At 44.9% G+C, this 115343-nt stretch carries 110 protein-coding genes and 1 other RNA gene (2 of these 111 cut by a window edge); 71 read left to right on the top strand and 40 right to left on the bottom strand.

The window, feature by feature from the left end; genetic code table 11:
• Both B3S93_RS08165 and trmB read right to left on the bottom strand, forming a co-directional pair.
• Nucleotides 1-277: the beginning of an OmpP1/FadL family transporter gene (locus B3S93_RS08165; protein WP_292399389.1), read on the bottom strand. 1016 nt of this gene lie to the left of the window's left edge; the window shows 277 of its 1293 coding nt (coding positions 1-277); the start codon lies at nucleotides 275-277; its stop codon lies beyond the left edge, outside the window.
• Nucleotides 278-358: 81 nt separating this feature from the next.
• Nucleotides 359-1045, bottom strand: a complete 687-nt coding sequence (gene trmB, locus B3S93_RS08160; RefSeq protein WP_292399388.1) for a tRNA (guanosine(46)-N7)-methyltransferase TrmB — start codon at nucleotides 1043-1045, stop codon at nucleotides 359-361.
• A 427-nt stretch (nucleotides 1046-1472) separates the two neighbouring features.
• Between trmB and edd the strand changes: the two genes are divergently transcribed.
• Both edd and B3S93_RS08150 read left to right on the top strand, forming a co-directional pair.
• Nucleotides 1473-3296: a phosphogluconate dehydratase gene (gene edd, locus B3S93_RS08155; RefSeq protein WP_292357546.1), complete on the top strand. Its 1824-nt coding sequence runs from the start codon at nucleotides 1473-1475 to the stop codon at nucleotides 3294-3296.
• Between the two features lie 31 nt (nucleotides 3297-3327).
• On the top strand, nucleotides 3328-3960 hold the full coding sequence (locus B3S93_RS08150; RefSeq protein ID WP_014707368.1) for a bifunctional 4-hydroxy-2-oxoglutarate aldolase/2-dehydro-3-deoxy-phosphogluconate aldolase: 633 nt from the start codon (nucleotides 3328-3330) through the stop codon (nucleotides 3958-3960).
• Between the two features lie 62 nt (nucleotides 3961-4022).
• Here B3S93_RS08150 and B3S93_RS08145 read toward each other — a convergent pair whose 3' ends face one another.
• The 4 genes from B3S93_RS08145 to B3S93_RS08130 all read right to left on the bottom strand — a co-directional run bounded on the left by B3S93_RS08145 (nucleotide 4023) and on the right by B3S93_RS08130 (nucleotide 6812).
• Nucleotides 4023-4766, bottom strand: coding sequence for a DNA-binding domain-containing protein (locus B3S93_RS08145; protein WP_292399385.1), 744 nt, complete (start codon nucleotides 4764-4766; stop codon nucleotides 4023-4025).
• On the bottom strand, nucleotides 4750-5598 hold the full coding sequence (locus tag B3S93_RS08140) for a DUF692 domain-containing protein (RefSeq protein ID WP_292748632.1): 849 nt from the start codon (nucleotides 5596-5598) through the stop codon (nucleotides 4750-4752). Before B3S93_RS08140 ends, B3S93_RS08145 begins: the two co-directional genes overlap by 17 nt.
• Nucleotides 5599-5676: 78 nt before the next feature.
• Nucleotides 5677-6426: a hypothetical protein gene (locus B3S93_RS08135; RefSeq protein ID WP_292748630.1), complete on the bottom strand. Its 750-nt coding sequence runs from the start codon at nucleotides 6424-6426 to the stop codon at nucleotides 5677-5679.
• 26 nt (nucleotides 6427-6452) lie between these two features.
• Nucleotides 6453-6812, bottom strand: coding sequence for a rhodanese-like domain-containing protein (locus tag B3S93_RS08130; protein ID WP_292748628.1), 360 nt, complete (start codon nucleotides 6810-6812; stop codon nucleotides 6453-6455).
• 202 nt (nucleotides 6813-7014) lie between these two features.
• On the opposite strand from B3S93_RS08130, the gene B3S93_RS08125 reads away from it, so the two are divergent.
• Nucleotides 7015-7995: an ABC transporter permease gene (locus tag B3S93_RS08125; RefSeq protein ID WP_292357537.1), complete on the top strand. Its 981-nt coding sequence runs from the start codon at nucleotides 7015-7017 to the stop codon at nucleotides 7993-7995.
• A complete protein-coding gene (locus tag B3S93_RS08120) occupies nucleotides 7988-8794 on the top strand; it encodes a ferritin-like domain-containing protein (RefSeq protein WP_292399369.1) in 807 nt (268 codons plus the stop codon). Before B3S93_RS08125 ends, B3S93_RS08120 begins: the two co-directional genes overlap by 8 nt.
• On the opposite strand, the gene B3S93_RS08115 is transcribed toward B3S93_RS08120, so the two are convergent.
• The 3 genes from B3S93_RS08115 to B3S93_RS08105 are packed head-to-tail and all read right to left on the bottom strand — an operon-like array spanning nucleotide 8784 to nucleotide 10946.
• Nucleotides 8784-9110, bottom strand: a complete 327-nt coding sequence (locus tag B3S93_RS08115; RefSeq protein ID WP_292399366.1) for an RnfH family protein — start codon at nucleotides 9108-9110, stop codon at nucleotides 8784-8786. The genes B3S93_RS08120 and B3S93_RS08115 overlap by 11 nt on opposite strands.
• Nucleotides 9097-9537, bottom strand: coding sequence for a type II toxin-antitoxin system RatA family toxin (locus tag B3S93_RS08110; RefSeq protein ID WP_292357532.1), 441 nt, complete (start codon nucleotides 9535-9537; stop codon nucleotides 9097-9099). The genes B3S93_RS08115 and B3S93_RS08110 overlap by 14 nt, the downstream gene beginning before the upstream one ends.
• Before the next feature lie 32 nt (nucleotides 9538-9569).
• Nucleotides 9570-10946, bottom strand: coding sequence for a sodium-dependent transporter (locus B3S93_RS08105; protein WP_292399363.1), 1377 nt, complete (start codon nucleotides 10944-10946; stop codon nucleotides 9570-9572).
• Between the two features lie 92 nt (nucleotides 10947-11038).
• Here B3S93_RS08105 and smpB point away from each other — a divergent pair, with 92 nt between their 5' ends.
• The 4 genes from smpB to B3S93_RS08085 all read left to right on the top strand — a co-directional run bounded on the left by smpB (nucleotide 11039) and on the right by B3S93_RS08085 (nucleotide 13195).
• A complete protein-coding gene (gene smpB, locus B3S93_RS08100) occupies nucleotides 11039-11515 on the top strand; it encodes an SsrA-binding protein SmpB (RefSeq protein WP_292357723.1) in 477 nt (158 codons plus the stop codon).
• 55 nt (nucleotides 11516-11570) lie between these two features.
• Nucleotides 11571-11931, top strand: a transfer-messenger RNA (tmRNA) gene (ssrA, locus tag B3S93_RS08095).
• A 261-nt stretch (nucleotides 11932-12192) separates the two neighbouring features.
• Nucleotides 12193-12789 carry a nucleotidyltransferase domain-containing protein gene (locus B3S93_RS08090; RefSeq protein ID WP_292399361.1) on the top strand — a complete coding sequence of 199 codons (597 nt, stop codon included), beginning with the start codon at nucleotides 12193-12195 and terminating at the stop codon, nucleotides 12787-12789.
• Nucleotides 12770-13195 (top strand): hypothetical protein, encoded by a 426-nt coding sequence (locus tag B3S93_RS08085; RefSeq protein ID WP_292357527.1) that lies wholly within the window; start codon nucleotides 12770-12772, stop codon nucleotides 13193-13195. Before B3S93_RS08090 ends, B3S93_RS08085 begins: the two co-directional genes overlap by 20 nt.
• A 94-nt stretch (nucleotides 13196-13289) precedes the next feature.
• Here B3S93_RS08085 and msrA read toward each other — a convergent pair whose 3' ends face one another.
• The 9 genes from msrA to B3S93_RS08040 form a co-directional block, all read right to left on the bottom strand.
• Nucleotides 13290-13790: a peptide-methionine (S)-S-oxide reductase MsrA gene (gene msrA / locus B3S93_RS08080; protein ID WP_292399358.1), complete on the bottom strand. Its 501-nt coding sequence runs from the start codon at nucleotides 13788-13790 to the stop codon at nucleotides 13290-13292.
• Nucleotides 13787-14248, bottom strand: a complete 462-nt coding sequence (gene msrB / locus B3S93_RS08075; RefSeq protein WP_292357523.1) for a peptide-methionine (R)-S-oxide reductase MsrB — start codon at nucleotides 14246-14248, stop codon at nucleotides 13787-13789. The genes msrA and msrB overlap by 4 nt, the downstream gene beginning before the upstream one ends.
• A 150-nt stretch (nucleotides 14249-14398) precedes the next feature.
• Nucleotides 14399-14854: a hypothetical protein gene (locus B3S93_RS08070; protein ID WP_292399355.1), complete on the bottom strand. Its 456-nt coding sequence runs from the start codon at nucleotides 14852-14854 to the stop codon at nucleotides 14399-14401.
• Between the two features lie 112 nt (nucleotides 14855-14966).
• Nucleotides 14967-16958, bottom strand: coding sequence for a PhoX family protein (locus tag B3S93_RS08065; RefSeq protein WP_292399352.1), 1992 nt, complete (start codon nucleotides 16956-16958; stop codon nucleotides 14967-14969).
• Complete coding sequence (locus tag B3S93_RS08060; RefSeq protein ID WP_292399349.1) at nucleotides 16955-17803, bottom strand: energy transducer TonB; 849 nt, start codon at nucleotides 17801-17803, stop codon at nucleotides 16955-16957. The genes B3S93_RS08065 and B3S93_RS08060 overlap by 4 nt, the downstream gene beginning before the upstream one ends.
• Nucleotides 17796-18245, bottom strand: coding sequence for an ExbD/TolR family protein (locus tag B3S93_RS08055; protein ID WP_292399346.1), 450 nt, complete (start codon nucleotides 18243-18245; stop codon nucleotides 17796-17798). Before B3S93_RS08055 ends, B3S93_RS08060 begins: the two co-directional genes overlap by 8 nt.
• Nucleotides 18246-18252: 7 nt before the next feature.
• Nucleotides 18253-18954: a protein TolQ gene (gene tolQ, locus B3S93_RS08050; RefSeq protein WP_292399344.1), complete on the bottom strand. Its 702-nt coding sequence runs from the start codon at nucleotides 18952-18954 to the stop codon at nucleotides 18253-18255.
• Between the two features lie 9 nt (nucleotides 18955-18963).
• Nucleotides 18964-20892, bottom strand: coding sequence for a phytase (locus tag B3S93_RS08045; protein ID WP_292399342.1), 1929 nt, complete (start codon nucleotides 20890-20892; stop codon nucleotides 18964-18966).
• A gap of 33 nt (nucleotides 20893-20925) precedes the next feature.
• Nucleotides 20926-23427, bottom strand: a complete 2502-nt coding sequence (locus tag B3S93_RS08040; RefSeq protein WP_292399340.1) for a TonB-dependent receptor — start codon at nucleotides 23425-23427, stop codon at nucleotides 20926-20928.
• A gap of 369 nt (nucleotides 23428-23796) precedes the next feature.
• Between B3S93_RS08040 and B3S93_RS08035 the strand changes: the two genes are divergently transcribed.
• The 3 genes from B3S93_RS08035 to B3S93_RS08025 are packed head-to-tail and all read left to right on the top strand — an operon-like array spanning nucleotide 23797 to nucleotide 26662.
• Nucleotides 23797-24711, top strand: coding sequence for a GGDEF domain-containing protein (locus B3S93_RS08035; RefSeq protein WP_292399337.1), 915 nt, complete (start codon nucleotides 23797-23799; stop codon nucleotides 24709-24711).
• A 4-nt stretch (nucleotides 24712-24715) separates the two neighbouring features.
• A complete protein-coding gene (locus B3S93_RS08030) occupies nucleotides 24716-25741 on the top strand; it encodes an AraC family transcriptional regulator (protein ID WP_292399334.1) in 1026 nt (341 codons plus the stop codon).
• A 48-nt stretch (nucleotides 25742-25789) separates the two neighbouring features.
• The gene (locus B3S93_RS08025; protein ID WP_292399331.1) at nucleotides 25790-26662 is read left to right on the top strand and encodes a metallophosphoesterase family protein; all 873 of its coding nucleotides are present in this window, start codon (nucleotides 25790-25792) and stop codon (nucleotides 26660-26662) included.
• 118 nt (nucleotides 26663-26780) lie between these two features.
• Here B3S93_RS08025 and B3S93_RS08020 read toward each other — a convergent pair whose 3' ends face one another.
• Nucleotides 26781-27098: an HPF/RaiA family ribosome-associated protein gene (locus B3S93_RS08020; RefSeq protein ID WP_292357519.1), complete on the bottom strand. Its 318-nt coding sequence runs from the start codon at nucleotides 27096-27098 to the stop codon at nucleotides 26781-26783.
• Between the two features lie 236 nt (nucleotides 27099-27334).
• Between B3S93_RS08020 and B3S93_RS08015 the strand changes: the two genes are divergently transcribed.
• The gene (locus tag B3S93_RS08015) at nucleotides 27335-28657 is read left to right on the top strand and encodes a PQQ-dependent sugar dehydrogenase (protein WP_292399328.1); all 1323 of its coding nucleotides are present in this window, start codon (nucleotides 27335-27337) and stop codon (nucleotides 28655-28657) included.
• 109 nt (nucleotides 28658-28766) lie between these two features.
• A complete protein-coding gene (locus tag B3S93_RS08010) occupies nucleotides 28767-29303 on the top strand; it encodes a hypothetical protein (RefSeq protein WP_292399325.1) in 537 nt (178 codons plus the stop codon).
• A 9-nt stretch (nucleotides 29304-29312) separates the two neighbouring features.
• On the opposite strand, the gene B3S93_RS08005 is transcribed toward B3S93_RS08010, so the two are convergent.
• Nucleotides 29313-30626: a mechanosensitive ion channel family protein gene (locus tag B3S93_RS08005; protein WP_292399323.1), complete on the bottom strand. Its 1314-nt coding sequence runs from the start codon at nucleotides 30624-30626 to the stop codon at nucleotides 29313-29315.
• 179 nt (nucleotides 30627-30805) lie between these two features.
• Here B3S93_RS08005 and B3S93_RS08000 point away from each other — a divergent pair, with 179 nt between their 5' ends.
• The 4 genes from B3S93_RS08000 to B3S93_RS07985 all read left to right on the top strand — a co-directional run bounded on the left by B3S93_RS08000 (nucleotide 30806) and on the right by B3S93_RS07985 (nucleotide 33696).
• Nucleotides 30806-31384, top strand: coding sequence for a YqaA family protein (locus B3S93_RS08000; protein WP_292357511.1), 579 nt, complete (start codon nucleotides 30806-30808; stop codon nucleotides 31382-31384).
• Between the two features lie 90 nt (nucleotides 31385-31474).
• Nucleotides 31475-32083 (top strand): LexA family protein, encoded by a 609-nt coding sequence (locus B3S93_RS07995; RefSeq protein WP_292399320.1) that lies wholly within the window; start codon nucleotides 31475-31477, stop codon nucleotides 32081-32083.
• Nucleotides 32083-33354, top strand: coding sequence for a Y-family DNA polymerase (locus B3S93_RS07990; protein WP_292399318.1), 1272 nt, complete (start codon nucleotides 32083-32085; stop codon nucleotides 33352-33354). Before B3S93_RS07995 ends, B3S93_RS07990 begins: the two co-directional genes overlap by 1 nt.
• Nucleotides 33355-33477: 123 nt before the next feature.
• Entirely contained in the window at nucleotides 33478-33696 is a 219-nt protein-coding gene (locus B3S93_RS07985; protein WP_292399315.1) for an osmotically-inducible lipoprotein B, read from the top strand.
• A gap of 84 nt (nucleotides 33697-33780) precedes the next feature.
• On the opposite strand, the gene B3S93_RS07980 is transcribed toward B3S93_RS07985, so the two are convergent.
• Together B3S93_RS07980 and B3S93_RS07975 are read right to left on the bottom strand one after the other, a co-directional pair.
• Complete coding sequence (locus tag B3S93_RS07980; RefSeq protein WP_292399313.1) at nucleotides 33781-34107, bottom strand: BON domain-containing protein; 327 nt, start codon at nucleotides 34105-34107, stop codon at nucleotides 33781-33783.
• Nucleotides 34108-34159: 52 nt separating this feature from the next.
• Nucleotides 34160-35557 carry a diguanylate cyclase domain-containing protein gene (locus tag B3S93_RS07975; protein WP_292399309.1) on the bottom strand — a complete coding sequence of 466 codons (1398 nt, stop codon included), beginning with the start codon at nucleotides 35555-35557 and terminating at the stop codon, nucleotides 34160-34162.
• A 379-nt stretch (nucleotides 35558-35936) separates the two neighbouring features.
• Between B3S93_RS07975 and B3S93_RS07970 the strand changes: the two genes are divergently transcribed.
• The 3 genes from B3S93_RS07970 to B3S93_RS07960 all read left to right on the top strand — a co-directional run bounded on the left by B3S93_RS07970 (nucleotide 35937) and on the right by B3S93_RS07960 (nucleotide 37760).
• Nucleotides 35937-36656, top strand: a complete 720-nt coding sequence (locus B3S93_RS07970) for a Crp/Fnr family transcriptional regulator (RefSeq protein ID WP_292399306.1) — start codon at nucleotides 35937-35939, stop codon at nucleotides 36654-36656.
• A gap of 143 nt (nucleotides 36657-36799) precedes the next feature.
• A complete protein-coding gene (locus B3S93_RS07965) occupies nucleotides 36800-37504 on the top strand; it encodes a Crp/Fnr family transcriptional regulator (protein WP_292399302.1) in 705 nt (234 codons plus the stop codon).
• 97 nt (nucleotides 37505-37601) lie between these two features.
• Nucleotides 37602-37760, top strand: a complete 159-nt coding sequence (locus tag B3S93_RS07960; RefSeq protein ID WP_292357497.1) for a DUF3309 family protein — start codon at nucleotides 37602-37604, stop codon at nucleotides 37758-37760.
• A gap of 45 nt (nucleotides 37761-37805) precedes the next feature.
• Here the strand turns inward: B3S93_RS07960 and B3S93_RS07955 are convergent, their stop codons facing one another.
• Nucleotides 37806-38909 carry an efflux RND transporter periplasmic adaptor subunit gene (locus B3S93_RS07955; protein WP_292399300.1) on the bottom strand — a complete coding sequence of 368 codons (1104 nt, stop codon included), beginning with the start codon at nucleotides 38907-38909 and terminating at the stop codon, nucleotides 37806-37808.
• 10 nt (nucleotides 38910-38919) lie between these two features.
• A complete protein-coding gene (locus tag B3S93_RS07950) occupies nucleotides 38920-42075 on the bottom strand; it encodes an efflux RND transporter permease subunit (protein WP_292399297.1) in 3156 nt (1051 codons plus the stop codon).
• A 162-nt stretch (nucleotides 42076-42237) separates the two neighbouring features.
• On the opposite strand from B3S93_RS07950, the gene B3S93_RS07945 reads away from it, so the two are divergent.
• Both B3S93_RS07945 and B3S93_RS07940 read left to right on the top strand, forming a co-directional pair.
• Complete coding sequence (locus B3S93_RS07945; protein WP_292399293.1) at nucleotides 42238-42909, top strand: response regulator; 672 nt, start codon at nucleotides 42238-42240, stop codon at nucleotides 42907-42909.
• Entirely contained in the window at nucleotides 42896-44281 is a 1386-nt protein-coding gene (locus B3S93_RS07940; protein ID WP_292357489.1) for an ATP-binding protein, read from the top strand. The genes B3S93_RS07945 and B3S93_RS07940 overlap by 14 nt, the downstream gene beginning before the upstream one ends.
• A gap of 31 nt (nucleotides 44282-44312) precedes the next feature.
• Here the strand turns inward: B3S93_RS07940 and B3S93_RS07935 are convergent, their stop codons facing one another.
• Nucleotides 44313-45317: a metal-dependent hydrolase gene (locus B3S93_RS07935; protein WP_292399291.1), complete on the bottom strand. Its 1005-nt coding sequence runs from the start codon at nucleotides 45315-45317 to the stop codon at nucleotides 44313-44315.
• 172 nt (nucleotides 45318-45489) lie between these two features.
• Between B3S93_RS07935 and B3S93_RS07930 the strand changes: the two genes are divergently transcribed.
• On the top strand, nucleotides 45490-47082 hold the full coding sequence (locus B3S93_RS07930) for a tetratricopeptide repeat protein (RefSeq protein ID WP_292399288.1): 1593 nt from the start codon (nucleotides 45490-45492) through the stop codon (nucleotides 47080-47082).
• 6 nt (nucleotides 47083-47088) lie between these two features.
• Here B3S93_RS07930 and B3S93_RS07925 read toward each other — a convergent pair whose 3' ends face one another.
• Together B3S93_RS07925 and bcp are read right to left on the bottom strand one after the other, a co-directional pair.
• Nucleotides 47089-49233 (bottom strand): methyl-accepting chemotaxis protein, encoded by a 2145-nt coding sequence (locus tag B3S93_RS07925; protein ID WP_292399285.1) that lies wholly within the window; start codon nucleotides 49231-49233, stop codon nucleotides 47089-47091.
• Between the two features lie 220 nt (nucleotides 49234-49453).
• On the bottom strand, nucleotides 49454-49921 hold the full coding sequence (gene bcp, locus B3S93_RS07920; RefSeq protein WP_292399283.1) for a thioredoxin-dependent thiol peroxidase: 468 nt from the start codon (nucleotides 49919-49921) through the stop codon (nucleotides 49454-49456).
• 118 nt (nucleotides 49922-50039) lie between these two features.
• On the opposite strand from bcp, the gene dapA reads away from it, so the two are divergent.
• From dapA to B3S93_RS07805, 23 genes are all read left to right on the top strand, one after another.
• Nucleotides 50040-50921, top strand: coding sequence for a 4-hydroxy-tetrahydrodipicolinate synthase (dapA, locus tag B3S93_RS07915; protein WP_292357721.1), 882 nt, complete (start codon nucleotides 50040-50042; stop codon nucleotides 50919-50921).
• Between the two features lie 18 nt (nucleotides 50922-50939).
• On the top strand, nucleotides 50940-51974 hold the full coding sequence (gene bamC / locus B3S93_RS07910; protein WP_292399280.1) for an outer membrane protein assembly factor BamC: 1035 nt from the start codon (nucleotides 50940-50942) through the stop codon (nucleotides 51972-51974).
• Complete coding sequence (locus B3S93_RS07905) at nucleotides 51974-52741, top strand: MBL fold metallo-hydrolase (RefSeq protein ID WP_292399277.1); 768 nt, start codon at nucleotides 51974-51976, stop codon at nucleotides 52739-52741. Before bamC ends, B3S93_RS07905 begins: the two co-directional genes overlap by 1 nt.
• An 11-nt stretch (nucleotides 52742-52752) precedes the next feature.
• Nucleotides 52753-53463: a phosphoribosylaminoimidazolesuccinocarboxamide synthase gene (gene purC / locus B3S93_RS07900; RefSeq protein ID WP_292357475.1), complete on the top strand. Its 711-nt coding sequence runs from the start codon at nucleotides 52753-52755 to the stop codon at nucleotides 53461-53463.
• A 393-nt stretch (nucleotides 53464-53856) separates the two neighbouring features.
• Entirely contained in the window at nucleotides 53857-55566 is a 1710-nt protein-coding gene (locus B3S93_RS07895) for an O-antigen ligase family protein (RefSeq protein WP_292399275.1), read from the top strand.
• Between the two features lie 161 nt (nucleotides 55567-55727).
• On the top strand, nucleotides 55728-56135 hold the full coding sequence (locus B3S93_RS07890; RefSeq protein WP_292399272.1) for a pilin: 408 nt from the start codon (nucleotides 55728-55730) through the stop codon (nucleotides 56133-56135).
• 205 nt (nucleotides 56136-56340) lie between these two features.
• On the top strand, nucleotides 56341-56838 hold the full coding sequence (locus B3S93_RS07885; RefSeq protein ID WP_292399270.1) for an ATP-dependent zinc protease: 498 nt from the start codon (nucleotides 56341-56343) through the stop codon (nucleotides 56836-56838).
• A complete protein-coding gene (gene rimK, locus B3S93_RS07880) occupies nucleotides 56835-57740 on the top strand; it encodes a 30S ribosomal protein S6--L-glutamate ligase (protein WP_014706795.1) in 906 nt (301 codons plus the stop codon). Before B3S93_RS07885 ends, rimK begins: the two co-directional genes overlap by 4 nt.
• Complete coding sequence (locus tag B3S93_RS07875) at nucleotides 57740-58795, top strand: succinylglutamate desuccinylase/aspartoacylase family protein (RefSeq protein ID WP_292357466.1); 1056 nt, start codon at nucleotides 57740-57742, stop codon at nucleotides 58793-58795. Before rimK ends, B3S93_RS07875 begins: the two co-directional genes overlap by 1 nt.
• 109 nt (nucleotides 58796-58904) lie before the next feature.
• On the top strand, nucleotides 58905-60854 hold the full coding sequence (speA, locus tag B3S93_RS07870) for a biosynthetic arginine decarboxylase (RefSeq protein WP_292399266.1): 1950 nt from the start codon (nucleotides 58905-58907) through the stop codon (nucleotides 60852-60854).
• Nucleotides 60855-60878: 24 nt separating this feature from the next.
• Nucleotides 60879-62078, top strand: coding sequence for a saccharopine dehydrogenase family protein (locus B3S93_RS07865; RefSeq protein WP_292399263.1), 1200 nt, complete (start codon nucleotides 60879-60881; stop codon nucleotides 62076-62078).
• A 329-nt stretch (nucleotides 62079-62407) separates the two neighbouring features.
• Nucleotides 62408-63574: a carboxynorspermidine decarboxylase gene (nspC, locus tag B3S93_RS07860; protein ID WP_292399261.1), complete on the top strand. Its 1167-nt coding sequence runs from the start codon at nucleotides 62408-62410 to the stop codon at nucleotides 63572-63574.
• A complete protein-coding gene (gene speB, locus B3S93_RS07855; RefSeq protein WP_292399258.1) occupies nucleotides 63571-64452 on the top strand; it encodes an agmatinase in 882 nt (293 codons plus the stop codon). The genes nspC and speB overlap by 4 nt, the downstream gene beginning before the upstream one ends.
• 386 nt (nucleotides 64453-64838) lie before the next feature.
• Entirely contained in the window at nucleotides 64839-65246 is a 408-nt protein-coding gene (locus tag B3S93_RS07850) for a ketosteroid isomerase-related protein (protein WP_014706801.1), read from the top strand.
• A gap of 86 nt (nucleotides 65247-65332) precedes the next feature.
• On the top strand, nucleotides 65333-65920 hold the full coding sequence (locus B3S93_RS07845; protein WP_292399255.1) for a GNAT family N-acetyltransferase: 588 nt from the start codon (nucleotides 65333-65335) through the stop codon (nucleotides 65918-65920).
• 182 nt (nucleotides 65921-66102) lie between these two features.
• The gene (locus B3S93_RS07840; RefSeq protein WP_292357453.1) at nucleotides 66103-66987 is read left to right on the top strand and encodes a carbon-nitrogen hydrolase family protein; all 885 of its coding nucleotides are present in this window, start codon (nucleotides 66103-66105) and stop codon (nucleotides 66985-66987) included.
• Nucleotides 66988-67125: 138 nt separating this feature from the next.
• A complete protein-coding gene (gene apbC, locus B3S93_RS07835; RefSeq protein WP_292357451.1) occupies nucleotides 67126-68208 on the top strand; it encodes an iron-sulfur cluster carrier protein ApbC in 1083 nt (360 codons plus the stop codon).
• A 40-nt stretch (nucleotides 68209-68248) separates the two neighbouring features.
• A complete protein-coding gene (gene dcd / locus B3S93_RS07830) occupies nucleotides 68249-68815 on the top strand; it encodes a dCTP deaminase (RefSeq protein WP_292357449.1) in 567 nt (188 codons plus the stop codon).
• 8 nt (nucleotides 68816-68823) lie between these two features.
• Nucleotides 68824-69861 (top strand): WD40 repeat domain-containing protein, encoded by a 1038-nt coding sequence (locus B3S93_RS07825; RefSeq protein WP_292357448.1) that lies wholly within the window; start codon nucleotides 68824-68826, stop codon nucleotides 69859-69861.
• A gap of 5 nt (nucleotides 69862-69866) precedes the next feature.
• Nucleotides 69867-70184, top strand: coding sequence for an NGG1p interacting factor NIF3 (locus B3S93_RS07820; RefSeq protein ID WP_292357446.1), 318 nt, complete (start codon nucleotides 69867-69869; stop codon nucleotides 70182-70184).
• Between the two features lie 4 nt (nucleotides 70185-70188).
• Nucleotides 70189-72840 carry an aminopeptidase N gene (pepN, locus tag B3S93_RS07815; protein WP_292399251.1) on the top strand — a complete coding sequence of 884 codons (2652 nt, stop codon included), beginning with the start codon at nucleotides 70189-70191 and terminating at the stop codon, nucleotides 72838-72840.
• Nucleotides 72840-73277 (top strand): HIT domain-containing protein, encoded by a 438-nt coding sequence (locus B3S93_RS07810; RefSeq protein ID WP_292399248.1) that lies wholly within the window; start codon nucleotides 72840-72842, stop codon nucleotides 73275-73277. Before pepN ends, B3S93_RS07810 begins: the two co-directional genes overlap by 1 nt.
• Before the next feature lie 25 nt (nucleotides 73278-73302).
• Nucleotides 73303-73482, top strand: coding sequence for a DUF2835 family protein (locus tag B3S93_RS07805; RefSeq protein WP_292357441.1), 180 nt, complete (start codon nucleotides 73303-73305; stop codon nucleotides 73480-73482).
• A gap of 12 nt (nucleotides 73483-73494) precedes the next feature.
• Here the strand turns inward: B3S93_RS07805 and B3S93_RS07800 are convergent, their stop codons facing one another.
• A complete protein-coding gene (locus B3S93_RS07800) occupies nucleotides 73495-73935 on the bottom strand; it encodes an RDD family protein (RefSeq protein WP_292399245.1) in 441 nt (146 codons plus the stop codon).
• A 78-nt stretch (nucleotides 73936-74013) separates the two neighbouring features.
• Between B3S93_RS07800 and purL the strand changes: the two genes are divergently transcribed.
• From purL to B3S93_RS07785, 3 genes are all read left to right on the top strand, one after another.
• Nucleotides 74014-77898: a phosphoribosylformylglycinamidine synthase gene (purL, locus tag B3S93_RS07795; RefSeq protein WP_292399242.1), complete on the top strand. Its 3885-nt coding sequence runs from the start codon at nucleotides 74014-74016 to the stop codon at nucleotides 77896-77898.
• Between the two features lie 118 nt (nucleotides 77899-78016).
• Entirely contained in the window at nucleotides 78017-80128 is a 2112-nt protein-coding gene (locus tag B3S93_RS07790) for a sensor domain-containing diguanylate cyclase (RefSeq protein ID WP_292399239.1), read from the top strand.
• A gap of 133 nt (nucleotides 80129-80261) precedes the next feature.
• Nucleotides 80262-80711 carry an RT0821/Lpp0805 family surface protein gene (locus tag B3S93_RS07785; protein ID WP_292357434.1) on the top strand — a complete coding sequence of 150 codons (450 nt, stop codon included), beginning with the start codon at nucleotides 80262-80264 and terminating at the stop codon, nucleotides 80709-80711.
• A gap of 61 nt (nucleotides 80712-80772) precedes the next feature.
• Here B3S93_RS07785 and B3S93_RS07780 read toward each other — a convergent pair whose 3' ends face one another.
• The gene (locus tag B3S93_RS07780; protein WP_292399236.1) at nucleotides 80773-81465 is read right to left on the bottom strand and encodes a hypothetical protein; all 693 of its coding nucleotides are present in this window, start codon (nucleotides 81463-81465) and stop codon (nucleotides 80773-80775) included.
• An 89-nt stretch (nucleotides 81466-81554) separates the two neighbouring features.
• On the opposite strand from B3S93_RS07780, the gene B3S93_RS07775 reads away from it, so the two are divergent.
• Nucleotides 81555-82187: a LysE family translocator gene (locus B3S93_RS07775; protein WP_292399234.1), complete on the top strand. Its 633-nt coding sequence runs from the start codon at nucleotides 81555-81557 to the stop codon at nucleotides 82185-82187.
• Between the two features lie 254 nt (nucleotides 82188-82441).
• The gene (locus B3S93_RS07770; protein ID WP_292399231.1) at nucleotides 82442-84052 is read left to right on the top strand and encodes a sensor domain-containing diguanylate cyclase; all 1611 of its coding nucleotides are present in this window, start codon (nucleotides 82442-82444) and stop codon (nucleotides 84050-84052) included.
• A gap of 58 nt (nucleotides 84053-84110) precedes the next feature.
• Here B3S93_RS07770 and B3S93_RS07765 read toward each other — a convergent pair whose 3' ends face one another.
• The 4 genes from B3S93_RS07765 to B3S93_RS07750 all read right to left on the bottom strand — a co-directional run bounded on the left by B3S93_RS07765 (nucleotide 84111) and on the right by B3S93_RS07750 (nucleotide 91388).
• Entirely contained in the window at nucleotides 84111-86111 is a 2001-nt protein-coding gene (locus B3S93_RS07765) for a hypothetical protein (RefSeq protein ID WP_292357426.1), read from the bottom strand.
• A gap of 50 nt (nucleotides 86112-86161) precedes the next feature.
• Nucleotides 86162-87403, bottom strand: coding sequence for an ATP-grasp domain-containing protein (locus B3S93_RS07760; protein WP_292357424.1), 1242 nt, complete (start codon nucleotides 87401-87403; stop codon nucleotides 86162-86164).
• A gap of 213 nt (nucleotides 87404-87616) precedes the next feature.
• Nucleotides 87617-88816 carry a cyanate transporter gene (locus tag B3S93_RS07755; protein WP_292399229.1) on the bottom strand — a complete coding sequence of 400 codons (1200 nt, stop codon included), beginning with the start codon at nucleotides 88814-88816 and terminating at the stop codon, nucleotides 87617-87619.
• Between the two features lie 247 nt (nucleotides 88817-89063).
• Nucleotides 89064-91388, bottom strand: a complete 2325-nt coding sequence (locus B3S93_RS07750; RefSeq protein ID WP_292399227.1) for a DUF1989 domain-containing protein — start codon at nucleotides 91386-91388, stop codon at nucleotides 89064-89066.
• A 360-nt stretch (nucleotides 91389-91748) separates the two neighbouring features.
• Between B3S93_RS07750 and B3S93_RS07745 the strand changes: the two genes are divergently transcribed.
• The 12 genes from B3S93_RS07745 to B3S93_RS07690 all read left to right on the top strand — a co-directional run bounded on the left by B3S93_RS07745 (nucleotide 91749) and on the right by B3S93_RS07690 (nucleotide 102169).
• A complete protein-coding gene (locus tag B3S93_RS07745; protein WP_292399225.1) occupies nucleotides 91749-92930 on the top strand; it encodes a sensor histidine kinase in 1182 nt (393 codons plus the stop codon).
• Entirely contained in the window at nucleotides 92927-93601 is a 675-nt protein-coding gene (locus tag B3S93_RS07740) for a response regulator (RefSeq protein ID WP_292357415.1), read from the top strand. Before B3S93_RS07745 ends, B3S93_RS07740 begins: the two co-directional genes overlap by 4 nt.
• Nucleotide 93602: 1 nt before the next feature.
• Nucleotides 93603-94382, top strand: a complete 780-nt coding sequence (locus B3S93_RS07735; RefSeq protein ID WP_292399222.1) for a PAS domain-containing protein — start codon at nucleotides 93603-93605, stop codon at nucleotides 94380-94382.
• A 150-nt stretch (nucleotides 94383-94532) separates the two neighbouring features.
• Nucleotides 94533-95903 carry an NAD(P)-binding domain-containing protein gene (locus tag B3S93_RS07730; RefSeq protein WP_292357410.1) on the top strand — a complete coding sequence of 457 codons (1371 nt, stop codon included), beginning with the start codon at nucleotides 94533-94535 and terminating at the stop codon, nucleotides 95901-95903.
• 734 nt (nucleotides 95904-96637) lie between these two features.
• Entirely contained in the window at nucleotides 96638-97972 is a 1335-nt protein-coding gene (locus B3S93_RS07725) for a sigma-54 dependent transcriptional regulator (protein WP_292399219.1), read from the top strand.
• A 236-nt stretch (nucleotides 97973-98208) separates the two neighbouring features.
• Nucleotides 98209-98403 carry a DUF2934 domain-containing protein gene (locus B3S93_RS07720; protein ID WP_292357407.1) on the top strand — a complete coding sequence of 65 codons (195 nt, stop codon included), beginning with the start codon at nucleotides 98209-98211 and terminating at the stop codon, nucleotides 98401-98403.
• A gap of 28 nt (nucleotides 98404-98431) precedes the next feature.
• The gene (locus B3S93_RS07715; protein WP_292357405.1) at nucleotides 98432-98863 is read left to right on the top strand and encodes an Hsp20/alpha crystallin family protein; all 432 of its coding nucleotides are present in this window, start codon (nucleotides 98432-98434) and stop codon (nucleotides 98861-98863) included.
• A 31-nt stretch (nucleotides 98864-98894) separates the two neighbouring features.
• Nucleotides 98895-99194: a chaperone modulator CbpM gene (locus tag B3S93_RS07710; protein WP_292357403.1), complete on the top strand. Its 300-nt coding sequence runs from the start codon at nucleotides 98895-98897 to the stop codon at nucleotides 99192-99194.
• 26 nt (nucleotides 99195-99220) lie between these two features.
• Nucleotides 99221-99676: a host attachment protein gene (locus B3S93_RS07705; RefSeq protein WP_292399216.1), complete on the top strand. Its 456-nt coding sequence runs from the start codon at nucleotides 99221-99223 to the stop codon at nucleotides 99674-99676.
• A 225-nt stretch (nucleotides 99677-99901) separates the two neighbouring features.
• The gene (locus B3S93_RS07700) at nucleotides 99902-100996 is read left to right on the top strand and encodes a reverse transcriptase family protein (protein WP_292357399.1); all 1095 of its coding nucleotides are present in this window, start codon (nucleotides 99902-99904) and stop codon (nucleotides 100994-100996) included.
• A 26-nt stretch (nucleotides 100997-101022) separates the two neighbouring features.
• A complete protein-coding gene (locus B3S93_RS07695) occupies nucleotides 101023-101397 on the top strand; it encodes a hypothetical protein (RefSeq protein WP_292357398.1) in 375 nt (124 codons plus the stop codon).
• A gap of 313 nt (nucleotides 101398-101710) precedes the next feature.
• The gene (locus B3S93_RS07690; RefSeq protein ID WP_292399214.1) at nucleotides 101711-102169 is read left to right on the top strand and encodes an MOSC domain-containing protein; all 459 of its coding nucleotides are present in this window, start codon (nucleotides 101711-101713) and stop codon (nucleotides 102167-102169) included.
• A gap of 35 nt (nucleotides 102170-102204) precedes the next feature.
• Here the strand turns inward: B3S93_RS07690 and B3S93_RS07685 are convergent, their stop codons facing one another.
• Nucleotides 102205-102900 (bottom strand): type 1 glutamine amidotransferase, encoded by a 696-nt coding sequence (locus tag B3S93_RS07685; RefSeq protein WP_292399211.1) that lies wholly within the window; start codon nucleotides 102898-102900, stop codon nucleotides 102205-102207.
• A gap of 509 nt (nucleotides 102901-103409) precedes the next feature.
• On the opposite strand from B3S93_RS07685, the gene B3S93_RS07680 reads away from it, so the two are divergent.
• From B3S93_RS07680 to B3S93_RS07660, 5 genes are all read left to right on the top strand, one after another.
• The gene (locus B3S93_RS07680; RefSeq protein WP_292357392.1) at nucleotides 103410-103919 is read left to right on the top strand and encodes a DUF1097 domain-containing protein; all 510 of its coding nucleotides are present in this window, start codon (nucleotides 103410-103412) and stop codon (nucleotides 103917-103919) included.
• Between the two features lie 177 nt (nucleotides 103920-104096).
• Nucleotides 104097-104330 carry a hypothetical protein gene (locus B3S93_RS07675; protein WP_292357390.1) on the top strand — a complete coding sequence of 78 codons (234 nt, stop codon included), beginning with the start codon at nucleotides 104097-104099 and terminating at the stop codon, nucleotides 104328-104330.
• Entirely contained in the window at nucleotides 104327-105817 is a 1491-nt protein-coding gene (locus tag B3S93_RS07670) for a sodium:solute symporter family protein (protein WP_292357389.1), read from the top strand. Before B3S93_RS07675 ends, B3S93_RS07670 begins: the two co-directional genes overlap by 4 nt.
• 44 nt (nucleotides 105818-105861) lie before the next feature.
• Nucleotides 105862-106569, top strand: coding sequence for an esterase/lipase family protein (locus tag B3S93_RS07665; protein ID WP_292399208.1), 708 nt, complete (start codon nucleotides 105862-105864; stop codon nucleotides 106567-106569).
• A gap of 111 nt (nucleotides 106570-106680) precedes the next feature.
• Entirely contained in the window at nucleotides 106681-107211 is a 531-nt protein-coding gene (locus B3S93_RS07660; RefSeq protein WP_292399205.1) for a DUF3280 domain-containing protein, read from the top strand.
• A 104-nt stretch (nucleotides 107212-107315) separates the two neighbouring features.
• Here B3S93_RS07660 and B3S93_RS07655 read toward each other — a convergent pair whose 3' ends face one another.
• From B3S93_RS07655 to B3S93_RS07640, 4 genes are read right to left on the bottom strand one after another with little or no spacing between them, the layout of a single operon-like run.
• On the bottom strand, nucleotides 107316-107480 hold the full coding sequence (locus tag B3S93_RS07655; protein ID WP_292399202.1) for a hypothetical protein: 165 nt from the start codon (nucleotides 107478-107480) through the stop codon (nucleotides 107316-107318).
• 11 nt (nucleotides 107481-107491) lie between these two features.
• Complete coding sequence (locus B3S93_RS07650) at nucleotides 107492-108859, bottom strand: ammonium transporter (RefSeq protein WP_292357383.1); 1368 nt, start codon at nucleotides 108857-108859, stop codon at nucleotides 107492-107494.
• Between the two features lie 25 nt (nucleotides 108860-108884).
• Nucleotides 108885-109784 (bottom strand): ethanolamine ammonia-lyase subunit EutC, encoded by a 900-nt coding sequence (gene eutC / locus B3S93_RS07645; protein WP_292399200.1) that lies wholly within the window; start codon nucleotides 109782-109784, stop codon nucleotides 108885-108887.
• Nucleotides 109777-111189: an ethanolamine ammonia-lyase subunit EutB gene (locus tag B3S93_RS07640; RefSeq protein WP_292399197.1), complete on the bottom strand. Its 1413-nt coding sequence runs from the start codon at nucleotides 111187-111189 to the stop codon at nucleotides 109777-109779. The genes eutC and B3S93_RS07640 overlap by 8 nt, the downstream gene beginning before the upstream one ends.
• Before the next feature lie 178 nt (nucleotides 111190-111367).
• On the opposite strand from B3S93_RS07640, the gene B3S93_RS07635 reads away from it, so the two are divergent.
• Complete coding sequence (locus tag B3S93_RS07635) at nucleotides 111368-112369, top strand: helix-turn-helix domain-containing protein (RefSeq protein WP_292357378.1); 1002 nt, start codon at nucleotides 111368-111370, stop codon at nucleotides 112367-112369.
• 20 nt (nucleotides 112370-112389) lie between these two features.
• On the opposite strand, the gene B3S93_RS07630 is transcribed toward B3S93_RS07635, so the two are convergent.
• Both B3S93_RS07630 and B3S93_RS07625 read right to left on the bottom strand, forming a co-directional pair.
• Nucleotides 112390-112728 (bottom strand): 5-carboxymethyl-2-hydroxymuconate Delta-isomerase, encoded by a 339-nt coding sequence (locus B3S93_RS07630; protein WP_292399194.1) that lies wholly within the window; start codon nucleotides 112726-112728, stop codon nucleotides 112390-112392.
• A 6-nt stretch (nucleotides 112729-112734) separates the two neighbouring features.
• Nucleotides 112735-113067: a hypothetical protein gene (locus B3S93_RS07625; RefSeq protein ID WP_292399190.1), complete on the bottom strand. Its 333-nt coding sequence runs from the start codon at nucleotides 113065-113067 to the stop codon at nucleotides 112735-112737.
• Nucleotides 113068-113475: 408 nt separating this feature from the next.
• Between B3S93_RS07625 and B3S93_RS07620 the strand changes: the two genes are divergently transcribed.
• Together B3S93_RS07620 and B3S93_RS07615 are read left to right on the top strand one after the other, a co-directional pair.
• The gene (locus B3S93_RS07620; RefSeq protein ID WP_292399187.1) at nucleotides 113476-114042 is read left to right on the top strand and encodes a glycine cleavage system protein R; all 567 of its coding nucleotides are present in this window, start codon (nucleotides 113476-113478) and stop codon (nucleotides 114040-114042) included.
• A 10-nt stretch (nucleotides 114043-114052) separates the two neighbouring features.
• Nucleotides 114053-115343 carry the 5' portion of a PFL family protein gene (locus tag B3S93_RS07615; protein WP_292357371.1) on the top strand. The gene runs 83 nt beyond the window's last position, so the window shows 1291 of its 1374 coding nt (coding positions 1-1291); the start codon lies at nucleotides 114053-114055; its stop codon lies beyond the right edge, outside the window.

Genomic DNA, 115343 nt, shown 5'->3' with positions numbered 1-115343 from the left:
GTGTGCCATTGGCATTAGAACCGCGATCGGAGAATTCTGCCCGGGGTGCGATCAGATTGAGCCCCATATTCATTTCTTTACGGGATAAACTTGTCATGCCAGCCGGATTGAAAAAAATTGTACTGGCATCATCCGCCACTGCAGCACTACCTGAAAAGGCGCGTCCCAACCCCGTAATGCTTTGTTCTATCAGGGCATAGCCCGCTGCGGCTGCAGAATTACTGGCTGCCCCTAATAAAAGATAAAAACCAAATTGGGTTGTACGGGACATGGTCATGGCAGCGTTACCTGGTAAGTGATTAGTTGTTAATTAAGGCAAAACTAGCTTATGCATGCAAATGAAGCAAGTTTGTAACAATTATCGACGCTGAAATAATAAATCCCATACTCCATGTCCCAGTCGATGGCCTCGCTGTTCAAACTTGGTTAAGGGACGGTACTCCGGCCGCGGAATATAATCACCTGATATGCTGGTGTTGATAAAATCATGACTTGCCGACAGATCCTGCAACATTTGTTCTGCATAATCCTGCCAGTCTGTTGCCATATGCAGAAAACCGCCCGACTGTATTTTTTGTGCCAGGACGTTAACAAAGGCTGGCTGGATAATTCGACGTTTATGATGACGTTTTTTATGCCAGGGATCCGGAAAATATAGTTGCACGCGATGCAGAGCATTATCCGCAACCTGATTTTTGAGTAATTCCACGGCATCCGTGCAGGCCACCCGCACATTAGTTAAATTATTTTCTTCGATAGCTTTTAACAGTTGGCCCACACCTGGTCGATGCACCTCCACGCCAATGAAGTCGTTCTCAGGTTGGTGGATGGCCATTTCAATCAACGAAGCACCATTACCAAATCCGATTTCAAACACCACTGGAGCGTTACGCCCAAACAGCGCTGGCATATCAATAGGTTGGTTATCGGCTTCAATACCAAACTTTGGCCATAAAACATCCAGTGCTTTTTGTTGACCAGGGGTTAAGCGACCCTCACGTTTCACAAAGCTTTTTACCTGACGGAGGCGTTTACCTTCGGTCATTGAATTCACCTTTCAATTAAGTGGTAACTCATCGATATATCGATGAAAAACAGCGTGACATCATACCGAAGCACTACTGGAAAATCCTTATGGCGATGCATTTAACTGCCGCAGTTTGCAAAAATTGATGTTCTAAATACCAACTATGTGCAGATTTTAGCGTTGGGAAGTTGTCCCATAAATGACAAATCATTAAACAGCTAACCCAGTATTTTTCTGCGATTGATGCGGTACGGCAACAATAAAACCAAAAGCAGGTATTTGAGCATTAAGATGACATAAGCCCAGAAACAGTGCGAAAAAGAGTGATAAGGACTATAATGCGCTGTCTGAATATTAGATCTGATGGATAAACGCCGCTGCAATCAAGCGGCCTCAAATCCCGCTACTTCGATAGTACAAGTAAACGAAAGAGAGACTTAACTTTATGGTTCATCCAGTTTTAGACTCGCTCACCAACGAAGTGATCGAAAGAAGTAAAAAAACTCGCACGGCTTATCTTGCTCGTGTTGACGAAGCTGCAGGGCAGGGTCCTCATCGTCTGACGCTTGGCTGTGGTAATCTGGCTCATGGTTTTGCTGCCTGTGCAGCAACTGAAAAAAGTGATCTGGCTGGTGACAAAAAAGCCAATATCGGCATTATTTCAGCTTATAACGATATGCTTTCTGCACATCAACCTTATAAGGACTTTCCGCCACTTATCAAAGAAGCTGCCAACGAAGCTGGTGGGGTTGCCCAGTTTGCTGGCGGTGTACCGGCAATGTGTGATGGTATTACTCAGGGTTATCCGGGTATGGATCTGTCGCTGTTCAGCCGTGATGTCATCGCAATGTCCACAGCTGTCGGTCTAAGTCATAATATGTTTGATGCCGCAATGATGCTGGGTGTCTGTGACAAGATCGTACCTGGCTTGTTGATCGGGGCGTTAAGCTTCGGTCATTTGCCGACCATCTTTGTGCCGGCAGGTCCGATGCCAAGTGGTCTGCCGAATAAAGAAAAAGTTCGTATCCGCCAATTGTTTGCTGAAGGCAAAGTAGGCCGTGAGGAACTGCTTAAAGCAGAGTCAGAGTCTTACCATAGTCCTGGTACGTGTACTTTCTACGGTACGGCCAACAGCAACCAGATGATGGTTGAAATCATGGGGCTGCATTTGCCGGGTGGAACGTTTATCAATCCTAATACCCCGTTACGTGACGAATTAACGAAAGAAGCAGCCCGTCAGGTATTGAAATTTACCGCACTGGGTAACGATTACCGTCCAATCGGTCATATGATCGATGAAAAAGCAATTCTAAATGCGATTATTGGCCTGCTGGCAACGGGTGGTTCAACCAACCACACCATGCACATTGTTGCAGTAGCCCGGGCTGCCGGTATCTTAATCAACTGGGACGATTTTGATCGTCTGTCGCAAATCATTCCTTTATTAAGCCGAGTCTATCCAAACGGCAGTGCCGATGTGAATCACTTCCAGGCCGCTGGTGGTATGGGCGTATTAATTCAGGAATTATTATCTCAGGGCTTGTTACACGAAGACATCATTACGGTTGGTAATGAAAAAGGCTTGAAACAATACAGTCAGGAGCCAAAAATCATTGATGGCAAACTGATTTGGCAGGAAGGACCTAAAGAATCCCTGGATAAAGAAGTTATTGGCACAGTTGAACAACCGTTCGCCAAGTCAGGTGGTGTACATCTGATTAAAGGTAATCTGGGACGTGGTGTATCGAAAGTTTCTGCGGTAGATGTTGAGCATCGTGTTGTAGAGGCACCTGCTTTGGTATTTGACGATCAGGACGATGCCGTTGCTGCATTCAAAAATGGCGAACTGGAAAGAGACGTTATCGTGGTCTTACGATTCCAGGGACCAAAATCCAATGGTATGCCGGAACTGCATAAACTCAGTTCACCGCTGGGCGTATTACAGGATCGTGGATTTAAAGTGGCGTTGGTCACTGACGGTCGTATGTCTGGTGCGTCAGGTAAAGTCCCGTCTGCCATTCAAATGTGTCCTGAATCTGCAGAAGGTGGTCCACTGACCCGAATCAAAGATGGCGATATTATTCATCTCGATACCGAAAGAGGCATTATGAATGTGCTGGTAGATGATGAAGAGTTTAATGCTCGCCTGTCTTGCATGATGGCCAATACTGAGCATCATTACGGTAGTGGTCGCGAATTGTTTGACAGTTTCCGGGCAGGCGTTTCTTCAGCTGAAGAAGGCGCTATCAATATGTTCAACGTTGAATAATCTTCACCAGAATTAGGGATATCTATTTTTTATGAGCAAAACGATTCACGAAATTATGCAAGTTTCACCGATTGTCCCGGTGATGGTTATTAATAATGTTGAACATGCAGTGCCGTTGGCCAATGCGTTGGTCAAAGGTGGTCTGAAAGTATTGGAGATCACGCTGCGCACTGATGCAGCGCTGGAATCTATCCGTCGTATTAAAGCTGAAGTGCCAGATGCGATTGTCGGTGCTGGGACCATTATCAACATCGAAACGTTAAATGCAGCGATTGATGCGGGTGCAGAATTTATTGTCAGTCCTGGTACCACAGATACCTTGATTGAAGCGGCATTAAAAACCGGTGTGCCTTTATTACCAGGCGTAGCCAATCCTAGTGAAGCCATGCGCTTATTAGAGCGTGGCATTACCGCGATGAAGTTCTTCCCGGCTGAAGCGGCTGGCGGTGTACCCATGCTGAAATCAATTGGTGCCCCAATTCCACAAATTCTGTTCTGCCCAACCGGCGGTGTCAGTCAGAAGAATGTGAAAAATTACTACAGCTTACCTAACGTAGGTTGTGTAGGCGGTTCATGGATGTGTGCAGCGAATCTGGTAGAAGCGGAAAACTGGGATGAAATTACCCGTTTAGCGGCTGAAGCCATTGAGCTTGCTACTAACTAAAAGCAACAGGATTTAGTTAGATTAAAACCGGGCTGGTTTACCAGTCCGGTTTTTTTATGTCTTTAGATCACAATGCCGCGTTCCAACCAGTCCTCTATCAACTGTTTTGCGCCTTGTAACACAACTTCGGGGTTGGGATGCTGCAATACCTCAGCAATGGCTTCAGCGGCTTGCTGGCCAGTCTGACCGTCATCTAATAGATCAAGTAACCGTGCACTAACGGGATTAAGCTCAATAAACTTCACCTGATCATCAGCATTTCGATATAACAACATAAAAAACGGCGTTTCGGCAGGTTTATCAGGCAGGTTATCCGGCCCGATTTGATGCACGGGGTAATCATAAGCAAAGGTCCAGCTCAGGGGAGAGCGTTGCAGAGCGAGTTGCAGGATATCTTGCTGTTCAGTCAATTCACGCTTCACAAAATCCGCATTGGCAATTCCGAGCGCCAACTCAGCCCATTCGTAATGGGCGAGCTCAGCAAGAAAAGGCAACGTCTGATACTGCTGCGGATGTTCTTCGAGATAATGCACAAACTCGCGGGCAATATCATTAAATAAGGGTGAACTGCACCGATGCTCACGAATAAAATCACGTGCCAGTGCATGCCAGGCAGTTTCCCCCAGAATTTGTTTCAATATCGGACAGGCCGTGCTTAAAAAGCTTTCAATATTGTTATAAATCAGCCGCCGATAAATAGCCATGCGCCGCGATTCAACATCGGCTGGCTCAGGGATGCTCTCTGGATCACGCAGATGGGCGGTGAACTGCTGTTGGGTAGTTTTAAAATCAGGCGCTTGCTGCATGTTCAGATCGATATTGTGATTGGATATCTCGAATGTGACCGACTTCTTCAAACAGCGTGTTGAGAGCAGGGATATTAAAATCCCGTTCCAGCAACGTCGGAATCACTCCATGTTGCTGGTAAGTATGCTCAAGCAGTTGCCAAACCGGATCAATTACATCTGCACCATGGGTATCGATAATCAGATCTTCTGCTTCATTATAGTGACCGGCAATATGCAGGTAAGCGATACGTTTACTGTTAAGTGCGTCAATATAAGCCTTAGCGTCATAACCGTGATTAATGCTGTTTACATAGACGTTATTCACATCAAGTAACAACTCACAATCGGCTTTTTCCAGTATTGCATTAATAAATTCAATTTCGTCTATCTGCCGACCCGGTGCCGCGTAGTATGAGACATTCTCGATGACCAGTTTGCGTTGCAGAATATCCTGAACCCGAAGAATACGTTCTGCGACATGCTTAACAGCTTCGTCAGTGAACGGTATGGGCATCAAATCGTAAAGGTGACCCTCATCACTGCAATAGCTCAGATGCTCACTGTAGAGACGAACCTGATGCTGATCCAGAAAGTGTTTAATACGTTTAACAAACGCCTCATCCAGCGGAGCAGGGCTGCCAAGTGATAATGAAAGACCATGACATAGCATCGGAAAACGTTCACTGAATGCCCGCAGTTTTTTGCCCAGCCGACCGCCCATCTCCATCCAGTTTTCCGGTGCGACCTCAATAAAGTCGATAGGCGGGTGATCCAGCTGCATGATTTCATCAATGAAACTGCGTCTCAACCCCAGACCAGCTCCATTGACTGCATAACCTTGTGATCTCATGCTGAAACTCTTATTCATAAAAGTAATTAAAGAGACTCATCTAGATGCGATTTGTTACAACTGAATTGCCAATCGGTTTTATTCCGCCTCCGGAATTTCAAACATCGCACGATCAACGCCTACGTTTCCGGTTTTTGCATCGTATAAATAGACAACCGCTTTGTAGTGGCCGGGTTCGGTAATCGTAGTTTTACCACTGAACATGCCAGCTGGTCCGGTAAAGTCCAGTGTTACTTCATCAATAGTTTCTTCATCGCGCATCAGAATAGCTCTGGCTTCATAATTATCAGACTGCCAATGACCGTCTTTGGTGATAGGGCAACCACAGAGCAATGAAGCTTTGGTGTAAATATCAACCTGACCATTCTCCAGAACACGGGTCCAGGCATCCACAATAAAGCCGGTCATGGTAATGATAATGCCATCACCCAGAATATCTTTTCCAGGCACCACCCAGCTGGTCAAGCTGGCTTCCTGATAGGCCTGCTGATAACCATAAGGTCCGATTAATTTAAACCGCAGTAATCTTGGCGCATCAATATCCACTTTCGCTAAAAAACCGGCCGTTTTATCATCTGTCAGTCTTTCGCCACGTTTTAATGGGTTTTCGATAAGCACCGCTGTATCGCCAGTGCCACCGTTTATCCAACCTTCATCGAGAATTTCACCTGTTTCAGCATCTTCAACGATGGCGCGGATACCGCCGACACTGGTGCCAATAAATTTCGAATCAACGGCTTTCGCTCTGACCATGATCTCTGTTTCTGCAGCGATAGCTGACAGGCTGACCATCATTAGCGCAATAATTACCCAAAAGCGTGTGTACATGTCTTTCCCCCTCCAGACTTGTTTAATTAATCAGCATCATTCGATGCCGCAGACCATGCATCATAGCCCCCGATCATTGAATAGACATTAGTAAACCCAAGCTGTTGCAAGGTTGCTGTTGCCAATGCACTGCGACCGCCTGATTTGCAATACACCACAATAGGACGTGTTTTATCCTGAAAATCGGGATGTGTCTCTATTGAAAACTCCAGCATGCCGCGAGGAATATGTCTGGCATCAGCGATATGACCCTTAGCGTACTCTTCAGGCTCACGTACATCCAGAGCAATGCTGTCATCGTCCAGCATTTGCTGTGACTGGGAAACACTGATTTGCTGTATGGATGCCTTTGCTGCCTGTACCAGATCCGATGCTGTTTTTGCCATGCGATACTCCTGAATGATTTAAACCTGTGACCATAGTAATCATTAATAGTTGTCAAAGAAACCAATTGCTTGATAACCCAATTGAGGGTTGCGCTGTTACAATGTTTTTCCTTTAATTTTGTAACCCAGCTGATCAACATCTGCCAAAGCCATAATTCGTTATGACCTTATCCAGAATGTTATATCAGTGCCTGAGACAATTATGCTGGCCTATATTATTCGCCGTATCCTGTATGCCTTTCCAATATTGCTGGGTGTCAATGCACTGACATTTGCATTGTTTTTTATGGTTAATACGCCAGATGATATGGCGCGAATGCAACTGGGCGAACGTTACATTACTGAACAGGCGATTACGACCTGGAAACAGGAACGTGGTTACGACCGGGATTTGCTGTGGAATGAATCCGCCGAAGGTTTCGAAAAACTCACCGATACCATTTTTTTTGATAAATCACTGGCGTTATTCAGCTTTGAATTTGGTCAGGCCGATGATGGGCGTGATATTGGTGATGATATCAAAACCCGTATGTGGCCCAGTCTGGCGATCGCCATTCCGGTATTTATTGTTGGTTTGCTGGTCAATATTACCTTTGCGTTGATGATGGTGTTTTTTCGGGCAACCTATGTTGATCTCGGTGGGGTAGTGCTGTGTGTTGTTTTAATGTCGATATCCAGTCTGTTTTACATTATTGCCGGGCAGTTTGTTATCGGCAAAGTCATGCAGCTGGTACCTATCTCAGGCTTCGGTGAAGGCTTCAGTACGATAAAATTCCTGATTTTACCGGTAGCGATTGGCATTGTTTCAGGTATTGGCTCGGGATCACGCTGGTACCGCACTTTATTTCTGGAAGAAATTTCCAAGGATTACGTCCGCACCGCCAGAGCAAAAGGCTTATCTGAAGTGCGGGTTTTGTTTCAGCATGTTTTGAAAAACGCGATGATTCCAATTCTCACTGGCGCGGTAGTGGTAATACCAACCTTGTTTATGGGCAGTCTGATTCTGGAGTCATTCTTTGGTATTCCAGGCCTGGGCAGTTATACCATTGACGCCATTCATGCTCAGGATTTTGCCATTGTGCGAGCCATGGTGTTTCTTGGCTCAGTCTTATATATCGTAGGTCTGTTACTGACCGATATTTCCTACACTTTTGTTGATCCACGGGTACGAATGGATGGCTGATTCAAATATTGATATACGCACCCGCGCTTTACAATGTCTTTTAATTAATGATGCCGCTGACAAAGCGCAACAGACACGACAACTGGCTGTTGAATGCCGTGAACAAGGTTATGTCATTCAGCATCAGCCATTGAATGTTCCGGCCATCCCAGGCAGACCCGATAAGCCCTACCTGGTCTCGCCACGCGATTTACCGCGGCGACGTAATAATCAGCAAACCGGTCATACCACGTTGATTCATGCCATTTGTCATATTGAGTTTAATGCCATTAATTTAGCATTGGATGCCATTGCCCGTTTTGCCAATATGCCAGATGATTTTTATGGTGACTGGTTACAGGTTGCCGATGAGGAAGCCAAACATTTTTCAATGCTATCTGCCCATTTACAGCAGGCAGGGTATGCCTATGGAGAATTTCCGGCACATGATGGTTTATGGGAAATGGCACAGAAAACCCATCACGATCCCTTAACTCGCATGGCACTGGTACCAAGGGTATTAGAGGCGAGGGGACTGGATGTAACGCCGGGCATGATGAATAAACTGCGTGGCAGTGGCGATTTGGCAGCGGTGGAGATTCTAGAAGTGATATTGCGTGAAGAAATTGGCCATGTGGCAATTGGCACGCGTTGGTTTAATTATCTATGCGAACAGCGTGATCTGGAACCCACTCATACCTTCACGACCTTATTAAAAACCTACTTTAATGGTGAGATACGCGGGCCATTTCATATTGAAGCCCGCAAACAGGCGGGCTTTACTGATGCAGAACTGGATTGGCTGGAATCTAATCGTTAGCGGCTTCTGCAGTTTTATGTTTCTTTTCCATCTCAGCCTTTTGCCGACGTGATTCTTTGGGATCTGCAATCAAGGGACGATAGATCTCAATGCGATCTTTTGGACTGAGCGTGGCATTCAACTTACAGATTTTGCCGAAAATCCCGACTTTATCTGTTTCAAGATTGATTTGTGGATAACGTTCCAGAATACCGGAGCGTTTAACGGCTTGTTCCACAGTAGTGTTATCCGGAACTTCCAATGACAAAATCACCTGTTCATCCGGCAGGGCGTAGGCCACTTCTACGGTGATTAATTCAGCGTTAGCGTGTTCCATAAATTTCTCTGGCACGTACACAAAAAGCTTCAACTAATGAACCGGATATCTGAGTGAATACCGGACCCAATGCCAAATCCAGCAAACGGGTGGAAAATTCAAAATCCATATCCAGCTGTACCCGGCAGCCTTCATTATCCCCAATCGGACTGAACTGCCAGAATCCTTCTAAATGACGGAATGGACCATCAATCAGCTCAATACGGATGGATTCACCATGTTGCAGTGTATTGCGGGTAGAAAATTCATGATGAATACCCCCTTTTGCAATATCCAGCGTGGCACAAATCACCTTATCATTTTTACTGATAATTTTACTGTCACGGCACCAGGGAAGAAAACTTGGGTAAGCTTCCACATCGTTGACCAGATCAAACATCTGATCCGGCGAATACATCACCAGTGAACTGCGCGTAATAGTTGTCATTGAGTATTTCTATTGACCTCTAATCAATGTAATCAAAAGATGAAATCCAATACACCCGTCAAACTTACGAATACAACAAAAATCGCTATTGGTGTGACATAACGAACCAAAAAGCGCCATTCGTGATAAATCAGGTTGGATTTAATCCCCAGCTCTTCCTGAGTACTGCGTTGCGACATGATCCATCCAGCAAATATCGCAATGAGCATGCCGCCCAAAGGCAACATAATATTGGCAGTCAGATAATCCAGCAACTCAAAGGCTGTCATATCAAGCCAAGTCCAGTCTTTCAACAGATTAAATGAGAACAAGCTTAACAGCCCTAACAGCCAGACCAATATACCCACCCAGATGCAGGCATTAAGCCGTTTTATCTCAAAGTTTTCGACCAGCCAGGTGACCACCGGCTCGACCAATGAAATCGCTGAACTCAGAGCTGCAAATACCAGCAACAAAAAGAACATGGCACCAAAAAATGCGCCATTCTCCATATGACCAAAGGCAATGGGCAGCGTTTCAAAAATCAGACTTGGTCCGGCGCCGGGTGACATTTCATTGGCAAACACCAATGGAAAAATCGCCAATCCAGCCAGGATCGCCACAGCCGTATCCATAAAGGAAATCGCCAGAGAGACTTTAAAAATAGAGGCTTTCTGGGGCAGGTACGAACCATAAACCATAATGGCACCCATGCCCAGGCTTAGCGTGAAAAACGCATGTCCCATCGCCGTTAGAATACCCTCAGTGGTCAGCTTGGAAAAATCCGGTTTGAACATAAAGTTTACCGCTTGATCAAAATACACCCCGGTTTGATAAGCATAAGCGACCAGAATCAGCAGGATTAAAAATAAAGAGGGCATTAAAAAGCGTACTGATTTTTCCAGACCATGTTGTACACCACGACTGACAATCATCATGGTCAGCATCATAAAAATCGTATGCCAGGCTAAAAGTTTTTCTGGATCTTTCACTAACGACAGATGTAAGTTCCGCGCACCATCAGCCGTCACACCTTCAAATACCCCAAACAATAAGCGAGGAACATAAGCAATTGCCTGACCGGCAATCACGCTGTAATAAGAAAGGATTAAAAAACCGGCCAAAACGCCAGCGAAACCAAGATATTTCCAGAGGGAGGAGGCTTTTTCTTCTTCAGCCAGACTGGCCAGACTGTTAAAAGGGTTTTGTCGACCGCGTCGACCAATCAGAATTTCCGCCATCATGATGGGAACACCGATGGCAAAGATACAGGCAAGATAAACCAGAACAAATGCGCCGCCGCCATATTCCCCAGCAATATAGGGAAATTTCCAGATATTTCCGAGGCCAACAGCCGCCCCCGTTGCTGCGAGAATGAAGGCCCAGCGTGATGTCCACTCACCATGAACCGATTTTAACGGTCTACTCATATCACACTCATTAAAAATAAATAGTCTCGATTCTGGGCGAATTTCCTAAAATGCTCAAGCCAAGCAGCAATCTGCCCATGTATAATGCCGCGATGGCCACCAAGAAAAAACCACAAAACACAGATAACACTATCGCCCGTAACCGGAAAGCGCGTCATGAATTTTTTATAGAAGAAAAATTCGAGGCGGGTTTGGTGCTGGAGGGGTGGGAAGTCAAAAGCTTACGTGAAGGCAAAGCACAGCTGAGTGATAGCTACGTGCTGATTCGTCATGGCGAAGCCTGGTTAGCCAATGCACTAATTACTGCATTGAAAACAGCTTCCACTCACGTTGTTCCAGAACCACAACGCGACCGTAAACTGCTGCTCAATCGTAACGAGCTAAATAAGCTGATTGGCGCAGTTGAGCGCAAAGGCTACACATTGATCCCCCTCGCCATGTATTGGAAGCGGGGGAAAGCCAAGGTCGAAATTGCATTGGCTAAAGGCAAGCAAATGCACGACAAGCGCGCCACCATGAAAGAACGTGATTGGCAGCGTGATAAAGAACGACTGTTTAAAAATATCTAAAGAGATCGTCACGGAACTTTAAAATCCGTATAATGACTAACGTACAACAAACTTTGGGGGCGACCTGGCTTCGACGCGGGTTACGAAACCTAAGGTGCATGCCGAGTACTCCAGTTCTTCTCGTAAAAAAGATTGGAAAAATATAGTTGCTAACGATAACAACTACGCACTAGCTGCTTAATAACCAGTGAATGCCGTCCGACCAGATCCGTGCTTGTGCGTCTGGTATCGGGCGTCGACTCTCACAAGATCGTCTTGACGTATGCTTGGTACTGATTGACTAAAACCTAACAAGATCGCTTCATGTTTTCCCTGTTCATCGGGTAGCTTGAAGTTAAATTAATAGATGAAATAAGCATGTAGAGCTGAAGGCAGAGGATTCGCGGACGCGGGTTCGATTCCCGCCGCCTCCACCAAAACAAAAAATTAACCACCTTTGGGTGGTTTTTTTGTGCCTGAAATTTGCTCAAAATTAAATGGTTTTCTGAACGAACATATTAATACCTTCTCATTTCACAGTTCATTCTAGCCTGTAATTAATGAATGGAACACTAACAAGGACATTGAAAAATAAAGTTGATCTATTCCCTAATTTTTCTTGTGAGCTATATCAATATTGTAAATACCCAATATGGGGATTATAGTACCCATATTGGGTATTTTATTAATGGTGTTGTATGTCAGTAACATCCATCGCTGAAGCATTGTTTACAAAAACACAGCAACGTGTGCTGGGTTTGTTATATGGCAAACCTGATAAAAGTTTTTATACGAACGAGATTGTTCGCATGGCTGCGATGGGTCGGGGCACAGTTACCCGGGAACTGGAAAAACTTACTAGCGCGGGCATATTGATTAGTTCGAAAGAAGGTAATCAGCAGTATTATCAAGCAAATCCAGATAATCCGATATTTGATGAACTGGTGGCGATTGCAACAAAGACATTCGGGGTAGCTGATGTCGTTCGTGAGGCTTTAACCCGCGTTGATGGGCAGGTTTTATGCGCCTTTATCTATGGCTCCATCGCGAAGGGCGAGGCAACGGCCAAAAGTGATATTGATTTGCTGGTTATTTCTGATAATTTGGCTTATGCGGATTTGATGGAATGTCTTGTTGACGCTGAAAAAGCTTTATCGCGACCTATCAATCCTTCTGTTTATGAATTAGAACATTTCAAACAGAAATGGCAGCAAGATAATGCATTTATTTCAAAGGTAATGGACCAACCGAAGATTTGGCTGAAGGGATCAGAAAATGACATTAGCGCATCTTGATAACCTGGTAAAAACTAACAATTTAAAAACAGAACCTGCAGATCAAAAAGAATTTGATGGCATGGTGATTTCTGCCAAACGCCGTTTGCAGGATGCCAATGTGGAAAGCTTATCCGACGATAGCCGTTTTTCATTAGCTTATGGTGCCGCACATGCTTTGTCTTTGGCGTCGATGCGTTGGCATGGATATCGCTCAGACAATCGATATCTGGTGTTTCAATGTTTGGAACACACTGTAGGCATGACAACTAGCAAGTGGCGAGTTTTAGATAAATGTCATAAGCAACGCAATCTGGCTGAATATGAAGGTCATCTGGAAATCACTCCACAGCTACTGGATGAATTGATTGCGATAACGAATGAGTTATTAACGTTGGTTGAAGAGTTGGGGCCAATTGTAAAATAACGATCAGTTGTTGCTGAAGGTGCAACAACTGATCAGAAAAATTATTGTTTTAATTGAGGAGAGGCTGACTCAATCAATAAAACCAATTCCTTTCTTAAGATAGCTTCCAATCCGGTCGAATATAATGACAGGTATATCCGGTTGGATAATGTTGCAGGTAATCCTGATGTTCGGGTTCTGCTTCCCAGAAATCACCGACAGGTTCCACTTCAGTAACAACTTTGCCTGGCCATAATCCAGATTGGTTTACATCTTCAATCGTCTGCTTGGCAATTTCGGCTTGCTCATCGCTGGTGTAATAAATTGCTGAACGATAACTCATGCCCCGATCATTGCCTTGTTGGTTAGGAGTGGTTGGATCATGGATCTGAAAGAAAAACTCCAGTAACTGTCTGTAAGTAATCTGCTCAGGATTAAAGATGATCTCAATACCTTCAGCATGTGTGCCATGGTTTGGATAAGTGGCATTTGGAATATCGCCGCCGGTGTAGCCGACTCGCGATGAGATAACGCCTGGTAATTTTCGAATTAAATCCTGCATCCCCCAGAAACATCCTCCGGCCAGTACGGCACGTTCAGTATTTGTCTCGCTCATTTTGTTTCACCTAAAGTTTCTGAAAACAGATTTTTAAACTCGTCGTAACCTTCTGCTTCAAGCTGTTCAACGGGAATAAACCGCAGGGATGCTGAGTTGATGCAATACCGCATTCCTCCTGCTTCTTCAGGGCCATCAGGGAAAACATGACCTAAATGACTGTCACCATGTACTGAGCGAACCTCAACACGGCGCATGCCCAGACTGTCATCAAAATTTTCGTTCACATTTTCATTCTGCACTGGACGGGTAAAGCTTGGCCAGCCAGTTCCGCTATCAAACTTATCTACTGAAGCAAATAAGGGTTCACCAGAAACTACATCGACGTAAAGCCCAGCTTCGTGATTGTCCCAATAAGCATTATCGAATGGTGGTTCAGTACCGCATTGTTGGGTGACGTAATGTTGCTCAGGTGATAGTTGTTCAACAACTTTAGGTGACTTTTGGTATTTCGTCATGACAATCAGCCTTTTGATTAAAGAGTAATCGTGAAATGGTTTATTGATAAATTAAAGACCCGTCAAAAATACAGTCCGTTCCCATTTAACAATAACGAAAATAACGTGGAGAAAAGTGGGCACGCTCTATTGCTTATGGCGAAAGCGGTCTTAACAATCAGCTTCCACTACCTCAATACGGCCAACATCTTGGTGATTTTTATCGGAATAGACATATACAAGCTTGGCACCCGCCTTTAGAACAGGCTGCATATCAGCATTACTGCAAAGGCTGGCAAGCAATTTGGGTTTGATATCCTCCAGCACCGCCGTCGGATTCACATCGTTAATAGTGACATTGGTTAATGAATAATAATAAGTCATCAAATCGCCGGGACCGGCTAAAGCCTTAATAAGCTGGGTTTCATCATCGATTTTGATGGGCGCTCTGGAATTAATGAATTTTTCAGCCTCCATAAAACCTTCCTCAATCGTTGTCTCGGTTGGCAATTCCTGATCATTGTCAGAAGTGAGGTAGGGTGAAGGCGTATTTATCAAACGCGAAGCTATCATGATAATAGCAACGAACAGAATTATGCCGATGACGAAAAGTAACTTTTTATTCATTATGCTGCCCGATGTCTTTTTAAGGTTTAAGGATAAACAGAATCCTTGCAAGCATACCGATGCATCACTCAAATACAAAATTATCAATACGGCAACATTCCCCCTCCCATAGCTAGCGACCGATCACACCACCATCATCTTTAGTAATAAGTACAGTGGTGGAGCGCGGACGGGTTTTGCCATCACTGGCAGGATAGCTTAGACCAGGATGCTGAATATTCACCCACATCGCTGTATAGTCCGGGCTCCAGGTTATCCCGGTAATCTCACAACCTCTTGGCCCCACCAGAAAGCGTTTAATTTCACGAGTTTCGGGGTTAGCGCACAACATTTGATTACAGCCCATGTTGTCCATCACCGGATCGTCATCATCATAGTCCGTTAGAATCCATAACCGACCATCTTTATCGAATCCTAAACCATCGGGTGAAGAAAATATATCACCTTGAATATTGCCGACTAAATGCTCAGCAACCGGCTGGCCATCAGTATTCTGTGTGCCGGCTTTTTCACCTGCCACGACAAATAATTCCCATTGAAAGGTGATAGCGGCTGGATCGGCCTGATCTTCTTGTATCTTGATAATCTGTCCATGGCGATTATCAGGACGGGGATTGGCAGCGTTGAGCGAAAATTCATTACCACGCAAATAGTTATTGGTTAACGATATATACACATCGAGGTTATGCGGATTCACCGTTGCCCATTCCGGTCGATCCATAGGGGTAGCACCTAGTTGGTCAGCTGCAGCACGGGCATTGACCAATACATCAGCCTGACTGGCAAAACCATTTTCAGCCGTTAAACCCGAATGTCCATGTATCAAGGGCAACCAGCGACCCAAACCATTATCATTAAAACGAGCGACATATAACGTTCCACGATCCAGCATGTCACGATGTTTATGAGGCTGGGTTTTATCGAAACGTTGTTCCGGCACAAACTTGTAGACATATTCACCCCGGGTATCATCGCCCGAGTAAAAAGCCATCTGTCCATTTTCAGCTAAAGCTGGGGTGACACCCTCACGACAGAATCGGCCAAACGCCGTACGTTTGATTGGCTTGCTCTCTGGATCAAACGGATCAATTTCAACCACCCAACCAAAGCGATTAGGTTCATTGACATAGCCTTGATGGGCGAGAGCAGGGTTGGGCGTGGCATCAAAGCGTTTATCAATGGTATTCCAGCCATAGTTTTTGGCTTCTTTTCCTGTTGAAATGCCATAACGATGATGTGATACCCGTGACTGATAATCCGAAGCATCCTGATTTGTAAAATAGTTATGCCAGTTTTCTTCGCACGCCAGATAGGTGCCCCAAGGGGTAAAGCCATTAGAACAATTGTTTAGCGTGCCGATGATATCCATCGCCGCCGGATCATCCACGGTTTTTAACAAATCATGACCAGCCAAAGGCCCACTGACCTGCATCGCGGTTAGGGCCGAAATACGACGGTTATAAACCGATGGATATACGCGCTGCCATTGGCCCTGGTTGTCTTTTTTGACCTCAATGACACTGACACCATGGGCAGCCTGTTCTTTTTTGACATCTTCCATTCGGCGTTTTCCATCGACATAGGTGAAGCCATCTTGGTGGAGGGTCGGATTCACATATTCATGATTAATTACCATTAAGCCGCGATTATGATCGTCTGGAAAAGCAAAAAAATGCATGCCATCATGATTTTGGCCGGCTTGTTTTAATTGTTCTTGCCAGCTGTTTGTGGCATCGGTCTTCCAAGCCGTTGCCCCTGTTTCAACCGGATCACCCCAAGAAAAAAAGGCTTTCGCTTGATAGCCATCGGCAACCATAACTTTATCAAATCCAGGATCGGTTTGAGGCTGGATGCTATTAAAGCCGATAAAGGGGATATTCAGATTGTTTTTGCCTGCGGCAAACACCAGATTTGACGACAAATTGAGTCCAAAAAAACCCAATGCCGCAGCGTTTAAACTACCTTTCAGCATTTGACGCCGAGACAACACAATTTGATTTAAATTGGGTTCGGCACTGGTATTAATGGCGATATCATCATGTGCTGACATCTGTTGATGAAAGTCGGAAACGCAAGGCTTATTCATAGAAAGTTTATTTTTCATTGGTTGATACGATATTCAAAAGTATTAAGTACGTTATTCACGGCTACCGCATTTCCATTCACCATTCTGGGTGAGTATCGAAAGGTTTTGGCGGCTTCTAAAGACGGCTTTTTAAACAATGGGTGGCAGTTTGCCAGGACTTCAGGTGTTTCCACTTTACCTTGGGTATTGACGGTATAACGTACCGTGCAATCACCTTCCAGGCCTTTTCGTAATGCGCCACGAGGATATTCTGGAGCCTGTTTTTCTATTGGTTTATAGCGCTCGACCGAAAAGGGCTCACTAGCCTCAGCGCTTGCGATCACATCCTGCTTAACCGGTGTCTTCGCAGCGCTATCGGTCTTTTTTGTTTGCTGCGCTAAGGCTGGTTTAGTCGGTTTAGCGGTGGGCTGAACACGCTTTTTTTCAGGTTGTTCAATCATTTTTTCGACGATCTTTTTCTCTGGCTCAGCCTGCTTTTGCTTGATAGGTTTTGGTATAACTTTCTCAGGTATCGGATTTTCTTCAACCCGTTTAAAAGCCAGTTCATTCTGAACCACGGGTGTTGGTTCAGTTTTTTGTACCACGGGTGGGGGGTCAAACACAGGTTGAGTCGGTTCCGGGATAGTCAGCGGAACCGGCTCAACCGGTTTGATTTCAGGGGCAGGCTTTGACAGCCTTAACATTTGAATTTTAATCGTACTCAGTTTGGGCTCATCCTGCTGAGCAGGTGTCCATGAGTTTAATAACAATCCCGCCATGGCCAGATGAAATAAACCGACCAGTAATAATGCTGATGTACTTAATCCGGCATTCTCGGCTGGTGGATTGATAAAACGGTCATCATAAAATCCTACATCAGTCATCGGGTGACTCCGTGATCAGTCCGATATCTTCGATGCCGACTTGTTGCAATGCCGCGATGGCTTTGACCACTGACGCATAATCTGTTGCTTTGTCACCCCGAATAAAGAAAAGCAAATCAGGATGTTGCAATCTGATCTGGTCAATTTTTATGACCATCTCATCCAATGTTACCGCCTGATCAGAGCGTGATTTGATGTCCACCTCAGAACCGACATTCCAGTAATAACTCCCATCAGCCACCACAGATAAACTCAAAATGGTTTTTTGACTATCTGTTGGTAACGCTTTGGCTGCGACTTTAGGCAGTTCAAGTTTGACGCCTTGCACCAGCAAGGGTGCAGTAACCATAAAGATGACCAGCAGTACCAGCATGACATCGATATAGGGCACCACATTCATTTCAGCTTTGAGGGCGTGTTTGGTAACAGGTTTTCTTATCATGATGAATTCACGCAACTTTAGCTAATGGTGTGCGGTGCAACACACGCTGCAACCGGGTAATAAATTCATTACCAAAATGGTAATAACGTGTGCTTAATGATCCGGCACGTTTGCTCAATTGGTTGTAAGCCACTACCGCCGGTATCGCAGCGAACAAGCCAATTGCTGTGGCGATAAGGGCCTCAGCAATACCCGGTGCAACGGTATTTAAGGTCGCTTGCTCAACTTGAGACAAACCGATAAACGAATTCATAATGCCCCACACAGTGCCAAACAGACCGATATAGGGACTGACCGAACCGATAGTGGCTAAATAAGAAAGCCCTTTTTCCAACTCGACTTCCTGTTCACCAATATTGACCAGCATGGCCCGTTCGACATTCTCGACAATCTCATCCTGGGGGAGCGCATCGAGTTGGCGATATTTTTCATATTCCAATAAACCTGCTTGATAAATAGCCGGAAGTGCTTGGTAAACAGTCTGGTTATTTGCAGTCGAGTCCAGCTTCGTGAGATCTGCTGTTTGTCTGAACCGTAGCTGGAATTGGCGATTTTGTTTTTCCAAACGGCCCAATACCCTGGACCGCCAGATAATTAAATACCAACTCACCATAGAGGCTAAAACCAGAATAATCATTACGATTTTTACCAGCAGACTGGCTTCACTCACCAAGCCCCACATGGTCATTTCATGCATTGAAGATTCCATGATGACTCCTTATTTTTTATTCGCAGAAAGGCCAAGTTGGTCAGCGATATCTGACCAAGGCACATATTTGAAATTTTGATTGTCTACCGGCATCCGGTTGCGTCCGTCTTGTACCACCAACATGCCTTGATGCCATGGTTCACCCAGATTGACGCTGGTGACATCCAGACCATCGGTTTCCGAAACACCATCAATGCCTGCATCGGTATTAAAGCCAACCCGGAAAACACCACGGTAAGCAAATGGGGGGAGTGCATCGATTACGACGTAACTATCATTACCCTGGCTGGAGATCACCAGATAATTCTCTTGCTGCGTTTGATACAAGCTGAGACCTTCTATGTCCGCTTTAAGATGGTCACCGTCTGCAATGACTTCCGTTAACGTTGATGCTTTATCTGCACGGGCATCCAACACCCAAACGGCATTATTTTCTTCACCGACAAACAAACGATGATTTTTATCATCCGCGACACAGCCTTCGGGTTGTGAGCCCACGCTAAATTCACGTACCAGTTCAGCATCAATCTTGCCGTGGTTATCCTGCATGCGATATTGGAAAAAGCGTCCATCTTTGTCATTCACAATGGTGTAAATATCACCGGCCTGATTTTTATACATACACAAGCCATAAATATCCTGACTTGCCGTTGGCACCTGTCCTAATTCACTGACAACTCCCGAGGAAGGGGCAATGGCAAACACATGTAACGAGTTGTGGTCACGATTACTGGCGACGGCTAAATCAATTTTTTGGCCGTTCAAGTTAAAACCAGCTCGCACATCGACATTGTTCACCCGACCCACCGCCAGGTGTTGTTGCGTTTTCCCTTTCAAGTCATACACCACTAAACCACCTTGTTTATCAGTGCCTAAAATCAGACTTTGTTGAGGGTTTTTTGGATTAACCCAAATGGCCGGATCATCCGCTGCATCACCTAAACTCGGCACGGGATCAGTTTGTAGTTGAGGTTTAATCACTGGAATCGTCGCTGCTTGAGCAGTGTCTTGATAATTCCAGGGCAGGCTGAAGGTTGCCAGACCGTCATCGTGTTTAATGCGAATGGTTAATTTTTTATCGTTTAGCCGAGCACTGATATTTTCTGGATCCGATAGGTTGGTTAATGGGTAGCTTGCAAGCGAATGCCAAACGCCATCGTTATTTTGATAGGCATGTAATGTCTTAGCTTCTGAATCGAGTACCAGTAATCCACCAGGTACCAATGCCATTCCCGCCGCACTTTGAGATAACTCTCCAAAGGGTTTCATTAATGCGACAGGATCACGGATGAGATCTGCCTCAGGATGTGCCTGGTAGGCCCAGATACCGACGTTTTCTTCGTTGATATACATCAATGATTGTTTATCATCGACCTGACAATATTCACTATTGGGAGGCGTGCTCAAGCGACGGATTAATTTTGGCTGTGCTACTGAATTGGTCGCGTCAGAAACCAACCATTGCTCACCATGACCTTCTTCGCCCACTAGAAACAAAAAGCCATTATGGGCTTCATCCTGATACAGGCAGACACCATCAATCTTAAAAGCCGGTTGCGGTATATAAACGGGTTGATTCCAGTTTTGGGCGGTTTTATCAAATACCGTCACCATGGCTTGCTGACGATCCACATCTACCGTAGCCAGTAACAGGCCTTTTTGAACTAATCTATGGTCAATACTGCCAAAATTACCTTTTAACAGACTGAGTTGCCGGCCTTGTTTATCCTCAATAACAATGCCCTTATGTTCATAAGACAGCAGGCTATCGGCCTTAGGCATTATTTGAGGTTGAGTTAACAGTTGGGCGGCTTCAATTGGCTGGCTATTACTTGAAATAGACAGCAGTTCAGCCTCTGCCATGACCGTAAGTGAGGTTGTCATCATCATGCAAGACGCCAATGCGGTCAGTTTTAGCTTGAATTGGTTTTTTTTCATTTGCTTCACTTTAAAGTTGATAATCAAGATGGTTTAGAAATTGGTTAATGTAAAACCAAGCTTGATGGTCGGACCGTATTCTTCATATTGCGCGTTATATGAACTGCTGCGGTTGTAGACATAGAAACTTTCGTCAGTGATATTTTTCACTTCCAGACTGATTTGAGCATTTTTAGTTAAGAAATAGCTGGCGCCGAAATCCAAAAACACTTGTGAGTCCACATATTGATCCAGTGCTTCATCATCGATAGCGGCTACTTCAGATAAATAAGACGATTTATAGTTGGTCGATAAACGCATGCTCAGCTTGTCGTTTTCCCACCCGATCATCAGATTACCCACTTGTTTTGATTGGCCGGGCAGATCAATGCTACGTGTTTGTCCAAGCCCTTCGATTTCAGCATCGGATTGACTGAAGGTCGCATTAGCACCCACTAAAAGGCCATTCCAGGGGGCAGGTAACCAACTGAGCTTTTGGGAATAGGCGAGTTCGATGCCGTAGACCTCAGCTGAATCACCATTGGCAAATGTCACCGCTTCATCAAAGTCAGCGAATAGGCCAGTGCCAGACACATCGGTGTTATACACAAAGTCGGATATATCTTTATAGAAAACATAGGCAGAAACCGCACCCGCACGACCCATGTAATGTTCAATGCCGAGATCCAGGTTTTTCGATGTCATCGGATCTAAGTCAGGATTACCAAAGCTGGCACTGTCGCCACTTTCAATTGAGAACCCTGGAGCCAGTGCTTCAAAGGTCGGACGAACCACGCTATTGGTCCAGGCCGCCCGAATTTGTGTTTTATCATCTAGATAATAAGTACCGTGTAAACCAGGCAACCAATGGTTGTAGCTGTTTTTACTGGAGATAGTTTCAAACTCGTCGTCTCTGATGCCAGTCCCTTTGGCTTTAAAACGCGTCCCTTCGTATCGCAAACCGGCAATGATGGTCCACTCATCCAAATCCAGGGTGTTCATGACATAGGCTGAGTTAATGTCCTCGTTCATCACATAATCGTTAATACGTGATTCTTCTTCGTTAACGTTATCGGCTTTATTCAATTTGTTCAGTAACGCCTCAACAGCCGAGCTACTGATGCCGTTACCAAATTGATTCAAACTATAATCCACATTGCCAGCACTATATGCAGCAAGACTGGTGTCATTGCTGCCGAAATCTTCAAATTCCCAAGCCTCTAAATCATTATCTTTTTCACGACGTGATAATTTGCCACCAAATTTTATTTGTGATGCATAACCTTTTAAATCAAAGTCTCTGGCAAGATCAAACTTGATGTTTTTTTCAGTATCGGTGGTTTTTTGCTCTTCCCATTCCACGCTATCTAATTCAAAACTGTTGGGATCATAATAATCTGCACCAGCATTCAGTGTGGGTTTTGAAGTACTGCCATAGCCAACACCATCAAAATCCCCGACAAATTTTGCACCGGCAATATGGCCGGGTGAATCTTCACTCGCACGGCTGTAACCAACTTGTCCATTGATTGTCCACAAGTCGATAGTTTTTTCACCACCAAAGACATAAGACTGGATTTCTTGGGTTTCTTTACGATCTTTTACTTCACGAAAACCTTCAGCACCGTCACCGGACTCATTGGGGAGTAGGGGATCGGCAAACTCCATACCCGCTGCATTACGCGTTTCAGTATCGGTAAACTGGCTGAATAGGGTTCGCAGATAATAGTTGGTATGGATATCCGCTTTGTAATCAAAGTTAACGCCAAGGCCCAGCCGTTCACGGGTGATATCATAATCACGCTGTTCCAGCTCTCCTAAACGTGGGCTCCCATCAAAATCCCAAGCACCACCGGTTTCCACATTATCCGAACCAAAATCCCGTTTTTGCCAGCTCAGAGCCGCCGCAACGCCAAAATTATCAACGCCTTCGCCAATACTAAAGATATTACTGAAGGCACCAGATCCTTTGGGACTGGTTTGATCGGTATTGTCGTCATAGCTACCTTCAGCGGAGAGGGTATAAAACAAACCATCATGATCAAACGCCGATAAGCTTCTGACATTGACCGTACCACCAAGAGAGTTGGCATCCATATCTGGTGTCAACGTTTTCACCACAGAGAGTGACTGAATCAGCTCGCTGGGTAAGACGTCTAATGCTACGGCACGTGTGCCATCCTCTGGTGAAGGGATATTGGTCCCGTTGATCGTGACAGCATTTAACTCCGGTGCCAGACCTCGCACTGTGACAAAACGTCCTTCACCCTGATCATTTTCAACTGAAACACCGGGCAAACGTTGCAAAGCTTCGGCAGCATTATCATCCGGTAATTGACCAATACCATCGGCGTGAACCACGCTTTCAATACTGTTTGAATTACGTTGTTCATTCAGCGCTTTATCAATCTGTACGGCTTGACCGAAAACCTGCACCTTTTCCATATTGATTTCATCAGCGGCAAAAGCACCATTACTGAAAACGCTCGCGATGCTCAACGCAATCAGACTGAGTTTATGAGTTGGCCGCTCTCTGGTTTCTACTGTCAATTTCATTACCTACCCTTGTTGTCATAGTGGTGGATGGCGGCAAGTCTAGGGATGGTAAATGACAGATCGATGACAGCTAAAAATAAAAATACTAAAAATCAATGACTTATAAGCATGGTTGGTGCTGTTTAGAGCTCATTTGACTGAGGGATGTATTGTTTTTAAAAACCAGGAAGGCAATTTTAAAGAAGTAAATGTTCTATTAATTCAATTGGTTAATTTATGTTTAGCAAAAAAAATCAGCGTTTATTGGAGAAAATAATTCAACTTTTTGTGAGCTGATTTGACTGCCTTATATGTAATGAAGTTGTCATTTTTGTAGCGTAGTTTCGCCGAAAACAAACCTATAACGCATTTTAAAAGTCGGCTAAATCAATGAAAAAAAGAGCTTTTTTACAGACTTGTTATTCTTATGGCCTCGCTATAGCTATTGGCATTGGTTTACTGATTATTAGTGTGTGGGGGGACCTGAAACCCACAGTTGAAATTAGTTGGCTGGATGTCTTTTCAGAAGGGGGAATGGTCATTCTGGCTTTATTCTGGCTGGCGCTGTTATTACGCAGTCGACCGGCAGGCAGAGTGACCCAATTACTGGCACTCGGCTTATGTGCCATTGTGTTTTCATGGTCAATGGATGTAGCGGATGAGTTTATCCGTATGCCATCGTCGCTCATCTGGCATAACTGGTTAGAAAGCTTACCTATCCCTATCGCTTTAATACTGTTAAGTGTTGGTATCTATCACTGGCATCAAGAAGAAATCGCCATCAGTGCACAAATGGTCAAGCGTGAGCGGTACTTTCGTGAACATCGCCTATTCGACAAACTGATCCCAGTGGGGGGCGCCGCCTATCTGAAAAAACAATTAAAACTCTCTTTGGCTGAAAGTAAAAAACTCCAGCAACCACTTGCTCTAATTGCCGTTGATCTGGATAACTTTAATATGATTAACCGTCTCTATGGCGCAGCAGAAAGTGATCATATTTTGCAGCTTATCTGTCAGCTATTACTGCTCAATCTGCGTGATGAAGATCTGATCTGCCGTTTGGCCGGTGATCGCTTTGTGGTGTTATTACATAATACCTCTGAACACGATGCGCAGCAGATGAGCATTGATTTACAAAACGCTGTTTCCAGCTTTGCCTATCGAACTCGCGAACATCATCAACGGGTGTATTTATCAGCCACGGTGGTCACCACCATGGCGAGAACGGATGATTCGGATTCTTTGATTAAACGTCTCAATCTAGAAATCAGTAAAACCAGACAGCAACTTTCAAACGCCACCTAAGCAAATGACGCCGCCCATTAAAACGCTTGGCTATGAAATAGACACAGCGTGCATTGCTGCCCATTATCAACCTGCAGTTTTGGTTGAGTTAGCTTTGTCACGCGAGGTCGATAGTCGTCAATTGTTGAGAAGCACCCGTATTCAACTTGAAGATTTCAGATTGGCAGAAAAAAGTATCAGTCCAGATCAATACCTCACGCTCATCAATAATTGCCGAAAATTAGTCAACGCCGATGACACCAGTTTTTTGTATGGTCAACGCTTATGGCCAGGCTGCTTCGGTGCGGCGAGTCAGGCCTTACAGCTGGTCAGTAACCTGCGTCAGGCGATAGACATTATCAGTGAGTTTCACGCCATTTTATCGCCGCTATTTACCCCACGTTTTTATACCAACGAAGAAGAGTTATTTCTATTCTGGCAAGACGCAACTGGCAGTCAAGAGCAACAGCAGTTTCTGATTGAAGCGCACATGACCGCCTTTATCTCAATGGTGTCCTGGTTATCAAAAGAGAAAATGCCCTGGCGTTGTGAATTTACTTATGCAGAACCGACTTATATTGAACAATATTGGGTCAATATGGGGCAGAACCTAGCCTTTGAACAGCAAATGAACTGCATGCGATTGCCCATTGAACTGCTGGATAAACCCTGGCCAAACACTTCACAGCTCAGTATTCACGGAGCACTAAAAGAAGCTCATAAACAGCTGTTATCACTGCATAGCCCCCAAAGCTTTATTGATCAGCTTTACGACTATATTCAATCGCATATTCGACAACCACTTAATTTGGAAAAAGTCTCAGCCGCGTTTGGCATCAGTCCCGCGTCAATGAAACGAAAATTAAAAAAGCATCACACCACTTTTCAGCAGCAAATTGACATGGCACGAAAAAATACCGCCATTTATCTGTTTCAGGTCAAGCACTTCAATAACCAGCAAATCGCCGAATATCTTCGATTCAATGATATGAATAACTACCGCCGTGCCTTTAAACGCTGGACGGGGCTGTCACCATATACCTTGTTCTGAATCACCACCTGATTGCCAAGCTTTTCAAATTACCGTTAGGGAAAAAGAATGAAATTGTTATCCAAATTAACATTAAGCAGCTTGTTACTACTGGGTATGGTCTTGATCATGGGCTGTAGTAAAGAGCCTGCCAACACAGCAGAGCTGCGCTTTGTGGTGTTAGGTGATGCAGAGCCAAAGCCCGAAGCCAAGTTTCCAAATATGGCAGCTGCCGTGGCAGATATCAATCAACTTATTCCAAGCTTGGATCTGACGTTTGCTGTTGGCGTAGGAGATATCGCCCATAAAGGAACGTTGGTGCAATACGAACAGGCCACGCCGGTATTACAAGCGTTGAATCTACCGTTTTATCCTATTATGGGCAACGAAGAGCACGGCAGTACCACAGAGCGATTTTTAAGCTTTGCCAATTTGTGGAATCAGGGTAAAACCACCATCGACAGTACTCGATATACGCTTGAGCTTGATAGTGTGGCGCTGATACTGGCCTCGCCAGATTTTGGCCGCGACTTTAATGATGATGGAATTGCCTGGTTAAAAAGTGAAGTCGGCCGACTGGCACCTAAACCGGTGATGTTGGTGGTGCATGGTGCTCAACAAGGTGTTTTTAAAGAAAATCCTGATAAAGGCATCAGTCACCCAGGTTTTGTAACAGAAGTCATTAGCCAATCAAATGTACGCGCAGTAATCTCCGGCGATTTACATATGGATATGCCACGGGTAAACCACTCATTAGAATTAAACGGCGTACATTACTTACATATCCCGGCGTTAGAACGCACCAAAATTCCAGATGAAAGCCACCATCAAGCAATGTATCGGATTTTAAGTCTGATGCAGGATGGCACGGTTGTGGTGGATACCTATCAAACGGGTAATCTGGAGCCATTAGCCGATTATCAGTACCGTTTCAGACTCTAACAAGCAACATCTGCAGTTGGTATTCATCGGAGCATAGTTGCTTATCAACAGAGGGCAATGCCAATCTGTGAAGTGGATTCCCACGGTGGACCGTGGGAACCAGTATTCGTTAGAAAACTTAGCGTGACTGCATACGCTCAATCGTTGTGGTCAATACGCGTTTCATTTTATCGGTCGCGCCGGTAAACGCTTGTTTGATGGTCGCGGCGTCATGGGTGACCACATTGGGTTGGTGGCCTTCTATCCGGGCTTCGATCAGGCAACGGATATCATCAGCACCGCCACGATTTTCACTGTTTTGATCACTTAGATGTACTTCGACACGAGTAACGTGTTCATCGAATCGTTTGAGAGAATGTTGTAGTTCCTCACGAATAGAGTCGGTGAGCGTGTCATCGCCTGGAATGTGGCGATCGGTATTAACCTGAATTTGCATGCAACCTCCATTGAGTGAAATAAAACCTAGGGTCTGTTGAGATTCCAGCAGTGGCGGCTCTGAAAGCTCAACAGACCCAAATAAGACAATCACAATTATTAAACATTCCGCTGTCTCAACTGGAATGACCAACACTATAAAGGCAATTTATTTAATGTCCTTTAACCCAAAGCAAGCCGAACTTCAGGTGAACCTTGTTAGACTCAGGTATTGATTCTTTATTCAGGAGCAGAGATATGCAGCATCGTTATCTATACAGCGCAGTTATTGGCGTTTTGGCCGTTAGTCTGAATGGTTGTGGTGATACCGCTAAAATCCCTCCACAATCTGATTATGGCCCTGATCCACTGATAACCCAACCGGATAATACCTTGATACCAACAGTGAATATCGCGCCGGCAGTGGGATGGCCAATAGATGGTAAACCTCTGGCTGCAGAAGGATTGGAGGTAAATCGTTTTGCTATGGATTTGGATCATCCACGTTGGTTGTATGTGTTGCCGAATGGGGACGTATTGGTGGCTGAATCAAATGCACCCAAAACCGAAAAACCGGATCCGGGTATTAAAGACTGGATAAAAGGTTTGGTGATGAAAAAAGCAGGGGCTGCCGTGCCCAGTGCTGATCGAATTACATTGCTGCGGGATGAAGATGGTGATGGGGTAGCTGAAACACGCCATGTCTTTCTGGATGATTTACATTCACCCTTTGGCATGGAGCTGATTGGTAATGATTTTTATGTTGCTAATACGGATAGCATTGTGCGTTTTCCCTATGAAGAAGGGCAGACGCAAATTACCGCCGAACCAGTACATGTGACGGATTTACCAGGTGGCCCAATTAATTATCATTGGACCAAAAATATTATTGCCAATGAAGATGGCACTTTACTTTATGCCACGGTCGGTTCAAACAGTAATATTGCTGAATACGGGATGGAAGCGGAAGAAAATCGTGCCGCTATTCTGGAAGTAGATCTGGAAACGGGTGAAAAGCGGCTTTTCGCTTCAGGGTTGCGTAATCCGAATGGTCTGGCCTGGCAACCTGAAAGTGGTGAGTTGTGGACTACGGTTAACGAGCGCGATGAAATCGGTAGTGACCTGGTCCCGGATTACATGACATCAGTGCAGGATGGTGGATTCTATGGCTGGCCATATAGTTATTATGGACAATATGTTGATGAACGTGTTGAACCACAACGCCCTGATTTGGTAGAAAAAGCCATCAAGCCGGATTATGCGCTGGGTGCACATACCGCTTCGATAGGGCTCGCCTTTTACGAAGAAGACTTACTGGCTGATAAATATCAGAATGGGGCTTTTATCGGTCAGCATGGTTCATGGAATCGTAAGCCGTTAAGTGGCTATAGAGTGATCTTTGTGCCTTTCTCCAATGGTGAACCCTCTGGTAAACCACAAGATATTCTGACTGGATTTGTTGATGGCAGCGGCGATGCTATGGGACGCCCGGTCGGTGTTGTCGTTGATAATCAAGGCGGTTTGCTGGTGGCTGATGACGTTGGTAATACCATTTGGCGGGTAACGCCTATAGAGGATTAATGGGTTTCGCTCCAGACTCGTTCCCACGCATCTGCGTGGGAACGTAAATGGGGTTATTCTCCCCACTTTGATATCATGTTTCGGCTTTTATCATTGATAGTCCAAACATATGCCACAGATTCTGCTCGACAAAACGCATCCCCCCATTATTCAGGCGGCTATCAATCTAGGCGATTGGCTACTAAGCCTGGAAAACCTTTCGGAGCAGGATAAAACTGCGATTAAAGCTGTGCAGGATGCTCTGCAGAAATTGCCGGAAATCGACGATGATATTCTGGCGATGTATGGATTCAGTTTTGAGCGTGGCGATGCCTATGATGGGTTAGTCCGCGGCTGGGATATTTCACTGGAATATAATGCAAATGATCCCGAACAGCAGGGCGGATTAGAGATTTTCAGTTCGTATATTCCGCTTCCCGATACCACGGATCCAGTAGTGTTGGCCGAAAAGAAACAACGCGAAGTGTATTTCCAGTGGCCGGTGGGAGATATCTGCAGTTTTATTAAAGCGGAACAGGCTCAGCAGTGGATTGATGATGTCAGCCAGCCATTACAGTTTATAGAGGCGGGTGATCGACTGCGGATAGAAATTGTCTATCAGAACTTTTACGCAGAGCATGAATATCCGCTGATTTCAACCGCTTGATGTGCTTCGTTATTTAAGCAGGTTTTCCTCGTCAGATGTATTCAGTTCATGAGCCACTTGTCTGGACATTGTAGGATCAGTGGCAATATCCACAGTCGATGCTTCAGCCGAAACGTTTGGTAAAGTGGATTCTGTCTCTGGTAATGCATCAGCGGGTTCTGGCTCCAGATTCGTTTCATCATTTATCAGCTGCAGTCGATGTACTGGTTGATGAAATGTAATGCCGGCTTCATCAAACCCGATTTTTATCAGGCGAATAGCTTCACTGCGGGCTTTGGCAAAATCACTTTCATGTTGATTAATCCAGGCCATAAAGTGCAGATCGACGATATTTTCACGTATATCAGCAATCAGCACTTGTGGACCCGGCTCAGCTAGCAGTCCCTGCATATTTTGCAGAATTCCTAAGCCCAGGCGGCGAGCCTTGATCAGATCGATCTCGGCAGAGATAGCCAGTGTAAATTCAAAACGACGTAAGGGATTGCGAGTGTAATTGATCATGACCGACGTGATCATCGTGCTGTTGGGAATACGTAAATGGTTGCCATCAGCTGTCATCAGCACGGTATCTCGGGAAGTCAGCCGAACCACATTACCGGTGAATTCAGCTATTTGAATAGAATCACCGATTTTGAATGGATTCCGTGCACTGAGCAGTACACCGGCCAGATAGTTTTCGACAATATTGCGAAACGCAAAACCTACAGCGAGGCCAAATACACCTGCCACACCAAGCAGTGCTCCCACCAGCGCCGTTGCATCGAGGATCTGTAACGCAATTAGAAAGCCGATGCCAACAATCAGGATTCGTATAATGCGTCCACCCAGATCGGTGGCGAGTTCGGAAAGCCCTATACGACTCAACCAGGCACTGCGGTTACCGACCCAGCGACCGAGCAGCCAAAAGAAAATGATGGTGATGATTGCCACCAGAAAAATGGGCAGACTGCGGAACAATGAAGCAAGCATTGATTCGATTTTTTGTGTCGTGGGTTGTACGCGGGTGGAAATGTCCATTAGCTCATTGAGCCGGTTTTGCACATAAATAACGCCCTCGACCCGACTGGCTAGCGCTACCAGATCACGTCCGGCGCGAGCGCTGGAGACGCTACCACTGAGGATTACCACTCCGGAATCGACTGTGACCTCAACATCTTCATAGCTTTCGATAACGTTCAGAATGTCGCTCAACCGATTTTCAATAGCTTGATCATCCGGTGCATTCGTTACCTGTATTTCAGCGCCTGCATCAACTAACTCCTCACTGTATATCGCGGGCATCCATAGCAGCGTGGTTATCAGTAAAAGAAAGCGGTAATTCATTTGTATCTCCTGCCGGAATTTTTCAGGTAGCCATGACAACAATCCTCACTGCTTTATCAACCCAGGTTATTTACAGCTGCAGTGATTTCAATGAGGATAGCGGCTTGTTATCTGGATATTACTTGTTTTGTGTGTTCTTGCGTTGAGCATACTGACCTTAAATAAGGAAATAAATCAGTTTGAATAGATTCAAGCAGTTGGGCTCTCGTTTAGTGCACTCAAAACATATGTTGTGGGGTGTCGCTTTCGCTTCATTTATGGAGTCACTGATCGTCCCCATCCCGCTGGAAACCATTTTGATTCCTTTGATGCAGGCTCGTCGGAAGTTGCTTTGGGCCATTAGCGCTATGGCATTACTGGGCTGTATTTTTGGTGCGGCATTGGGCTATGTGATTGGCTATTTTGTATTTGGTCTGATCGGCGATCAACTGATTGCTCTGCTGTCGACGCCCGAGCAGTTTGAAACTATTCGTCAGCAAATTCATTTACATGGTTTTTGGTATGTATTGAGCGTCGGAGTTACGCCGATTCCATTTCAAATTGCCATGTTGGCAGCGGGTGTGACGGGCTATTCATTTTTACTGTATATGCTGGCAACCACCATTTCTCGTGGTCTGCGTTATTTTGGTCTGGGTCTTTTGGTGTGTCTGTTTGGTAATCAGACACAAAAAATGTTTGAAGAAAACAAAATCGGTGCGTCGATTTTTATTCTTGTATTGATTGCCGTTATCTGGAGCGTGTTGTTGTTCGGTGGTTAATTTTTTTATCACGGGATAGTGAATTTTTCCTTGCCTGATGAGGAAACGATTCGTACACTTGATTAACTGTTTCAATTAATCAAGTGGTTTATGACAACTCGCTCAAATACACATGGTGGTCGGCGCGTCGGCGCCGGCCGCAAAAAAGGCTCCGTGATCAAAGAACCGACAACCGTGATACGTATTCCTGAGAGTCAAAAGCCTGTAATCACTGATTTTCTGGCGGCTTATCGACGCAGGCAGTCCGCGCCATTGCAAGACCAGCCAATGGAGTTTGAACGTCCAATCATTGCACCCGCTAAACGTAGCTGGCCATTATTCAGTTCCAAAGTGGCGGCGGGTTTTCCCTCGCCGGCAGATGAACATGTCGAAAAACGACTGGATCCTAATGAATTCCTGATTGATGACGAAGAAGCGACATTTTTTGTCACCATTCAGGGCTATTCAATGATCGACAGTGGTTTATTGCCCGGCGATAAAGCGGTGGTGGATCGCTCTAAAAATGCCAGTATCGGCGATATTGTACTGGCGGTTGTCGATGGCGAATTCACCATCAAATTACTGGCCAAAAACAAACAGGGGGCGCCAAGATTACTGCCGTCGAATCAGTCCGGTGAATATCGGCCGATTGAAATCAAGGATGGTATGCAGTTTGAAATATGGGGTGTAGTGACGGGCTCGTTTCGGCGTTTTAAATAATGTCACGCAGTATCGCCCTGATCGACGTCAATAATTTCTACGTCTCTTGTGAGCGGGTATTTAATCCAAAACTGGCCGGTAAACCGGTGGTGGTGCTCAGTAATAATGATGGCTGTGCAGTGGCGAGAAGCAACGAGGCCAAACTGCATATTCCGATGGGTGCACCGTGGTTTAAGTTTCAGCAAATAGCGAATGAGCAGCAGATCATCGCTTTATCATCCAACTATGCGTTGTATGCCGATATGAGTAATCGGGTGATGCGTATTCTTAATCAGTTTTCGCCCGATCAGGAAGTGTATTCAATTGATGAGTGTTTTCTGGATCTGACCGGTTTCCAGCATCTTGATTTGCTGCAATATGGCCAGCAGATCCGCCATCGTGTCGCGCAATGGACTGGTCTTCCGGTCAGTGTCGGTATCGGTGCCAGTAAAACCCTGGCGAAACTGGCAAATCACTGTGCTAAAAAACGGGCTGAATTTGACGGGGTCTGTGATTTTAATCAGCTGAGTCCAAGCCAGCTTAATCGTTTGCTGGCGGAGCTGGATGTTGGTGAGGTATGGGGAGTGGGCCGTAAACTGGCAGTGAAGTTGAAAACACAGGGCATTTACAGCGTTTTGGATTTAAAACAAGCCAATGCTGAAACCCTGCGGCGCCAATACAGTGTGGTGATGGAAAAAATCGTACGTGAACTCAATGGTATCAGCTGTCTGGAGCTGGAATATGCCATCACTGACAAAAAGCAGATATTAAGTTCGAGAAGTTTTGGTATTCCGGTGACGGATATGAACAGTCTGGCCGAATCCATCAGTCTGTATACCAGTCGTGCGGCTGTAAAACTGCGACGGCAGTACTCGGTGGCGCGGATGCTCCAGGTCTATATCCGTTGCAGTCCTTATCGCAGTGGGGAGGCTTTTTACGGCAATAGTCTGATGGTAGCGTTGCCGATGGCTTCTGATGACACGCGTGTATTGGTCAAACATGCGCTGAGTGCATTGAAAAAGATGTATCAACCCGGATTTAACTATGCCAAAGCCGGCATTATGCTCACCGAACTGCAGCCGAAAAGTGGGCAGCAGCAGGACTTGTTTGCGCCGAATCAGGATGCTAAATCCGGACAGTTAATGACGGTGATTGATGTCATTAATAACACGATGGGCCGGGACACCTTGCAACTGGCCAATCAGGGCTTTAAACGTCCGTGGAAAATGAAGCAGGAACATAAAAGTCCAAGCTACACAACAAAGTGGGGAGAAGTATTAACGGTCAGTTAAATAAATGCTTTTTAACTACTCTTATCACAGTTCAGTGAAACAAAAGCGATAGCCTAAAAATAAGGCGAGTATCATCAAATTATCGCGCCAGATATGTTTTGGCCGAACTCAGAGAGCATTATCATGAACATCATTCGTCAAACTTCACTTATCGTCCTTTTAGCAACAGCCATCCTCGCAACAGCGGGTTGTGGCAATATGTCCAGCCGCGATAAAAGCACAGCGGCAGGTGCCGGTATCGGTGCCGTAGGCGGAGCTATTTTAACCGGTGGTAGCGCCGTTGGTACTGTTGGTGGAGCAGCAGTAGGCGGTGTTATTGGTAGCCAGGTTGGTAAAGATTAATTCACCAGAACCATGCGACCAAAAAAGCCCTGTCAGCGATGACAGGGCTTTTTTATTTAAAACGCTTTCATTAATTAAGGTGGTTTACTTCACCCGCATATCATTTTCTACTGATTTCACTCCAGCGACACTGCGTGCCACGACAACAGCGCGTTCAATGTCTTCCTGTGAATTAACAAAGCCGCTTAATTGCACAACGCCTTTAAAGGTCTCCACATTGATCTCGGCAACTTTCAGTGTTTCTTCATTGAGAATAGCTGCTTTGACTTTAGTGGTAATCACACTGTCATCAATGTATTCGCCAGTACCGGACTGGGTGGATGTAGAAGCACAACCACTAATTGTCAGTATCCCCACGAGAGGGACAATAAACAATGTGCAGAAAAGTAAGGGTTTAGTAATGGATTTCATAAGGTTTTCCGGAAAAGTCGTTTGAAGCTGGTTTGATGATTAAAGTAGATGTCTAACGACATAAAGACTCAACTTTTCCAGGGTAGGGAGAGCCAGAATAATAAAATTGATTTGGCCCATTTTGCTTGGCGATATACATAGCACTGTCAGCGCATGTCATTAAAGTCGTTGCATCCACTCCATCATCCGGGTAGACACTGATACCAATGCTTGCCGCTAAAGTTATGTCGTTATCGTTAATTTTTTGAGGTGCTGCAATCGCTGAAAGTATCTGCCTGGCCACAAGGATGGCATCTTCGGGATGTTCTATTTCGCTCAGTAATATCAGAAACTCATCGCCGCTACGTCGACAAACCGTGTCGGTGGTACGGAGACACTGTGTTACCCGTTCGGCGACTGATTTGAGTAATAAGTCACCGGTTAAATGCCCGAAGCTGTCGTTTGATTTTTTGAAATCGTCCATATCCAGAAAGAGCAATGCAACACGCTTATCATGTCGATCCGCTATGCCAAGCGATTGCGATAAACGTTCATTAAATAAGGCCAGATTGGGTAAGCCAGTCAGGTAGTCATACCATGCCAGTCGGTTGGTTTTTTCCATTACCACATTTGATTTGGCGACATTGTGAAACACAATCACTGCACCGCAGACTTGCTGATCACGGTTATGGATAGGTGCTGCCGAGTCTTCAATTTCAACCTCAGAGCCATCTTTGGCAATTAAAATACAGCCTATTGCCAACTCAACTGTTCTATTTTCTAACATAGCCTTATTTGCTGGATTAGGTGCCGTTTCCCGAGACTCACCATCAATGATATTAAACACGGTAAGCAAAGGTTTGCCGATAGATTGCTGGCGTTCCCAGCCGGTTAAACGCTCCGCCTCAAGGTTGAGATACGTAATATTGCCTTCTAAATCGGTTGTCAGCACTGCATCACCAATCGAATCGAGGGTAACTTGAGCGCGTTCTTTCTCCTCGAATAAGGCGTTTTCGATTTGTTTCAATGTATTTTCCATGGCTTTACGCTCGGAGATATCTTCAACCATTAGCAAACTGGCAAATGGATATTCAGCGTCTTCCAGCATGCTGGCATGGAGACGGGCCCATATCATCGCGTCATCAGCCCGTATGAGGCGTACATCATCCTGCAGGGGGGTACGGTTTAAAACAGCTTGTTTCCACTTTTCATTCAGTTGAGCAGAATCTTCTATATAAAGACAAGCGTGCCAGTCTTGATGAAGCAGTTCCCCGGGAGCATATCCGAGAATGTTGGTATATGCATGGTTAGAATATAAACACCGACCTGCTTTATCGCACAGGATAATGCCTAACGGAAAATCATCACACATTTTTTTCAGATTATCGTAATCGAGTTTATCTCTCTGAAATTTTGGAAGGATTTGCCATATTGAACCGCTGTCCGTCCTACGGGTTCGCAAAGTACGCATAACCTATTTCACCCGTTCCGTGTTGAATTATGAAACAGACGGGGTGAAACATAATTAACAGGTTTTTTTATTGAGGAGCATGAATATTCAAAGATAAATTTGGTTTTCATAACGGCTTTTCCTCCCCATTAAGTTTTTCAGCTTAATTTTCAGGATAAAGAAAACAGCAGTATTCGTATGTACGTTTTCGCACAAACCAATAAATTGTAATGTTGTTTTTTTGAGAGTTATGTGCGATACCGTACAAACAAGCCGAGAGTATTTATGTGTTAATAAATAGTGGGATCGCGTTTGTATGGACTCAATGACTGACACGGATTATGTGTGAGGAGTAAACATCAGATAAACGGATATTTATAGATCATTAAATTGTGAGCGTATGAGCCAAGAACAAGACCCCAGTAAAAATAAGATTCTGGCATCACTACTAAATCAAGCACGTGAAAGATTTTATCCGGGTTTAGAATTGGTTAAGATGCCTTTAGGGGAGGTGCTTTATTCTCCTGATAAACAGATTAACCATGTGTATTTTCCGACTACAGCAATAGTGTCTTTATTAAATGTTATGGAAAGTGGCGCTTCAGCGGAAATCGCTGTGGTCGGTAATGAAGGCATTGTTGGGATCTCATTGTTTATGGGAGGCGAAACGACCTCCAGTTGGGCCGTGGTGCAAAGTGAAGGATATGCTTACAGATTATCAGGCCGATTGTTGAAAAAAGAGTTTTTTCGAGCGGAAAAATTACAGCGTTTACTGTTGCGCTACACCCAGTCGTTAATCACTCAGATGGCACAAACAGCATCATGTAATCGTCACCATACGGTCGATCAGCAATTATGCCGTTGGTTATTATTAAGTCTGGATCGGTTGCCGTCCAATGAGCTTAGAATGACCCAAGAGTTGATTGCAAATATGTTGGGCGTGCGCCGCGAAGGTGTTACCGAGGCAGCAGGGCATTTGCAGAAAGCGGGGTTGATTCAATATTCCCGAGGCAAAATCACCGTAATAGATCGCAAAGGTTTGGAAGAACGTGTTTGCGAATGTTATCAAGTTGTCAAAAGAGAAACAGACAGATTAATGAAGGATAACGAAGTCGATTAAATGACATTGTTCACATCGGCGTGGGCTGGCCAAAAGAGAAGACTCTAGAGATTAATACGACCTTTCATTAATAAGCGTAGAGTAAACCTCTTAATGACATAAATTTTTCAGTGTCATTTTATGAGCAATACTGGAGTACCACATTGCTAATTTCTGAAGTCCAACTAATCAACCATCTTATTACTGATTTACCTGCACTGGAAAGAAATCGGCTTTTGGCCGAGTGTGAGCTGGTAGATTTAGTATTTGCCGAGATTCTGACGGAACCGAATGAGGCCATGCAATACGCCTGGTTTCCCAATCAAGGTTTTATCTCGTTGACGGTCCCAGTTGATAAAAGTTCAAACCTGGAAGTAGGACTCATCGGCAATGAAGGTATGTTGGGAAATACCCTGGTTTTGGGTGTGACTATAGCGCCATTGCATTCATTGGTACAGGGGGCAGGACAGGCTTTACGTATTCCAGTGGCTAACTTGCTGCAGCAGATTAAACAAAGCCCCATTTTGGAAGCGATGTTAAAAAAATATTTGTATGTCACCATGGTGCAATTATCTCAGACTGCAGGCTGTACCCGATTTCATTTAGTCGAAGCCCGGCTGGCTCGCTGGTTATTAATGACTCGTGATCGGGCTGAATCCAATGAGTTTCGCATTACCCAGGAATTTCTTGCCTACATGTTGGGGGTGCGTCGCGTCGGTGTTACCCGAGCAGCCACGGCATTGCACAAACGGCAGTTAATCAAATATCACCGAGGCAATATCACCATTCTGGATGTGAAAGGACTCGAGGCATCTGCCTGCAGTTGCTATAAAATTGATAAAAAAACCTACAAACGGATTATGCAGTGAGTGGCTTAAAAAATATTGACTGGTAATTGGTACGCCAACGCACAGACGTTATCCGCTTTTGTTTATATCGTGTTTTTTTCAATGAGAGGGAATGATCATGACTACAAGTACTATCTTATTAATTATCCTGGTTCTGTTATTAGTCGGAGTAATTCCTTCATGGCCACATAGTCGAAACTGGGGTTATGGTCCGACAGGATTGATCGGTGTGTTGGTGATTATATTGTTGGTTTTATTACTGACCGGTCGAATTTAACCCATAAGTCCTGCAGGCCCACTTTAAAAGTGGGCCTGATTGCTTTTAGTCTGAAACGTTGACCTTTTCACCTTCATCCAATCTTGCGTTAGGATTGAGGATGACACGATCTTCAGCTATCAGCCCCGATAGAATCTCAACCTCACTTTTATCCAGCCGACCTACCCGAACGGTTATGATTTCAACCTGGTTATCCGCATTGACCAGCATTACCGAAGGTTTACCTTTAATAGTCTTTAACGCATTAACCGGGATACGCACTGTATCCACTTTTTCGATTGCCTGAATCGTCAGTTCTCCACTGACCCCGGCCGGAATTGTCAGGCCGGTATTTTCCAGTAGATATTCCAACCGCATTGTTCCGGTTTCACGATTCACTTCACCTGAAATACGAGAAAATGGGACTTCAATTTGCTGATTCGCCATATCAGGCAGCGTTAATTGTGCAGACTGTTGCTTATCAATATTGAATAGCTGGGTCTGGGGAATATCCACAATAACCCGTAATCTATCGCTACGGCTTATACGGAACAACGGCATATCATCACTGCGTGTAATTCGATTACCACGCTCAGCCTGGCGACGGGTAACGATGCCATCAAATGGTGCCACAATCTCGGTATAGGCAAATTCATTTTCCAACTGCTCCAGTCTTGCTTCATAAGTGGCTAATGTGGCTTTGGCAACAGCGAGCTCTGCTTCTTTTTCATCTACTTCGGTAGCATTCACGGCGCCGGAATCACGTAAATTAATGTAGCGTCTGGCCACTTTTTCAGTCAGATCCAGCATGGCTTTCTGGCGCTTTATTTCAGCCTTGGCCTGTAGAATTTCCTGCTCCAGTTCGGGGGAAGACAGTTTGGCTAACAGGTCACCTTGTTTAACTTCATCACCAATATCCACGTAACGACTTTCGACATAACCATCAGCTCGGGCAAAAATATCCGACTGTTCAATGGCCTCGACGCGTGCATTGAATACCAATGGCTGATAATCAGTTATGTGTTTTGGTTGAGCCACCCGCACCGAGAGAGTTTCAGGGGTGTTAGCAGAGGATTGTTCGATATTGGCTTCGCTGGCAGGTTGAATTAAAAACCACACCGGAACAGCGATGACCGCAGCAACTATGATTGTCTTGGTTATATTTGACATGGTGAGGTCCTCAAATTGTCGGCAGCTTGATGGGCTGCGGACGTTTAATAAATTGCATGATCATGCTGAAAGTCCAAGGCACTAAAAAAAGTGAGGCAAATGTACCCAGCATCAAACCACCGATAACCGTCCGGGCCAGCGGTGCATTTTGTTCACCCCCTTCGCCAAGCGCCAATGCCATCGGCAGTAAACCAATAATCATGGTGAGAGCGGTCATTAATACTGGTCTTAGCCGCGTCGAAGCTGCTTCGCGAGCTGCTTCAAATGCTGATTTACCTGCCACCCATTGATCTCGGGCAAAGGTCGTGACCAGAACGCTATTGGCAGTTGATACGCCAATCACCATGATAAAACCCATTAATGCCGGTACGCTGATAGTCGTTCCAGTAAGCATTAAGCCGATGATCGCGCCAGATATGGCAATGGGCGCGCCGGATAAGGCAACTAGAGGCATGATCCAGGAGGCGAAGTTAAACAGCATGATGATGTAGATGAAAAATACCGCCAGTAAAAAACCGAACAGCAGGTCACGGTAAGCTTCATCCATGGCTGCTGCCTGTCCCATGATTTCAATATCATTACCGGGAACGACGTCTTGTTTTAATTCATTCACAATCTGCTGCGTGGCTTTATAAACCGAGCCTAAATCTATGTTTTCGGTATTGATTAACACATTGACGGTGGGTTTCAGCATGGTGCGACCAATGCTTCCAGCGACATTTCGTGGGTTAATAGAAGCAATACTTGCCAGTGGCACAGTAACCTGGGGATCAGAAGTCTGAATCTGCAAGTTCATAAGATCATCGGTGGTGCGTAATTTGTGTAATGGCATACGGGTTTGCACTTCATAGGAAAAACCAAACACCGGATCGGACCAGAAGCTGGGGGAGACAGTACCGGCAGAGCCTAAAGCACCTAACAGACTGTTCATGGTGTCTTGTGTGGTCACACCGAGTTCAGCTGCACGTTTGCGATCCAGGTGCACATAGTATTCAGGCAACGCAAATACTTGCTGAAAACCAATATCGACAGCGCCTTCGACGTTTTGCATCTTTTCAATGAGGGTTTCCGCCTTGGCAATGCTGGCTTGCAGATTTCGGCCGGTAAACCGCACATCAAGTGCTGTCGGTGTACTGCCGGATAATGTCTGATTGGTGGTATCTGCCGCTTGAGCAAATAATGTAACTTCCGGAAATTTTTGTTTCAGCATCTGCCGAATCGCCGATTCATATTGACTGGTGGGTTGATGACCTTTAGCTAACTGAATTTGTAATTCTCCATCGTAGGACCCGATAGCAAAACTGTCTATCCAGGCACGATTAATGGAGTCGGGCATGCCAATGTTATCAAATACAAAATCAAGTTCGTGTTCGGGGATTATTTTGCGTATTTCCTGCTGAATCTGTGCAAACTGATCGGCCGTTTGTTCAATGCGAGTGCCAGGTTCGGCCCTTAGATAAAGCCTCATCAGACCCGCATCAGTTTTTGGAAAGAAATCCCTGCCGAGATCCTGAAGTGCAAATCCCGCCGCTGTGACGATAACAACACCAATCAATGGTGCAATCACAATGTGACGCTGCAATTTACCAATCGTATTTTGTAAATGCTGCTGACCATTATGCAGCCGTTGTTCCAATGCCAGATGTAAATGGACCAATGGATTTTTGGAGTGTTTATTTACGGCTTTCTCATTGGTGAGTAAAAGTCTGGCCAGCGCAGGAACCACAGTGCGAGATAATAAATAAGAGGCAACAAGACAGGCAATGACCACAATCGCCATTGGCTGAAAGATATAACCTGCCACACCGGTTAATAAAAATATCGGTGAAAAAACGATACAGGTGGAAAGTGTGGAAACAAGTTCAGGGAAGGCAACTTCACTGGCGCTGGTCAATATGGCCCGACTTGGTTCCATGCCATCGGCCAGGTGACGTTTGATATTTTCAATTTCCACTAATGCGTTATCAACCAGAATGCCAATGGCCAGTGCCAGTCCACCCAAGCTCATTAAATTCAGGGTGTTGCCGGTTAAATTTAATACAAAAACTGCTGTCAGCAATGATAATGGAATAGAGGTCAAGACAATCAATGTGGCCCGTGATGATCCCAAAAACAGCAGTACCATTAATGCGACCAGTGAGCCGACGATAAGAATTTCCATTTCAATATGATGTAATGCCGTGTTCACAAACACCGACTGATCAAAAATTGGCGATATGGTAATGCCCTCAGGTGCCGCAGCCTGAATTGAAGGGAGTCGTTCGGTTAGTTCATTAATAATGTCTACAGTCGAAGCACCGCCCAGCTTAATCAATGACACCATGACCGCATTTTGTCCGTTGACGCGGGCGATATTAGTCTGCAACGCGGTGCCATCCCGAACATCAGCGACGTCACGTAGCAATATCAGTTCGCCATCTCGGGAGCGAATCGGCAGATCCTCAAAATCAGCTACTGCCTGTGGACTGGCATTAACAGTGATTTGCAGTTCATTCTGCGCTTCACGAATGCTGCCTGATGGCAGTGTCAGGTTCTGTTCATTAATCGCCTGCGTTACGTCACTTGCTGTTAACCCTTGAGCAAATAACGCCTCAGGATCCAGATCCACCATGATCTGCCGGGTGGCACCACCATAAGGCAGGGTCATGCGAATGCCATTAATGGATTGAACCATGCCACGCAACTGTAACCGTGCAAAATCAGCCAGTTGGCCATCGGTCAACGTATCTGAAGACATGACCAGCTGGATAATCGGCGTACTGGATTGATTGTATTCGGCAACCAATGGCGGTGAAGTACCTTCCGGCATTCGCCGACGGATGGTTTGCGATACACCGGTGACCTGCGCCATGGCATTGGCAATATCAACTTCGGGATGAAAGTCGATATGAATGACTGAGGTGCCATTCAGGGTTTGTGAACGAATTTCCTTAAGGTTATCGACATTGTTCATAATCGCTACTTCGCTAAAAGTAGTGATTTTTGATGCCATTTCATTGGTGTTAAGACCGTTATAGGTCCATACCACTTTTATAGAAGGTATATTGACGCTGGGAAGCACGTCGACGGGCAATTTCAGAAAACTGATTAAACCTGCTGCAAATATCAGCAGGCTTAAAGCGGCCACAGAATAAGGTCGGGTTAGAGCATAACGCACCAGCCACATAAATAGCTTCTCATGTTATTAGTAAATGTTGGGAGGTTTGGTTGCAGCGACGTTACGCAACCAATTCTTGATGCGTAGAGTGCAGCGACAAAATTAAGGCAATGTTAACGTTGTCTTAATTCAGTTAAACGAACATAACGTTTTTATTTCGGGTATTGACCGATGTATGTATTGATTGTGGAAGATGATGCTTTAATGGGTGAGGGCATACAGGCCGGTCTGACGGCATTAGGCATTCAGGCCGAGTGGGTAATGAATGCCGGAGGAGCTGAAACGGCCATGGCCACCGCCAGTTTTGATGCCGTTATTCTCGATCTGGGCTTGCCAGACGAAGATGGCATGCATTTACTCAATCGCTGGCGGGAGCGTGGAAATAACTTACCGGTATTAATATTAACTGCCAGAGATGCAGTACCTGATCGCGTCAGTGGTTTACAAGCCGGTGCGGATGACTATATGAGTAAGCCATTTGATTTAACAGAACTTGCCGCTCGCCTGCATTCTTTAAGTCGCAGAGCGGCAGGACGTGCCACCCAGACGATTCAGCACGGTAGTCTGCAATTTGATCCCTCCACTTTACAAGTCTTGCTAAACAATAAACCGCTGAATTTATCCCGTCGTGAAATTACCGTATTGGAAACCCTTTTGCAGCAACCCGGCCGAGTGGTTACCGCTGCACAGTTGCAGGATCGTCTTTATGGCTGGGCCGAAGGCATTGAAAGTAATGCTGTAGCCGTACATATCCATAATTTACGTCGTAAACTGGGTGATGACTGGATTGAAACGGTTCGGGGCATGGGATATCGATTGGGAGCGCTCAATGAGCCCCGCTAAAGCCAAGGACTATTTACGCTGGCAGTTACTATGGCGGATTGGTATTGCAGTGCTGTTGATGTGGCTGCTATTGGCTCCGTGGTTGCTTATGAGTGTGCAAAAGGAAATGCAGAATACTCTGGATAACCGTCTTGCCGCTTCCGCCAAAATGCTGATGTCTTTAATGTCTCAATATGATTTGGATCCGCTAGTAAATGGCGGTCAACGCAATGCTTTATTTGATCCGGCTGAAAATCTTGATTTACCTGCGACACTTGCCTGCAAGGTAGCCAATGTCGCGGGAGATATTATCGCGGTATCCCATGATGCTCCTGAAAACGTACTGACCACTACGCAGCAAGGCTACCAAAATCGATTGCAGGATGGAGAGCCGTGGCGTGTGTTTAATCTGTCTCAGGGGGGATTGACCATTACCACCGCTGAACGATTGGAAACCAGAGATACGTTGATGCGGTCGGTGGTGATCGCCGCTGGACTACCGTTTTTCCTCAGTCTGGCGGGCACTTTGGCCGTAGTCTGGTTTGGTATTTTGCATGGATTTAAACCATTGCATAGCTTGACTCAGAATATGGCCAGACGTAATACCGAAGATCTTACCTCGTTAGTCTGGGAGCAACGCCCGGCCGAAGTACGCCCGCTGGTGGATGAGATCAATCGACTGTTGCAACGCATGCAGCAGTCTTTGTTACGGGAACGCCGGTTTACCGGTGATGTGGCGCATGAATTACGTACGCCATTAGCTGGAATTAAAACCCAGCTGCAGGTCGCGAGACTGACGCAGGGAGGCAAGGCCATGCATGCCTTGGTGCAGGCAGAAAAGGCGACGGACAGGTTACAACGAACGCTGGATCAGCTTTTATTACTCGCCAGAGTAGAAGGCGATGGGCAATTAGCTGAAAGTACCCATTTACCAGTAGCTGAAATTAATAATATGGCATTAAGTGATGTGCAACATCTGGCAAGACAACACCAAGTGACATTGCGTTGTAATGATGGTGTGGATGAAAAGATCCATGCTTCGGCAATCTTATTATCGGCTGCTTTACGTAATTTGCTGGAAAACGCCATCCGTCATGCACCAGAGAATAGTGTAGTTACCCTGTCAGTTAATTTGGATAAACAGCAATTATGCTGGACGGTAGAAGATGAGGGCCCTGGCGTGTCGGAAAAATTGCTCACTGAGCTAACCCGACGCTTTGTCCATGGTCACCATAGTGATGGAAGCGGTCTGGGGCTGGCAATTGTTGATGCCATTGTCAGACGTTTTAAAGGTGAGCTTAATATCGAAAATGGCAACACCAACGGTTTGCGGGTCACCATCAGAATTCCACTGCCATCCAGTCTGGCTGAAGATGAAAAAAACCTAGGGTAAGCTGGAATCTCAATTGTTTTCCGAGTCACTGCTAATGCAGTGGACTTAGCTGTGGGTTCCATATACGTTGCCACACCCAATTTAAGCCTTCTTTTGCATTTCTCTGCATACCCAATTGTTGTGGTCCTACTGAAATAACATTGCCATCACGTATCTCTGCTAGTTTAAAACGAAAGAAATAATTGGGTTCCATGCCCATACGTAAATCTGTCGCAACAATCATATTGTCCTGTTGCTCAAGCTTGAAGTTGTCCTGAGTAAACCAGTTTATTCTTTTGATATAGGTTTGATCGGGCAGAAGTTTTTTCAGCTCCATACCGCGCTCGAATTGGGTAAATGAAAATGCTGTGTCGCCGTCAAAAATCGAACGAAAACCTTCGTAATAAACCTCTTCATCAATCACCACTATCCGCCATAAAAGGGTATTTAACGGTGCCGGAGTGATTTTAATATGCTGATAGTCAATCTGTTGTTTTTGTAATGCCTGTTCAGTTTGCTGTGTTATCCAGTATTGGGCTGCATAGCTCCAGCCAAGATAAGCCGTGCTGAAGATAAGACTACCGATCATGACAGCATGGCTCAGCCGTTTTCCGGCGGCCAGAAGTATTGCCAGGAAGCCTGCAGCGAGTGGCAGACTATAGAGCGGATCGATAATAAATATACTGCCAATCGAAGCAGGTGGAGGCATAAAGGGCCAGAAAAGCTGCGTTCCATAAACGGTCATTGCATCCAGTCCACTATGGGTAATCCACACCAACCAGATCAACGCCAGCCATCGTCGAAAATCCACTCTCTGATCCAGTTTACTCATTAGCCAGGCCACTAACGGTGCAAGCAAACTGTGCACAATCCATGAATGGGTCCAGCTCCGGTGGAAAGTCATGGTGTCCAGGTCATTAGCATATTGGATGAATACATCAAGGTCCGGCAAGATACCGAAAGCAGCACCATACAAAACAGAAGCTCTGGGCGCTTTGCGTCCTGCAACGCTGTAAGCCACTGCACTGCCAAGTAACGCCTGCGTAATCGTATCCATGAATGTAATGACTCCTTATTGTGATTGTTAAGCAGACCTGAACAGCGGAATTATGGTTCGTTGATCAGCTTTAAATCTATCTTAATAAAAATTCTGGGAAGATATCTTGCGCTGATAGGAATTAGTCCTGTAAATTGCAGGAAGTATCTCCTGCTTTATTGGAATCTCAGTTATGAAACACCCCATGCCAAGCCCAACGCCGGGACAGGCCGATTTACAACCTATTATTCAAGCCCTTAACACCGGGCAGGCAGGTTTTGCTGAATCGGCAGCAAAAAAACTGCTTAAATCTTATCCGCGTTCTTTTCCGGTATTAAATCTTTATGGCAATGCCTTGGCAGCGCAAAATAAATTTAAAGATGCGGTTAGTGTGTTTCGTAAAGCTACTGAAATTGACCCTAATGTACCCGAGATTTACTTCAACATGGGTATTTTATTGACCAATTTGAATCGTATTGACGAAGCGATTAACAGCTATAAAAAAGTACTGAGATTGAAACCCGAATTGACAGATGCCCTTTATAACCTGGGCTATGCATTGCAATCCCAAAACCGCTTTGAAGAGGCGGGTCAGTATTATCAAAAAGCCATTGAACAACAGCCGAATTTCCTGGAAGCCATTGCCAATCTTGGCGTTTGTCTGCAGGAACAGGGTCGGTTGGAAGAATCGGTAGCGATATATCAGCGTGCGTTAACGATTTCACAGGATGCCCAACTGTATTTTAATCTTGGTACAGCACTTAAAAATCAGGGAAAACTGGCCGATGCCATTGCTGTCTATAATCAGGCGCTGGAATTAAAACCAGACTATGCTGAAGTGCATAGTAATATCGGTGAAGTTTTGCGTGATCAGGGACGTTATGATGAATCAGTTGCTGCCTACAAACGCGCATTGGAGCTGGATCCCAGTTTACCTTTGGCAAATTACAGTCTGGCAGTCTATTTCTATGACAGTGGCGATTTGCCGCTGGCTTTACGCTATTTTCAACAATCGCAGTACGCGGATTGGCAAGAACGTTCTTTATATTGTCTGTATAAAACTGAGCGATTTGATGAATTCAAACAGGGCTTGGATCAACTGAAAAAAGCCCGCCATAGCTCGCCATTTCTGGCGACACTCGCAGGACATTACGCCGAAAACTTTGGCACGGTGAATGACTATAATTTCTGTAAAAATCCGTTGGATCTGGTTTGTCATGTGCAAGTGCCGGAATTAAAAGGCGATAGCGAACTGCTAAAACAACTACTGGCGGATATCGAACAGGCCGATATTGAAGAAAAAAGTCAGGGCCGTCTGCATCATGGTGTGCAGTCTGCAGGAAATTTGTTTAAACGCTCAGAGGCCAGCTTTCAGCAAATCGCCAAATTGGTAGCGCGTGCCATAGATGATTATCGCGAAAATCTAAAAGGTGAAAGCGGTATTTTCGCCAAAGGGTTCCCTAAGCAAACCGTGTTTGCCAGCTCCTGGTACGTCAGAATGAAAACCGGCGGGCATTTAACGTCGCATATTCATGAAGAAGGTTGGGTAAGCGGAGCGTTGTACCTGGCAGTGCCCAAGCAAAAAACACATCCCGATGAAGGCAGCATTGAGCTAAGCACCCATGGGGATGATTATCCCAAGCAACATGACAAATTTCCCAGCAAAACCATCGCACCTGAGGTTGGGGATATTGTGATGTTTCCCTCATCGGTATTTCATCGCACGATTCCCTTCAACTCGGATGAGGAACGGATTTGCATTGCCTTTGATCTGAAACCGGCCTGAGCCGGTTCAACGTGGACTGACCTGAAATACACCCACTAATTGGGATAATGTTTGGGCTGTATTACGAACCATTGTCGAACGAGATTGCAAAGCACTGACCGCTGACTTTAATTGTTCAGCAGATACTCCTACTTGTCGGGCAGTATCGCCGTGTATATGGCTGTTGTTTGCCAGTTGTTTGATGGTGGAGAACATCTGCTCGACCAGAATATGCAACTCACCATTATCGCTTGAAGCTTGTTCAGTCATTTTCAAACTTCTGTCGACGTTTTCTACTCCAGTTTCCATAAAGCGCATGGCTTCCTGAGTTTCCTGTTGCATGCCTTCTATCATGCGTTGAATTTCGTCGGCAGAATTCGCTGTGCGTGAGGCCAAATTACGAACCTCATCGGCCACGACTGAAAAACCTCGGCCATGCTCGCCGGCCCGGGCCGCTTCAATAGCAGCATTTAATGCCAGCATATTGGTTTGATTAGTAATTTCAGTGATAACATTGATTATCTTGCCGATTTCAGAGGTTCGGTCATTCAGTGATCTGACTGAATTAGCCGTATTTTCAACGACGTTGCGTATCTCTTGAGTGCCTTTGCGGGCACTTTCAAATTGAACCCGAGCGTCTTCCACGACTCGGTCCATTTCAAGTTTCATGGTCTCGGCGGTTTGATTAGCCTGGCCGATATCCTCTATTTGCTCTTTCAACAGATCGAGCATTTTAGTTATTGCGTCGGTCACTTCTGCTGATACCTGATAGGCCTCACGGTTGGTATCTAACATGGATTTATTGGTTTGGTGTACGTCGTGACTGGAAAAAATCACCTGTCCGACGATGCCATCCAGATTATCGATAAAACTGTTAATCCAGCGACCCATGTCGCCTGTTTCATCGGCCATCATTTTTTCATTATTCAGGCGTTGCCGGAGATTTCCCTCACCCTCAGCAATCTCCTGGATAACTCGTGTCATTTCATTCATTCGATCTGCAAGTCGTTTAGTACTGAATTTACGGATTAGTAATGCAATGATAATCATCATGCAAACGGATACCGTGTCGATAGCAAATTGAGGTAGCGTGGTGAAATAGTGTAAAGCACTGTTTACCCCCACCAACGCTATCATGCCTGAGACAAAGCCTTTCAATAAGCTGACATTCACTGAGCGGCGACGGTAAACCTCTTCCAGGTCGCCCTCACACATCATTCCCCAACGATCAGGAGAGCCTGTTAATTGAAAAGTCACACCTTTACCAATGACGGGAATATGCCGGTAATCTGAATAACCAGGATAAGTGACAAACAGGTTTTCGCCATTGCGAATAGTTTCGCGTACCCCCGGGTGTAATTGGCCAGTCGCCGGATCGGTAAACCGAATTTCGAACTCGGTATGCCGATTAACTTTAACCACTCCCCAATGAGTGTTTATGCCGGACTTAAGATTTTCACCATGCGAGAAAGTGTTATCTTCAAACCGTGATCGGGACAGAGCAACGCCTTGCTGAATCATCGGGTCAAAACGTGATTCCACCATAAAAATATAGTTGTCCCCAGACTCTGGATAAACATGACCTGCTTCGCGTTGAATTAAATCACTTACTACGTCATTGGGTACACGGCCACATAACGCACCAACAACCTGATCGCCGTTTACTAACGGCAGATAAAACATCAAAGTCACTTCATCATGAAACTTTGAACTTGAGGGCCCAATCTTGAGCGTTAACGGATCGGTATAGGGACCATGCAAAAAGGGCTGTTTCAGACCTTGTTCAACGGCGTTGTTATTCAGGTCATGCTGGCCGATATGTGCTGAATAAGTCGATTGGATCACTCGACCGCTCTTTTCAATAATAAATATCTCGGAAAAATGTTTAGCAGAGTTCAGCCGTTGTTCAAGCAGAGAGCTATCCATATCACCGAGAGAACCGGGTAATTGCTCTGCGAGTAGCTTGAGCTGATTCCATTGGGAATGCGTCCATTGCTGTAGTAGTTTGACACGAGTTGCCGCAATTCCTTCGAATGTATGTTCAACTTCGGCATAGGTATCACGATTGAGATAACAGCTCCATCTCATGGCAAACTTTCCCGTTTGACCAAACCAGGGGAGCCAGTGTCGTTCAGCAACACTCAAATTCATCGACTGACTTTTTAAAGACATAGCAATTGATACCTTAGTTAGGAATACTCCAAAAGGGGTAGGCAATTTCTAAACCAGTCTGTGAAGTCGATTAAAAACAAGTGGTTAATCGTTAAAGAGAAAAAAATACCGCACTGGGTTGGTGCGGTAGGGGAGGAGCAGCGGGTTTTATTAGTGCACTTAAAAAGAGTAATGTAAATACCTGTTTTACAAGTCTATTATCTATGATTCTTGTTGGATCTTATAGGTTTTTGACGACGTCCAATACTTCATCAATATGTTGTTTGACTTTGACATTTCGCCATTCATGGATCAGCTTTCCTTCTGTATCGATAAGGAATGTACTGCGAACAATGCCCATGTATTCACGTCCATAATTTTTCTTCAGCTGCATCACGCCAAACAAGTTACAGACTGTTTCATCAGCATCAGAGAGTAAGTCAAAAGGAAATTGCTGTTTTTCCTTGAAGTTTTCATGAGCACGCACGCTGTCTCTGGAGATCCCGAATATCAGTGTGTTGTGAGCATTAAACGTCTCAATATGATCACGGAAATTCTGACCTTCCAATGTGCATCCTGGGGTGTTGTCTTTGGGGTAAAAATAGATAAGCACATTCTTGCCATGCAAGTCGGAAAGCCGGATGTTTTTATCGCCAGTGGAAGGCAATTCAAAATCCGGTACGGTTTGCTGTAAATTAACTGTCGTCATTAAACGTTCTCCATTAGTGATTATTTTGCTGGCAGTACCTTACCCAAAGCAGTCCGGTCTTGTCATCTACTGGCTGGCAAAGTACCATGCCAGTTTATTTTCGCGGAGTCTGATGAATATGTTCAGCGGCAGTATGGTAGCTCTGGTAACACCCATGCGGGCGGATGGCTCGTTAGACGGTGAAAGCCTGCGCAAGCTCGTTGATTTTCATATTCAAAATGGCACCAGTGCGATTGTGGCTGTCGGTACTACTGGTGAGTCCGCTACATTAAGCATTGATGAGCATACAGATGTAATTCGTCAGGTGGTGGAGCAGGCTGCGGGTCGCATTCCCGTCATTGCCGGTACCGGTGCCAACTCTACCGAAGAAGCCATTGAACTGTCCCATTACGCTAAACAATTAGGTGTTGCGGCCGTTCTGTTGGTCACACCTTATTACAACCGACCGACTCAGGAAGGTTTGTATCTGCATTTTAAAGCGATTGCTGAAGCGGTGGATATTCCGCAAATCCTCTATAACGTTCCCAGCCGCACAGCCTGTGACTTATTACCGGAAACTGTTGGTCGTCTGGCCAAAATCGGCAATATTATCGGTATTAAAGAAGCGACCGGAGATGTACGAAGAGTGTCGTTAATTAAGGAACTGTGTGACGATAATTTCGAACTTTATACCGGCGAAGATGCCAATACCGTTGATTTTATTCTGGCGGGTGGTCGTGGGGTCATTTCAGTGACTGCGAATGTGGCACCTGCCTTAATGAGCCAGATGTGTGAATCTGCTTTGAAGGGTGATGCTGATAATGCCCGTGAAATAAACGATAAATTATCTTTACTGCATCAGCGGTTATTTTCTGAATCCAATCCTATTCCGGTTAAATGGGCTCTCCATGAAATGGGTCTGATACCGGAAGGGATACGTTTACCAATGACAGTTTTGTCTGAACAATTTCATCAACCGGTTCGTGAGGCGCTGGTCACTGCCGGTGTTCTGAATCCCTAAGTGAGTGAATGTAATTAAATGAACACAAATCGTTTTAAGTTGAAAGCCTGTGGAGTGCTGGTCGCAGTAAGCGTTTCAGGTTGTGGGTTAATGCCATCACTGGATGAGGTTGCTCCTGATAATACCCAAAAGTATCGTAAAGCAGAAACAATGCCACCGTTGGACATTCCACCTGACTTGAGCACATCACGAATCAACGATCAAATCGCTGGCAATCAGCAAAGCTCAGCAACGTATTCCGAATATGAAGAAGCCAGCACCAATCCATTAGCAGCGCGTTATAACATCACTCCAGAATCCAAACCTGCTTTATCGGGCGAGGGGGATGATCGGCATCTGGTCGTTCCGGGAGACCGTGATGAAACCTGGCAACGTATTGAAGCTTTCTGGGCGGATATCAATATGAATATTCACCGTAAAGATCAGCGTATTGGTCTGATGGATACCCAGCCGGACGTTGATGGCTATGCCTATCGTGTTCGTATGGAGCGCGGAGATGTAAATCGTTCGGCTCGAGTTTATGTGAATGGTGTAGATGATACCAATCGCAACAATCAGAAAGATGAAGCGATGCTGCGTCAGTTGGCTGAATATCTTGGTGGCTTATACCAACAGGATAAAGCACGTGCTGAGGCCTCTTTGCCAAGCTCAGCAGCACAACAAACTGAAGCGCGTGTCATTTTGTTGGATGAAGCCGAAGGTCAACAGGCTTTATTGGTGGAGCAGGAATTCACTACCGTTTGGGATCGTGTCGGTCGGGTATTGGATAGCCGTGGTTTTGCTGTTGAAGATCGTGACCGTTCACGTGGTACATATTACGTGCGCTACCTGGATCCATTTAACGAAGCTGAGAGAGAAGAACCTGGCTTCTTTGGTCGTATGGCTTTCTGGAAAGATGACGATGAGGTGGCGCCTGAAGAGTACTACTACATCAAACTTATTTCAGATGCGTCAGATACCCGTATAACCGTACTGGATTCTGAACAGGTTCGTACTTCTTCAGAAACAGCGAAACGTTTACTGGGTCTGATTCAGGAACAATTGACTCAATAATGCGCTTTGCATCACTTGGCAGCGGTAGCCGGGGCAATGCAACACTGATTTCACAGGGAAAAACCACAATTCTGGTGGATTGTGGTTTTTCTGCTCGTGAAACTGAAAAACGTCTGCGGCGTGTTGGTCTGACGTCTTCGGACCTCACCGCTATTCTGGTGACACACGAGCATGCCGATCATATCGGTGGCGTTCGAGTTTTATCACAGAAATTCAATATTCCGGTTTATGCTACACCCGGCACGGCAGCAGGTTTACCTGTTGATGTGATGCCGCATATTCACGAGTTTAGCTGTCATGAGCGTTTCAATGTTAATGATATTGAAGTCTCACCGTTTCCGGTGCCACACGATGCGCGTGAACCCAGTCAGTTTGTGTTCCACAACGGTGATTTCCGCTTAGGCCTGTTAACTGATGTTGGTTTTATCACACCGGTGATCGAGTCAGCTTTGACGTTGTGTGATGGGCTGATGCTGGAAGCGAATCATGATATGGCAATGCTGGATCAGGGGGAATACCCGGAATATTTAAAACAGCGGGTTGGTGGACGTTTTGGTCATTTAAATAACGTGCAATCTGCCGAATTACTTGCGAAAATTGACACCTCACGCTTGCAACACATTGTTGCAATGCATATCAGCGAAAAAAATAATTCTCCGACCTTGGTGAGTCCTTTATTTGCTGATGCACTGAACTGCACACCAGACTGGATTGGCATCGCTGAACAAGATGCCGGATTTGACTGGCGCGAACTTAAAAAAGCCTAAGAGAAAACACCATGCAAAAATTACAGCAACTCTATGCCGGTAAAGCCAAAAGCGTCTTTGCTACAGAAGACCAGGATTATGTTGTGCTCAGTTTCCGGGACGATACATCGGCATTTGATGGTGAACGTATCGAACAATTAAGCCGTAAAGGTGAGATTAATAATAAGTTCAATGCATTTATCATGGAGCAATTGGCCAACGCGGGTATTCCGACGCATTTTGAAAAACTGCTCAGTGCCAATGAAGCGCTGGTCAAAAACATGAAAATGATCCCGGTGGAATGTGTGGTGCGTAATGTGGCTTCAGGCAGTCTGGTCCGCCGGCTTGGCGTGGAAGATGGAATGGAGCTTAATCCGCCGGTATTTGAGTTTTTCCTGAAAAATGATGCTCTGCATGACCCAATGGTTAATGAATACCATATCGCCACTTTTGGCTGGGCCACCGATGAACAGGTCCAACGGATGAAAGCGCTGACTTTTGAAGTGAATCAGGTGTTGAAAAAATTGTTTGCTGATGCCGGGATGATTCTGGTGGATTACAAACTGGAATTCGGTGTGTTCAAAGACGAAGTCTATCTCGGTGATGAGTTCAGCCCGGATGGATGCCGTTTATGGGATGCTGAAACCCGTAAAAAACTTGATAAAGACCGTTTTCGTCAGGGGCTGGGTGGTGTGATTGAAGCCTATGAAGAAGTTGCTCAGCGGATTGGTGTGCCTTTGTAGTTGATATAACCACAGAGACACAGAGACACAGAGGGCACAGAGGTTTTAAAAGATTTATCCGCAGATTACGCAGATGTTCGCAGAATATTCACGTCATAATATCAACGGACCTTGTTTCATTAATCTTTAGATTGATGAATTTAAAAAACTCCGTAGGTTGGCGCTGACCCTGCGAAGTCCAACACCTTGTTTATGTCGGGTTACGCTGCGCTAACCCGACCTACATTATTTTTAAACTGTGTTTCTGTGGTTTGTATTCTTTTAATCTGCCTAATCTGCGGATAAAAATACAGCTGATATGAAATAGTCGTTGTTTCTATCCAACGCGCCTTGCCACTCGATCAATCAGCCGACATAATCCTTTTTTGTTTATTCGCCAGAACAGGGAAGCTTATGTCGCGTTATCTCTCAAAATACCCACTATTGCCGCAGCAGCCAATTGAATGGTTATTGGCATTACTCTTCCTGGTATCTCCCTTTTACCTGGCCTCCAGTCTTGGCGGTACGGGGTTTGATCTGCCATTTAATATTACTGTCTGGGCGGCGGCGACATTAGTTATTGCTTATTCAGTCTGGTATTTCTGTGGGCAGGATAAGCTGATTCTTCCAGCAAATTACAAAGGTCTTTTGGCCTTACCTGTTGGTATTCTGCTGGCTGCAGCACTTGCTGGCGTTCAGGATCCAATTACCTGGCTGTTTCGTATTGTGTATGTAATGGCAGGTGTGATTTTTCTGTTTGGATTATTTCAGTTTCGGCTGAAAAACACCGACAGGATTTTGTTGCTGATTGCTATTGCAACCCTTATCCATAGTTTCGTTGGTGTTATTCAATTGTTTGAGTTACCAATTTTGCAGAATTGGATCCCACGTACCTCGATAGTGACTGCTACCGGTGTTTTTCAACAGGTCAATGTGATGGCCAGTTTCCTGACTACCGGCATATTGGTTTCAGTTTATCTTTGTTTAAGACCGATTGCTTATAAGCGTTTTTATCTAAAAGTCTTTTTACTACTAACCATAGGTATTGCGGCTTATGTGATGGTTGCAACAGGTTCAAGAATAGGACTGTTATCAGGCGTATTAGGATTACTAATGTTGCTCATAGCCTATCGAAGTCAAGTCAGTAAAAACTGGAAAACGATGGTTTCTGCTTTATTGCTAATTGTGGTGGCCAGCTGGTTAGCAAAAGAAGGGTTACACAGAACATTTGATAAATCTTACCAAATGGTAGCAGCGCAATATTCAGATCAACGTCTGAGTATTTACCGAATTTCTCTTGATGCTTTTTCTGAAGCCCCAATAAGAGGACATGGTATTGGCAGTTTCCTGGAAAAATTTGGCTTGGCTTCTTCTGCGTTTTATCAACAACATCCTACTGCAAATATGCCAGGTTATATAGCCCATCCACATAATGAACTTTTGCAATGGGCCATTGAAGGAGGATTATTGGCTTTACTGGGCATTCTTATAGCGATGTTCAGTGTGTTGTGGTTCGTATTCAAACATAAACATCAAAGAATACTTGCCTATCTTGCATTATTACTACCGATAACTTTTCATACACAAGTTGAGCATCCCTTTTACCTATCCTCATTTCACTGGTTTATTTGGTTAACATTATTATTTGGATTACTTAACCATCATTTAAAATTCAAGCAGAATCTGCTTAGTGATGCAGCGAATAAATCACTTCGGGTTTTAATCCTGCTTTTGCTAAGCATTTCATTAGTCTTTTTATGGCAAACCGCACTGGCGCAACAGCAGCTATATACCTATTTGACTCAATCCCAGCAATCTCCCCAACTTAATCATGTGTTAAGTAATATGTATTACAAAAACTATGCTGAGAAGATTGTCATGCGAACACATCTGCATGATGCAATTGTAAGAAAGGATGCAGAAAAACTTATTCAGGTTGTGAGTTGGTTTGAATACGAACTGAATAAAAAACCAGAGTTAAAACTATTTGAAGACGTAATTAATGGTTATTTTGCTATGGAAAAGCCTGAAAAGCGTTGTGAAACCATTCGTAAAAGTTTGGAGTATTACCCGGCAAATAAAGTTTTAATTAAACTACAAAAAGATTGTTTAGCAAGAAACTGACAAAAAACGTCATAAACTGACGTGCCTGAGTAATTTGCGAATATTGAAAATAAATATTTAAATCTTAACTAACTGTTTTTAAAAATAAAAAAACATTGGCATGGAGAGTGCTCTATTAATTTGGAGCACAAAGCTTGTCGTCTATTTACGGAGATTGAAATATGAAAAAAACACAACAAGGTTTTACATTAATTGAATTAATGATTGTTATCGCGATCATTGGTATTTTGGCGGCAATCGCTTTGCCTGCGTACCAACAATATACTGAACGTGCCCGTTTTTCTGAGGTGGTATTAGCAACTTCTCCTCATAAAATTGCTTTTGAAGTTGCAGCTCAATCTGGTCGCCTAACGGCTTTAGCTGATGCTGATGCTGGTTCTAATGGTATTCCTGGTGCTGTAGGTGCATCTGGATTTGTTAATAGTGTCACAATGGTTGATGGTGTTATTACAGCTACAAGTCAAAATATTAATGCTGCTAATGATGATTATACATTAACTCCAGATGGTATAACCGCACCTATCCAATGGACAGTTGGTGGCTCTTGCTTAGCAGCCGGCCTTTGCTAATAAATATTGTTGAATTTTGTTAAAAGCCCCGATTCATCGGGGCTTTTTTTGTAAGGAGCGGGTTAATTTTCAACATTAAAATATAATTGATATAACTATAAATCAGATATAAGTTTCACTAAAATCCGAAATATCTAAAATCCTTTTTGACAGCTGTCCCTAAATTGCTTTCAATTGCCCCATAAATTCTTAATTGGGGAATCCCGTGGAAAATTATCCAAAAATAATCACTGTTGGCTGGCGAGAGTGGTTGAGCTTGCCTGAGTTGGGTATTCAACAAATCAAAGCCAAGGTGGATACTGGAGCCCGAACTTCCGCCATCCATGCCTTTTCGGTTGAGCCGATTGATAAGAACGGTGAGCTTTGGGTAAGATTTGGGGTGCATCCCAATCAACATGATACCGAGACGGAAATCTGGTGCGAAGCGCGAGTTAAGGACGAGCGCAACGTTACTGACTCGGGTGGTCACACAGAAAAACGTTATGTAATTGAAACGCCACTGAGCGTTGGCGGGCATAGCTGGCCGATTGAAATTACCCTGACCAATCGCGATACTATGTTGTTTCGAATGTTACTGGGACGTACTGCCATGACGACTGGTAATATATTGGTTAATCCGGCATTGTCCTATCAAGCAAGCCCCGCATTCCACGACACTACCCAAGCGCCTAGAGATGAAGCGCTTGATGGAGAATCTGCATGAAAATAGCCATTTTGTCCCGTAATTCGAAGCTGTATTCCACTCGCCGATTGGTTGAGGCAGCGGAGGCACGAGGTCACGAAGTGGATGTGCTGGATGTGCTGCGTTGTTATATGAATATCACCTCGATGAAACCGGAGGTGCATTACAAGGGCGAGAATCTGACCGGTTATGATGCGGTGATTCCTCGGATCGGGGCTTCGGTGACCTTTTACGGAACTGCTGTACTGCGCCAGTTTGAAATGATGAATGTATATCCACTGAATGAGTCAGTGGCGATCAGTCGTTCACGCGATAAACTTCGCGCTCTGCAATTACTGTCACGCCGCGGAATTGGTCTGCCAGTAACGGGGTTTGCACATCGTCCGGATGATGTCGACGATTTAATCAAGATGGTCGGTGGTGCGCCGCTGGTGATTAAATTATTGGAAGGTACCCAGGGCATCGGTGTGGTATTGGCAGAGACTGCTGGGGCAGCTGAGAGTGTTATCGAAGCCTTTATGGGCATGAAAGCCAATATCTTGGTGCAAGAATTTATCAAAGAAGCCGGCGGTGCGGATATTCGCTGTTTTGTAGTGGGTGAGAAAGTGGTTGCCGCAATGAAACGCCAGGGTAAAGAGGGCGAGTTCCGATCCAATCTGCATCGTGGGGGCAGTGCCAATTTAATCCGCATTACACCGGCAGAGCGGGCTACCGCTGTCAGGGCAGCCAAAACGATGGGTCTGAATGTGTGCGGTGTGGATTTATTGCGTTCGAACCATGGACCAGTCGTGATGGAGGTTAATTCTTCGCCAGGGCTTGAAGGTATCGAATCAGCAACCGGTAAGGATATTGCCAGTTTGATTATTGATTTTATTGAAAAGAACTCTGTTTCAGGAACCACTAAAACCAAAGGCCGTGGTTAATGCCTGACGAGTTGATTATTGCCGGGCAAAAAATCGGCCCCGGACAAAATAAAGTAGTTGATGTAGCCCTACCGGATTTGTATATGCATACCTCTTTGAGTATGCCTGTTCAGGTGATGCGTGGACGACGTGACGGGCCTGTTTTATTTGTGTCCGGTGCGGTACATGGAGATGAAATTGTCGGCGTGGAAATAATTCGTCGGCTGGTTAGAAGTAAACGGCTTAAAAGCCTTAAGGGGACGTTGATAACCATCCCGGTGGTTAACGTATATGGTTTTATCAATCAAACGCGTTATCTGCCAGACCGCCGGGATTTAAACCGCTGTTTTCCCGGTTCTGAAGAGGGTTCTCTGGCGGCGCGCCTCGCCAATCTTTTTATGAGCGAGGTGGTGAATAAGTGTACCCATGGCGTAGATTTACATACTGCAGCCATTCACCGCGATAACCTGCCACAGATTCGTGCAGCGTTGGATAATCCTGCCGTTGAAGAAATGGCGAGAGCATTTAATGCCCCGGTTATTTTGAATTCAGGATTGATTGAGGGCTCTTTGCGTTATGCCTGTCAACAGGCCAATGTGCCGGTTATCGTCTATGAAGCCGGTGAAGCATTACGTTTTAATGAACTGGCGATTCGTGCTGGTGTCAGAGGCGTATTGGCGGTAATGCGTAAGCTGGGCATGTTGACTGAATCACGCACGAAACATTTAAAACCGGTAGAACCATTTGTCGCGCGTTCAAGCAGTTGGGTGAGGGCACCGCAAAGCGGAATTTTCAGAATGCTGGTTCCTATGGGAGCCCACGTGACCAAAGGCGATATTCTGGGAATGGTCGCGGCCCCATATGGTGATGAAAAATCGGAAACCAAAGTGGTCGCAATCTGTAGTGGCGTGATCATTGGCAGAACCAATATTCCTCTGGTCAATGAGGGTGAGGCGCTGTTCCATATTGCGCGTTTTAATCGCCCTGACGAAGTTGCGGACAGTGTGGAGGCGTTCAATACCAATCTGGATCCATCAACAGATACCAGCGTTCCAGAAGAGCAACCAATTATCTAGGCCTGCGATTCATCTCGTTACGTAGTAGTGCTGTCATAATATTTTTGCAATTTATCCGTAAAATAGTGACAATCCCGCGATTTAACTGAAGCCAAAGGGGGTCATACTGATGACACAAACCCATGCCAATCTTGATACACACTCACCTGATGTTGCCCCTGAAGAGTGGAGTGCGCAACATAGCAGTAAGCTTTATGGTGTGCGTGATTGGGGGACGGATTATTTTGATATTTCCGCCGATGGCAATGCGGTCGTCAGTTTGCAGTTTGGTGAAAAGACTATTCATGTTCCATTGATCGATATTGTTAATGGAATGAAAGAGCGTGGCCTGGATATGCCCGCTGTATTACGCATTGAAAACCTGCTGGATTTGCGAATTACCCAACTGAACGAGGCTTTTGCCCGGGCGATTAAAACAGCTGGCTATAAAAATCACTATCGCGGTGTATTCCCAATCAAGGTGAATCAGCAATGCCACGTTATTGAGGAAATTGCTGATTATGGTCGTCGCTACCATCATGGTCTGGAAGCGGGCAGTAAAGCCGAATTAATTATTGCTATTTCACAGCTTCGTGACCATGACAGTTTGATTATCTGTAATGGATATAAAGACGAAGAATTTATTGAACTGGGTTTATATGCCCGTCAAATGGGGATTCCATGCTTTTTTGTATTGGAAACCGCCACGGAGCTCTCCACTATTCTGGAACGCAGTAAAGCGTTAGGGATTGATCCGCTGATAGGTTTACGTATTCGTCTGGCTTCGACAGTTGAAGGTCATTGGAATGGTGACAGTGGAGACCGTTCTATTTTTGGCCTCTCTACCAATGCACTGCTTGAAGTTATCGACCAGCTCAAAAAAGCCGATATGTTGCATTGCCTGCAGTTACTGCATAGCCACTTAGGTTCACAAATTCCCAATATCCGTAACATCCGTAGTGGCGTAATGGAAGCCTGCCGTTTTTACACCGGCTTAATCGAAGAAGGCGCACCGATGGGTTATATGGACCTTGGTGGCGGTTTGGCAGTCGATTACGAAGGTGCCCGTTCGAACAGTACACACAGTATGAACTACGGGCTGGACGAATATTGCTACAACATTATCGAAACCTTGCAGGAATGTCTGGATCCGCTGGATATCGAACACCCAGTCGTCATTACTGAATCTGGTCGGGCATTGATTGCCTATTCTTCCATGTTGTTATTTAACGTATTGGAAGTCCGTGATCATAAACCTGGCACGATTCCGGAGATTGTTCCGGATGATAGTCCGGATATGCTGGTGAACCTCTATGCCGTGCTGAATAATGTAAAACTGCAGAACCTCCAGGAGTGTTACAACGATGCCATATATTATCGTGATGAATTACGTGAGTTATTCCATCACGGTCAGGCAACTCTCCGTGAACGGGCTTTAGCCGAGAATGTTTCATTGGCCATTTTGGAAAAAATCTCAGAATTGTTGCCCCAGGCACGCAGGGTTTCTGCTGAACTGGAAAGTCTGCCAGAGTTACTGTCCGATATTTATTACGGTAATTTCAGTCTGTTTCAATCGTTGCCGGATATCTGGGCAATTGATCAGATCTTCCCCATCATGCCGATTCATCGCTTGAATGAAAAACCCACTCGCGCAGCGGTCATCGCAGATATGACCTGTGATTGTGATGGCAAAATTGATTCGTTTTCCTATGAAGAGGGTATTCGTAAAACGTTGCCATTACACCCACTTATAGAGGGTGAGGAATATTATCTGAGCGTATTTCTGGTTGGAGCGTATCAGGAAACCCTTGGTGATTTGCATAACCTGTTTGGTGATACCAACGTGGTCAGTGTGCATATTAACGAGGATGGCAGCTTTGATTTTGTCCGTGAGTTTCATGGCGATAGTATTGCCGATGTACTCAGCTACGTGGAATACGATCCGAAAGTAATGCAGGAACAATTCCGGAAATTGGCTGAACAAGCTGTGCGAGATGGCAAGATTTCGGTTCCAATGCGTCAACAAATGTTACGTGCCTTCAGCGACAGCATGAATGGCTACACCTTCTTTGAAAGATAACTGCAGATTTATAAGGATTCAACAATGTCAAAAGTGATCATTATTGGCGCCGGTGGTGTTGGCGGCGTCGTTACGCATAAATGTGCCCAATTACCGGAAGTGTTTTCAGAGATTATTCTGGCCAGCCGTAATGAAGACAAATGTAAAGCCATAACAGCGCAGCTGGATCGCCCAATCCGCACTGCTCAGGTCGATGCCGATAACGTGCCAGAACTGACAGCTTTACTGGAAAAGGAAAAACCGGATCTGGTCATCAACGTAGCGTTACCTTATCAGGATTTGCATATCATGGACGCCTGTCTGGCGGCTGGTGTTGACTATCTAGATACAGCTAACTACGAACCTTTGGATACCGCCAAGTTTGAATACAGCTGGCAGTGGGCCTATCGTGAAAAATTTGAAAATGCCGGTTTGATGGCATTACTCGGCAGCGGTTTTGATCCCGGTGCCACCAACGTCTTTACTGCCTATCTTGCCAAACATTACTTCGATGAAATTCATGAGCTGGATATTATTGACGTCAATGGCGGCGATCATGGTTATCCATTTGCCACCAACTTCAATCCGGAAATCAATATTCGGGAAGTCACGGCAGAGTGTCGTCACTGGGAAAATGGTGAATTTGTTACCACCCCGGCCATGTCAAAAAAAGCCAGCTTTACCTGTCCAGAAGAGGTTGGTAACTACAATATTTACCGTATGTACCATGAAGAACTGGAATCACTGGTAGTCAACTTCCCGACTTTGAAACGTGCCCAGTTCTGGATGAGCTTTGGTGATAGCTATCTTAAACATCTGGAAGTACTGGGTAATGTCGGTATGACCAGTATTGACCCAATTGACTATAACGGTCAGCAGATTGTACCGATTCAGTTCCTTAAAGCTTTATTACCTGACCCTTCAACACTTGGCCCACGTACCAAAGGTAAAACCTGTATTGGTTGCGTAGTGAAGGGTGTTAAGGATGGTAAAGAGAAAATTGTGTATCTCTATCAAATTAAAGACCATCAGGATTGTTACGCTGAAGTTCAGTCGCAGGCGATTTCTTATACCACTGGTGTACCGGCCATGATTGGCGCCAAAATGATGCTGGAAGGCAAGTGGAAGAAACCGGGCGTCTGGAACATTGAACAGTTTGATCCGGATCCATTTATGGAAGATATGAATAAATATGGACTGCCTTGGGAAGTGATTGAACTGGATGATTTCAATCTCGACAATTGATTCATTAACCACAGAGACACATAGGGCACAGAGTTTTTTTATCCGCAGATTACGCAGATGGACGCAGATTTTTAATTTTAATAATGTAGGTTGGGTTGAGCTTGCGAAACCCAACATCATATACTCTGCTGGGTCTTATTGGGTTTCATAAATTCAACCCAACCTACATTTTTTTAAAAACATAGGTCGGGTGAGCTTAGCGTAACCCGGCAAAAATAATCTGCGAGAATTAGCGTAATCTGCGGATAAAACTCTGTGATCTTCGTGTCTCTGTGGTTAATAAGTGTTAATAATACAAATTAACTATCATTTTCAGGTATTTGAAAATAATGCAATTTACTGATTTTACCAAGCTGGATTTATCTCGATTGCCGTCGCCTTGTTTTGTGGTGGACGAGGTGGCTGTTGAGCGTAATTTACGCATTCTGAATCATGTGCAAACGGCCAGTGGTGCAAAAGTTCTGGCTGCTTTGAAAGCATTTTCAATGTGGTCTTTGGCACCGTTGACCGCCAAATATCTGAGCGGCACTTGCGCCAGTGGTTTGCATGAAGCTCGGCTTGGTTTTGAAGAATACGGTGGGGAAGTGCATGTATTTGCTGCGGCCTTCAGTCAACAGGATATTGATGAACTGCTGACCTTTGCCCACCACATTGTGTTTAATTCTTGTGGCCAATGGCTGCGGTTTCGTGATCAGTGCCTGGCAATGCAAAAACAGCGTCCAGATTTGCATTTTGGTTTACGAATCAATCCAGAACATTCTGAAGGTGCAGTGCCAATTTATGACCCGTGTGCTCCCGGTTCACGTTTAGGCATTCCGTTATCGCAACTGGATGAAACTGCATTGGATGGTATTTCTGGGCTGCATTTTCATACTTTATGTGAGCAAGGATTTGAACCATTGCAGCGAACTGTGGCGGCTATGGAAGCGAAGTTTGGCCATTTGCTGCCACAGATGCAGTGGGTGAATTTTGGTGGTGGCCATCATATTACGGCTGATGGCTATAACATCGATGGTTTAATTCAACTGGTTCAGGATTTTAAACAACGGCATCAAGTCGAAGTATATCTGGAACCGGGTGAGGCGGTGGCAATTGGTACTGGTATTTTGAGTTGCGAGGTGCTCGATATCAGCTGGAATCACCTTGATCAGGCGATTCTCGATACCTCTGCTACCTGTCATATGCCCGACACGTTGGAAATGCCGTATCGTCCGGATATCACCGGTGCAGGTTTGCCTGATGAAAATTCACATACCTATCGATTGGGAGGATTAACTTGTCTGGCGGGTGATGTGATCGGTGATTACAGCTTTGATAAGCCACTGGAAATTGGTCAACGTCTAGTATTTGAAGATATGAGCCATTACACCATGGTTAAAACCACGACATTTAATGGCACCAAATTACCGGCATTGGCTATTTGGAATTCCGAAACCGATGATTTACGTGTAGTCAAAAGCTTTGGCTACAGCGATTTTAAAGAGCGACTGTCATGAACACCGAATTGAACGAAGAATTTCCGATTTTCCTGGGCTCCGAGATTGACCAGGCCGATCCAAAACAGGCGATGTTCCATGTTTTGCCTGTTCCGTATGAAAAAACGGTCTCTTATGGTGGCGGCACCAATAAAGGGCCTTCAACGATTTTGAATGCATCCTGGCAGCTGGAAAAATGGGACGGCAAAAGTAATCCATGTGATTTGGGCATCTATACTTGCCCGCCAGTCGATTGCAGCGTTAGCTCGCAACAGGTGATTGATAACATTGCTAATGCCACCGCTGAAATCATCCGAAATGGCGGAATTCCTGTAGTGTTAGGTGGTGAACATACTGTGACATATGGCGTCATTAAAGGGTTAAAAGATGCCGGCATCGAAGATTTTGGTATTGTGCAGATTGATGCCCACGCTGATCTGCGTCATGCCTATGAAGGCGATATTTTGAGCCATGCCTCAGTAATGAAACGTGCTGTGGATATGGGTATCCCGTTATACCAACTGGGAATTCGTGCATTTTGTGAAGAAGAGATGCTGGTGCGAGAGGAGTTTGGTGTGTATTACCAGGATGCCGATGAATTGGTGCCGAATAATATCAACAGCATTACCTTGCCCGATGATTTCCCGAAAAAAGTGTTTTTTACGGTGGATATTGATGGTATGGATCCGAGTGTGTTTCCTTCAACAGGCACACCAGTACCGGGTGGCCTTAGCTGGTACCAGACATTGAATCTGTTTGAATCGGTTGCCAAACAACGTGAAATTATTGGTTTTGATGTCATGGAGTTTGCACCAATTGAAGGGTTTCATGCATATGACTTTGCTGCATCAATGCTAACCTACAAGTTAATGGGGATCACTGCTCGTAGTCGTCAATGATTTTTTGCGGTTAAAAAAATTAACCACAGAGACACGGAGGGCACAGAGACAAAAAATAGATCCGCAGATTACGCAGATGGACGCAGATTTATAATTTTTAACAGGACTCTAGGTTGTGTTGATTGTGCGAAACCCAACATCATCTAAGCATTTGTGCTTTGTCGGGTTTCATAAATTCAACCCGACCTAAATATTGTTAAAAAACTTAGGTCGAGTTAGCGCAGCGTAACCCGACAAAAATAATCTGCGAAAATCTGCGTAATCTGCGGATAACTTTAAAATCTCCGTGCCCTCCGTGTCTCTGTGGTTAATTAGCAGTTTTTGCTTTTCTTTGAAGCGTTTACACGTTAAAATTCGCGGTTTTTTTACTCTCTGGGGTCTGCGACATGAGCCAAGCTACAATCACATTGCTGCAAAACTACTACGATGCATTCAACCGTCAGGATATGGATGCATTTTTGAATATGCTGACTGATGACGTTATTCATGATGTTAACCAGGCCGGACGCGAAATTGGTAAAGAAAAATTCTCTGCATTTATGGATCGCATGAATGCCCATTACAAAGAACAAATCGTGGATATTTCCATCACCACTAATGAAGCGGGCGATCGTGCTGCTGTTGAATTCACCGTACTAGGCGAATATCTGAGCACCGATGAAGGTTTGCCAGAAGCTAACGGCCAGAAATACAATCTGCCTGCTGGTGCGTTTTTTGTGATTCGTGATGGCAAAGTGGCTCGCATCACTAACTACTACAACCTGGAAGACTGGGTTAAACAAGTCGTCGGTTAAACTGCAGGCCAATCAGCCAGGCTGGGATGTTCTATCCAGCTTGGCTTTTTTATGGTTGCCTTTCCATTGCACTAAGTGAGATAACTATGCTGGAATTGAAACGCTTATCAGGCGAAGCACTGAATCAATTTATCCCGGAACTTGCCAGATTACGCATTGAGGTTTTCCGTGACTTTCCCTATCTCTATGATGGTGATCCGGATTACGAAGCTCGCTATCTGCAAACCTATATCGAAGCGCCTGACAGCGTGATTGTTTTAGCTTTTGATGGCGATAAGGTCGTTGGTGCATCGACGGGTATTCCGCTGAGATATGAAACTGATGAAGTTAAAGCGCCGTTTATCAAAGCGGGTATTGATGTTGATAGCGTATTTTATTGTGGTGAATCGGTCTTGTTGTCACAATACCGTGGCAAAGGTGCCGGCGTAGCGTTTTTTGAACATCGTGAGCAACATGCACAAGAACTGGGCGGATATGAATTCAGCTGTTTTTGTGGAGTACAGCGCCCAGAAGACCATCCACGCCGACCCTCAGGTTATAAGCCTCTTGACAACTTCTGGCGTAAACGCGGCTATGAAAAGCATCCTGAACTCAACACGACATTCAGCTGGAAAGAACTGGATGAAGAGCATGAGTCACCTAAGCCGATGACTTTCTGGATGAAAAAACTTTAGAGTCTGTTGAACATTAATAATGCTTCTGAAAGAACGATAGACTCTAGTAATTTTGTTTGTATATCAACAGCTTGTTATTAAAGACATTAATAAGCCGTTAAAAATATATTATCTGGCATTGAAGTAAGGCTAAAAAGCCCAATCTTATATGTCTCGCTAACGATTTCCCGAGTTTGATGTAAATGAGCAAAGTAAAAGTCGCTGCAGCACAGTACGATATTGGTTTTTTCAAAGACTGGTCGCAATTCACTGATAAATTGACGCAGTGGGTAGCCGAAGCCGTTGAAGAGAAAGCCAAACTACTGGTGTTTCCCGAATATGGCAGTATGGAACTGGCCTCACTCTTTGGTGAAGCCATCTATACCGATCTTGGTAAGCAATTACATTCAATGCAGGATGTCTATGCGGACTGGCAGGATTTGCATCATCAACTTTGTAAACAATACGATGTGATGATGCTGGCCAGCACATTTCCGGTTCTGCAGGAAGACGGCACATTCCGTAATCGTGCCAATCTCTATGGACCGGATGGGCTGATTGGTTTCCAGGATAAATTGATCATGACCCGATTCGAAAATGAGCAATGGTTAATTCATCCAGGCCAACAGATTAAAGTGCTGGATACCGATGTCGGGCGTATTGGGGTCAGTATTTGCTATGACATTGAATTTCCATTGATTACCTATCAGCAGGTTAAGGCTGGCGCCGATTTGATATTGGCCCCAAGTTGTACCGATACGCAGGCTGGTTTCCATCGGGTGCGGATTGGCTGTCAGGCACGGGCTTTGGAAAATCAATGTTATGTTGTGCAATCTCCTACATTTGGTGAAGCTCGCTGGTCAGAAGCTGTTGATGTGAATACCGGGCGTGCCAGCATTTATACCCCGGTGGATTATGGATTTACCGATAACGGTATCTTGATTGAAGGCGTAGCTGACAAGCCTGGTTGGGTCTGTGCTGATCTGGATTTGACTGAAATTGCCCGCGTTCGGGAGGAAGGTCAGGTCTTTAATTACCGAGATTGGCCTTTACAACACACATTAACTGGACCTGAGCAAACTCGCTAAACACTTTAAACACCGCTGTTATAGCGGTGTTTTTCTTTGTATCCGCCAATAGCCCTGCAAGCAGTGTGGATGCAGCCAGTTTTAGCAGGGTATAAAATATTGAGTTTAATTTAGCTTTGAAATTTACAGGAGTCGTGCATGACTAGCCCCGCGCAAATTGAGGAAATCGTCAAAAATTATCAGGATCCATCAACACTGATAACACTGGGCGACACCCGCGCCACGGTCAAAGTATCGCAGGACGATAATCAGACACAGGTCGATGTGACTTTGGGGTATCCGGTCAAAGGCTATGCTGCAGAACTGGCACAAAACCTAAAACAATTGATTGAAGCGGAAGGCGCAGCGAATGTAAGCGTCAATATCACAACTAAAATTGTAAAACATAAAGTACAGCAGGGTGTGCCAGCGCTGGAAAATGTAAAAAATATTATTGCCGTGGCCTCAGGTAAAGGTGGGGTAGGTAAATCTACCACGTCAGTTAATCTGGCATTGGCTCTGGCAGCGGAAGGCGCCACCGTGGGTATTCTGGATGCTGATATTTATGGTCCAAGTCAACCGCGTATGCTCGGCACCACTCAACGTCCTGAATCAGTTGATGGCAAATCAATCGAACCAATTGAAAGCTATGGTATCCAAAGCATGTCGATTGGTTTTTTAATCGATGAAGAAGAACCAATGATCTGGCGTGGCCCGATGGTGACGCAGGCTTTACAGCAAATGTTGGGCGATACCAATTGGAAAGAGCTGGATTATCTGGTGATTGATTTACCACCGGGTACCGGCGATATTCAGCTGACCCTGTCACAGAAAGTACCGGTCAGCGGTGCAGTCATCGTCACTACGCCACAGGATATTTCCTTACTGGATGCTCGCAAAGCATTGAAAATGTTTGAAAAAGTAAAAGTACCAGTACTCGGCGTAGTGGAAAATATGAGTACCCATATCTGCAGCCAGTGTGGTCATGAAGAGCATATTTTTGGTGCCGGCGGTGGACAATCAATGGCTGATCAATATGGTGTGAATATGCTTGGCAGTTTGCCACTGGATATTCATATCCGCGAAGATGCTGATAATGGTCAGCCGACGGTAGTCAAAGATCCAGATGGAGATATCGCTTTAGCCTATCGTGTGATAGCTCGCCGAATCGCCGCCAACCTGGCAATGCAGGGCAAAAATTATTCCGCAGCATTCCCGAATATAGTTATCAAGAACGACTAATCAAGCTATCATCAACATCTTTTGAGCAAATTGACGGATTATGAGCATAAAATCAGATAAATGGATCCGGCGTATGGCCGAACAGCAAGGTATGATTTCGCCTTTTGAACCAGGACAGGTTCGTGAACAAGAAGGACAACGTATTATTTCCTACGGCACGTCCAGTTACGGTTACGATGTACGTTGTTCAACTGAGTTTAAAATTTTTACCAATATCAATTCGGCGATTGTTGATCCAAAAAACTTTGATGCCAGTAGTTTTGTTGATATCAATTCTGATGTCTGCATCATTCCGCCAAATTCGTTTGCTTTGGCTCGTACTATTGAGTCATTTAAAATTCCACGCAATGTTTTGACTATTTGTCTGGGAAAATCTACCTATGCGAGATGCGGCATTATTGTTAATGTCACACCATTGGAACCAGAATGGGAAGGCCAGGTCACCCTGGAGTTCTCCAATACCACGCCATTACCTGCCAAAATTTATGCTCACGAAGGTGTAGCACAAATGTTGTTTTTTGAATCTGATGAAGTCTGTGAGACCTCTTATGCTGATAGGGCTGGTAAATACCAGGGTCAGCAGGGCGTGACTTTACCAAAATCCTGATTGAGATTATGACTGTGCGCAATATCAGCAGATTCGTTTTACCAGGGTTGCTGTTATTGCTGGTTGGTTGTGAAGATCGTCCGCAACAAATTTATCAGTGGCAGCATAGTGAGGGTAGCTATGCCGCTACCTTTTCAGCAGATGGAAAATTTTTGCTATCAGCCGATGTCGATGCCGCCGCCAGACTATGGGACCTGCAAAACAATCAGGTGAAATACAGCTGGCAAAGTGAGCAGAAGGAAACGGTTCGCAGCACTACCGTGGCATTAGCTAAATCCAGTCCGATTGCCGCTACCGTAGAACTTGATACGGTGATGTTATGGAACACGGATAACGGAATGCCAGAAAACAGACTGACATTTCCATTGCGCGTGAAAGCACTAGATATTTCGCCTGATGGCCAGTTTTTGCTATTAGCACTGGCAGATAGCACAGCAGTTTATTTTGATATTAACGCCAACCGGGTTCTTCATGTATTTGAACACGATGGTACTGCAGTCGATTCGCCGGTGAAGCATCCTATTAATACCGTGGCTATTTCACCGGATGGTAAAATGGCTTTAACTGGCGGTGATGATCGGACTGCTCGGTTATGGGATCTGCAGAGTGGGGAGCAGTTACAGAACTGGGTGCATGGTAATACTGTGACTCTGGTGAAATTTGATCCACAAAATCGTTTTGCATTTACCGCAGCGGATAATGACCATGCTTATCTTTGGTCATTGGCGGATGGCAGTCTGCAATCTCAGCTACGCAGTTCCGCCTGGCCAAAATCGTTGCCAGTTCCAGAATTCCCGGTTTTTAATACGACCACAACGGCCGTTAATTTTTCAGAAGATGGCATGTTACTGGTAACCGGGCACGCGGCAGAACGAATTTGCGTCTGGCAATTACCCCAAGGTGACAAATTACGTTGCTGGAAAGTGACCAGACAGAATCCACTTAATCCTGGAATGGTCATACAGGCTGTAGCGTTTAATGCCAATGCAAGCGCTGTATTGAGTATTGCTGGGACCGGTGAAGCCCAGCAATGGCAGTGGAGGTAAACCTCATGTACAAACTTGTGTTTTTTGTTCCTGAAACCCATAAAGAATTGGTTAAAGAAGCCATTTTTAATGCCGGAGCAGGACATTTTGATGGTTATGACTGCTGCAGTTGGGAAACACAAGGTATGGGCCAGTTCCGACCTTTAGAAGACAGCCAGCCATTTATTGGTGAAAACGGAAAACTGGAACAAGTAAACGAATATCGAGTTGAAACGATTTGCTCGAACGAGACTATCAAAGCTGTTGTCTCAGCGTTGAAACTCGCACATCCATATGAAGAGCCTGCTTATCAGTACTGGCCAGTTAATCAAGAGGATTTTTAATTTAATGAACGCACCTGCGTCCCCTAAAACGATTCGTCTCGCGGATTACACCGTCCCGTCTTATCTGGTCGACAACGTTGATTTGCATTTTGATCTGGACGCTTCAACGACTCGTGTGACCAGTATTCTGAACATGCGGCGTAATCCAAAAGGGCCAGGTGAAGCCTGTGTATTAAATGGCGAGCATTTAGAGTTAATAAGTATCAAACTTGATGGACGGACATTAACTGCCGCAGAATTTCAACGCTCCAATACTCAGCTGGTGTTGCCGACATTACCGGAAAAGTTTCAGCTGGAAATCGTCACCGAGATTTATCCAGATCAAAATACCGCGCTCGAAGGCTTATATCATTCAGGCGCGTTGGTTTGCACTCAATGTGAGGCAGAGGGCTTTCGACGCATCACCTATTATCCGGATCGCCCTGATGTGATGGCCGTATTTAGCGTGACCATCACGGCTGAGAAACAGAAATGGCCAATTCTCTTATCAAACGGTAACTTGCAAGAGCAGGGTGAATTAGCGGATGGACGGCATTGGGTTCGCTGGCATGATCCACATCCTAAACCCTGTTATTTGTTTGCTTTAGTTGCCGGTGATCTCTATATGCAACAGGACAGCTTTACGACCTTAAGCGGACGTGACGTGACCTTGCAGATCTATGTCGATAAAGAAAATCACGATAAATGTGATCATGCACTGGTGTCTTTAAAGCAATCCATGCGCTGGGATGAGGAGACTTATGGCCGTGAGTACGATTTAGATGTCTTCATGATTGTTGCGGTTAATGATTTCAATATGGGGGCGATGGAAAACAAAGGGCTGAACATCTTTAATGCTGCCTGCGTTTTGGCCAGTCCTAAAACGGCTACGGATAACGACTTTTACACCATACAAAGCATTGTCGGCCACGAGTACTTCCATAACTGGTCCGGTAATCGGGTGACTTGTCGTGACTGGTTCCAGTTAAGCCTTAAAGAAGGCTTTACCGTGATGCGGGATCAATCTTTCAGTGCGGATTTGAATTCTGCCGCGGTGCAACGAATTGATGATGTTGATCAGTTACGCAGTTTGCAATTTGCTGAAGATGCCGGTCCGATGGCGCATCCTATCAGACCCGATAGCTATATCGAAATCAGTAACTTTTATACCGTGACCATTTACGAGAAAGGTGCGGAAGTTGTACGCATGATCAAAACCCTGGTTGGCGAAGAGGGGTTCCGTAAAGGCACTGATTTATATTTTGACCGCCATGATGGTCAGGCAGTGACCACGGACGATTTTGTTAAAGCTATTGAAGATGCCAACCGTATTGATTTAACCCAGTTCAAACGTTGGTATTCCCAGGCCGGAACACCGGTTATTACAGCCACTCATCAATATGATGCAACAAAGAAAATATTGACCTTAACCTTGCAGCAATCTTGCCCAGCCACACCGGGACAGACCGAAAAACAACCATTTTTAATTCCAGTTGCAATGGGGTTACTGGATGCTGCAGGTAATAGTTTGCCTTTACAATTGATTGATGAAGCTCAACCCTATGATAACGACACCCGCGTACTTGAACTAAGCGAAGCAGAGCAAGTATTCCGTTTTATCGGGGTAGATAACAAGCCGATTGTCTCTTTACTTCGTGGCTTTTCCGCGCCAGTTAAATTACTGATTGAGCGTGATAATGAAGAACTTGCGTTTTTGATGGCCAATGAAAAAGACAGTTTTAATCGTTGGGATGCCGGACAAAGTCTCTTCATCCAAGTCATGCTGTCTTTAATCAACGATTATCAGCAAGATAAAACGCTGCAATTGCCGGAAATTTTGTCAAAACAATGTGCTGCTGTATTAGAGGATAAAACGGCTGATCCCGCATTGGTAGCGCGCATGCTGACATTGCCCTCAGAGAATTATCTGGCAGCACAGATGAAAGTAGCTGACGTGGATGCCATCCATAGTGTGCGTAAATTTGTAAAAGATACCCTGGCAACGCAGTTGAAAGCCCAGTTTGATGCTTTGTATCAGCAGCATAATTTGCCAAATGTGCCGTATCAGTTTAACTCAGAGCATATGGGAAGACGCAGCCTGAAAAACGTCTGTCTGGGCTATCTGATGGCAACCGGCGATCCGATGCAAACTCAGCGCTGCCTGAAACAGATGAAACAGGCAGATAATATGACAGACACTCTGTCTGGTCTGCGTCTGATGGTGGATCAGCCAGGTACCGAACGTGAACATGCCTTGCGCGCATTTTATGAGCAATGGCAGCATGACCGGCAGGTGGTGGATAAATGGCTTACTGTGCAGGCTCTATCCAGCCTCCCGGATACATTGATTCGGATTAAAGGGTTGATGAAACATCCTGCGTTCAGCATTAAAAATCCAAATAATGTTCGGGCGTTAATCGGTCAGTTTTGTCGTAACAATCCAGCGTTATTTCACGCAAAAGATGGCAGTGGCTATCGTTTCCTGGCTGAACAGATTTTGGTGCTGGATAAAATTAATCCGCAGGTGGCTTCGCGGCAATTGGGTGCATTCAATTCCTGGCGCCGATATGATGCAAAACGCCAGCAAATGATGCGCGATGCATTGCAAAATATTGCTCAGCAGCAGGATCTCTCATCTGATGTCTATGAGATCGTTAACAAATATCTGGCGGATTAATGAAATTTGAATTACATCCTCAGTTAGCTGCGGACACATTTCTGATCGGTGATTTACCACTGTGCCGAGTGTTACTGATGAATGACGCCCGTTTCCCGTGGGTGATTCTGGTGCCACGTCGCAAAGATATCAGTGAAATTTATGATCTTTCGATGCAGGATCAGCAATTACTCTGGCAGGAGTCAGCATTAGTCGCCGAAAAACTGATGAAACTCACCGAGGCCGATAAAATGAATATTGCGGCATTGGGAAATGTGGTTCCGCAGTTACATGTGCATCATGTGGCTCGCTTTAAAACTGATGCCGTCTGGCCAAAACCGATCTGGGGCCAGGGCGTAGCTGTGCCGTATAGTGATTCAGACAAACAACAAATGCTGCGTAATTTAAGCGATATGTTTAGAGGTTTTCTCGTTAGTGGTCAAAGTCTTAACGTTTAGACTTCATGTCGATAGGGAAGAGGCGATGCGCTACTATCGAGGCGAAGCTTCTGCTGTTGTTGCGATAACCGATTCGGGACAATCTCTTCAGTTTCCTGCATTGCATGTTCGGCGTTTTATTACACAAACCGGTATTCATGGTCGCTTCAAAATCCGCTTTGATGACAATCATAAAATGATCAATCTGGAACGTATCTCAGATTAAAGGCTTAGTCCGCTATTTCTCTTTAGGTGAATACACCAGGTAACTACCTGAAGCAATATCATGCCAGCTGAGTTTATCGGGGCTCAGCCACAACCACCAATATCCCAAACCTAATGGCAGCCAGGAAAAGAGGCCAACCATAAAGCGCAGAAATGCCTGCTGCCAGTTGATCCCGGTATTTTGGCCGCTGATGAGATAAACCCGCCAGGCACGCATGCCAAGTGTTTGTCCGCCATGGGTCCAGAACCAGCCATAAAAAATAAATGCCACGCCCAGCAGATAGACAAAAAAGAATGGATTATTGGCACCGATTGCTTCACCGCCATTCAGGGCTACCGCAACGGCAGCGGCGACTAACAGTACCGAGACCAATAACATGCTGTCATACATCATCACGGCAAGTAGTCTGAAAGGGCTGGGTTTACGGGGAGTGGAACTATTTTCAGTCATCATTAAAGCTCAATTTTATTGGGCGAATTCGGGCGTATAAAGTATCATTATCGCTTTAATTTTCTCTGAATTGGGTTTCAAATGCTGCAATTGGTTGGCCGTCCGGCTTTCTCTGCTTTCCGAATTGAAAAATTGCTGCGCGCTATCCGCGCTGAAGTCGCTGCAGTCAGTGCGTTAAGAAGTGAATATCACTATTTCGCTGAACTGGAAAGTGATGGTCAACTTAATCAAACGGATCTTGTTACCCTGGGGGAGATGCTCGAAGCCAGTAAAGGCAGTAGCAGCGCGCAAGCTCAGGAAAACCTGTTTCTAATTACTCCGCGTCCCGGGACTATTTCGCCTTGGTCCAGTAAAGCGACCGATATTGTACATAACAGCGGTTTAACAGACATTGTTCGGATTGAACGCGGTATCGCTTTTTATGTCACCAGCCAATCTACTCTCAGCAGTGAACAACGCGCTACGATTGCAGCAAAATTGCATGATCGCATGATTGAAAGTGTTTTTAATAATGAAGAAGACGCTGAACAATTGTTCATGCATACAGCACCAAGACCATTATTATCTGTAGATATTCTTAACGGTGGACGTCAGGCATTGGTTGCAGCCAATCAAGATCTGGGCCTTGCTCTGGCTGATGATGAAATTGATTACCTGTTTGATAATTTCACAGCACTTAATCGTAATCCGAATGACATAGAATTAATGATGTTTGCTCAAGCGAACTCTGAGCATTGCCGTCACAAAATATTCAAGGCTGACTGGATTATTGATGGCAAAACCCAGGATCGCAGCCTGTTCGATATGATTCGTTATACCCACGAACAACATCCTGAAGGTGTCGTTAAAGCTTATAACGATAACTCTTCCGTTATCGAAGGCCCACGCAGCCATCGTTTTCAGGTAGATATGAGTGATAATCACTACTGCTACGAAGGCGAGCAGCAGCATATTCTGATGAAGGTTGAAACCCATAATCACCCAACGGCTATTTCACCTTTTCCTGGTGCGGCGACTGGTGCCGGCGGTGAAATTCGTGATGAAGGTGCCACCGGACGTGGCTCTAAACCTAAAGCAGGTTTAACCGGTTTTTCGGTTTCAAACTTGCAGATTCCCGGCTTTGAACAACCATGGGAAACCAATTACGGCAAACCGGCCCGTATCGCTTCTGCTTTGCAAATCATGATTGATGGCCCATTAGGTGGCGCGGCATTTAACAATGAATTTGGCCGCCCCAATTTATGCGGTTATTTCCGCACCTATGAAGCTAAAGTGCCATCTGATGATGGCTTTGAAATGCGGGGTTATCACAAACCCATCATGGTAGCTGGTGGGCTGGGTAGTATTCGACCTCAGCATGTTGAAAAACATATCATGCAACCAGGCACGCAGCTGATTGCGCTTGGTGGCCCGGCAATGTTGATAGGTCTGGGGGGCGGTGCAGCTTCCTCGGTGGCTTCCGGTACCAGTGAAGAGGGACTGGATTTCGCTTCGGTGCAACGCGGTAATCCGGAAATGGAGCGCCGTTGTCAGGAAGTTATTGATCGCTGTGTGGCACTTAATGATAAAAATCCAATTGTTTCGATTCATGACGTTGGTGCCGGTGGTTTATCCAACGCGTTTCCGGAGTTAGTGGATGACAGTGGTCGTGGCGGGCGATTTGAACTTCGGGTCATCCCAAATGATGAACCGGGCATGTCACCGATGGAAATCTGGTGTAATGAATCTCAGGAACGCTATGTATTAGGCGTAAACCCTGAAGATATTGAGTTGTTCCAGGCCATTTGTGAAAGAGAACGCTGCCCCTGGGCGATTGTAGGAGAAACCACCGAAGATCAGCATCTATTGCTGGGAGATGCCCAATTTGAAAATAATCCAATCGATATGCCGTTATCGCTGCTATTGGGTAAGCCGCCAAAAATGCTGCGCGATGTCAAACATCACAGCATACCTAAACCCGAGTTGGAACTGAGTGGTATTACTGTAAGTGAGGCATTGGAGAGGGTATTAAAACTACCAACGGTCGCCAGCAAAAACTTTCTGATTACCATCGGTGATCGCAGTATAACTGGCCTGGTGGCTAGGGATCAGATGGTAGGCCCTTGGCAGGTGCCGGTGGCTGATTGTGCGGTAACTCTGGCTGATCATCACGGCTTACTGGGTGAAGCCATGTCGATGGGCGAACGCACACCATTAGCTGTTATTGATGCTCCGGCATCGGGTCGGATGGCGATTGGTGAAGCATTAACCAATATTGCTGCGGCGGATATTGAGAAAATAAGTGATATCAAACTGTCAGCCAACTGGATGGCCGCATGTGGTCATAGCGGCGAAGATGCTTTGTTATATGACACTGTCAAAGCCGTTGGCATGGAATTATGCCCGCAACTGGGCATTGCCATTCCGGTGGGTAAAGATTCGCTGTCGATGAAAACAGTCTGGGATGAAAAGGGCGAAACCAAAGCGGTTACTTCTCCGTTATCACTTATTATCAGCGCATTTTCGCCGGTTACCGATACCAGTAAAACGCTTACGCCACAATTACGGACCGATCTGGGTGAAACCCGTTTAATTTATCTGGATCTCGGTCACGGTCATAACCGTCTGGCAGCCTCAGCTCTGGCCCAGGTTTATAATCAGGTTGGGCATCGTGGTCCGGATGTAGACGATGCACGTACTCTGAAAAACTTCTTTGCGGCCATGCAGCAATTGAAGCAGGACCAACTGGTTCTGGCATATCACGATCGCAGTGATGGTGGTCTTATCACCACTTTATGTGAAATGGCTTTTGCCGGGCATTGTGGTCTGAATATCAATTTGAATGGACTGGGTGAAGCCTTACCAGTGTTGTTTAATGAAGAACTGGGTGCCGTGATCCAGATCAAGGCTGAATATCAAGATGCTGTACTGGAAGTTCTGCAGCAGTTTGATTTAAGCAAACACAGTCATCTTATTGGTGAAGTCTCAACAGATCAAACGATTCAAATAAGCGTTAATAATGAACAAGTATTAAACCAGCGTCGTCAGGTATTACAAAAATTCTGGGCTGAAACCAGCTACCGGATGCAGGCATTGCGTGATAACCCTGATTGTGCCGAGCAGGAATTTGCTGCATTGGATGATGAGCAAGATCCCGGTTTGCACGCTAAGCTGAGTTTTGATCTCAAAGAACAAGTCGCCGCGCCATTTATTATCAGTGGACAGCGACCTAAAATGGCGATTCTGCGTGAGCAGGGTGTCAATGGTCAGCTGGAAATGGCCGCAGCATTTGATCATGCCGGCTTTACTTCAGTGGATGTACATATGAGCGACATTGTTGAAGGTCGCGTTTCTCTGGCTGATTTCAAAGGTCTGGTGGCCTGTGGTGGTTTCTCATATGGTGACGTTCTGGGAGCCGGGCGTGGCTGGGCCAGTACCGTTTTACACAATGCGCGTGCACGCGATGAGTTTGCGGCGTTTTTTGCCCGTGAAGATACCTTCTCGCTTGGCGTATGTAATGGCTGTCAAATGCTGTCACAATTGAAATCATTGATTCCTGGCAGTGAGCATTGGCCGCGGTTCAGTCGTAATTTGTCTGAACAGTTTGAGGCACGTTTCTCATTGGTTGAAATCACCGAATCACCATCCATTCTGTTGCAGGATATGGCGGGTTCGATCATGCCTATTGCCGTTGCACATGGAGAAGGACGGATTGACTTCAGCGAAGGTGGCAGTATGTCGGACGCGTTAGTGGCGATGCGTTATGTAGATCATTATGGTCAGCCCACTGAGCGTTATCCTTTTAATCCTAATGGTTCTGCAAATGGACATAACGGTTTTACCACCACAGATGGCCGTGTCACTATTCTGATGCCTCATCCAGAACGGGTCATCCGTAGTGTTCAGCATTCATGGTATCCAGATGACTGGGGCAAAGATGCACCATGGTTAAGGGTGTTCCATAATGCAAGACGTTGGGTCGGCTAAAAAATTGAATACCTCTTGAGTCCATCAAGGGGTATTTTTTTATCTGAGGATAAAAGCATTACGCTTAACGCCTATGACTGACTCAACCAACAACCAGTGTTACTTGGCAGGACGTTTGATGCGTCTGCTGATACTAATAATGCTATTGGTGTCTCACGGAATACTGTCTGCAGCCACCTCTGAACAAAAAGATCTCGAAAATTGGCAATATCGTTGGGGAGATTCACCGTTTGTTGATGGAAAACCGGTATGGACCATGCCGGATCAGGAAAGTCATGCCGACTGGCAGTCCATTCCCAAGCCTACCTATCCTCCTGATCGGCAGGGCCAAGAAAATATCTGGTATCGCACCACGTTGCCAGATATAAATCTGATCGATCCAGTGGTGTTTATTTCCAGTATTGATTTAATTGCCGAGGTTTATCTCGATCAGCAGCTTATTTATCGCTTTGGTGAATTTGATGCGGAGGGAAAGGGGGAGTATGCGGGGTGGCCATGGCATATCATTGGTCTGCCAGATGATTTTGCTGGCCGTACGCTATACTTCCGAGTCTATTCTGACTACACCGATATTGGTTTGTGGGGAGAAAAGAAGCTGCTTGAACGCTCTGCAGCATTACTGAATATACTCAATAATTCGCATAGCGATTTAGTGATTTCGGCATTCTTTTTCTTTATCGCACTGATTGCATTTGCGTTTTCTGCAATGCGCGGTGATAACCGTGAGTTTATTTATCTTGGATTATTTTCACTTGCCAGTGCAGGAAATCTGCTGGGAGAAAGCCAGGCATTACAACTACTGATATATGCGCCGTTAGCAAAAACCTATTTGGCGGCTATATCGTATTTTTCGATTCCGATTTTTATCGCATTGATCCTCAATTACTGGCTCGCCGTACAAAGCGGTAAATTGATGCTGCGTATCGCCCAAATGCATATGCTTTATGTAGTGCTGTGTCTGGTATTAACATTGTTTGGAGCCTGGCACCTGGCCCATTTCTACCCGATTTTCGATATGTTATTTGTTATCACACTGGTGATCATGCTTTGGTTTTGTATTCGTCATTTCACGGTGATGAATACCGAACAAAGGTTGGTCATGGGGGCGTTTGGACTTTATGCCATATTTTTTCTGATTGATATGATTATTGCTCATGGTTTTGTGCCCTGGGTGAACTTTCCATTGGCCTTTGGCGGGTTAATCTTTGCGTTAATTCTGGTGGTTGTTTCGTTAAGACATTATCGGCAGATCCAACTGGCTTTAAAAGAATTAAATGTGTTGCTGGAACAGAGGGTGAGCGAACGAACTGCTGCTTTACAGAATTACGTGTTACTTGAACAGCAACGGGCAAATCAACTGGCTTTGATCAATGACTTCAGCCTTCGACTGGAAACCCTGATAAGTCGACTACAACCTAGCCAGAGCCTGCAGCAGGCCGGTAATATGATTTGTCAGGAATTACATAAGGTTTTTGCACCACTACAGCTGCGTGTATCGACCTTCAATGAATTTGCGGATTTATCACCAAATTCTGTTTTGAATGATAAGTATCGAATTGAGATTGATGATTTGCGGCTGGGTAAACAAACGTTCATTACCTTTGAACTGCTGGATCTTTCCACTGAAACATCAGAAATGCGGCAAGTGATTGAACAATTTATATTCAGGGCAATTGATAGATTAAGCGTGACGTTGAGTGGTATCAAGCATAGAGAAGACCTGCATATCATGTCATTTGAAGATGCTTTGACTGGCTTGAAAAATCGCCGGTATTTTGATGATGCCCTGCAACGTGAACTCCAACTTGCTGAGCGTTATCAACAATCATTATCTCTGCTGATTTGTGATATCGATAATTTCAAACAGTTTAATGATCGTTTTGGTCATGACGCGGGTGACATGGCATTGCGTATAGTTGCTTCATTGATGTTGGATCATTTTCGTGAAACAGATATACCCTGTCGCTACGGTGGCGAGGAGTTTGTTGTATTGATGCCGGCCGCCCATCTTCAGGACGCGTTGGATCGAGCCAATACTTTATTGGAAAAAATTGCTGCTAAAAAGATTGTTTATCAGGACAAAGAGTTGGGCACTTTGACTATCTCGGTGGGTATTAGTAGTTGGGATGGACGAGGAGATATACCACACCAGCTGCTACAGAATGCTGACAAGGCCCTGTATCGGGCAAAACAGTCTGGTCGAAACTGTGTAGAGGTTGCCTCTCCTTAGATCATATAAAGGGTAATTATTTTGCAAAGTGAAAATTTATGTAAAGGTGTGCTTCACGCCCAAGAGTAATGAATTTAATCCGTTAGAATATAGTCAGAAGTTTATAAATTGAAAAAAATAATAAGGACAGTGTATGAAAACCCTATTCACGATAATGATCGCAGCAATTTTTACCGTCAGTCTGGCAGGTTGTCAGATGAGTAAACAAAACGTGGGGGCTGGTTTAGGCGGTGTTGCAGGTGGTGTACTTGGTTCTAATGTTGGTGGTGGAACTGGACGAACCGCAGCCATCATAGGCGGTACTATTTTAGGGGCAATGGTGGGTGGTCATATTGGTAGTGAAATGGATGAGCTGGACAGACGCCGCACATATGAAACATTTGAAAATACCCCTACAGGACGTACTAATTCCTGGAATAATCCTGATACCGGAGCACAATACAGTGTTACTCCTACCCGTACCTATGAAACGAATGACCGCCCATGTCGCGAATACGAGATGGACGCCTATATTGACGGGCAACGTGAAGTCGTTAAAGGCACTGCTTGCCGTAACGCCAATGGGGAATGGGTAAATCAGTAACCCACAATAAACCTGATAAAAAAACCGGCGTCAGCCGGTTTTTTTATGGCTGAAATAAATTTCAGGACTGTTTCTTTGGGCAGAATGGACCAATCTGCCAAAAATGACGACATTTAAACTCATCTTCACACTCAGCGAGTTGGTTTGAGTATTTTTTGGCTCGTTCACTTACCTGCCTGGCTTTAAGCTGTACCTGTGGTTTAGCCTTATAACTACCACGCCGATAGCCGGTTTGACCTTCATGATATGCCAGGTATAGATGTTTAGGGTTATCCATAGAGATATCTAACATGCGTTGACTGCGTTGGTTGTACCAACCGATAAAGTCTGTGGCATATTTCATATGTGTCCGACGGGCCAAGGGACTGGCGTTATCTGCCAGATATTCCTGCCAAACCTGATTTTGCGCCTGGGCATAGCCATAAGCAGATGATGTTCGTGGCCAAGGAATTAAGTCCAGTAATTTGCTTCTAAGTGGGCGAACAAGGCTTTGAAAACTCGATTCCGATTGTATAAAAGCCATTTGTGAGGAAACAGGGGTTCCCCATTTTATTTCTGATACTTTTGCGTAGTCATACCAACGGGGTTGTTCACGAAACAACTCACATAGATTCTGTTGATTGTCAGGCAGGTTAACTGTGGTATCGGAGCAGCTGGTCGTTATTAAAACGAATAGCAATAACATGCTTACAATCGACAACTTAATAAAAAGTTCATGCATCAATAAAGCTTTTGCTGGACGAGCTGTCATCATGATATTGCCAAATTAGTTTGGTAAAAGCATTACATGTCAGAATAGCAGAGCCACTTTCAGAATTATGCATTACAGCGAGTCTTTTATAAATGGAATTAACTATAGATATACATACGTCTCTGGGGTTATTTATCAGCCTGGCAATACTGGCCGCCATACCAAGTATAAGCGTGCTATTAGTCTCCTCCAGAGCCGCTGTATACGGCTTCAGCCATGGTGCTGCCGTAGCTTTGGGCATTGTGATGGCCGACATTCTGTTTATCAGTATTGCACTATATGGTATGGGCTTGTTACTGCCATTAATAGGTCACTGGGAATTGCTTATCCGGATGCTGGCAGCGGCTTATCTATTCTGGCTGGCAATACTGCTTTGGCGTCAAAAAGCCTTGAAACAACCCGCTTTACAAGTTGATCCTCGGATCTCATTAAAAAGCAGTTTTTTAATGGGGTTTATTGTGACATTGGCAGATCATAAAGCGATTCTGTTTTACATGGGATTTTTCCCTGCCTGGGTCACGTTAAGTGAGTTAACCCTTACCGACACCGGTGTTATTTTTCTAGTGACGTTTATAGCGGTAGGAGGGGTAAAGTGTGTTTATGCCTTTCTGGCATCAACTGTCGGTCAGTCGTACTTCAAACAAGGACATCAATACTTGAATAAACTGGCCGCAATATTGTTAGTCGGTGTCGGAGCAATGATAGTTTTATCATTATGGAAATAAACATATAAATGTATGGCTTTACAGCTATAAGAGGTATATCAAACGCTCATTAAAGGACTTTAATGAAGAAAATGCTGGCAGTAGCATTATTTTTCTGTCATTTGTTATAACTTACGACAGAAAATAAACTGAAACAGATGAATAATTCATCCGGTTCTTGGGGGGAAGATGATTGATAAAATATTTTTAGCCAGGTTAATGGTCAGCGGATGGTTTTAGGTGTTTGTTAATCACGTTATACATGCGATCTGCTAATGATTGGCTCTAAACCAGTTTTTCTGTTCAGCCGATATCTGAACTTACAGATTGTTAAAGCGATGGTGCTGGTTGGGCTGGCCTATTATTTTGGTGCCCTGGTGGCCATTCATCAGACCATCACCCCCGAAGGTATCGCCATCCTCTGGCCTCCCAATGCGATATTACTGGCAGCATTTCTGATTTATCCAAAACATTATCTACCCTTTGTTGCAATAGCCGGCATCATTGCAGAGCTGGTAGCGTCTATACCGGCATTTCCGGTCTGGGCAGCAAGCTGTTTTGCAATAATCAACATTGCTTCGGTTTCACTGGCAGCTTTTTTTATCCGACGCAAAAGTGGTCAGAATTTTAATTTCAAAAACCTTAAAAATGGTGCATGTTTTTTATTTTTTGCGCCATTTTTATCGGCTTCATTCGCCGGGCTTTCTGGAGCTATCGTCTATGTATTAATGGGGCGAACCGACACTAGCTATATTAATTTATGGCAGTTGTGGTGGTTTGGTGATGCGTTGGCGATGCTGGTATTAACCCCGTTGATTGTGGTTTTATGGCGCTGGCTTCAGGCAGGGCAGCCACAATTTAAATTACATTATTTATTGGAAGCATTAATTCTCTGGACGGCTGTGATTGTGATTGGTTATCAAAGCTTTACCGTTGAAGTCTATGAAAAAGCTTTTTTGTTTTTCACGCCTATCTGGTTAGTATTGCTTGGTATTTTGGCTGCAATTCGCTTGGGCGTCGTCGGTGCAGCAGCAACGGTTGCTTTGATTACCGTTTTTGCTGTCGAACACTTAATGCGTGGTACCCATCCGATAATCGTCAATACACCACAGAATGCCGTTTGGCTGACGCAGGAATATCTTGCCATTATTGCTGTAGTCTCGATTGGCCTGGCGATGCTGATTCAAGAGATTTCTGATCAACGTGATGTGCTTAAACAACATGAAAATGCATTAAAAGCACAAAACCAGTTTTTAGAGGAGCGGGTGAACGAACGCACTTTGGCATTGAAAGAGGTCAATCAAGCATTGCAAAAAGCCAATGAACGATTGGCTAAAAGTGCCGCAACTGATGAGCTGACGGGTATTCCCAACCGGCGATATTTTCTCGGTGAAGTACAGCGTGAGTTACAGCGTTTAAGGTTGGATGGACAAACTGCCAGCGCCATAATGATCGACCTGGATCACTTCAAACAGGTCAATGATAACCTGGGGCATGAAGCCGGCGATTTAGTGTTGTGTAATATTGTAGAGCCGATCAGTAGTGCTATCAGGCCCAGAGATTTATTTGGACGTATGGGGGGGGAAGAGTTTCTGGTTTTTTTATCCGGCGCTGATCATGAATTGGCTAATACGGTGGCTGAACGTATTCGAGCGGAAATTGAATCACTTGAAGTTCTTTACCGAAATCAGAAAATCAACGTTACAGCTAGTCTCGGCGTGGCGCAATGGGATGGACGCAGTCATCTGGATGAATTGTTTCATCAGGCTGATAAAGCACTATATCAAGCGAAAAACAGGGGAAGAAACCAGGTGGCTAGTTTAACCCAGTCAGACTCCGACTCAAACGACAGACCATCACACGAAAATCATTTTGAGCTGCCTTAGGCTTTTTTATCTTTTATCTCCGATGCTGTTGTCATCTTTAGAGATAACCAAGCTTTATTCAATCGTTCAGTTCAGGTAAGCGACTGGCTCCCCAGCTACGATGAATACGATCTATTACACGTTGTAATTCTTCAGATTTGACCAATGCAAATTGGCCAGGCTCTAACGGATCATAATGAAATATGTACAACCGCGAGGCAAACTCCTCAAAAGGCAAGGATGCTTCGCCAAACCGTTCAGAATTTCCCGACGTACTGACCTGAATATCATCGCCCCAGTTCTGACCGCTGTCATTGTTGGGATTGTAGAAATAGACTCGCATGACACTATTTGGATCCAGTGTAACCCTTAAGATAGTAATCGCATGCCAGCCAACAAACCGCAGGGCACTATCAGTAACCGCAATACCTGCCGGTTGAGGATGAATCAATGGCTGATTGTCATTGTAATAGGGGTGATAACTGGCATAGAAATGTCTGAGAAACACCTCCAGCTGCATTAGTTTGCCTGAGGCTACATCAACATTAATACTGAATCCGCGACCACACCACCAGCCATGAAACTCCGGATTAACCCAGCGATGAGGATCACCCTCACGATCAATACAGCAACGGCCCATTTCGGCATAAATCCGATCCAGATGCGGTACCAGGATAAGTGAAACCGGATCCAGATCCATGGGTAAATGACTGGCGAGTCCTGAAAGACTGTCTTGTGATGAAATTGCCTTACCTTCGAAATGCATAATGATTTCATCATCACGTGCCGCCCAAACCACCATCTGTAAAAGATAATCCGGATCGTTATAGGCCCACATCGACATCGCTCTGGCCGACTGACAGGTCGGGTTATTACCCTGGCCAATGCCTAAAGGCTGTCCAAGCACACATAACACGCCTTCCAGTAATCGGCTGCTTGCACCTGGAGAATCGCCAAATAACGAATTCAAACGTTCTTCTGCCGCTGGAGAGAGAGGGAGCGATAGCTGCCGCCACAAAGAGGGCGCCATTGCAGGTTGATAAAGAATGCCACGCTCCAGCATTAAGGAAAGACCGTAAACTGCTTGAGCGGTTTCAGGATGAATAGCTTTAGCAATAAGTGCCCGTACCAGATCACTGAAACTCAGCAGACAATCTCGACCGGTAGAGGATAAGCCCAATGCCTCACTTAACAGATAATCAGTTTCTTCCGATAAATGTCTGAGTAATACAGAGTGATAGGGCGACACCAGACCGGTATCATGCATCGCACGGGCAAAACCGCTGGCTTCATATTGAAGTGCAGCATTGTCCATGCTCTGCAGTCGTTGCTTATAAATTTCGACGCCCGGATCTTCTCTACAGGCCTGTGTTGGCCCGAACAGACTGCTAATCAATCGATCGGCGCCCTGACCACTATTGCCCATATCAATATCGGGATTTTGGCGGCAGATAGCAATTTGCGTCACCATCTGTTTGACATGATCGACTTGAATAGGCCGTTGCTGCAGAATTCGCCAGATTTCATCAATTAATTGATCAATAACGTGCTCATAGCCAATGCTTTCTGCCAGATGGTGCAACAAGCCCCGACTGATCTCAGCCAAACGACCCTGCAATTCGCGTTCTGCCTCATCGGCTGCCGAAAATAAGCGTTTCAGATTAACGGCCAGTACCTGTGTCAGAAAATGATGAGCCTGTTCTGACGAGATTTCCGGATGCACATATTCCTGTTTGGTCACTGCCAAAAACCTTAATTCGCTTAAGGTTTCAATAATCACCGTATAGACATCATTACTGAGCAGTGCCGGCGCACTCAGCGCCGGTATCAGGATCTGCGGTTTGGCATAATCTGAATTATCAAACGCACCAGCTTTTTCGATACGCTCAATATGCTGTGAAATAATCTTGAAGCCACCGTTGGCATGCAAAACCCGCTTGACGGTATCAAACAAGCGCCCAGCCTTGGTAGGCTTGCTAAAACTTGGCGCCTGTTCCAATTGCTTAATGGCTTCATCCAGGCGTTCAATCAACAAGGACTGATTCGGATCTGGATATTCAATGACATTGGATTCAATCAAACTGTTTACCTGCTTTCTGCTTTTACTGCATGTGTGCTTAGGGTAATCGACTAAATATAGAAATCCAATGATTCCTGTTCTTTTAGTAAATCACGCATCACGACGGGATCTTTGCCGAAGAAGTATAGCAAACCCCAATGTGTACCAAAGGCGGTGCGTTTAGTGACGGTTTCTTCCAGTGGTGCAGTCAATTCATGATAATCGAAATAGGGATTATCTTCGGTTTCCTGTGGAATTTCCAAACGACTGACCACGCGACGACGGGGATAAACCCCAAAGCATCCAGCGACGCCTTTGGCATCCACTACTTCTTTCGGGAAGAAGCTGCTGATTTCTTCTTCAGTCGTTTTCGGATCGAAAGAAAGAATCAACGCATGGTAAGCATTAAAGCCATATGCCCGCTGTAGTAATTCAAATACTTTAAAACCGGGTGGACGATAGGCGACTTCACCGAAGTACATTTCACCATCACTGGTAACAAAGTATTCCGGATGTACAAAACCGAATTCAATATCAAACGTTTTAATCAGTTTTTCGATCTGTCTGGTTATTTCTGGACGATATTGTTCAAGTTCAGGTGTTGCCGGAACAAACACTGAATAACCTAACGTGACATATTCCGAAATATTCAGAAAACGAATTTTACCGTTATGGATCCAGGCCTCGACAGCAAATTCCCAGCCATCCAAATGCGACTCCATTAATACCGGAAATTCTTCATCCGGAATCATGTCCACTTCATCAGGCGTACGAATCACCCGGTGTCCAAGACAACCTGCTTTATCAAATGCCTTCAGATGAATAGGGTCATTGGGATCGCCATCCAATTTGAGTAGAGTCTGATTAACGCGTTTCAGAAAACGGACTACATCATCTTTATCATGTGCTTCTTCAAAAATACCAACCCGAATGCCACCCAGCTGAGCACGACGCTTCATCAAGGCTTTATCACGTAATAACAGTGACTGACCAAATAGTCTGGGGTTATTCATTAACACTGAGTTGATTGCTCCGGCCCATTCAACCGTTTCTTCAAATAACGGAATCGCCACATCAACACCGGCTTCCTGCAGTGTTTGGGCGATTTCAAGCGAACGATCATTGAGTCGTTCAAAATTCCATTTGATATAGGGAATGTTGTGCTCAGTGCAATATTCTTCTGCCCAATCAGGCGCGACGACAACATATTGTCGATCGAATGATTCGGCAGCTTCAACAGCGTTCAGACTCCATCCCAGTAATGCGATATAACCTTTATCTGGATTGAAGCTGTGTTTCGCTGATTCTGCCATAAATTACCACCTTTGAAATTTAATAAATAAAACAATACCTTACAGATTTCACGGTGATATTGATAATCACCGGAACTGTTTAAAGGTCATTGAAGGACGCCATCGTCATGCAGGGGGCCAATGCCCATGCGAGATATAATGAGACACTAAAGGGGACTGATTAAGGCTAAATTGGTTTCATCTGCGGGAATTTAACAAGGCTAAATTAGCTTCTTAGTGTGGATAAACGGCAACATATCGGCTTGGGTTAAAGGCGCGGGCCATTACTAAGGCAAGTATTCCAAGTCCAGTGAGAACAACCCAGGCCATAGTGAAACTTTGCAATGAATCACGCATCCAGCCCGCGATCCATGGTGCGATAGCTGCAATCATTGAGCCTATACCCTGAACAAACCCAGCCAGTTTGCCAGCCAGCAGAGAGTTTGTTTGATGATCCATGGTCACTATTAATGCCATGGGGAATATCCCGCCAATACCTAACCCGGCAATTGCTGACCACAACCATAAACTTATATCCGGTCTAAATGCCATACCACCAAATCCAATAATTTGCAGTGTACATAGCACATAAAGAATTCGGCGCCTGTCGATATTTTTAGCCGAAAGAGCGGGGAATAATAAACCGGCCACGACTTCCATCGCAGTGAGAAGACCAAGCATCAGACCGGCCTGCTTTGCAGTGTATCCTTGTTCTATGGCATAGGGTGATAACCAGGCCAGAACACAGACATAACAGCTGGAACCCAATGAAAAAAAGATTGCCAGATACCAGCTGCGCCTATTACGCCATAGGCCCGGAGTAGCCACAATTTGTGCGTCATCATCCTGAAAACGTCTGGCATCGGGCTTGTAAAACCACCAGGCTATCAGGGCTATTAATGCCAGCAGACTCCAGCTGCCCAGCCCCATACGCCAACCATATTCAGCTTCAATAAACGGGGAAATTGACGCGGAGATTGCTGCTCCCAACATAATGCCGGTGATATACAGTCCCATCATTCTGGGATGTTGTGAACCGTAAATATTTTTGATCACCATTGGCATCAACGCCTGAATCAAGGCGATCCCCAGTCCAGCCAATAGGGCGGTGATGATCAGGTTACTGGCATCGAAAGCCCATAAACGTAATGCAGCAGACAAAACAATCAGCACAATTGAAAAGACAATGATTTGATTTACACCAAAGCGGTGGGCGAGTTGGTAACCGGCCAGACAAAACAGTCCCATTGCAAATACAGGCAGGGTTGTCAGTAATGATGCGAGCTTGAAACTGAGGGTTATATCCTGTTGAATCGCAGGAAGTAGCGGGCCCACTGAAGCCAGGATAGGGCGCAGATTTAGTGCCACCAGCACAATTACAACAGCAAAAATAATTTTCTGTAGAGCTGAAGCGTCGTGTTCTCTGGCGGACATGCCATTCCTTTATTTGGTTTTTATTGAAAAGAAAGAGTTGCTGCAAATCAGCCACACGTCATTTTGGCGGGCAAGGGGAAACTAAGCAAATAGTTAGATGGCGCGAATAGGGATTATTACAGTGGGTTTAAGTTGAGGCAGGGGAGTTTAGTTATTGTTCAAATTCAAATCTTCATGCCGCTAATTTACAAGAACAGACCCAAAGGTGAATGGAGACAGCATACTGCTGCCTCCAGGAGCAACCTTCTCAGGAAAGCAGCTTCCCACGCTTGGGATCATAAAACGGTAACTTAACCAGTTCACCAGCAAGTCGCTTCTGCTGGCCATCCAGTTTTCCGACTTCAAGTCGCTTACCAATATGTGCAAAGTCGGGAGCGACTCTAACCATGGCAAGCTGCTTACCCATTAACGGCGAATACGTCGCACTGGTCACAATGCCTACCGGGAATCGGCCGCTATATACGTGATCTCCATGTGCCGCAGGATCGCCTCCTTCAAGCAGCATGCCCATTAGTTTATGACGACTTGCAGGAGCTTGACGGGCCAGTGCGTCACGGCCAATAAAGTCTTCTTGTTTACTATCGAGTGGCACACTGAATCCGGTGCCGGCTTCAAATGGTGTGATTTCATGGGTAAATTCATGATCAGCCATACTTAAACCAGCTTCTATACGCAATATATCCAGCGCATCAAAACCCATAGGCGCAATATCATAAGCCTGACCGGCTTGCCAGACAGCATCCCATACGGCCGGTGAATCATCCGGATGGCACCAGACTTCATACCCTAGCTCACCGGTATAACCGGTTCGTGAAATCATCACCGGAATGCCAGACGGTCCACTAAGACGACCAATGGTGAAGTGAAACCATTTGAGTTTTTCCACACTGGGTTGGCTGTCCGAAGTCCAGACTATTTCGCTTAGTAATTCGCGGCTTTTCGGCCCTTGTACTGCCAGATTATCCAGTTGTTCAGTTGCATTGCGAATACTGACTTTAAAACCTTTTTGCTCAGCTTTTTCCCGCATCCAGACACCGGTATATTCCGCGCCGCATATCCAGCGATAGGCTTGTTCACCCATCCGGAAAATAGTACCGTCATCAATCATGCCGCCGGTTTCCAGACATATTGCTGAGTGAGCAATTTCGCCAATCGCCATGCGGCTGACATTCTGGGTTAATACATATTGTAAAAAGGCCACGGCGTCCGGGCCGACCACTTCGAATTTACGTAATGCTGATAAATCCAGCACCGCTACTCGTTCACGACAGGCCAGGTATTCTGCATTGGCTCCCCAACCATCGTATTCATTGGCGACCCAATAGCCGGCATAGTCGATAAATTTTTTGGTCAGTTCAGAAGTTCGGTTATGAAAACCGGATGCTTTGGTCATGCGAGGTAACTCCTCAGAAGTGGTTCGATGGGCAATGGCGCGGGGAAAATTCTGTTCGGCGCCATAAATACGCACATGAATATCGGTGGGCTGCCAGCCATTGGCCGGATCAATATCATCCGGACAGGCCGATGAGGCACAGATAAGATCCCGATCGGCGCGAAACAATACATAATCGCCAGCACGCGACCAGGGTTCATCCATAAAGACAGCACCTGAATCATCAATCGCCGTGTTAAAGAATAAGTTGATCGCTGGCCAGCCGGCACGTGGAGCGATGCCAAACGGTGCCAGTACCCGGTTAAAATTCTCGGTGCAGCTGATATGTCCAAAATAACCGTTGTCGTCGTAGTATTTTGGTGTGCAGGCCAACAGGAAACTGTCATGACGACCGACGGTATCCTGTACCACTTCCACCATCGATAACAGATCGGTTCCCAGAAAACGTGAGTTTAGACCGGGAACCGGATTACTCAAGCCCATCACCGTCCGGGTTGCGGTCGCATCAAGACCAACTTCTATGCCCTGTTCCAAGGCTTGTTTATCAAAGGCGACAAAGTCGGAGCATTGCTTACCATGAACATCGATAATCTGGATCCATTCGCCTTTCTGGACTTCATAGGTTTTTGCTGAGGCGAGAGGGATTCGCAACTCGGATTTAATCGGGCCTAAAGGCTCCGGCAATGAATCGTTGTTGGGTTCGACGTAGGTGACTTTTATATCAATCTCTGTCACCGGTGACTGTTGATCCACCGTCATTTTTGCACCCGCCGCGACGATGATGACGTTAAGCTCGTTGAGCGCTGTTAAATTTGCCGTCTCTGACCCTGAGATAGATAGAACCTGCTCAAGATGGCTCGAATCAATTTGCCAGTTTGCCAATTGACCACGTAATTGTTCTGCAGCTGCCCCTGTCTGTTCAAGCTGTTGTTTGATAGTCACTGCTGGAACAGGGGGGCGGTTATCCAGGAGCTCTGGCGCCGATTTGCCATTGGAATTCAATACGATAAGTTCACTGTTCTGCGCTTTATCCTGACTGGATATTGCCAGTTTATCGCCAGCCAACAGCGAGAGTTTTATCGCTTGATGCCCCGCTAATCGATAGTGTTTGATAACCTTCTCTGAGGGGGAAGTGAAAAAATAATCTTTCCCCCATTGTTGTTGTTGCAGTTCTAACATCTGTTATTCCCAATTACGAAAAATCTGCGATAAATATGAGCTTATCTGGTGCATTTTTTCAGTTTTTCGCAACATTAAAGTGCATAAAAGGAAGTTGCTTTTCCCAAAAAAATGGCTGCTTGTTACTGACACACTATTTATCTTCAACAAGATTGCAGCAATTCTCCTGATGGCATACCTCATTGGGGTTACCCCGGCTTGAATTGACTTTAGATGGCATAAAAACTGCTGTCTCCAGCAAGGAAAACCTCGCGTGATGACGCTTTACACTGATAAATGGTATTCGTGGCTATTTGTCTTTTACTGGCCCAAAGCTGCCGGTAGAGATAAAAAAGACCTCAGCCGAAGGACAATGGAGTCATGCTCAATATCAAACGGAAAAACTGGCCAACGATACAAGAATGGTTGAGTCAGCAATTACAGTTTGTAAAACATAAAAATAAACCCAAACCTCCTCTGGACTTGAATGATCTGGCTTTTAAACTGGCAACCGCCAACGATATTAATGAAATTCTGCCCAAGGTACTCTCTTCGTTACAGGGATTGATAGATGAGCAATTCATTCCTGCTGAGCAGGGCGATCTACTGGTGTTATTCAGCAACCCATTAACGTCAGAATCATTTTTGCATCATTCGATGGAACAAGCGCCATCACAAAAATTGATTCAGAGTCTGCATCAGCATTTCACTATCAGAAGGCCAGAAGAAAATGGTTATATTCATCTGCAGATAAACGGAACTTCAGTTACATGTGTTCCAAGCCGTCTTTTTGAGCATGATAATCAGACCATTTGGCTTTTGATGGTTTTCAGTCAGGCATTGCCGAATGAAAAAAAACTCAAATGGGAAATGGTGTTAATGGAGCAGATTATTGCCAAGGGCTTACAAGCCTGGTTTCAACGTGAGAGCAAGGTTAAACAGGCGTTGGCTGCAGAACGGGCGATTTATGCTGCAGAGCTGCATGATTCACTGGCCCAGGTGCTGGGTTACCTGAAACTTAAAAGTGCCAAGCTTGATAAGTTATGTCTCAAAACAGAGTTTGCCGAGCTGAAGCCGATTACTGAGGATTTGACTGCCTATACCCAATGTGCCTATCATCAGACTCGTGAACTGATCACTGCCTCGCGACTGACCATGCAAAGTGAGAGTCTGTCCCAGGGCGTGACCAATTCGGTAAGAGAATTTGAACAGCAGTCAGCAATTGTATTTGAATTGGATAACCGGTTGCCAGCGAATCTGTTGCCACCGAAACAGTCTATTCAGATCCTTTACATTATTCGTGAAAGTCTCAGCAATATCGTACGGCATTCTCATGCAAGCCATGCCCGGGTCAGACTGATATTGAAAGACCCCAGGAAACTGCATATCCAGGTCGAAGATAACGGCACAGGCATTGATTTCGCAGCAGCGCGTAGTGACAGTTTTGGTTTGCAAATAATGCATGAGCGTGCCGAGCGGGTGGGCGCAAAACTGCAAATATCGCAACGGCATGATGGTGGCACATTGGTGCAACTGGATATGGATATTGGAGATAAAGTATGAAGCCTATATCCGTGGTCGTGGTAGATGATCATCCACTGTTTCGTCGTGGGGTAGTGGAGCTGCTAAATGACAGTGATGAACTGACAGTGATTGCTGAATATGATTCTGCCAGGTCGTTATTAAACAATTTAAGCAATACCTATCCGGATATTCTGTTACTCGACTTACAGATGCCAGAGCAGTCGGGACTAGACGTGCTCAAACAGCTTCGCAACCATGATGAGCAACTCAAAATCATTATTATCACCGCCTGCAATGATCAGGAAGTTTTACTTGAGGCGTTGCGTTCCGGGGCTAACGGTTTTCTGCAAAAAGATACACCGCCGGATGAAATCCTCTCCCAACTGATATCAGCGGTAAAAGGCAATGTGGTGATCAACGCCGGAGCCGTCACATCTCTTGCATCACATCTTCGCGAACATAAAACGGAAACCGGCAACCAATCGAATGCGGCGTTTACCCAGATGACAGAACGGGAACGTGAAACGCTATTTCATATATCCAGGGGGTTGAACAATAAATTGATTGCCCGCGAGTTAGGGATTAGCGATGGCACGGTCAAAGTGTATGTCAAAAACCTGTTGCGTAAATTGAATCTGCACTCGCGACTGGAATTGGCGGCATGGGCTCACAATAATCACTCGGCTGATTTGCCGGACCGGGAAGGCTGAAATGACCCTACTTAAATGGCCAAATAAAATCGTTAACTCCGCCCCCACAGCATCACAATTGACCCAGCTGCTAAATAGTCTCAGTGATGTCGTCATGATGCTCGATGAACAGCATCAGATAATAATGATTAATCAGTGTTGGCAGGATATTACCGGTATCAGCATAGAGCAAACCCAAGGCAAGGTGTTTACTGACTTTCTCCATCCAGAGGATATTTCTAACTGGATACAGTTGTTGCAGAACATGCGTTGTGAAGCAAAAGAAGTTATCTGGTTTCGCCTGATAAGTGCCAGTGGCGAATTGCGCTGGTGTGAAATGCGCTTACAGTCAGTGGAAAAAAATAAACTCTATCCATTGTCGGCCACACTTTGTGATATTACCCCCCAGGTGCGTAACGAGCAGGTGCGTCATGCCAGTTATCGTAGTTTGCAAAGTCTGGTGGATCGTTTACCGGCCATGTTGTATCGAGCGCGAAACAATATCAGCTGGTCGATGGAATATGTCAGTGAAGGCTGTGAGAATGTAACCGGTTACAGTGCCCAGACTATGTTGAATCAACCACAGGTGTCACTGGGGGCGATGATTCATGCAGCAGATGCTGGCTATGTCTGGGAGCAGGTGCAGATCGCTCTGGAAAACCAAAACACGTTTACCATTCAATACCGTCTCACCCAGGCAAATGGAAATGAAATTGTAGTTCTTGATAAGGGCAGGGGGTTGTATTCCGAGAGTGGAATGGTACTTGGTGTTGAGGGAATTATTTTTCAGATAGCTGAATAAATAGGTATTTTTCCACTTAATTAACCACTTACCCTGTTTGGGATACCCATAGAAGAGGATTTTTCATCACGCCATAGCAGGTTACTTTTACGCTGACAGCTGCATTAAACGCAGCCTCATGTTTATAAATAACTTTGATGGAGTGAACCTATGTCAACTCGAGTAGCGGTACTTGGCGCTGGACCCAGTGGCCTTGCACAACTTAGAGCCTTTCAATCCGCCCAGTCAAAAGGGGCTGAAATTCCAGAAATAGTCTGCTTTGAAAAACAAAGTGATTGGGGCGGTTTGTGGAATTACACATGGCGCACCGGCCTGGATGAAAATGGTGAACCGGTACATGGCAGTATGTACCGTTACCTTTGGTCTAATGGTCCCAAGGAATGTCTGGAATTTGCCGATTACACTTTTGAAGAACATTTCGGTAAACCGATTGCCTCTTATCCACCGCGCGAAGTGTTGTTTGATTACATTAAAGGCCGGGTAGAAAAGGCCGGTGTACGTAAATATATCCGTTTTAACACCGCTGTTCGCAATGTAACCTACGATGATGCCAGTCAAAAATTCACCGTCACAGTTCAGGATCACAGCACAGATACGGTTTACGCTGAAGAATTTGATTACGTGGTCTGTGCTACTGGCCATTTCTCTACGCCAAAAGTCCCCACCTTTGAAGGCTTTGATAAATTTGGTGGACGTATTCTGCACGCCCATGACTTCCGTGATGCGTTGGAATTTAAAGACAAAGATATTTTGCTGGTGGGCAGCAGTTATTCTGCGGAGGATATCGGTTCGCAATGTTACAAATACGGTGCCCGCAGTCTGATTAGCTGTTATAGAACGGCACCCATGGGCTATAAATGGCCGGAAAACTGGGATGAAAAGCCTAATCTGGTCAGAGTTGATACCGATACGGCCTATTTTATCGATGGCAGTTCGAAAAAAATTGATGCGATTATTTTATGTACCGGCTATTTACATTACTTCCCATTCCTCTCCGATGATTTACGCTTAAAGACCAACAATCGTTTGTGGCCGCTGAATCTCTATAAAGGCGTGGTCTGGGAGGATAATCCGAAGTTTTTCTATCTTGGCATGCAGGATCAATGGTACTCATTCAATATGTTTGATGCGCAGGCCTGGTATGTTCGAGACATTATCATGGGGCGTATTGCATTACCGTCAAAAGCTGACATGAAGGCGCACAGTATGATGTGGCGGGAGAAAGAGCTGACGCTGGAAACGGCTGAAGAAATGTATACCTATCAGGGCGATTACATCCAGGAATTAATTGATGCCACGGACTATCCTTCATTTGATATTCCAGCCGTCAATCAGACTTTCCTGGAATGGAAATATCATAAGAAGAAAAACATTATGACCTTCCGTGATCACTCGTATCGGTCGCTAATGACCGGCACTATGTCGCCACCTCATCACACCCCTTGGTTGGAGGCTTTGGATGACTCGCTAGAAGCCTATTTGTCTGATAAAAGTGAAATACGAATAGCTAAAGAAGCCTAAGCCTAATAAACTTTTTTATTTTAATTCAATTGGATAGGATAAGTTTGTTAACTAATATGATCGATAAAATGGTGAGCTATTTGTGATCGATTTGATGGTTGGACTAAGCTCTAAGATAATCCAATCATAAAAACTGGATGGAATATTAATACCTGTTGTTTTTTCCTCGCCCCCTGCTGGGGGCTGTTTTTTGTCCATAAAGGCAAAAAAATCGGGCAGTTTAGTTGTTCTATACGAGTCATTTTCATGGCAGAAGGGCGGAAACTAGTTCCAGCCCTTCAAGGTTTTCTGCAGTACAATCGATTATCTATCTACTCGTTGAATTAGAAATGATTCTTCCTGAGATACGGGTGCTTTTATCAATAAGCTTGGTGTTTTTATTATTTATCTTCTTCGATTCATTAATCGTTTTAGTTAAACGATTTTATGCTTATCGTGCATATGCCAAGTGAATATCAAAAATGCGTATTAAATATTATTGATAATTGACTGAATTATAAATTGTTTCAGCTATTACATTTCTTTTGATCTATATCAATATAAGTCTGTATTCCCAGTGAAATAATAAAACTGCAGCTAAGTTCATCGTGAACTTCAGATCGTTGCTGTATTAATGCAAGTAGATCATTAGCAAATAATAAATTTGCTCTTATAATTAATTTGAGTCTGTTTCGTCCTTTCATTTGAAACACGCTGCTTCTTGCTCTGTGTTATCGAGTAGTAGGGGGGGAGGAATGAAAAACAAATTTTTTAAGCCATTAATTTTTATTAGGTTTAGAAAGGAGTCTGAACCTATCATCACGTATTTAAAACACCTTAAATGGCATGTGGTAACTTTTGACCTTAATAGTCATGCGGATTCTCCAGTATCTTTTCACACTGGCTCCATCGGCTTGGTCGATTTCAGTGAGTATGATCCTCAGCTGGATAACCTAGACCGATTAAAAGCTTTTATTACCGCATCAAAAATCAAGTGGTTGGCTTTGGTACCCTCGGCGTTATTGGAACAGCTTTCCATAAAATCGCTTCTGCGCAATTATTTTGATGATTATCATCTGTTTCCCCTGACACAGATGCAGCTATCAAACATGCTGGAGCAGGCCAAAATAATGTCTTCGGCCTGTGATCACCCAGACAATCTTATTTTTGACAGAGTTCTTCTGGGCCATAGCCGGCTAATCAATGATTTAAAACAAGCTATTAAAAAAGCCTCAAGCGTAGACTGCACCGTATTGATTACGGGTGAAACCGGAACAGGCAAAGAGCTCGTTGCCAGAGCTCTGCATGAAATGTCAGATTTATCAGGACCTTTTATCGCAGTAAATTGCGGTGGTATCGCCAATAGCCTGATTCAGGCAGAGTTATTTGGTTATGAGAAGGGAGCCTTCACCGGTGCTAATCAGCAAAAAAAAGGTTTCATTGAAGCCGCTGACAACGGCACGTTACTGCTTGATGAAATCGGGGAGCTGGCTTTTGAACAACAAGCAAACCTCCTGCGTTTTCTGCAAGAGGGAACCATTCAACGGGTGGGCAGTGTTGATACAGTAAAAGTCCGCGTTCGGGTAATTGCCGCTACAAATGTTGATCTGGAGAGAGCGATGTATCGAGAACGATTTCGTGCGGATCTTTTTTATCGGCTGAATGTGCTTGAAATCAAAATACCCCCCCTTAGAGATCGCCAGCAGGACATCGAATTATTGGCTTATTATTTTCTGAATAAATTCTCAGCAGAACATCATAAGCAGTTCAGTGGTTTCTCATCAGATTGCCTTGCGATGATGAAAAGCTATGCTTGGCATGGCAATATCCGTGAAATGATGAATCGAATACAAAGAGCCGTCATTATGTGCGATGGTGAAGAACTTCAAAGCGATGATTTAGGCATTGAATTAACCGACACCAAACCACGAACACAAAGACTTAAGGCTATAAAAGAAGAAACCGAAAGACGGGCGATTATTGACGCTTTGGAAAGGGATGAAGGCAATGTGAGTAAAGCCTCTAATCATCTCGGTATTTCCAGAGCAATGCTATATCGGCTTATGAACAAACATGGCCTTGGTCATTAATTGAGGATGTATAAAAAATTCATCAGCTGTCTACATTTGTAGACACTTTGCTTGAAGGTACATTTACCTTATTTCTTCAGATATTCCATCATCAAAATGACTCATTTATTCGACAGACATTATCTTAACTCTCCTGCTTGCTCGAAAAAAAATAATACTTATCAATAACATAAAAAACAGGCATGTTGTTTGCCTTATTCTAAGAAAAGTTGTTTTCACAATGCTGGAGAAAGTCTATGGCAAAGACACAAACAAAAAGTAAAAATGCCTCGGCTCAATTACCAGACAGCAACCAAGCATTTACTACAACGCATCATAAAATGATTGAAGAAGCAGCCTATTACATTGCTGAGAAACGTAATTTTGATGGTGAGCGTGAGCTGGACGACTGGCTAGAAGCCGAGCGAACTATCAACCAGTCAATTGAGTAATAAACTTTAACAAGCAGAGGATACTGAGATGATTGGCCAATACAAACCCTTAAGTTTAATCAATGATTTACAGCGTGAACTGAGTAATTTCTTTCCCAGTTCAGCGATAGCCAACTTTGATAGCGAAGAATGGTCTCCGGCTGTAGATATTACAGATGAAGAGGACAAGTTCGTCATCAAAGCAGATTTACCCGGCGTAAAGTCTGAAGACATCAAAGTCACGGTTGAAAATGATGTTCTGACTATCAAAGGTGAAAGAGAATCTGAGAAACGTGAGCAGTCGAATAATTACAAACGCATTGAACGGTTTAGTGGCAGTTTTATGCGTCGCTTTACATTGCCTGAAGCTGCCAATCTGGAAAAGATAAAAGCCAAAACAACAGATGGTGTTCTTGAACTGACTGTACCTAAAAAAGCAAAGGCTCAAGCAAAACCTTTGGAGATCAAGGTTGAAAAGTAGCAGAGAAGTGACATTAAGAGGCTAGCGTTAATTGCAGTCAGATATCGATGTGTATCAGTCTATTAGTCATTTGCTGTCGTTCAAACAGATATGCAACCGTTGTGGACTGCCACAAAAAAAACTGACAGAAATGCTCGATTATGGGGTGATTACACCATCAGCTATGACCATACTCGATCATGAGGCTTTATATGAGACTGATTGTGTTAGGAAAGTCCATATTGCAATGCGCTTATGTCGTGATCTGGAATTGAATATGGCTGGTGCTGCTCTAGCTATAGAGTTACTGGATGAAATAAATAGTTTGCGTGAGCGATTGCAGATCGATTGATAGAAGAGCATTTTTATAGGAGAAATATGAAAATGATGACTGTATTAGTGGCGGACGCTTCAGAAGCTAAAGTGTTCAGCGCTGAAAATCGACATGCGACACTGTCTGAAATCAAACACATAAAAAATCCTACCGGACATTTGTTAGAGCAGGAACTGACTTCTGATACACCAGGCAGAATTATGTCTCGCGGAGGGGGTAGTCACAATTATCAGACAGCAGAAACGCATAAACATCATGATGAGGTAGCATTTGCATCACTCGTTATCCGATTCTTGCGCGATCTATATGAGACACAGAGTCTCGGTAATCTTGTGATTCTTGCCGCGCCTGATTTTTTAGGTGAATTACGCAAATTAATGCCAGCCAACATAAAAAAACACATCATCCTGGAAAAACCCAGAGATCTCGTTGCGATGGAAAAACAAGAAATCCAAGCACATCTTCATGGGTATTTCCAGAGCGAGTTCCTTAATGGATAAACACATTATTCACATGGCTTCTCACGGATTAACTGGGAGTGCCGGATGACTTATCTAGTGCATGTTAGTTTACTAACTACGCTTTTTTCTGTTGAAAAAAGTGGGGGCGGAGATTACTTCAGCTTCTCGGGCAAGCCTTTGCTTGTGGCTAAGCGTGTCGCGCCTGCACCTGCGGCGTTACCTCCTTGGCTTGTCACGACACCTACCCCTTTCGGGTCTGAGTAGATGGGTCGAAAGCACTCTCAGTTATTTTTCACTCACGATTCGCAGGAAATATCTGCTTCGAGTAATTGTTTGCCGCCTATTAAGAGTCTAAAGCATCTTGCAGACCTCACTGAGACCAGCTATCGCGATCTCAGGAAAATTATTACCCGGCAGTCACCAGAACCATACAAAGTATTCCGGATAAGGAAAAAATCAGGCGGCTTTCGTATCATTGCCATACCTGATGAAAGTTTGCTCAAAGTGCAACAATGGATATATCGGCATATCCTTTCTCAGGCCCAGCCAAGTCCGGTAAGTTATGCTTTTCAGAAGGGAAAGTCTATTCGCGATGCTGCTAGCGTTCACTGTGGCTGCCGCTGGTTAATAAAGCTCGATTTATATAATTTTTTTGGTGCTATTTCCGAGATTGATGTTTATCGGGTTTTCTACAGTCTGGGTTACCAGCCGTTGATAGCATTTGAACTTGCAAGATTGTGTACCCGGCTGGGTAGTCTGACCGCTTTTCGGCATCGGCATAGATGGGAGATTGAGGGAAACTCCACTATTATCAGTCAATATCAAGGTCAGCGAATGGGCCACTTGCCTCAAGGCGCACCAACTAGTCCGGCATTATCTAATCTCGCCATGGTGGCGTTTGACCGGAAGATCATGAATCTCGCCGCGGAAGAACAATTAACTTACAGTCGATACGCTGATGATCTCAGTTTTTCAACGCCACTCACGAGCTTTTCACGAGAACTGGCCAAGGCCTTTATTCACCGAGTTTTTCGCTTGATGCGAACATATGGTCAGTCACCGAATATGACTAAAACCAAGATCATTACGCCAGGCGCCAGAAAAATTGTTCTCGGACTATTAGTCGACGGTGAAGAGCCTCGACTACAAAAATCGGTTAGAAACCATATTCGTCAACATATTTTCTATCTAAACCACTCTGATGTTGGTCTTCAGAAACACGCACAAAAGCGTGGTTTTCTATCCACTGATGGATTCAAAGCGCATTTAGACGGGGTATTGTCCTATGTCCATGATATTGATCCGTCACTTGCACAAAACTACCGACATCAATTAGCGGATGTTTACAGGCTGGTGTAAACCCGATAACCCATAGGAGAAGCAAAATGGAAAAACTATATATCAGCATTTTAGTGACAAGTTTGATTATTTGGCCTTTGCAAGGTATGAGCGAAACCGGAAAAGGAGCGAGTAAAGACCAGCAAAGGAATGAGCAGTCTGAGCAAATTAGAGAGCAAGAAAGACAACAAGAACAAATGCGCAATGAAACACAAGAGGGCGGACAGCAGGGGAACAAACAACAGGAGCAAATGAAAGAACAGGATCGTGAAAGACTTCGCGAACATCAGGACGAAAACCAGGGTATGAATCAACAGCGTGAAATGAAAAACCAACAGACACAGAATGAGTTGGGTCAGGGAGCACAGCAAGGACAACAGTCACGTGAAAATAACAAGAAATGGTGGCAGTTCTGGAGATGACTAAGAACTAACTGATAAAGATTGATCGTGATAATTAACAGCGCTGATTGATCGATTTAGTTGTATTTTGATAAATGTATTATGGTATTTAAGGTGAACAAAAAAATGTTGCTGGAAGACTTTGGGTCTATTGCGAGAAGGCGTTTATGCTGTATAAGTTTTTAGCAGAGTTTACTTGATTCAAAGGGAGTTTTATAAACACTTTGCTACCCAGTTGAAGTAATGTTTCATTGACCCGTCCTGAAATAAGGAGTGTGCCTGAAAGCATGCTCCTTTTTTGATTCGCTAATAATGGAGGTAAAGCAATTTCGAAATGATAAAAGCAATTTTTACAGCAAGCGAAAATCTGGGTGGGCAACGACAAGTCCCGGAAATTAATCTGGTTGCGGGTAAAGGTATTAAAGGAGACCGTAATTTTGACAGAAGCCAATGGCCGGGGCAGAACATTACCTTTATCGAACAGGAAGAAATCAGTGAGTTTAATCAGCGTTTTTCGCAGCAGATTAGTCTGTCTGATACCCGGCGTAATGTAATTACCGAAGGCGTCCGTCTTAACGATTTAGTTGGACAGGTTTTTTGGATTGGCGATGTCAGTTTCAAGGGCGTAGAACTTTGTGAACCCTGCTCTACCTTGGGCGCATTACTGGAAAACGATAGCATAAGCAAAAAAGCTATCGTCAAAGCATTTACGCATAAAGCCGGACTGCGTGCCGATGTTCTGTCAGATGGTCAAATCAGAGTGGGGATGCAGATTGAACCTGTCGTGAAGTAGCCAGTTTTATCCAAGCTACTCCACCACAGAAAGCTTTATCTATTGGTATCAGATTCCCGATGTAAAACATCCAATAAAGCAAACATTGCTTGTCTGCTTCGTTTAAGCTGATCGATGTTATCCATTAATTCCACTTCCTTTTGTACAAACTCGGTCTCGGGCAAGGAATGCTTTTCCAGTGCCAGAAAGGCTTCAATCGTGCCAGGCTCAACTTCCAGATGAAACTGTAACGCCCAAATTCGCTTGCCAAAATAGAAACCCTGACAGGGAGTAATCCTGCTATCGGCAAAACAACGGGTATTTTCAGGTAACTCCACACAATCCCCATGCCAGCTAAGTGGGGTTAAATCATCAGGCATCCATGTTATTTCGGGATCGATTTTATTGACGGAAAACCAACCGATCTCCTGTTGAGCATTTGGATATACTTTGGCCCCCATGGCTGATGCAATTAACTGACAGCCGAGACAAATCCCCAGCACAGTCTTTTCTGCGTCAACCGCTTCACGGATAAGTTGTTTTTCACCAATCAGCCAGGGATAGTTGGTTTCATCATAAGTGCTCATAGGCCCACCCATAATGATTAACCAGTCAAACTCGGTGACTGCAGGCAATTGAACATGCTGATCCAACCGATAAGTAGTCAATTGAAACGGTTTATCTGCAAACCAATGCCGCATGGAACCTATCCATTCGCCATCAGCATGCTGAAAGATAGCGACTTTCTGCATTCGCAACTCCAAAATCTGATTAAAACAGATAGCAGGAAGAGCTATCTGAAAAAAGTAAACTGCGAATCGCGGCATTACGAGCAGTATGTGAACGATAGCGAATACCAATAGAAAAGCATAGTCTTGGGGCCTGTAAATCTTTCATTTCTGCCTTGTTGGAAAAAAATATCCTTCAGCATTAGTGGGCTTGAAAGATCAAGGGTCAAAAGAATGATTTAAATCCAATCTTTATCATCAAACTCTATAGTCAACTACGGTTGCTAACGATATTAGCTATAACCATGACGGTTTTAATCAAATGTTGCGTCACATTAAGCTACTGATTAAACGATAAAATTATCTGATGCCCCATTTTTGTTCACTTTGCGCACAATTGTGGTGCGAACTGGTTTACAGTTGATCATATATAGGATTACTATCACTCCGGCAACCCTATAGTTAAAAAAGTTATAAATAAAATTTGTCGAGGAACGGGTTGTTAATTTAATAAAAATCAACGGAGAGAACGTATGTCAAAGTTAACTGCATTATCTATAAGTATTGCTGTATTAGGAGCTATTTGGGCGTACCTGGCTTTAGGTCCATTAGCTGGTTTTGTTTTAGTCTGGGCAGGTTTTATTGCCTGGGCATGTTTTTTCCATACCGGTGCTGATATGCCGGCCTTACAAAAAACCATTGTGGGCATGAGCTATGGTGCGGTGATTGCTGGCATTGCTTTATTGTTAGCGACTACCAACCCGCTGGGTTTACCAGGTGTTTTAGGAACCGCGATTTATGTCGGTGTAACCGTATTTTTCCTGGTTATTGTGGCCAGATTTGATTTGTTATCGGTGGTACCAGCCAATGTTTATGGTTATGCCGCAACTGCCGCATTTGGTTTACAAACAGCAAATGCTGGAAGTGCCATAACTATGGATATGACTAATCCTGTATTGATCATCATTCTTTCCACGATTCTTGGTGCGGTTTTTGGTTTGTTATCTGCCAAACTGGCTGCTGCAATCGAAAAGAAATCTTAATATTGAACCGCATTTAAGCGGTTTTTTTATAACCATTTCAGGGCCGGTATAACTGAAAGATATTTCAGTTGTGCCGGCCCTGAGTTATGAATACTCCGTTAATCATTGATATTGAATTGCGATGAATTTGTTGACATGCTCATCGCACCCATTTTAATAAAATAGATTTGGACTTTTATGCGTTCAGCCATTTTTCTACTATTAATTTTATCCACTATTGTACTGGCCACATTTCCCATTTTCTTTACCTGGGCTAATCGTGTTGAACCCAGTTTTATCGGTTTACCGTTTGCCTTTCTCTGGCAGATTGCCATGGCGTTATTAGGCGCCTTTTTTCTGGCTTGCTGGTATCTGGTTGAGAGTCGTAGTGGTGATCTGGATATTGAAGTTGAGTCGGAGGCATCAAAATGATTCCAATGTTGATGCTGGCGGGTTTTCTGGGACTTATCCTATGGATAAACCGTCGTCAGATGGGCGTGAAAACCCTGAATGATTATGCAACAGCAAGTCATAGTATTGGGGTGTTGGGTATTACCTTAGGCTTTCTTGCTACCTGGTATGTCGGTGCCGGGTATACCGTGTTTTCAGGGTTTGCCGTCAGTTTTGGCATGATCGGTATGTACGTTATTCCTTATGGCATTATCACCATGCTGGTGATGTATCTGGTCGCTGAAAAATCCTTTATCTGGGGCAAGAAATATAACATCCGTACCCAGTCAGAACTGCTGGGGCTACGTTATCGAAGCGATGCAATCAGGGTATTAACAGGTTTTGCCGGTGTAGCGTTATCAGTACCGTGGTTATTAATGGAGTGGTACACCATTGGTTACGTGTTTAATTATGCGACTGATGGATTTATAAGCCCGTTACTGGGCATGATCATCGGCATATTTGTGGTGGTGTTTTATGTCGCACTCGGTGGCATGCGTTCAGTTATCACTGCCAATATTATTCAGGGTCTGTATATGCTGATTGCGGGATCAGCCATTCTGTTATGGGTTATTTATACCCAGCTTGGCGGTATTGAAGGCGCTATGCAACGCATATTGGAACAAAGCCCCGAAGCATTAACCTTTCCCGGTCCCGGCTGGGATATGTCGCCAAATTACTGGATGGCAATCGTCATTACCAGTGGTCTGGGCGGCTTTATGTGGCCATGGGTCTATAACAAGTTATTTGCTGCAGACAGTATTCGTACCATCAAACAATCGGTGTTATTTGCGCCGACGCTGGGTATTCTGTCATTCGGTTTACTGTTTCTGCTGGCAATGGCATTACATCCACTCCCATTTGCTCAACAAAATCCTCAGGAAGCAATGTTCTGGATCCATAGTCAGGCAGGTGCATGGCCGTTGGGTTTTTTTGCGGTGCTGGTAATGGCGGCAAGTCTGGGGACGGTGAGCAGTATCCTTAATGCTATGTCTACCGCAATTTCAGGTGATCTGGCACAGGTCATTAAACGTGATATCAGTGAGAAAACTGCCTTGCAAATTGCCCGTTGGTCAGTAGTTTTTATGAGTATCGGTGCATTGATTGGGGCTTATATACGAGAAGGGCAATTAGTGTTTCTGGCGTTGATGACTTACCAGGGCATGATTGTTTTATCTCCGGTGGTGTTACTTGGGTTGTATTGGAAGCGTGCCAATAAAATCGGTGCAGTGAATGGGTTTTTGGCGGGGATGGCAGTATCATTTGGCTTAACAATCTTTGAGCCAGCATTTATCATCACTTATGGCTGGACACCCGGCGTGTATGGCTTTTTAACCACATTGAGTATTATGCTGATTGCTGGATACTGTCGACCGGTAGAGTCACATGTGGAAAAACTCTGGCAGGATATTGCCATAGCAAAAAGCACCAAGCCCACAGGAAAATTAGCTACTGCAAAATCAATTTAGTTGCGATGAAAAATTATAACCGTTTGCCAAATTGTGGATGGTTAATGGCTTTTGGCTGGCTAATGCTGAGCATAAGCTCACCGTTAGCTCACAGCAAGGAGCAGGAGTCAGCCGGTAATGTTGTGCTGTTACATGGTTTGGCTCGCACAGCAGGCTCAATGGATTCGATGGAAAAACATCTGAGCAAAGCAGGGTATAAGGTATGCAATATTGATTATCCTTCCCGCAAACACCGTATCGAGAATCTGACCAGCGAATTTGTTGTACCGGAAATCCAACAATGTTTCGGTGATGTTTTAACACCTTTGCATTTTGTCACCCATTCACTGGGAGGTATTATTGTCAGGCAACTCGCGGTGGAACATCAGCAAATCAAAATTGGCAGGGTAGTAATGTTATCGCCGCCTAATCAAGGCAGCGAAGTGGTCGACAAACTGGGCACCTGGGGCTTATTTGAATGGATAAACGGGCCTGCCGGCAAGCAACTGGGGACAACAGAAGACGCTATACCCAACCAGTTGGGACCAGCCACTTTTGAACTGGGTATTATTACTGGAAACCGCTCGATCAATCTGATCTTATCTACGCTGATTCCCGGACCCGATGATGGCAAGGTTTCCATCAAAAATGCACGATTGGATGGCATGCAGGATTTTCTGGTGGTTGAGCAAACACATCCGTTTATTATGGCGAACGATACGGTGCAATCGCAGACCCTGCATTTTCTGCAAAACGGGACTTTCCAGCATTAATTCATCATTACTTTATTGAACGGGCAAATATCCCGCTGTTTGCAGTCAAAAAACTGTTTGGGTTTTCTGCAGTCACTGTTAGGGTGAGTAATCGTATTTTAGGAGAACCGTATGCCGTTAATGACCCGTGCAACCAGATACTTCCTGGCGTTGATATTGTTTGTCAGTGCTGCCTCTGTCATGGCCGATGACTATCAGAAGCATGACTATAAGACTCTGGTGCTGGATATTCTGATTACTGGAGATAGCTCAGTAACCGGCGATAAAGCCGAGAACGCAGAAAAGATTGCCAAGTTCAGTGAACATCTGCGAAATGAATTAGACGATAAGACGCAGTTTAATATCATCAACGATGCCGATTCTCTGGCGAAAGTTAAAGCGTTTGATGAAAAGCACAATCTGCATTATTGCAATGGTTGTGAACTTACCTTAGCGAAAGAGCTGGGTGCAGAGTTGGTGATTGTGCCAAATGTATTTCGTATGAGTCATCTGATTTCAACATTACATGTCGAGTTTAAAGAAGTAGAGTCAGGAAAGCTGATCAAGCGTAAATCCTATGATTTTCGTGGCAACACTGATCAGGCCTGGGAACGTGCAATTAAATATGCCATGCGCGATTTAAAGGACTGGAATAGAGATTAATTTAGGGTCTGTTTATCTGCTTTACCAACAAAAACCCCGGCTTTAAGCCGGGGTTTTTTATGAATTAAAGTAATTTTTAACCCTGCATAAAGCAGGAATAAACCCTACTTAATTTTTTCAAACGCCGCATTTTCATGACGGATAATTGAAATAATCAATCCGGCAATAATGGCGGCTGTGCCGATTGCAAATAGCACCAAAGCAAAAGGGTTATCTGCAAAGGTAAAATAGGCACTGACGTTTTCCCAGGTTGTAATTGAACTTCCCATAATAATGCTCCTTAGGTTTCAGAATTGGCTAATTTGTTAGGCACTTCACTGGTGGTCAGATCCGTCATAGCGGGCACGCCGCCTTCCGGATAAGGTTTAGCCAGGAGTTCAACCTCATCAATACCGATATCTTCGCAAGCTTCAGGTACACGCAGGCTGTTGGCTTTTTTCAGTAAGAATGACAAGCCATACCCTGGTACAAAGCCCATCAGCCCCATTACTGCAGCCCCGATGAGCTGGCCAACAAAGCTAATTTCCGGTAAACCTTCTGCATTAGGTGTTCCACCGGCAAATACACCGACCAGAACAACCGCAACAACACCTGTGAAACCATGAACACTGACAGCGCCGACCGCGTCATCAATACCACGTTTTTCCAGGAACTTGGCAAATTGAACTGCCACGATACCGGTAGTCACGGCAATGATGAACGCAAGTGAAGGAGAGTAGATATCCAGACCAGCTGCTACAGAGATAATACCGACCAGACCACCAGACATGGTCCAGAATGGGTCACGTGTAGCGATGTAGCAACCAATAATACCTCCGGCAAATCCCATCAGCGTATTAAAAGCAAATGCTGAAAGGTTAGTAGGTGTTCCATAAATTGTGGTCCAACCTGTCTCACCACCATTAAAGATGATGCAACCACCGAGGAACCCGAAGAAACCAAAGATAATCATCATCAGGCCAATCAATGTCATTGGCAGGCTGTGAGGAGAAATGATTTGTGGCACACCGTCAATGAACTTGCCTTTACGAGCACCCAGGTTCATCAAAACACCCAGAGTAAAGAAACCCGCTACAGCATGTACAACGCCAGAAGCACCGACATCGTGATAACCAAATTCGGTTAACAACCAGCCATCTGGATGCCAGCCCCATGCCCCTGCCATAATCCAGACCACACCACCCAGGAAAATAGTCAGTATCAGAAACGCACTGACCCGTATCCTTTCAATAACCGCCCCGGATAGTATTGACCCGGTTGTGGCCCCGAATAAGGCAAATGCTGCCCAGAAAATCCCGGTTCCCATATCCTGAACATCAGGACCCATACTGGCAGCCCATGGTAATGCAGCTGCTGCTTCAATAGGGACAAAACCATTAGGAAATGCGTTATAAATCCACCAGCCAAACAGATAAAATGCCGGAATAATCAGTGCGATAGCAAGAATATTCTTGATACCGGCTGCAAGTGCGTTTTTACTTCGTGAAGCGCCCATTTCATAGGCCAGAAAGCCTGCATGTATCATTAACATGATGGCAGTACACCACCAATAAAAAACTTCTACATTCATGGCCTGATGCATTTCGAATACAGCTTGCTGGGCATCTAACGCTGCCTGCAAGGATTCTAGTGTTGGCGAGTTTTCCATCTTACTATCCTCATTTTAGTTAAAGTCATTTCCCGTTTACCCCTTTTCGGTCAACTTTGTTGTCCAGCAAAAAGCTGGTTTGAACGGCGCTGCTATCAAGGACTTTTTCAGTCGATCGATCCTTGATAGCAACACCAGAACACTGGAGCCTGCGAGCTTCACTCAGCAGATAAAGGCATTTGTGTGCTGCAGTAGCATAGGAAAGCCCTGCTTGCCGCACGTTGGAGATACAATTTCGTTTGTCATCGGTCAGACCACGTTTGGGTGACCAGGTCATATACAAGCCAAGACTGTCCGGTGAACTGAGACCGGGACGTTCGCCAATCAGCATCAATACCGCCTTGGCATTAAGTGCTTCTCCGATATCATCACCAATGGCCACGCGGCCCTGTTGAACCAAGGTGATCGGTGCCAGTGTGAAGTCCTCAATGCCGTCGATTAATATCGGCAGCAAAGCGCTAATAAAAGGCACGACATTTTGATGAATCGCAGTGGCAGATAAGCCGTCAGCAATGACCAGCGCAAGGTCATAAGGCGTTTTTGTGTAATATGGTTTCAGGCTGGTAAAACTTTCCTCATCCAACTGTCGTCCATAATCAGGACGTTGCAGATAGGTCACACGATCGATGGCTCGACTATGTAATATCAGTGGCGGTTGAGTAGTGATTTGTGGAAAATCCTGCTGCAATTGGAGCAGCTGCTGTTGCAAGGTTTCAACATCCAGCTCGGTATGCACCGCATCACGAGCCTGGGCATGAGCCAGTTGAAATTCCAGAGATTCCCGGGTTGGCGTACTGACCCCGGCACGACCAAGACCAATACGTGCCGCAGTGAACTGTCTCAACTGACGCCATGGATTATGCGTCACCATGTCTTCATCAGCTTTGTATTGATCCGTTATCAGCACGTCTTTATCTTCAACCATGAAAATGCCTCACGGCTGAGCTGTTCAGTGAACCGGCGAAGGCTGGAGGTAAATGATTGGTGAGTTGGGCCAGTCCAGCATTACTCATGATCTGCATCTTTTCCAGCCACGCTTCAAATTCTGGCGCGGCACCTAAACCCAACACCCGTCGGGCATATAACGCATCATGAAATGAGGTGGTCTGATAATTGAGCATGATGTCATCTGAGCCGGGAATGCCCATCACAAATGAGCAGCCGGCTGTACCAAGCAATGTCAGAAGATTATCCATATCATTCTGATCGGCTTCAGCATGATTGGTGTAGCAGACATCACAGCCCATTGGCAGCCCTAATAACTTGCCGCAGAAATGATCTTCCAGACCGGCGCGAATAATCTCTTTGCCATCAAACAGATATTCAGGGCCGATAAAACCAACCACTGTGTTGACCAGTAATGGGTCAAATTTACGGGCAACGGCATAGGCGCGGGCTTCACAGGTTTGCTGATCCAGACCATGATGTGCATTTGCCGAAAGAGAACTGCCTTGTCCGGTTTCAAAATACATCACATTCTGGCCAACGGTGCCACGGTTCAGTGATAAAGCCGCTTGTTGGGCCTCAGCCAGGATCGCTAGATTAAAGCCAAAACTGCTGTTGGTTTTTTCCGTTCCCCCGATCGATTGAAAAACTAAATCTACCGGAGCGCCATTTTCGATACATTCCAGTGTATTCGTGACATGAGTGAGGACGCAGGATTGTGTTGGGATTTCATACAAAGAAATCACTTCATCCATGAGATTCATTAGCCGCGTGGCCTGCGTCACATTATCGGTTGCCGGGTTAATACCAATAACTGCATCCCCAGAACCATATAAAAGACCATCCAGCATACTGGCCGCGATGCCATTGACATCATCGGTCGGGTGATTAGGTTGCAGTCTGGTAGACAGGCGTTTGGGTAAACCGATGGTGTTGCGAAAAGCTGTAATCACTCGACATTTCTGGGCGACCAGAATCAAATCCTGATTACGCATAATTTTGCTGACAGCAGCAGCCATTTCCGGGGTAATGCCAGCACTGACTTGTTTCAGGACTTCTGTGCTTGCGGTATCGGTTAGTAACCAATTCCGAAAATCACCGACTGTCAGATGAGAGATAACTGAAAATGCTTCTGCATCATGTTCGTCGATAATCAGACGCGTAATTTCATCATCTTCATAAGGTACTAACGTTTCATTCAGAAATGTTTTTAAAGGTACTTCAGCTAATAGCAATTGAGCGACAGCACGTTGTTCTGCTGATTCAGCAATAACACCGGCCAATCGGTCTCCCGAGCGGGCAGGGGTCGCCTTTGCCATCAATTCAGCTAAATCTGCGAATTGATAGGTTTTGCTGCCCAACTGATATCGATAGCTTTGGCTCATAAACTGCTTTAAATCCAATTAGATGGAATAAAAATTGCACCTGAATAAACAAAGTTTACAAACTATGAATGCGATATCTATACCGGCCGAATATCGAAAATCGGCAAAATAATATTGGGTTTATATTCAGTTACTTACTTAGGCAGCACCGGCATTATTATTAAAACAGGTAAAGCAGATGACCGATAATCCAGAAGAATTTGCACCTAAACAAAGCGGGACTGTATCTAAATGGTGCGTTATGGAAGCTACAGACGCCGACGAGCAGGCCCATAACCTGAAAAACTGGCAACAGCAGTATGATCAGATTAGTAACGGACGCTTTTACGGCAAAATTGAAGAAGTACTGTTTGATTCAGTTCATGCCTTTCGAGAGCACACCAGCCAAACCGTAAGACAACAATGCAATGTATGGCCTAATGCAATCTGGCTGGGTTTTTCAGCAGATGAAAAATCCTGCCGTATCAATGGTCATCATGTCAGTAGTGATCATCTGATGATTCGGCCTGGCAATACCCAGTTTGAATTAGTTACCCCAGAACAATTCAATATTTTTGGCATTGTCATTAATCAAGCCACGCTTCATGCTTTCGCTCGTAAACAAGGTATCGTATTAGATAACAGTTTGTTTTATTCGCCATTAAGATTCTGGCAGTCCGACAAACTGAATTCACTGCGTTACTTGTTAAATGATGTTTTGAAGCCACAACAAGATCATCTGATCCGACAGCATCAGGAAGATATTTTAATTATGGCAGTGCTGGAGATTCTGCAGCAAAACGAGCAGCAGATTCATGAAAAACCGAGCTTTGTGAAACGCCGTGCCGTGGTAGAAAAGATTACAGCGTATCTGGACTCCCACCCTGATAAACCGCTCAGTATTACGGATCTGTGTGATCTGGCACATGTCAGTCGTCGTACCCTGCAATATTGTTTTGAAGATGTATTGGGAATAAGCCCGCTTAAATGTATGCGGATTTCAAGGCTCAATGCTGTAAGACGGATTTTGCTAAACGGGTTAGAGGATGAGCAGACCATCTCGATGATTGCCCAGCAATGGGGCTTTTTTCATGCCGGTCAGTTTACCCATGATTACACCAGTCTATTTGGTGAGAATCCTTCCGTTACAGCAATGCGCCATCAGCAAGTATTAGCGGAAAAACAGGGTATTCAAACCTGAAAGGGATGTGCATTTAATGGTTAAGGGGTGATAGCTTTCGCATAACTTTCAGTTTCAATATCTACCGTTTCTAGCGTTATAGAAGTACTTTTTAACGCAAGTTTTTCCAACTGTTGTAATACCAGTTTGGTTAACTGTTGCTTCTGTTGTGTGGTGCGGCCGTCATGCAGACGGATAGTGACATGGATAAAATCGTTACAGTCCTCCGCCAGTCGAAAATACTCATAAGCCAGTGCTCGGGTTTTAATATGGGATGACTCAAATAAAGCCGATTCCAATACCCCATGATGAACGGCCTCCACCAATATGTCTGGTGAGATATCCAGTGAGCTGGAAAATTCAATAATGCAATGTGGCATAGTGACCTATCTCAAAAGCAGATAAAGACATATCAGCACTGATATCGCTGACAAACCTAATGAAAAAAATAAGAGATTTCGATAGGTTTTAACCTGCTTTTTGGCTTCTTCAGCAGCCGTTTCAAAGCCACTGATCGCCTGCTGCATATTTTCAGCCAGCACATGAATGGATTGAGCGTTCTGTGTTGCTGCTTTTTGCAATTCTTCTATCTGTTTAACCACAACCGGATCGGCTTTGACCGCTTCGGGTTTGGCAGTAAATGCCGGTATCGCATAGGCTGCAACTTGGGCTACATAAGGCGCAACAGCTTTGATAATCGGGAGAAATTGAATGGCCATAAAAAACTCTTTTTTAGGAGTAAACAATAAACTTTAATTTTGATACAAACTTCGCAAATGTTTCAGAAAGCACTAAGAGTTGCGACACCCTCAAAGCGTTAGAATCGGCTGGAAAAGCCGTACTAATAAAGCTGAAAATTCAGCTGACGCAAGTGCAGACTAGGCTTATTAAACGATAAAACAGCAAAAACTTCATGATAGGTAAATTGCACATCAACAAGCCCTAATTTGATAAGCTATCCGACTATTCTTTATCTGTACAAAAATTCATCATTAATGAACTAAAATGGCGCGTCAATGTGACATTGTGGATTTGCTTTGGTCTATTGACCACAGGAGCAAGCGGTTCCCTCAAAAAATTATGCCCAAACCCGCTTTTAACTATTCGATCTCATACAAGGAGACATCGTGAACAAGGCACTCATTTCGGTTCTTGGCAATGACCAGCCCGGTATTATGGCAGCAGTTGCCACGGTTATTACCGAGCATGGCGGTAATATTGAAAATCTGAGCCAAACACTGCTTCAATCGGTATTCGGCGCGTTATTAATGGTTTCAATGCCAGAAGAAGCTCAGTGTGAAGAATTGCACAAGGCTCTCCAGCAGGTAGGCCAGAAAATGCGTTTGTCGATTCACGTTGATCCATGGGATGAGCAACCAACACCCTGGCAGGAAAATCCGCCTGAAGTACAACCTTACATTCTGACCGTAATCGGCCCGGATCGACGGGGTCTGGTGGCTGAAGTATCTACCCAACTCGCCCGTCATGGGGTGAATATCACCAATATTCAGGCGATTTTCAAAGGCGGTAAGAATCCGATGGATAATCTGATGGTGTTTGAAGTTGATGTACCGCGTTCAACCATCATGCAGGATTTGCGTGATGCACTCCATGAAGTCGGCCAGAGACTGGATATCGAAATTGATACGCAACATCGCAAGATCTTCGAATCCGTGAGCAACATCAGTAATTAAGGAACCTCTCATGCTCAACGAAAAAGACATTATTTCAACTTTGATGATGGTGCGGGAACAAAACCTGGATCTTCGCACCGTCACTGTTGGCATCAACCTGACCGATTGCGTCAGTCATGATCTGGAAACATTCAAACGTAAAATTTACGACAAAATCACCCGTTATGCTGGCCAATTGGTGGCATCCTGTAACCGCATTGAAAGACGCTACGGTATTGAAGTTGCCAATAAACGGATTTCTATCAGCCCAATCGGTGTTGTCGGTGCACCTTTTAGTTCAGAACAATTAGTTGAGGTCGCCGTAACGCTTGATAAAGCGGCGCATGAATTGGGTGTGGATTTTATTGGTGGTTTTACTGCTTTGGTAGAGAAGGGCATGAGTAAGGGCGATCAGGCTTTGATCGAAGCCATTCCACAGGCGCTGACGGAAACGCAACGAATCTGTTCATCCGTCAATGTGGCCAGTACGCGTGCCGGTATCAACATGGACGCGATTCTCAAGATGGGGCAAATCATCAAACAGGCTGCAGAACTCACTGCAGACGATGATGGCCTTGCTGCTGCAAAATTAGTGGTATTTGCCAATATTCCACAAGATGTACCGTTTATGGCCGGTGCTTATTTAGGCATCGGTGAAGCAGATGCGGTTGTCAGTGTTGGTGTCAGTGGTCCTGGTGTAGTTAAAGCGGCTTTGGAAAAAGCCTTGGCTGAAGATGAAAATATGGATCTGAGCCGTGCGGCGGATGTCATTAAACAAACAGCAGCCAGACTGACACGTGCTGGTGAGTTGGTGGGCCGTGAAGTGGCACAATTACTAAATCTGCCATTTGGTATTGTCGACTTGTCGTTGGCACCGACACCGAATCGTAATGACAGTGTCGGAGAGATTTTTGAAGCGATCGGTTTGCCAGCTTTTGGATCACCAGGCAGTACCGCATTTTTATCCATGCTCAATGATGCAGTGAAAAAAGGTGGTGCGTTTGCCAGCTCACATGTGGGTGGTTTAAGTGGTGCGTTTATTCCGGTTTGTGAAGATTTGACCATTGCTGAGTCGGCTGCAAACGGCACCTTGAATCTGGAAAAACTCGAAGCCATGACGGCAGTCTGTTCAGTTGGCCTGGATATGGTGGCTTTACCTGGAGATACTTCAGCTGAAATGCTATCCGCGATTATTGCTGATGAAATGGCAATTGGTGTCATCAACAAAAAAACCACAGCAGCAAGATTGATTCCAGCGCCTGGCAAAAAAGCAGGTGATATTGTCCGGTTTGGTGGTTTGTTGGGTGAAGGCCCAGTGATGG

Source organism: Methylophaga sp. UBA3613 (assembly GCF_002375415.1).
Taxonomy (GTDB): domain Bacteria; phylum Pseudomonadota; class Gammaproteobacteria; order Nitrosococcales; family Methylophagaceae; genus Methylophaga.
The sequence above is the reverse complement of the archived record's forward strand: the minus strand, read 5'-3'. Positions and strand labels throughout refer to the sequence as shown.

Excerpts from the sequence above, each read along its gene's own strand:
- trmB (WP_292399388.1), bottom strand. The coding sequence starts at position 1,045 with ATGACCGAAGGTAAACGCCTCCGTCAGGTAAAAAGCTTTGTGAAACGT.
- edd (WP_292357546.1), top strand. The coding sequence starts at position 1,473 with ATGGTTCATCCAGTTTTAGACTCGCTCACCAACGAAGTGATCGAAAGA.
- B3S93_RS08150 (WP_014707368.1), top strand. The coding sequence starts at position 3,328 with ATGAGCAAAACGATTCACGAAATTATGCAAGTTTCACCGATTGTCCCG.
- B3S93_RS08145 (WP_292399385.1), bottom strand. The coding sequence starts at position 4,766 with ATGCAGCAAGCGCCTGATTTTAAAACTACCCAACAGCAGTTCACCGCC.
- B3S93_RS08140 (WP_292748632.1), bottom strand. The coding sequence starts at position 5,598 with ATGAGATCACAAGGTTATGCAGTCAATGGAGCTGGTCTGGGGTTGAGA.
- B3S93_RS08135 (WP_292748630.1), bottom strand. The coding sequence starts at position 6,426 with ATGTACACACGCTTTTGGGTAATTATTGCGCTAATGATGGTCAGCCTG.
- B3S93_RS08130 (WP_292748628.1), bottom strand. The coding sequence starts at position 6,812 with ATGGCAAAAACAGCATCGGATCTGGTACAGGCAGCAAAGGCATCCATA.
- B3S93_RS08125 (WP_292357537.1), top strand. The coding sequence starts at position 7,015 with ATGCTGGCCTATATTATTCGCCGTATCCTGTATGCCTTTCCAATATTG.
- B3S93_RS08120 (WP_292399369.1), top strand. The coding sequence starts at position 7,988 with ATGGCTGATTCAAATATTGATATACGCACCCGCGCTTTACAATGTCTT.
- B3S93_RS08115 (WP_292399366.1), bottom strand. The coding sequence starts at position 9,110 with ATGGAACACGCTAACGCTGAATTAATCACCGTAGAAGTGGCCTACGCC.
- B3S93_RS08110 (WP_292357532.1), bottom strand. The coding sequence starts at position 9,537 with ATGACAACTATTACGCGCAGTTCACTGGTGATGTATTCGCCGGATCAG.
- B3S93_RS08105 (WP_292399363.1), bottom strand. The coding sequence starts at position 10,946 with ATGAGTAGACCGTTAAAATCGGTTCATGGTGAGTGGACATCACGCTGG.
- smpB (WP_292357723.1), top strand. The coding sequence starts at position 11,039 with ATGGCCACCAAGAAAAAACCACAAAACACAGATAACACTATCGCCCGT.
- B3S93_RS08090 (WP_292399361.1), top strand. The coding sequence starts at position 12,193 with ATGTCAGTAACATCCATCGCTGAAGCATTGTTTACAAAAACACAGCAA.
- B3S93_RS08085 (WP_292357527.1), top strand. The coding sequence starts at position 12,770 with ATGACATTAGCGCATCTTGATAACCTGGTAAAAACTAACAATTTAAAA.
- msrA (WP_292399358.1), bottom strand. The coding sequence starts at position 13,790 with ATGAGCGAGACAAATACTGAACGTGCCGTACTGGCCGGAGGATGTTTC.
- msrB (WP_292357523.1), bottom strand. The coding sequence starts at position 14,248 with ATGACGAAATACCAAAAGTCACCTAAAGTTGTTGAACAACTATCACCT.
- B3S93_RS08070 (WP_292399355.1), bottom strand. The coding sequence starts at position 14,854 with ATGAATAAAAAGTTACTTTTCGTCATCGGCATAATTCTGTTCGTTGCT.
- B3S93_RS08065 (WP_292399352.1), bottom strand. The coding sequence starts at position 16,958 with ATGAAAAATAAACTTTCTATGAATAAGCCTTGCGTTTCCGACTTTCAT.
- B3S93_RS08060 (WP_292399349.1), bottom strand. The coding sequence starts at position 17,803 with ATGACTGATGTAGGATTTTATGATGACCGTTTTATCAATCCACCAGCC.
- B3S93_RS08055 (WP_292399346.1), bottom strand. The coding sequence starts at position 18,245 with ATGATAAGAAAACCTGTTACCAAACACGCCCTCAAAGCTGAAATGAAT.
- tolQ (WP_292399344.1), bottom strand. The coding sequence starts at position 18,954 with ATGGAATCTTCAATGCATGAAATGACCATGTGGGGCTTGGTGAGTGAA.
- B3S93_RS08045 (WP_292399342.1), bottom strand. The coding sequence starts at position 20,892 with ATGAAAAAAAACCAATTCAAGCTAAAACTGACCGCATTGGCGTCTTGC.
- B3S93_RS08040 (WP_292399340.1), bottom strand. The coding sequence starts at position 23,427 with ATGAAATTGACAGTAGAAACCAGAGAGCGGCCAACTCATAAACTCAGT.
- B3S93_RS08035 (WP_292399337.1), top strand. The coding sequence starts at position 23,797 with ATGAAAAAAAGAGCTTTTTTACAGACTTGTTATTCTTATGGCCTCGCT.
- B3S93_RS08030 (WP_292399334.1), top strand. The coding sequence starts at position 24,716 with ATGACGCCGCCCATTAAAACGCTTGGCTATGAAATAGACACAGCGTGC.
- B3S93_RS08025 (WP_292399331.1), top strand. The coding sequence starts at position 25,790 with ATGAAATTGTTATCCAAATTAACATTAAGCAGCTTGTTACTACTGGGT.
- B3S93_RS08020 (WP_292357519.1), bottom strand. The coding sequence starts at position 27,098 with ATGCAAATTCAGGTTAATACCGATCGCCACATTCCAGGCGATGACACG.
- B3S93_RS08015 (WP_292399328.1), top strand. The coding sequence starts at position 27,335 with ATGCAGCATCGTTATCTATACAGCGCAGTTATTGGCGTTTTGGCCGTT.
- B3S93_RS08010 (WP_292399325.1), top strand. The coding sequence starts at position 28,767 with ATGCCACAGATTCTGCTCGACAAAACGCATCCCCCCATTATTCAGGCG.
- B3S93_RS08005 (WP_292399323.1), bottom strand. The coding sequence starts at position 30,626 with ATGAATTACCGCTTTCTTTTACTGATAACCACGCTGCTATGGATGCCC.
- B3S93_RS07995 (WP_292399320.1), top strand. The coding sequence starts at position 31,475 with ATGACAACTCGCTCAAATACACATGGTGGTCGGCGCGTCGGCGCCGGC.
- B3S93_RS07990 (WP_292399318.1), top strand. The coding sequence starts at position 32,083 with ATGTCACGCAGTATCGCCCTGATCGACGTCAATAATTTCTACGTCTCT.
- B3S93_RS07985 (WP_292399315.1), top strand. The coding sequence starts at position 33,478 with ATGAACATCATTCGTCAAACTTCACTTATCGTCCTTTTAGCAACAGCC.
- B3S93_RS07980 (WP_292399313.1), bottom strand. The coding sequence starts at position 34,107 with ATGAAATCCATTACTAAACCCTTACTTTTCTGCACATTGTTTATTGTC.
- B3S93_RS07975 (WP_292399309.1), bottom strand. The coding sequence starts at position 35,557 with ATGCGTACTTTGCGAACCCGTAGGACGGACAGCGGTTCAATATGGCAA.
- B3S93_RS07970 (WP_292399306.1), top strand. The coding sequence starts at position 35,937 with ATGAGCCAAGAACAAGACCCCAGTAAAAATAAGATTCTGGCATCACTA.
- B3S93_RS07960 (WP_292357497.1), top strand. The coding sequence starts at position 37,602 with ATGACTACAAGTACTATCTTATTAATTATCCTGGTTCTGTTATTAGTC.
- B3S93_RS07955 (WP_292399300.1), bottom strand. The coding sequence starts at position 38,909 with ATGTCAAATATAACCAAGACAATCATAGTTGCTGCGGTCATCGCTGTT.
- B3S93_RS07950 (WP_292399297.1), bottom strand. The coding sequence starts at position 42,075 with ATGTGGCTGGTGCGTTATGCTCTAACCCGACCTTATTCTGTGGCCGCT.
- B3S93_RS07945 (WP_292399293.1), top strand. The coding sequence starts at position 42,238 with ATGTATGTATTGATTGTGGAAGATGATGCTTTAATGGGTGAGGGCATA.
- B3S93_RS07940 (WP_292357489.1), top strand. The coding sequence starts at position 42,896 with ATGAGCCCCGCTAAAGCCAAGGACTATTTACGCTGGCAGTTACTATGG.
- B3S93_RS07935 (WP_292399291.1), bottom strand. The coding sequence starts at position 45,317 with ATGGATACGATTACGCAGGCGTTACTTGGCAGTGCAGTGGCTTACAGC.
- B3S93_RS07930 (WP_292399288.1), top strand. The coding sequence starts at position 45,490 with ATGAAACACCCCATGCCAAGCCCAACGCCGGGACAGGCCGATTTACAA.
- B3S93_RS07925 (WP_292399285.1), bottom strand. The coding sequence starts at position 49,233 with ATGTCTTTAAAAAGTCAGTCGATGAATTTGAGTGTTGCTGAACGACAC.
- bcp (WP_292399283.1), bottom strand. The coding sequence starts at position 49,921 with ATGACGACAGTTAATTTACAGCAAACCGTACCGGATTTTGAATTGCCT.
- dapA (WP_292357721.1), top strand. The coding sequence starts at position 50,040 with ATGTTCAGCGGCAGTATGGTAGCTCTGGTAACACCCATGCGGGCGGAT.
- bamC (WP_292399280.1), top strand. The coding sequence starts at position 50,940 with ATGAACACAAATCGTTTTAAGTTGAAAGCCTGTGGAGTGCTGGTCGCA.
- B3S93_RS07905 (WP_292399277.1), top strand. The coding sequence starts at position 51,974 with ATGCGCTTTGCATCACTTGGCAGCGGTAGCCGGGGCAATGCAACACTG.
- purC (WP_292357475.1), top strand. The coding sequence starts at position 52,753 with ATGCAAAAATTACAGCAACTCTATGCCGGTAAAGCCAAAAGCGTCTTT.
- B3S93_RS07895 (WP_292399275.1), top strand. The coding sequence starts at position 53,857 with ATGTCGCGTTATCTCTCAAAATACCCACTATTGCCGCAGCAGCCAATT.
- B3S93_RS07890 (WP_292399272.1), top strand. The coding sequence starts at position 55,728 with ATGAAAAAAACACAACAAGGTTTTACATTAATTGAATTAATGATTGTT.
- rimK (WP_014706795.1), top strand. The coding sequence starts at position 56,835 with ATGAAAATAGCCATTTTGTCCCGTAATTCGAAGCTGTATTCCACTCGC.
- B3S93_RS07875 (WP_292357466.1), top strand. The coding sequence starts at position 57,740 with ATGCCTGACGAGTTGATTATTGCCGGGCAAAAAATCGGCCCCGGACAA.
- speA (WP_292399266.1), top strand. The coding sequence starts at position 58,905 with ATGACACAAACCCATGCCAATCTTGATACACACTCACCTGATGTTGCC.
- B3S93_RS07865 (WP_292399263.1), top strand. The coding sequence starts at position 60,879 with ATGTCAAAAGTGATCATTATTGGCGCCGGTGGTGTTGGCGGCGTCGTT.
- nspC (WP_292399261.1), top strand. The coding sequence starts at position 62,408 with ATGCAATTTACTGATTTTACCAAGCTGGATTTATCTCGATTGCCGTCG.
- speB (WP_292399258.1), top strand. The coding sequence starts at position 63,571 with ATGAACACCGAATTGAACGAAGAATTTCCGATTTTCCTGGGCTCCGAG.
- B3S93_RS07850 (WP_014706801.1), top strand. The coding sequence starts at position 64,839 with ATGAGCCAAGCTACAATCACATTGCTGCAAAACTACTACGATGCATTC.
- B3S93_RS07845 (WP_292399255.1), top strand. The coding sequence starts at position 65,333 with ATGCTGGAATTGAAACGCTTATCAGGCGAAGCACTGAATCAATTTATC.
- B3S93_RS07840 (WP_292357453.1), top strand. The coding sequence starts at position 66,103 with ATGAGCAAAGTAAAAGTCGCTGCAGCACAGTACGATATTGGTTTTTTC.
- apbC (WP_292357451.1), top strand. The coding sequence starts at position 67,126 with ATGACTAGCCCCGCGCAAATTGAGGAAATCGTCAAAAATTATCAGGAT.
- dcd (WP_292357449.1), top strand. The coding sequence starts at position 68,249 with ATGAGCATAAAATCAGATAAATGGATCCGGCGTATGGCCGAACAGCAA.
- B3S93_RS07825 (WP_292357448.1), top strand. The coding sequence starts at position 68,824 with ATGACTGTGCGCAATATCAGCAGATTCGTTTTACCAGGGTTGCTGTTA.
- B3S93_RS07820 (WP_292357446.1), top strand. The coding sequence starts at position 69,867 with ATGTACAAACTTGTGTTTTTTGTTCCTGAAACCCATAAAGAATTGGTT.
- pepN (WP_292399251.1), top strand. The coding sequence starts at position 70,189 with ATGAACGCACCTGCGTCCCCTAAAACGATTCGTCTCGCGGATTACACC.
- B3S93_RS07810 (WP_292399248.1), top strand. The coding sequence starts at position 72,840 with ATGAAATTTGAATTACATCCTCAGTTAGCTGCGGACACATTTCTGATC.
- B3S93_RS07805 (WP_292357441.1), top strand. The coding sequence starts at position 73,303 with ATGCGCTACTATCGAGGCGAAGCTTCTGCTGTTGTTGCGATAACCGAT.
- B3S93_RS07800 (WP_292399245.1), bottom strand. The coding sequence starts at position 73,935 with ATGATGACTGAAAATAGTTCCACTCCCCGTAAACCCAGCCCTTTCAGA.
- purL (WP_292399242.1), top strand. The coding sequence starts at position 74,014 with ATGCTGCAATTGGTTGGCCGTCCGGCTTTCTCTGCTTTCCGAATTGAA.
- B3S93_RS07790 (WP_292399239.1), top strand. The coding sequence starts at position 78,017 with ATGCGTCTGCTGATACTAATAATGCTATTGGTGTCTCACGGAATACTG.
- B3S93_RS07785 (WP_292357434.1), top strand. The coding sequence starts at position 80,262 with ATGAAAACCCTATTCACGATAATGATCGCAGCAATTTTTACCGTCAGT.
- B3S93_RS07780 (WP_292399236.1), bottom strand. The coding sequence starts at position 81,465 with ATGATGACAGCTCGTCCAGCAAAAGCTTTATTGATGCATGAACTTTTT.
- B3S93_RS07775 (WP_292399234.1), top strand. The coding sequence starts at position 81,555 with ATGGAATTAACTATAGATATACATACGTCTCTGGGGTTATTTATCAGC.
- B3S93_RS07770 (WP_292399231.1), top strand. The coding sequence starts at position 82,442 with ATGATTGGCTCTAAACCAGTTTTTCTGTTCAGCCGATATCTGAACTTA.
- B3S93_RS07760 (WP_292357424.1), bottom strand. The coding sequence starts at position 87,403 with ATGGCAGAATCAGCGAAACACAGCTTCAATCCAGATAAAGGTTATATC.
- B3S93_RS07755 (WP_292399229.1), bottom strand. The coding sequence starts at position 88,816 with ATGTCCGCCAGAGAACACGACGCTTCAGCTCTACAGAAAATTATTTTT.
- B3S93_RS07750 (WP_292399227.1), bottom strand. The coding sequence starts at position 91,388 with ATGTTAGAACTGCAACAACAACAATGGGGGAAAGATTATTTTTTCACT.
- B3S93_RS07745 (WP_292399225.1), top strand. The coding sequence starts at position 91,749 with ATGCTCAATATCAAACGGAAAAACTGGCCAACGATACAAGAATGGTTG.
- B3S93_RS07740 (WP_292357415.1), top strand. The coding sequence starts at position 92,927 with ATGAAGCCTATATCCGTGGTCGTGGTAGATGATCATCCACTGTTTCGT.
- B3S93_RS07735 (WP_292399222.1), top strand. The coding sequence starts at position 93,603 with ATGACCCTACTTAAATGGCCAAATAAAATCGTTAACTCCGCCCCCACA.
- B3S93_RS07730 (WP_292357410.1), top strand. The coding sequence starts at position 94,533 with ATGTCAACTCGAGTAGCGGTACTTGGCGCTGGACCCAGTGGCCTTGCA.
- B3S93_RS07725 (WP_292399219.1), top strand. The coding sequence starts at position 96,638 with ATGAAAAACAAATTTTTTAAGCCATTAATTTTTATTAGGTTTAGAAAG.
- B3S93_RS07720 (WP_292357407.1), top strand. The coding sequence starts at position 98,209 with ATGGCAAAGACACAAACAAAAAGTAAAAATGCCTCGGCTCAATTACCA.
- B3S93_RS07715 (WP_292357405.1), top strand. The coding sequence starts at position 98,432 with ATGATTGGCCAATACAAACCCTTAAGTTTAATCAATGATTTACAGCGT.
- B3S93_RS07705 (WP_292399216.1), top strand. The coding sequence starts at position 99,221 with ATGAAAATGATGACTGTATTAGTGGCGGACGCTTCAGAAGCTAAAGTG.
- B3S93_RS07700 (WP_292357399.1), top strand. The coding sequence starts at position 99,902 with ATGGGTCGAAAGCACTCTCAGTTATTTTTCACTCACGATTCGCAGGAA.
- B3S93_RS07695 (WP_292357398.1), top strand. The coding sequence starts at position 101,023 with ATGGAAAAACTATATATCAGCATTTTAGTGACAAGTTTGATTATTTGG.
- B3S93_RS07690 (WP_292399214.1), top strand. The coding sequence starts at position 101,711 with ATGATAAAAGCAATTTTTACAGCAAGCGAAAATCTGGGTGGGCAACGA.
- B3S93_RS07685 (WP_292399211.1), bottom strand. The coding sequence starts at position 102,900 with ATGCAGAAAGTCGCTATCTTTCAGCATGCTGATGGCGAATGGATAGGT.
- B3S93_RS07680 (WP_292357392.1), top strand. The coding sequence starts at position 103,410 with ATGTCAAAGTTAACTGCATTATCTATAAGTATTGCTGTATTAGGAGCT.
- B3S93_RS07675 (WP_292357390.1), top strand. The coding sequence starts at position 104,097 with ATGCGTTCAGCCATTTTTCTACTATTAATTTTATCCACTATTGTACTG.
- B3S93_RS07670 (WP_292357389.1), top strand. The coding sequence starts at position 104,327 with ATGATTCCAATGTTGATGCTGGCGGGTTTTCTGGGACTTATCCTATGG.
- B3S93_RS07665 (WP_292399208.1), top strand. The coding sequence starts at position 105,862 with ATGGCTTTTGGCTGGCTAATGCTGAGCATAAGCTCACCGTTAGCTCAC.
- B3S93_RS07660 (WP_292399205.1), top strand. The coding sequence starts at position 106,681 with ATGCCGTTAATGACCCGTGCAACCAGATACTTCCTGGCGTTGATATTG.
- B3S93_RS07655 (WP_292399202.1), bottom strand. The coding sequence starts at position 107,480 with ATGGGAAGTTCAATTACAACCTGGGAAAACGTCAGTGCCTATTTTACC.
- B3S93_RS07650 (WP_292357383.1), bottom strand. The coding sequence starts at position 108,859 with ATGGAAAACTCGCCAACACTAGAATCCTTGCAGGCAGCGTTAGATGCC.
- eutC (WP_292399200.1), bottom strand. The coding sequence starts at position 109,784 with ATGGTTGAAGATAAAGACGTGCTGATAACGGATCAATACAAAGCTGAT.
- B3S93_RS07640 (WP_292399197.1), bottom strand. The coding sequence starts at position 111,189 with ATGAGCCAAAGCTATCGATATCAGTTGGGCAGCAAAACCTATCAATTC.
- B3S93_RS07635 (WP_292357378.1), top strand. The coding sequence starts at position 111,368 with ATGACCGATAATCCAGAAGAATTTGCACCTAAACAAAGCGGGACTGTA.
- B3S93_RS07630 (WP_292399194.1), bottom strand. The coding sequence starts at position 112,728 with ATGCCACATTGCATTATTGAATTTTCCAGCTCACTGGATATCTCACCA.
- B3S93_RS07625 (WP_292399190.1), bottom strand. The coding sequence starts at position 113,067 with ATGGCCATTCAATTTCTCCCGATTATCAAAGCTGTTGCGCCTTATGTA.